101 protein-coding genes, 3 pseudogenes and 1 other annotated feature (1 of these 105 running past the window's edge) are annotated in these 104,438 nt (G+C 44.4%); of the genes and pseudogenes, 77 read left to right on the top strand and 27 right to left on the bottom strand.

The window, feature by feature from the left end:
- Positions 1-282: 282 nt before the first annotated feature.
- The 15 genes from sigW to LNN34_RS15275 all read left to right on the top strand — a co-directional run bounded on the left by sigW (position 283) and on the right by LNN34_RS15275 (position 17,118).
- Positions 283-846, top strand: coding sequence for an RNA polymerase sigma factor SigW (gene sigW, locus LNN34_RS15345; RefSeq protein WP_010332813.1), 564 nt, complete (start codon positions 283-285; stop codon positions 844-846).
- A gap of 13 nt (positions 847-859) precedes the next feature.
- Positions 860-1,486 carry an anti-sigma-W factor RsiW gene (rsiW, locus tag LNN34_RS15340; RefSeq protein WP_059292084.1) on the top strand — a complete coding sequence of 209 codons (627 nt, stop codon included), beginning with the start codon at positions 860-862 and terminating at the stop codon, positions 1,484-1,486.
- Positions 1,487-1,646: 160 nt separating this feature from the next.
- On the top strand, positions 1,647-2,468 hold the full coding sequence (cdaA, locus tag LNN34_RS15335; RefSeq protein WP_044162160.1) for a diadenylate cyclase CdaA: 822 nt from the start codon (positions 1,647-1,649) through the stop codon (positions 2,466-2,468).
- The gene (locus LNN34_RS15330) at positions 2,461-3,915 is read left to right on the top strand and encodes a YbbR-like domain-containing protein (protein ID WP_044162158.1); all 1,455 of its coding nucleotides are present in this window, start codon (positions 2,461-2,463) and stop codon (positions 3,913-3,915) included. Before cdaA ends, LNN34_RS15330 begins: the two co-directional genes overlap by 8 nt.
- 18 nt (positions 3,916-3,933) lie before the next feature.
- Positions 3,934-5,280 (top strand): phosphoglucosamine mutase, encoded by a 1,347-nt coding sequence (gene glmM / locus LNN34_RS15325; protein ID WP_044162156.1) that lies wholly within the window; start codon positions 3,934-3,936, stop codon positions 5,278-5,280.
- A gap of 428 nt (positions 5,281-5,708) precedes the next feature.
- Positions 5,709-7,511, top strand: a complete 1,803-nt coding sequence (gene glmS, locus LNN34_RS15320) for a glutamine--fructose-6-phosphate transaminase (isomerizing) (RefSeq protein ID WP_015252962.1) — start codon at positions 5,709-5,711, stop codon at positions 7,509-7,511.
- Positions 7,512-7,805: 294 nt separating this feature from the next.
- Complete coding sequence (locus LNN34_RS15315; protein ID WP_229043760.1) at positions 7,806-8,429, top strand: undecaprenyl-diphosphatase; 624 nt, start codon at positions 7,806-7,808, stop codon at positions 8,427-8,429.
- Positions 8,430-9,215: 786 nt separating this feature from the next.
- Positions 9,216-10,733, top strand: a complete 1,518-nt coding sequence (locus LNN34_RS15310) for an NADH dehydrogenase subunit 5 (protein ID WP_215510911.1) — start codon at positions 9,216-9,218, stop codon at positions 10,731-10,733.
- A gap of 14 nt (positions 10,734-10,747) precedes the next feature.
- Complete coding sequence (locus tag LNN34_RS15305; protein WP_215510938.1) at positions 10,748-13,360, top strand: DUF2309 domain-containing protein; 2,613 nt, start codon at positions 10,748-10,750, stop codon at positions 13,358-13,360.
- 69 nt (positions 13,361-13,429) lie between these two features.
- A complete protein-coding gene (locus LNN34_RS15300; protein ID WP_229043743.1) occupies positions 13,430-13,951 on the top strand; it encodes a carbonic anhydrase in 522 nt (173 codons plus the stop codon).
- A gap of 63 nt (positions 13,952-14,014) precedes the next feature.
- Positions 14,015-14,305: a DUF6407 family protein gene (locus LNN34_RS15295; RefSeq protein ID WP_229043742.1), complete on the top strand. Its 291-nt coding sequence runs from the start codon at positions 14,015-14,017 to the stop codon at positions 14,303-14,305.
- Between the two features lie 53 nt (positions 14,306-14,358).
- Positions 14,359-14,721 carry a DUF2294 domain-containing protein gene (locus LNN34_RS15290; protein ID WP_059292080.1) on the top strand — a complete coding sequence of 121 codons (363 nt, stop codon included), beginning with the start codon at positions 14,359-14,361 and terminating at the stop codon, positions 14,719-14,721.
- 212 nt (positions 14,722-14,933) lie between these two features.
- On the top strand, positions 14,934-15,236 hold the full coding sequence (locus tag LNN34_RS15285) for an ArsR/SmtB family transcription factor (protein ID WP_044162143.1): 303 nt from the start codon (positions 14,934-14,936) through the stop codon (positions 15,234-15,236).
- Between the two features lie 130 nt (positions 15,237-15,366).
- Positions 15,367-16,539: an MFS transporter gene (locus LNN34_RS15280; RefSeq protein ID WP_059292079.1), complete on the top strand. Its 1,173-nt coding sequence runs from the start codon at positions 15,367-15,369 to the stop codon at positions 16,537-16,539.
- Between the two features lie 237 nt (positions 16,540-16,776).
- A complete protein-coding gene (locus tag LNN34_RS15275; protein ID WP_215510909.1) occupies positions 16,777-17,118 on the top strand; it encodes a DUF2846 domain-containing protein in 342 nt (113 codons plus the stop codon).
- Between the two features lie 146 nt (positions 17,119-17,264).
- Here LNN34_RS15275 and LNN34_RS15270 read toward each other — a convergent pair.
- Both LNN34_RS15270 and LNN34_RS15265 read right to left on the bottom strand, forming a co-directional pair.
- Positions 17,265-18,262 (bottom strand): annotated as a pseudogene (locus LNN34_RS15270) (serine hydrolase domain-containing protein).
- The gene (locus tag LNN34_RS15265; protein ID WP_229043741.1) at positions 18,249-19,100 is read right to left on the bottom strand and encodes a MerR family transcriptional regulator; all 852 of its coding nucleotides are present in this window, start codon (positions 19,098-19,100) and stop codon (positions 18,249-18,251) included. The pseudogene LNN34_RS15270 and the gene LNN34_RS15265 overlap by 14 nt, the downstream one beginning before the upstream one ends.
- A 135-nt stretch (positions 19,101-19,235) precedes the next feature.
- Here LNN34_RS15265 and LNN34_RS15260 point away from each other — a divergent pair, with 135 nt between their 5' ends.
- The 4 genes from LNN34_RS15260 (at position 19,236) to LNN34_RS15245 (ending at position 22,130) form a co-directional block, all read left to right on the top strand.
- The gene (locus tag LNN34_RS15260) at positions 19,236-20,213 is read left to right on the top strand and encodes an alpha/beta fold hydrolase (protein WP_229043740.1); all 978 of its coding nucleotides are present in this window, start codon (positions 19,236-19,238) and stop codon (positions 20,211-20,213) included.
- Entirely contained in the window at positions 20,213-20,884 is a 672-nt protein-coding gene (locus LNN34_RS15255; protein ID WP_059353014.1) for a response regulator transcription factor, read from the top strand. Before LNN34_RS15260 ends, LNN34_RS15255 begins: the two co-directional genes overlap by 1 nt.
- Positions 20,881-21,867, top strand: coding sequence for a sensor histidine kinase (locus LNN34_RS15250; protein WP_229043739.1), 987 nt, complete (start codon positions 20,881-20,883; stop codon positions 21,865-21,867). Before LNN34_RS15255 ends, LNN34_RS15250 begins: the two co-directional genes overlap by 4 nt.
- A 68-nt stretch (positions 21,868-21,935) precedes the next feature.
- The gene (locus LNN34_RS15245; protein ID WP_158003532.1) at positions 21,936-22,130 is read left to right on the top strand and encodes a hypothetical protein; all 195 of its coding nucleotides are present in this window, start codon (positions 21,936-21,938) and stop codon (positions 22,128-22,130) included.
- Positions 22,131-22,173: 43 nt separating this feature from the next.
- Here the strand turns inward: LNN34_RS15245 and LNN34_RS15240 are convergent, their stop codons facing one another.
- A complete protein-coding gene (locus tag LNN34_RS15240; RefSeq protein ID WP_059334394.1) occupies positions 22,174-22,944 on the bottom strand; it encodes a serine/threonine-protein kinase in 771 nt (256 codons plus the stop codon).
- 325 nt (positions 22,945-23,269) lie between these two features.
- Between LNN34_RS15240 and LNN34_RS15230 the strand changes: the two genes are divergently transcribed.
- The 4 genes from LNN34_RS15230 to LNN34_RS15215 all read left to right on the top strand — a co-directional run bounded on the left by LNN34_RS15230 (position 23,270) and on the right by LNN34_RS15215 (position 25,742).
- Positions 23,270-23,428, top strand: coding sequence for a hypothetical protein (locus LNN34_RS15230; protein ID WP_229043738.1), 159 nt, complete (start codon positions 23,270-23,272; stop codon positions 23,426-23,428).
- 355 nt (positions 23,429-23,783) lie between these two features.
- Positions 23,784-25,172, top strand: a complete 1,389-nt coding sequence (locus LNN34_RS15225) for an amino acid permease (protein WP_217828237.1) — start codon at positions 23,784-23,786, stop codon at positions 25,170-25,172.
- Between the two features lie 111 nt (positions 25,173-25,283).
- Positions 25,284-25,532 carry a sigma-G-dependent sporulation-specific acid-soluble spore protein CsgA gene (locus LNN34_RS15220; RefSeq protein ID WP_010332841.1) on the top strand — a complete coding sequence of 83 codons (249 nt, stop codon included), beginning with the start codon at positions 25,284-25,286 and terminating at the stop codon, positions 25,530-25,532.
- A gap of 18 nt (positions 25,533-25,550) precedes the next feature.
- On the top strand, positions 25,551-25,742 hold the full coding sequence (locus tag LNN34_RS15215) for a DUF5370 family protein (protein WP_215510905.1): 192 nt from the start codon (positions 25,551-25,553) through the stop codon (positions 25,740-25,742).
- 30 nt (positions 25,743-25,772) lie between these two features.
- On the opposite strand, the gene blaOXA is transcribed toward LNN34_RS15215, so the two are convergent.
- Entirely contained in the window at positions 25,773-26,582 is an 810-nt protein-coding gene (blaOXA, locus tag LNN34_RS15210) for a class D beta-lactamase (protein ID WP_059292069.1), read from the bottom strand.
- 159 nt (positions 26,583-26,741) lie between these two features.
- On the opposite strand from blaOXA, the gene LNN34_RS15205 reads away from it, so the two are divergent.
- Positions 26,742-27,995: a cytochrome P450 gene (locus tag LNN34_RS15205; protein ID WP_215510904.1), complete on the top strand. Its 1,254-nt coding sequence runs from the start codon at positions 26,742-26,744 to the stop codon at positions 27,993-27,995.
- Between the two features lie 39 nt (positions 27,996-28,034).
- Here the strand turns inward: LNN34_RS15205 and LNN34_RS15200 are convergent, their stop codons facing one another.
- The gene (locus tag LNN34_RS15200) at positions 28,035-28,295 is read right to left on the bottom strand and encodes a hypothetical protein (RefSeq protein WP_024120051.1); all 261 of its coding nucleotides are present in this window, start codon (positions 28,293-28,295) and stop codon (positions 28,035-28,037) included.
- A 268-nt stretch (positions 28,296-28,563) separates the two neighbouring features.
- Between LNN34_RS15200 and LNN34_RS15195 the strand changes: the two genes are divergently transcribed.
- The gene (locus LNN34_RS15195) at positions 28,564-30,183 is read left to right on the top strand and encodes an APC family permease (protein WP_069487429.1); all 1,620 of its coding nucleotides are present in this window, start codon (positions 28,564-28,566) and stop codon (positions 30,181-30,183) included.
- A gap of 37 nt (positions 30,184-30,220) precedes the next feature.
- On the opposite strand, the gene LNN34_RS15190 is transcribed toward LNN34_RS15195, so the two are convergent.
- Positions 30,221-31,102, bottom strand: a complete 882-nt coding sequence (locus tag LNN34_RS15190; RefSeq protein ID WP_059292065.1) for a glycerophosphodiester phosphodiesterase — start codon at positions 31,100-31,102, stop codon at positions 30,221-30,223.
- Between the two features lie 98 nt (positions 31,103-31,200).
- Positions 31,201-32,535 carry a glycerol-3-phosphate transporter gene (glpT, locus tag LNN34_RS15185; protein ID WP_101864807.1) on the bottom strand — a complete coding sequence of 445 codons (1,335 nt, stop codon included), beginning with the start codon at positions 32,533-32,535 and terminating at the stop codon, positions 31,201-31,203.
- Between the two features lie 285 nt (positions 32,536-32,820).
- Between glpT and LNN34_RS15180 the strand changes: the two genes are divergently transcribed.
- The 3 genes from LNN34_RS15180 to LNN34_RS15170 all read left to right on the top strand — a co-directional run bounded on the left by LNN34_RS15180 (position 32,821) and on the right by LNN34_RS15170 (position 35,331).
- Entirely contained in the window at positions 32,821-33,069 is a 249-nt protein-coding gene (locus LNN34_RS15180) for a YbeF family protein (protein ID WP_059292064.1), read from the top strand.
- A gap of 94 nt (positions 33,070-33,163) precedes the next feature.
- Positions 33,164-34,081 (top strand): bifunctional helix-turn-helix transcriptional regulator/GNAT family N-acetyltransferase, encoded by a 918-nt coding sequence (locus LNN34_RS15175; protein ID WP_101864806.1) that lies wholly within the window; start codon positions 33,164-33,166, stop codon positions 34,079-34,081.
- Positions 34,078-35,331, top strand: a complete 1,254-nt coding sequence (locus LNN34_RS15170) for an MFS transporter (RefSeq protein ID WP_229043758.1) — start codon at positions 34,078-34,080, stop codon at positions 35,329-35,331. The genes LNN34_RS15175 and LNN34_RS15170 overlap by 4 nt, the downstream gene beginning before the upstream one ends.
- Before the next feature lie 26 nt (positions 35,332-35,357).
- On the opposite strand, the gene LNN34_RS15165 is transcribed toward LNN34_RS15170, so the two are convergent.
- Together LNN34_RS15165 and LNN34_RS15160 are read right to left on the bottom strand one after the other, a co-directional pair.
- Positions 35,358-35,783, bottom strand: coding sequence for a hypothetical protein (locus LNN34_RS15165; RefSeq protein WP_229043737.1), 426 nt, complete (start codon positions 35,781-35,783; stop codon positions 35,358-35,360).
- 66 nt (positions 35,784-35,849) lie between these two features.
- On the bottom strand, positions 35,850-38,036 hold the full coding sequence (locus LNN34_RS15160) for a glycoside hydrolase domain-containing protein (RefSeq protein ID WP_229043736.1): 2,187 nt from the start codon (positions 38,034-38,036) through the stop codon (positions 35,850-35,852).
- A 524-nt stretch (positions 38,037-38,560) separates the two neighbouring features.
- Here LNN34_RS15160 and LNN34_RS15150 point away from each other — a divergent pair.
- From LNN34_RS15150 to LNN34_RS15095, 12 genes are all read left to right on the top strand, one after another.
- Positions 38,561-39,619: an iron-containing alcohol dehydrogenase family protein gene (locus tag LNN34_RS15150; RefSeq protein WP_215510901.1), complete on the top strand. Its 1,059-nt coding sequence runs from the start codon at positions 38,561-38,563 to the stop codon at positions 39,617-39,619.
- A gap of 99 nt (positions 39,620-39,718) precedes the next feature.
- Entirely contained in the window at positions 39,719-40,873 is a 1,155-nt protein-coding gene (gene purT / locus LNN34_RS15145; RefSeq protein WP_229043735.1) for a phosphoribosylglycinamide formyltransferase 2, read from the top strand.
- A 150-nt stretch (positions 40,874-41,023) separates the two neighbouring features.
- Positions 41,024-41,962 (top strand): trypsin-like serine peptidase, encoded by a 939-nt coding sequence (locus LNN34_RS15140; RefSeq protein ID WP_059292057.1) that lies wholly within the window; start codon positions 41,024-41,026, stop codon positions 41,960-41,962.
- Positions 41,925-42,329 carry a DUF2606 family protein gene (locus tag LNN34_RS15135; protein ID WP_044162119.1) on the top strand — a complete coding sequence of 135 codons (405 nt, stop codon included), beginning with the start codon at positions 41,925-41,927 and terminating at the stop codon, positions 42,327-42,329. The genes LNN34_RS15140 and LNN34_RS15135 overlap by 38 nt, the downstream gene beginning before the upstream one ends.
- A gap of 174 nt (positions 42,330-42,503) precedes the next feature.
- Entirely contained in the window at positions 42,504-43,400 is an 897-nt protein-coding gene (locus LNN34_RS15130; RefSeq protein WP_229043734.1) for an alpha/beta fold hydrolase, read from the top strand.
- Positions 43,401-43,586: 186 nt separating this feature from the next.
- Positions 43,587-44,120, top strand: a complete 534-nt coding sequence (pssA, locus tag LNN34_RS15125; RefSeq protein ID WP_044162117.1) for a CDP-diacylglycerol--serine O-phosphatidyltransferase — start codon at positions 43,587-43,589, stop codon at positions 44,118-44,120.
- Positions 44,111-44,599: a DedA family protein gene (locus LNN34_RS15120; RefSeq protein WP_044162116.1), complete on the top strand. Its 489-nt coding sequence runs from the start codon at positions 44,111-44,113 to the stop codon at positions 44,597-44,599. The genes pssA and LNN34_RS15120 overlap by 10 nt, the downstream gene beginning before the upstream one ends.
- Complete coding sequence (locus LNN34_RS15115; protein ID WP_044162115.1) at positions 44,592-45,383, top strand: phosphatidylserine decarboxylase; 792 nt, start codon at positions 44,592-44,594, stop codon at positions 45,381-45,383. The genes LNN34_RS15120 and LNN34_RS15115 overlap by 8 nt, the downstream gene beginning before the upstream one ends.
- Before the next feature lie 57 nt (positions 45,384-45,440).
- Positions 45,441-45,716: a hypothetical protein gene (locus LNN34_RS15110; RefSeq protein WP_059353028.1), complete on the top strand. Its 276-nt coding sequence runs from the start codon at positions 45,441-45,443 to the stop codon at positions 45,714-45,716.
- 128 nt (positions 45,717-45,844) lie between these two features.
- On the top strand, positions 45,845-47,164 hold the full coding sequence (locus LNN34_RS15105; protein ID WP_416378575.1) for an erythromycin esterase family protein: 1,320 nt from the start codon (positions 45,845-45,847) through the stop codon (positions 47,162-47,164).
- A 105-nt stretch (positions 47,165-47,269) separates the two neighbouring features.
- The gene (locus LNN34_RS15100) at positions 47,270-48,151 is read left to right on the top strand and encodes a helix-turn-helix transcriptional regulator (RefSeq protein WP_229043732.1); all 882 of its coding nucleotides are present in this window, start codon (positions 47,270-47,272) and stop codon (positions 48,149-48,151) included.
- 213 nt (positions 48,152-48,364) lie between these two features.
- Positions 48,365-49,333, top strand: coding sequence for a rhodanese-related sulfurtransferase (locus LNN34_RS15095; RefSeq protein ID WP_024120071.1), 969 nt, complete (start codon positions 48,365-48,367; stop codon positions 49,331-49,333).
- Between the two features lie 40 nt (positions 49,334-49,373).
- Here the strand turns inward: LNN34_RS15095 and gltP are convergent, their stop codons facing one another.
- The 3 genes from gltP to nagB form a co-directional block, all read right to left on the bottom strand.
- Complete coding sequence (gene gltP / locus LNN34_RS15090) at positions 49,374-50,618, bottom strand: glutamate-aspartate/proton symporter GltP (protein WP_024120072.1); 1,245 nt, start codon at positions 50,616-50,618, stop codon at positions 49,374-49,376.
- Between the two features lie 139 nt (positions 50,619-50,757).
- The gene (ptsG, locus tag LNN34_RS15085; protein ID WP_229043731.1) at positions 50,758-52,653 is read right to left on the bottom strand and encodes a glucose-specific PTS transporter subunit IIBC; all 1,896 of its coding nucleotides are present in this window, start codon (positions 52,651-52,653) and stop codon (positions 50,758-50,760) included.
- A 21-nt stretch (positions 52,654-52,674) separates the two neighbouring features.
- Positions 52,675-53,424: a glucosamine-6-phosphate deaminase gene (nagB, locus tag LNN34_RS15080; RefSeq protein WP_229043730.1), complete on the bottom strand. Its 750-nt coding sequence runs from the start codon at positions 53,422-53,424 to the stop codon at positions 52,675-52,677.
- Between the two features lie 217 nt (positions 53,425-53,641).
- Between nagB and gamR the strand changes: the two genes are divergently transcribed.
- The 3 genes from gamR to LNN34_RS15065 all read left to right on the top strand — a co-directional run bounded on the left by gamR (position 53,642) and on the right by LNN34_RS15065 (position 55,989).
- A complete protein-coding gene (gamR, locus tag LNN34_RS15075) occupies positions 53,642-54,349 on the top strand; it encodes a transcriptional regulator GamR (protein WP_044162108.1) in 708 nt (235 codons plus the stop codon).
- Between the two features lie 61 nt (positions 54,350-54,410).
- On the top strand, positions 54,411-54,686 hold the full coding sequence (locus tag LNN34_RS15070) for a DUF1648 domain-containing protein (RefSeq protein WP_215510896.1): 276 nt from the start codon (positions 54,411-54,413) through the stop codon (positions 54,684-54,686).
- 235 nt (positions 54,687-54,921) lie between these two features.
- The gene (locus LNN34_RS15065) at positions 54,922-55,989 is read left to right on the top strand and encodes a branched-chain amino acid aminotransferase (protein WP_044162106.1); all 1,068 of its coding nucleotides are present in this window, start codon (positions 54,922-54,924) and stop codon (positions 55,987-55,989) included.
- 35 nt (positions 55,990-56,024) lie between these two features.
- Here the strand turns inward: LNN34_RS15065 and mmuP are convergent, their stop codons facing one another.
- The 4 genes from mmuP to LNN34_RS15045 form a co-directional block, all read right to left on the bottom strand.
- Positions 56,025-57,437, bottom strand: coding sequence for an S-methylmethionine permease (mmuP, locus tag LNN34_RS15060; RefSeq protein WP_044162105.1), 1,413 nt, complete (start codon positions 57,435-57,437; stop codon positions 56,025-56,027).
- 122 nt (positions 57,438-57,559) lie between these two features.
- Positions 57,560-58,507 carry a homocysteine S-methyltransferase gene (mmuM, locus tag LNN34_RS15055; RefSeq protein ID WP_059292105.1) on the bottom strand — a complete coding sequence of 316 codons (948 nt, stop codon included), beginning with the start codon at positions 58,505-58,507 and terminating at the stop codon, positions 57,560-57,562.
- A 127-nt stretch (positions 58,508-58,634) separates the two neighbouring features.
- Entirely contained in the window at positions 58,635-60,071 is a 1,437-nt protein-coding gene (locus tag LNN34_RS15050; RefSeq protein ID WP_044162103.1) for an alanine/glycine:cation symporter family protein, read from the bottom strand.
- Between the two features lie 21 nt (positions 60,072-60,092).
- Positions 60,093-61,076 (bottom strand): glutaminase, encoded by a 984-nt coding sequence (locus LNN34_RS15045; protein WP_024120081.1) that lies wholly within the window; start codon positions 61,074-61,076, stop codon positions 60,093-60,095.
- Positions 61,077-61,377: 301 nt separating this feature from the next.
- Here LNN34_RS15045 and LNN34_RS15040 point away from each other — a divergent pair, with 301 nt between their 5' ends.
- The 15 genes from LNN34_RS15040 (at position 61,378) to LNN34_RS14970 (ending at position 77,432) form a co-directional block, all read left to right on the top strand.
- Positions 61,378-62,610: an ATP-binding protein gene (locus tag LNN34_RS15040; RefSeq protein WP_229043756.1), complete on the top strand. Its 1,233-nt coding sequence runs from the start codon at positions 61,378-61,380 to the stop codon at positions 62,608-62,610.
- A gap of 9 nt (positions 62,611-62,619) precedes the next feature.
- Positions 62,620-63,564 carry a DNA-binding domain-containing protein gene (locus LNN34_RS15035; RefSeq protein WP_024120083.1) on the top strand — a complete coding sequence of 315 codons (945 nt, stop codon included), beginning with the start codon at positions 62,620-62,622 and terminating at the stop codon, positions 63,562-63,564.
- Positions 63,565-63,777: 213 nt separating this feature from the next.
- Positions 63,778-64,704 carry a 5-dehydro-4-deoxyglucarate dehydratase gene (gene kdgD / locus LNN34_RS15030; RefSeq protein ID WP_229043729.1) on the top strand — a complete coding sequence of 309 codons (927 nt, stop codon included), beginning with the start codon at positions 63,778-63,780 and terminating at the stop codon, positions 64,702-64,704.
- A 32-nt stretch (positions 64,705-64,736) separates the two neighbouring features.
- Positions 64,737-66,203 (top strand): alpha-ketoglutaric semialdehyde dehydrogenase GucD, encoded by a 1,467-nt coding sequence (gene gucD / locus LNN34_RS15025; protein WP_229043728.1) that lies wholly within the window; start codon positions 64,737-64,739, stop codon positions 66,201-66,203.
- An 86-nt stretch (positions 66,204-66,289) separates the two neighbouring features.
- The gene (gudP, locus tag LNN34_RS15020) at positions 66,290-67,657 is read left to right on the top strand and encodes a glucarate transporter GudP (RefSeq protein ID WP_229043727.1); all 1,368 of its coding nucleotides are present in this window, start codon (positions 66,290-66,292) and stop codon (positions 67,655-67,657) included.
- A gap of 36 nt (positions 67,658-67,693) precedes the next feature.
- The gene (gudD, locus tag LNN34_RS15015; RefSeq protein ID WP_103672212.1) at positions 67,694-69,061 is read left to right on the top strand and encodes a glucarate dehydratase; all 1,368 of its coding nucleotides are present in this window, start codon (positions 67,694-67,696) and stop codon (positions 69,059-69,061) included.
- Between the two features lie 69 nt (positions 69,062-69,130).
- A complete protein-coding gene (locus tag LNN34_RS15010) occupies positions 69,131-69,832 on the top strand; it encodes a FadR/GntR family transcriptional regulator (RefSeq protein WP_198097841.1) in 702 nt (233 codons plus the stop codon).
- A 92-nt stretch (positions 69,833-69,924) separates the two neighbouring features.
- A complete protein-coding gene (gene garD / locus LNN34_RS15005; protein ID WP_198097842.1) occupies positions 69,925-71,457 on the top strand; it encodes a galactarate dehydratase in 1,533 nt (510 codons plus the stop codon).
- 278 nt (positions 71,458-71,735) lie between these two features.
- Complete coding sequence (mphK, locus tag LNN34_RS15000) at positions 71,736-72,659, top strand: macrolide 2'-phosphotransferase MphK (RefSeq protein ID WP_198097843.1); 924 nt, start codon at positions 71,736-71,738, stop codon at positions 72,657-72,659.
- 56 nt (positions 72,660-72,715) lie between these two features.
- Positions 72,716-72,965: a binding site (T-box leader), on the top strand.
- Between the two features lie 94 nt (positions 72,966-73,059).
- Entirely contained in the window at positions 73,060-73,221 is a 162-nt protein-coding gene (locus LNN34_RS14995; protein WP_024120093.1) for a tryptophan RNA-binding attenuator protein inhibitory protein, read from the top strand.
- A gap of 158 nt (positions 73,222-73,379) precedes the next feature.
- On the top strand, positions 73,380-74,060 hold the full coding sequence (locus LNN34_RS14990; RefSeq protein ID WP_198098574.1) for a response regulator transcription factor: 681 nt from the start codon (positions 73,380-73,382) through the stop codon (positions 74,058-74,060).
- Between the two features lies 1 nt (position 74,061).
- Positions 74,062-74,997: a HAMP domain-containing histidine kinase gene (locus LNN34_RS14985; protein ID WP_024120095.1), complete on the top strand. Its 936-nt coding sequence runs from the start codon at positions 74,062-74,064 to the stop codon at positions 74,995-74,997.
- A 93-nt stretch (positions 74,998-75,090) separates the two neighbouring features.
- The gene (locus LNN34_RS14980) at positions 75,091-76,014 is read left to right on the top strand and encodes an ABC transporter ATP-binding protein (protein ID WP_095714488.1); all 924 of its coding nucleotides are present in this window, start codon (positions 75,091-75,093) and stop codon (positions 76,012-76,014) included.
- A gap of 17 nt (positions 76,015-76,031) precedes the next feature.
- Positions 76,032-76,718, top strand: coding sequence for an ABC transporter permease (locus LNN34_RS14975; protein ID WP_229043753.1), 687 nt, complete (start codon positions 76,032-76,034; stop codon positions 76,716-76,718).
- An 18-nt stretch (positions 76,719-76,736) separates the two neighbouring features.
- Entirely contained in the window at positions 76,737-77,432 is a 696-nt protein-coding gene (locus tag LNN34_RS14970) for an ABC transporter permease (RefSeq protein WP_095714487.1), read from the top strand.
- Here the strand turns inward: LNN34_RS14970 and LNN34_RS22015 are convergent.
- A pseudogene (locus LNN34_RS22015) lies at positions 77,433-77,495 on the bottom strand (hypothetical protein); the annotation flags it as partial.
- Positions 77,467-77,853 carry a YndM family protein gene (locus tag LNN34_RS14960; protein ID WP_229043726.1) on the bottom strand — a complete coding sequence of 129 codons (387 nt, stop codon included), beginning with the start codon at positions 77,851-77,853 and terminating at the stop codon, positions 77,467-77,469. The gene LNN34_RS14960 and the pseudogene LNN34_RS22015, both read right to left, overlap by 29 nt.
- Before the next feature lie 346 nt (positions 77,854-78,199).
- Here LNN34_RS14960 and LNN34_RS14955 point away from each other — a divergent pair, with 346 nt between their 5' ends.
- From LNN34_RS14955 to tatC, 6 genes are all read left to right on the top strand, one after another.
- Positions 78,200-78,628 carry a cell wall hydrolase gene (locus tag LNN34_RS14955; protein ID WP_024120097.1) on the top strand — a complete coding sequence of 143 codons (429 nt, stop codon included), beginning with the start codon at positions 78,200-78,202 and terminating at the stop codon, positions 78,626-78,628.
- A 107-nt stretch (positions 78,629-78,735) separates the two neighbouring features.
- A complete protein-coding gene (locus tag LNN34_RS14950) occupies positions 78,736-79,467 on the top strand; it encodes a vWA domain-containing protein (protein WP_101860208.1) in 732 nt (243 codons plus the stop codon).
- A 78-nt stretch (positions 79,468-79,545) separates the two neighbouring features.
- Positions 79,546-79,695, top strand: coding sequence for a hypothetical protein (locus LNN34_RS14945; RefSeq protein WP_049809871.1), 150 nt, complete (start codon positions 79,546-79,548; stop codon positions 79,693-79,695).
- A 54-nt stretch (positions 79,696-79,749) separates the two neighbouring features.
- A complete protein-coding gene (gene phoD / locus LNN34_RS14940; protein ID WP_103672210.1) occupies positions 79,750-81,501 on the top strand; it encodes an alkaline phosphatase PhoD in 1,752 nt (583 codons plus the stop codon).
- A gap of 13 nt (positions 81,502-81,514) precedes the next feature.
- On the top strand, positions 81,515-81,727 hold the full coding sequence (gene tatAD / locus LNN34_RS14935; RefSeq protein ID WP_010332899.1) for a sec-independent protein translocase protein TatAD: 213 nt from the start codon (positions 81,515-81,517) through the stop codon (positions 81,725-81,727).
- A 61-nt stretch (positions 81,728-81,788) separates the two neighbouring features.
- Entirely contained in the window at positions 81,789-82,514 is a 726-nt protein-coding gene (gene tatC, locus LNN34_RS14930) for a twin-arginine translocase subunit TatC (RefSeq protein ID WP_024120100.1), read from the top strand.
- Here the strand turns inward: tatC and pcp are convergent.
- The gene (gene pcp, locus LNN34_RS14925) at positions 82,511-83,158 is read right to left on the bottom strand and encodes a pyroglutamyl-peptidase I (protein WP_229043725.1); all 648 of its coding nucleotides are present in this window, start codon (positions 83,156-83,158) and stop codon (positions 82,511-82,513) included. The genes tatC and pcp overlap by 4 nt on opposite strands.
- Positions 83,159-83,236: 78 nt before the next feature.
- Here pcp and LNN34_RS14920 point away from each other — a divergent pair, with 78 nt between their 5' ends.
- Positions 83,237-84,352, top strand: a complete 1,116-nt coding sequence (locus tag LNN34_RS14920; RefSeq protein WP_229043724.1) for an aminotransferase class V-fold PLP-dependent enzyme — start codon at positions 83,237-83,239, stop codon at positions 84,350-84,352.
- Between the two features lie 115 nt (positions 84,353-84,467).
- Here LNN34_RS14920 and lmr(B) read toward each other — a convergent pair whose 3' ends face one another.
- Both lmr(B) and LNN34_RS14910 read right to left on the bottom strand, forming a co-directional pair.
- A complete protein-coding gene (gene lmr(B), locus LNN34_RS14915) occupies positions 84,468-85,910 on the bottom strand; it encodes a lincomycin efflux MFS transporter Lmr(B) (RefSeq protein ID WP_063623076.1) in 1,443 nt (480 codons plus the stop codon).
- Positions 85,911-85,967: 57 nt separating this feature from the next.
- Positions 85,968-86,534, bottom strand: coding sequence for a TetR/AcrR family transcriptional regulator (locus LNN34_RS14910; RefSeq protein WP_024120104.1), 567 nt, complete (start codon positions 86,532-86,534; stop codon positions 85,968-85,970).
- 216 nt (positions 86,535-86,750) lie between these two features.
- Between LNN34_RS14910 and LNN34_RS14905 the strand changes: the two genes are divergently transcribed.
- Positions 86,751-87,884, top strand: a complete 1,134-nt coding sequence (locus LNN34_RS14905) for a type II asparaginase (protein ID WP_095714484.1) — start codon at positions 86,751-86,753, stop codon at positions 87,882-87,884.
- A gap of 170 nt (positions 87,885-88,054) precedes the next feature.
- Entirely contained in the window at positions 88,055-88,693 is a 639-nt protein-coding gene (locus LNN34_RS14900) for an esterase/lipase family protein (RefSeq protein WP_095714483.1), read from the top strand.
- 37 nt (positions 88,694-88,730) lie between these two features.
- On the opposite strand, the gene LNN34_RS14895 is transcribed toward LNN34_RS14900, so the two are convergent.
- Positions 88,731-89,114: an RDD family protein gene (locus LNN34_RS14895; RefSeq protein ID WP_095714510.1), complete on the bottom strand. Its 384-nt coding sequence runs from the start codon at positions 89,112-89,114 to the stop codon at positions 88,731-88,733.
- Between the two features lie 236 nt (positions 89,115-89,350).
- Between LNN34_RS14895 and LNN34_RS14890 the strand changes: the two genes are divergently transcribed.
- The gene (locus LNN34_RS14890; RefSeq protein ID WP_095714482.1) at positions 89,351-90,430 is read left to right on the top strand and encodes a helix-turn-helix domain-containing protein; all 1,080 of its coding nucleotides are present in this window, start codon (positions 89,351-89,353) and stop codon (positions 90,428-90,430) included.
- A 43-nt stretch (positions 90,431-90,473) separates the two neighbouring features.
- Here LNN34_RS14890 and LNN34_RS14885 read toward each other — a convergent pair whose 3' ends face one another.
- Together LNN34_RS14885 and natR are read right to left on the bottom strand one after the other, a co-directional pair.
- Positions 90,474-91,430, bottom strand: a complete 957-nt coding sequence (locus LNN34_RS14885) for a sensor histidine kinase (RefSeq protein ID WP_229043723.1) — start codon at positions 91,428-91,430, stop codon at positions 90,474-90,476.
- A gap of 12 nt (positions 91,431-91,442) precedes the next feature.
- Positions 91,443-92,144 carry a two-component system response regulator NatR gene (gene natR / locus LNN34_RS14880; RefSeq protein WP_024120110.1) on the bottom strand — a complete coding sequence of 234 codons (702 nt, stop codon included), beginning with the start codon at positions 92,142-92,144 and terminating at the stop codon, positions 91,443-91,445.
- A gap of 143 nt (positions 92,145-92,287) precedes the next feature.
- Here natR and natA point away from each other — a divergent pair, with 143 nt between their 5' ends.
- The 3 genes from natA to LNN34_RS14865 all read left to right on the top strand — a co-directional run bounded on the left by natA (position 92,288) and on the right by LNN34_RS14865 (position 95,257).
- Positions 92,288-93,028: a sodium ABC transporter ATP-binding protein NatA gene (gene natA / locus LNN34_RS14875; RefSeq protein WP_059292022.1), complete on the top strand. Its 741-nt coding sequence runs from the start codon at positions 92,288-92,290 to the stop codon at positions 93,026-93,028.
- Positions 93,029-94,189 carry an ABC transporter permease gene (locus LNN34_RS14870; RefSeq protein ID WP_229043722.1) on the top strand — a complete coding sequence of 387 codons (1,161 nt, stop codon included), beginning with the start codon at positions 93,029-93,031 and terminating at the stop codon, positions 94,187-94,189. It abuts the gene before it with no gap.
- Positions 94,190-94,324: 135 nt separating this feature from the next.
- The gene (locus LNN34_RS14865; protein WP_198097899.1) at positions 94,325-95,257 is read left to right on the top strand and encodes an aldo/keto reductase; all 933 of its coding nucleotides are present in this window, start codon (positions 94,325-94,327) and stop codon (positions 95,255-95,257) included.
- 37 nt (positions 95,258-95,294) lie between these two features.
- Here the strand turns inward: LNN34_RS14865 and LNN34_RS14860 are convergent, their stop codons facing one another.
- The gene (locus LNN34_RS14860; RefSeq protein WP_024120114.1) at positions 95,295-96,359 is read right to left on the bottom strand and encodes a DUF4352 domain-containing protein; all 1,065 of its coding nucleotides are present in this window, start codon (positions 96,357-96,359) and stop codon (positions 95,295-95,297) included.
- Between the two features lie 23 nt (positions 96,360-96,382).
- A pseudogene (locus LNN34_RS14855) lies at positions 96,383-96,513 on the bottom strand (hypothetical protein).
- A 164-nt stretch (positions 96,514-96,677) separates the two neighbouring features.
- Here LNN34_RS14855 and LNN34_RS14850 point away from each other — a divergent pair.
- On the top strand, positions 96,678-98,099 hold the full coding sequence (locus LNN34_RS14850) for a YcdB/YcdC domain-containing protein (protein WP_229043752.1): 1,422 nt from the start codon (positions 96,678-96,680) through the stop codon (positions 98,097-98,099).
- Positions 98,100-98,284: 185 nt separating this feature from the next.
- On the top strand, positions 98,285-99,646 hold the full coding sequence (locus LNN34_RS14845) for a YcdB/YcdC domain-containing protein (protein ID WP_095714478.1): 1,362 nt from the start codon (positions 98,285-98,287) through the stop codon (positions 99,644-99,646).
- A 5-nt stretch (positions 99,647-99,651) separates the two neighbouring features.
- On the opposite strand, the gene LNN34_RS14840 is transcribed toward LNN34_RS14845, so the two are convergent.
- Entirely contained in the window at positions 99,652-100,155 is a 504-nt protein-coding gene (locus LNN34_RS14840) for a M15 family metallopeptidase (RefSeq protein WP_024120117.1), read from the bottom strand.
- Positions 100,156-100,275: 120 nt separating this feature from the next.
- Between LNN34_RS14840 and LNN34_RS14835 the strand changes: the two genes are divergently transcribed.
- From LNN34_RS14835 to LNN34_RS14820, 4 genes are all read left to right on the top strand, one after another.
- Positions 100,276-101,397, top strand: a complete 1,122-nt coding sequence (locus tag LNN34_RS14835; protein ID WP_095714477.1) for a tetratricopeptide repeat protein — start codon at positions 100,276-100,278, stop codon at positions 101,395-101,397.
- A gap of 111 nt (positions 101,398-101,508) precedes the next feature.
- Entirely contained in the window at positions 101,509-102,285 is a 777-nt protein-coding gene (locus tag LNN34_RS14830) for an SDR family oxidoreductase (protein WP_229043721.1), read from the top strand.
- Between the two features lie 27 nt (positions 102,286-102,312).
- Entirely contained in the window at positions 102,313-104,001 is a 1,689-nt protein-coding gene (locus tag LNN34_RS14825) for a glycoside hydrolase family 13 protein (protein ID WP_229043720.1), read from the top strand.
- A 191-nt stretch (positions 104,002-104,192) separates the two neighbouring features.
- Positions 104,193-104,438, top strand: partial view of a metal ABC transporter substrate-binding protein gene (locus tag LNN34_RS14820; protein WP_229043719.1) — the 5' end (the start) only. 729 nt of this gene lie beyond the right edge of the window; the window shows 246 of its 975 coding nt (coding positions 1-246); its start codon is at positions 104,193-104,195; its stop codon lies off the right edge, out of view.

The raw sequence follows: 104,438 nt of genomic DNA, 5'->3' as shown, positions 1-104,438 counted from the left end.
AAGGCAACGGACTTTGACTCCGTCATGCGTTGGTTCGAATCCAGCTAGCCCAGTCACAGACACCTTTGATCAAAAGGTGTCTTTTTTCTTTTTGAAAAATCATTCCAACTTCTAACTGTTCAGTCTGTATAATAATTTTAAAAATATGTTAAGGTAGTTTATTCACAAATTGCCATCTACACCCTGCCAAAAATTTGTTAAACTTATTTTATAAAAAAATTGAAACCTTTAGAAACGAAGCTCGTATACATACAGACCGGTGAAGGCAGAGGTTAGATAAATATGGAAATGATGATTAAAAAGAGAATTAAGCAAGTCAAAAAAGGCGATCAAAATGCATTTGCGGACATCGTAGATATTTACAAGGATAAAATTTATCAGCTTTGCTACCGTATGCTTGGCAATGTGCATGAGGCGGAGGATATCGCACAAGAGGCTTTCATCAGAGCGTACGTCAATATCGACAGTTTTGATATCAACCGGAAATTTTCAACTTGGCTTTATCGAATTGCGACCAACTTGACCATTGACCGCATTCGCAAAAAGAAGCCGGATTATTACCTCGATGCAGAAGTGGCGGGTACAGAAGGCTTGACGATGTATTCCCAAATCGCCGCAGATGGAGTTTTGCCTGAAGATGCAGTCGTATCGCTGGAGCTTTCACACACAATTCAGCAGAAAATATTAAAGCTTCCTGACAAATACAGAACTGTCATTGTATTAAAGTATATTGATGAACTCTCATTAATTGAAATCGGCGAGATTCTGAACATTCCTGTGGGGACTGTAAAAACGCGGATTCACAGAGGCAGAGAGGCTCTTAGAAAACAATTAAGGGATCTTTAAGTGGGGTGATGAAATGAGCTGTCCTGAACAAATTGTGCAGCTTATGCATATGCATCTTGATGGAGATATCCTTCCGAAAGATGAACAAGTATTAAAAGAACATCTGGAGGCATGCGAGGAATGCAGAAAGCATTTTTATGAGATGGAAAAATCCATTGCGCTCGTCCGGAGCACATCGCATGTCGAAGCCCCCGCCGATTTTACCGCTAACGTCATGGCAAAATTGCCTAAGGAGAAGAAAAGAGCTTCTGTGAAAAGATGGTTCAGATCACATCCGGTTATCGCGGCTGCTGCGGTATTCATCATTTTGATGGGCGGAGGATTGTTAAACAGCTGGCACAATGACCACAACTTCAGCGTGTCGAAGCAGCCGAATCTGGTCGTGCAAAACAATACTGTGATCGTGCCTGAAGGTGAGACGGTCAAAGGTGATGTCACCGTCAAAAACGGCAAGCTGATTATTAAAGGGAAAATAGACGGGGATGTCACCGTTGTAAACGGAGAAAAGTATATGGCCTCTGCTGGACAAGTCACCGGTCAAATTGAGGAGATTAATCAATTATTCGACTGGACATGGTATAAAATGAAGTCTGCGGGGAAAAGTGTATTCAATGCATTAGACCCGAACGGAGAAGAGTAAAGCGTGTGGTGCGCTTTACTCTTTTTTAGGTTCTCAAACGGCTGGCATATTTCACTTGCCAAAACGAAATGTGGTATAATGGGCTCGCTATGTAAAGTACATATGCGTAACACATTAAACTTCAAAATACGAAATGACTGAATTCTTGGAGGACGAGGAAATGGCTTTTGAGGATATCCCTTTTTTGCAGTACCTCGGCAATGCCGTTGATATTCTCCTTGTTTGGTATGTGATATATAAACTGATTATGGTGATACGCGGCACGAAGGCGGTTCAGCTCTTAAAAGGAATCGTTGTGATCGTGCTAGTCCGTATGGCCAGTCAATATTTGGGCCTCGGCACGCTTCAGTGGCTGATGGACCAAGCGATAACATGGGGATTTTTAGCAATTATTATTATCTTTCAGCCTGAGCTGAGAAGAGCGCTTGAACAGCTTGGACGGGGCCGTTTCTTCTCGAGGAGCGGCACGCCGGTTGAGGAAGCGCAGCAGAAAACAATTGATGCTATAACGAAAGCGATCAATTATATGGCGAAACGCCGGATCGGCGCCCTTTTAACCATTGAGCGGGATACGGGTATGGGGGATTATATTGAAACGGGCATTCCTTTGAATGCAAAGGTCAGCTCTGAGCTCTTGATCAATATTTTTATCCCGAATACACCGCTTCATGACGGAGCGGTCATTATGAAAAATAATGAAATTGCCGCTGCCGCCTGTTATTTGCCGCTTTCTGAAAGCCCGTTCATTTCAAAAGAACTGGGCACGCGGCACAGAGCGGCTGTCGGAATCAGTGAAGTTACAGACAGTTTGACGATTATCGTGTCTGAAGAGACCGGCGGCGTCAGTGTGGCGAGGAATGGCGACCTTCACAGAGAGCTGACGGAAGAAGCGCTGAAAGAAATGCTTGAAGCAGAGTTTAAGAAGAACACCAGAGAGACTTCTTCTAACCGTTGGTATTGGAGGGGCAAGAAAAATGGATAAATTCTTAAACAACCGCTGGGCTGTGAAAGTCATTGCGCTGCTTTTCGCGCTCTTGCTTTATGTAGCGGTTAACAGCAACCAAGCACCAACTCCGAAAAAACCAGGTGAATCATTTTTTCCGACATCTACAACTGATGAGGCAACACTGACTGATATACCGGTTAAAGCATATTACGATGATGAAAATTATGTCGTGACGGGCGTTCCGCAAACGGTGAATGTCACGATAAAAGGTCCGACAAGCGCCGTGAAGAAGGCGAGACAGACAAAGAATTTTGAGATATACGCGGATATGGAGAAGCTGAAAACCGGCACACATAAGGTCGAGCTTAAGGCCAAAAACGTGTCGGATGGGCTGACGATATCCATTAATCCGTCCGTGACGACCGTCACCATTCAAGAACGCACGACAGAAAGCTTTCCTGTTGAAGTGGAGTATTACAACAAAAGCAAAATGAAAAAAGGCTATTCTCCGGAGCAGCCGATTGTCAGTCCTAAAAATGTACAGATTACAGGTTCTAAAGACGTGATTGATAATATTTCTCTTGTGAAAGCTTCGGTAAACCTGGAAAATGCAGATGAAACGATTGAAAAGGAAGCGAAAGTGACTGTCTATGATAAAGACGGAAACGCGCTTCCTGTCGATGTGGAGCCCTCGGTCATCAAAATTACCGTTCCGGTGACAAGTCCGAGTAAAAAAGTGCCCTTTAAAATTGAGCGGACAGGAAGCCTTCCTGACGGTGTCAGCATAGCGAATATCGAATCAAGTCCCAGTGAGGTGACGGTTTACGGCTCGCAGGATGTCTTGGATTCTCTTGAATTTATAGACGGTGTCAGCTTAGATTTAAGCAAAATCAAAAAGGATTCTGATATCGAGGCAGATATTCCGCTTCCTGACGGCGTCAAAAAAATCTCGCCGTCAAAGGTGACGTTGCATATAGAAGTAGATAGTGAAGCGGATCAGACGTTTGAGAATGTCCCTATTAAGACTGTAGGGCTGAGCAGCTCACAGAACATTGAATTTCTGGATCCGGAATCACAAACGATAGATGTTACGGCCAAAGGCTCTCCCGGCAACATAAAAAAACTGCAGAAATCAGACATAGAATTGTATGTGAACGTATCTGATTTAGATGACGGAGAGCATAGTGTGAAGCTTGAAGTAAACGGGCCTCAAAATGTAACCTGGTCCTTGGGGCAGAAAAACGCAAAAATCAAGCTTACGTCTAAAAAAACGAATACGACAACAAAAGATAACAGCAATACGACGTCAGGGAACCAGGATGACACTGATGACAAGACGAATGACAAAGAGAATAATCAGCGAGAAGATACAACGAACAGTGATAAAAACAATGATGATCAAAATCAAGACGAAAACCAAGATCAAAATCAGGATCAGGATGAAGATGAATCAAATACAGGTTCACAATCTTCATCAGAATAAAAAAGGAGCGATTATAAAATGGGCAAGTATTTTGGAACAGATGGTGTAAGAGGTGTTGCCAACAGCGAGCTTACGCCTGAGCTGGCCTTTAAAGTCGGACGTTTCGGCGGGTATGTGCTGACAAAAGACAAACAACGTCCAAAAGTGCTGATAGGCCGCGATACACGCATCTCCGGCCATATGCTGGAGGGAGCCCTTGTCGCCGGACTTTTATCAATTGGCGCAGAAGTCATGCGTCTGGGAGTCATTTCTACACCTGGTGTTTCCTATTTAACAAAAGCGATGGATGCAGAGGCGGGCGTCATGATTTCTGCTTCTCATAACCCAGTGCAGGATAACGGAATCAAGTTCTTTGGAGGAGACGGATTTAAGCTTTCTGATGAACAGGAGGCTGAAATTGAGCGTCTGATGGATGAACCGGAGGATAAGCTGCCAAGACCGGTTGGAGCTGACCTGGGACTTGTAAACGACTATTTTGAAGGCGGCCAAAAGTACCTGCAATTCTTAAAACAGACTGCCGACGAAGATTTTACAGGCATTCATGTTGCGCTTGATTGCGCACACGGAGCGACGTCATCGCTTGCGACACACTTGTTTGCCGATTTAGACGCAGACGTGTCGACAATGGGAACTTCTCCGAACGGATTAAACATCAATGACGGAGTCGGATCTACTCATCCTGAAGCGCTTAGTGCGTTTGTAAAAGAGAAAAATGCTGATATCGGTCTTGCGTTCGATGGTGACGGCGACCGCCTGATCGCAGTCGACGAAAAAGGAAATATCGTTGACGGCGACCAAATTATGTACATATGCTCAAAATACCTCAAATCAGAGGGCCGCTTAAAGGATGATACGGTTGTTTCCACAGTCATGAGCAACCTCGGTTTCTATAAAGCGCTTGAAAAAGAAGGGATAAAGAGCGTGCAGACGGCTGTCGGCGACCGCTACGTGGTAGAGGCGATGAAAAAAGACGGCTACAATGTCGGCGGAGAACAGTCCGGCCACTTAATTTTCCTTGATTACAACACAACAGGTGACGGATTATTGTCCGCCATTATGCTGATGAATACATTAAAAGCGACAGGCAAGCCGCTGTCAGAGCTTGCGGCTGAAATGCAGAAGTTTCCGCAGCTTTTAGTCAATGTGAGAGTAACTGATAAATATAAAGTCGAAGAAAACGAAAAAGTAAAAGCCGTTATTTCTGAGGTTGAAAAAGAAATGAACGGCGACGGCCGGATTTTAGTGCGCCCATCTGGCACTGAACCGCTCGTTCGTGTGATGGCTGAAGCGAAGACGAAAGAACTGTGCGATGAATATGTTAATCGCATTGTTGAAGTCGTCCGGTCGGAAATGGGATTAGAGTAACGAAATCTATAAACAGAGAGCGAACAAGACAAGTGCGACTCACATATAATAATTGTGAGACAGGCGGCAAAGTTGTTTAAAAACAATTGACCATTCTTGGCACATGCTGTAAAATCAAGCTTGTCTTGTTCTTGTTTTCTAGAGGCAGGAAAGACGGGATTTTGTTTCACTTATAATTATAGCGCCCGAACTAAGCGCCCGAAAAAAGGCTTAGTTGACGAGGATGGAGGTTATCGATTTTTCGGCGGATGCCTCCCGGCTGAGTATGCAGATCACAGCCGTAAGGATTTCTTCAAACCAAGGAGGCGACTCCTTGAACAAAGGGAAATCACATGATCTTCCATAAAACATGTAGGAGGGGACGATTGAAAGTCCCCTTGAAAAATGACTTTCTTCGTCTCCTTTTACAATCTTAGGAGGAAGAAATTATGTGTGGAATCGTAGGTTATATCGGTCAGCTTGATGCGAAGGAAATTTTGTTAAAAGGATTGGAGAAGCTTGAGTACCGCGGCTATGACTCTGCTGGTATTGCTGTTGCCAACGAACAGGGAATCCATGTGTTCAAAGAAAAAGGACGCATTGCAGATCTTCGTGAAGTTGTGGATGCCAATGTAGAAGCGAAAGCCGGAATTGGTCATACTCGCTGGGCTACACACGGCGAACCAAGCTATCTGAACGCTCACCCGCATCAAAGCGCACTGGGCCGCTTTACACTTGTTCATAACGGCGTGATCGAGAACTATGTTCAGCTGAAGCAAGAGTATTTGCAAGATGTAGAGCTCAAAAGTGACACCGATACAGAAGTAGTCGTTCAAGTAATCGAGCAATTCGTCAATGGAGGACTTGAGACAGAAGAAGCGTTCCGCAAAACACTTACACTGTTAAAAGGCTCTTATGCAATTGCTTTATTCGATAACGACAACAGAGAAACGATTTTTGTAGCGAAAAACAAAAGCCCTCTATTAGTAGGTCTTGGAGATACATTCAACGTCGTGGCGTCTGACGCGATGGCAATGCTTCAAGTTACAAACGAATATGTAGAGCTAATGGATAAAGAAATGGTCATCGTGACTGATGATCAAGTTGTCATCAAAAACCTTGATGGCGACGTGATTACACGTGCTTCTTATATCGCTGAGCTGGATGCCAGTGATATCGAAAAAGGCACGTACCCTCACTACATGTTGAAAGAAACGGATGAGCAGCCAGTTGTGATGCGCAAAATCATCCAAACGTATCAAGATGAAAACGGCAAGCTGTCTGTGCCTGGCGATATCGCTGCCGCTGTAGCGGAAGCGGACCGCATCTATATCATTGGCTGCGGAACAAGCTACCATGCAGGACTTGTCGGTAAACAATACATTGAAATGTGGGCAAACGTGCCGGTTGAAGTGCATGTAGCGAGTGAATTCTCTTACAACATGCCGCTTCTGTCTAAGAAACCGCTCTTCATTTTCCTTTCTCAAAGCGGAGAAACAGCAGACAGCCGAGCGGTTCTCGTTCAAGTCAAAGCACTCGGACACAAAGCGCTGACGATCACAAACGTACCTGGATCAACGCTTTCCCGTGAGGCTGACTATACATTGCTGCTTCATGCAGGCCCTGAAATCGCTGTTGCGTCAACAAAAGCATACACAGCACAAATCGCAGTTCTTGCGGTTCTCGCATCTGTAGCTGCTGACAAAAACGGCATCGATATCGGGTTTGATCTTGTCAAAGAACTCGGTATCGCAGCAAACGCAATGGAAGCCCTTTGCGACCAGAAAGACGAAATGGAAATGATCGCTCGTGAATACCTGACTGTATCCAGAAACGCTTTCTTCATCGGACGCGGCCTCGACTACTTCGTATGTGTCGAAGGCGCACTGAAGCTGAAAGAGATTTCTTACATCCAGGCAGAAGGCTTTGCCGGCGGCGAACTGAAGCACGGCACCATCGCCTTGATCGAACAAGGAACACCAGTATTCGCACTGGCAACACAAGAGCACGTAAATCTAAGCATCCGCGGAAACGTCAAAGAAGTTGCCGCTCGCGGAGCCAACACATGCATCATCTCACTGAAAGGCCTAGACGATGCGGATGACAGATTCGTACTGCCGGAAGTAAACCCAGCGCTTGCTCCGTTGGTATCTGTTGTTCCATTGCAGCTGATCGCTTACTATGCTGCGTTGCATCGCGGCTGTGATGTTGATAAACCGCGTAACCTTGCGAAGAGTGTTACTGTGGAGTAAAATGTTTAACCCCTTTGGTTGTTTTTGCGGCTTTAAAATAAAGTTACGACGTTTATAAAAATGTTGCGATGCTTTTTCCCTTAGATAATTTTTGTCTAAGGGTATTTTTCTATTTTAACTAAAGAGGCAGGTAACTAAAAATGATAAGGGGATTCCAATTGATTTTGGACCCCCTTTTTACATAAATGATGTGGCACCAATCTTACAAAAATGTAACTTTAATCTCAAATAATGTAATTTGATTCGATGGCAGGTCATCTAATTTTCTTTTATTATGTTCTAAAAAGAGATTGGATGGTGTTGGGTTTGGATATTTCAGAAGTTAATATATCACTGTTTAGACTAGTTAATGACTTAGGAAAAGAACATCCCTTTTTGAATCCTGTATTTAGTTTTATTGCTGAGTATATGGTTTTTTTACTTGCAATAAGTGTTCTTTTTATTTGGTTTACAAGAGATACGGATAATAGAATTATGATTCTTTGTGCATCTATCGCTTTCATTTGTGCCTTTACGATAGGGAAGGTTTCAGGGGTATTTCACTCGAATTATCAACCTTTTGTTGAATTGGGAGAGGTTAATAAACTGATACATAAAGAAAAAGACAATTCTTTTCCAAGTGACCATACAATTTTATTCTTCTCATATTGTATTTCATTCTGGCTCTTTAAGAGAGGCTGGTCAATTTTATGGGTATTGTTAGCTGTTCTTGTGGGAGTCTCCCGTATATGGGTTGGGGTTCATTATCCTTTTGATGTTTTAGCAGGAGTATTAATAAGCCTAGCAGTTTCAACTTTTATATATTTAACATTCCCTAAACTAAATATTACTCAAACTACCATGAAAATTTATGAAAAATGTGAAAACATACTTCTTTATCGCTTCAAAAGAAAGGAAAACAAGTCAAAAAACCTTTAGATTTATTCAACATTCGGGTGCTAATGTTCAAAAAATCGTAACCTAAAATGATAAACTCTTTTATAAAGATTCCATCTGTATTCAAAGCTGTAGAATCCATTTTGATCTATCTTTTTTTCTATGGATTCTTTAAATTTGCCGTAAACTGAAGGTTCATGTGTTATTTTTGATCAACCTTTATTTTAAAGCTACAGTTTTAGCCAAAGGAGTTTGTTTAATTTTACAGATATTTAGGATTGCCTTAAGAATATGAAAATATTAAAGAAGGTATTTTTAAGGAAAGTGACATCTACCTCTGTATTCCAACATCTTGACAATGTTTAAAAATTAGCATATCTTATACTTAACTTAATAATCGGCCCAGATGTTTATTTTCGTTTGTTACATTATTAGGTCTTTAGCATCCTTTCAACTCATCTTGACAGGATGAAAAAGTATCCTAATTTAAATGGAAGAGAAACATAAGTCGATTTTATTAAATAATTAAGCACTATATTAAAGTGTAGCAGTGATTTCATTCCTTTAGAATGAACTTAAAATATTGTATAAAGTAAAATGACCAATAATAAGGTAGCTCTTCAAAAAACTTCCCAGAAGTTAGTTGAAGTGAAGCCGACAATTTTCAGGATTCAATGATCTAACATAATCATTGAAATTTTGAAGTTGTCGGCTTTTTTGTTGGAAAAAAATAGAGATAAATAAAAATTGAAATAAATAATAGACAAATATGATCTGATTGAAAGGTCTTTTGACCAATAATGAGTTTTAAAAAAGGGAGAATTTAGAATGTTAGTTTCGCTGAGTTTGTCATCATTATTAACATTATTTTTTATTACGCTTATTGCTTCTGGGATAAGTGGACTATTGTTTTTACATCCTCGCGTATCCTTGGGTTTTGTTCGCATTCATATTGGTATCTTGGCTTTACCGCCGTTGGTTTCCTTAGTGATTCTTGCCAATAGGAGTGTGAATGGGAATGTTGGCCCTTGGCACTTCGATTCCTTAGCTTGGTTAATGACTTTCTTTGTTCTTACAATTGGTTTAATCATTCAGCGTTTTTCTGTACGTTACTTAATGGGTGATCGCTCTTATCGAAAATATTTTACACTTTTTACTTTCACTACAGGTGCTGCTTCAATTGCGTGGTTAAGTGGTGATCTCCGCCTGATGGTTATTTCTTGGGGAGCAACTCTTGTCGGTTTAACCCTGCTTATCAGGTTAAACAGTGCTTGGCAAGTCGCTGGTGAAGCAGCCAAGGTTACTGGCCGATTATTTTTGTTAAGCTGGCTTTCTTTGTTTCTCGCGATAGTTTGGCTTTTTCAAGTCACAGGTCAATGGCAGCTATCATTGGTTTTAACAAATGATAGCTTAGCTCAACTGGGGGCATGGGAGAGAACAGGGATTAATCTATTGATTGTATTAGCAGTGATCATTCCTGCGGCTCAATGGCCATTTCAAAGATGGTTAATTGAGTCTATTGTTGCTCCAACTCCTGTTTCTGCGATTATGCACGCAGGTTTAGTAAATGCAGGCGGTATTATACTCACTCGATTTTCACCTCTATTTAACGGTGGTATCGCTTCAGTTATTTTACTTCTGCTTGCTAGCATTTCTGTATTGATAGGAACGGGTATTAGTTTGGTCCAGGTTGACTATAAACGCCAGCTAGTAGGCTCCACGATTGCACAAATGGGGTTTATGCTCATTCAGTGTGCACTAGGGGCTTATATCGCAGCCATTATTCATCTTATTTTACATGGTTTATTCAAAGCTACGTTGTTTTTACAGGCTGGTTCGGCAGTAGGGCGTCATGAAGTATCGGCTCGTACTAATGAAAGAACATCCTATTTATGGGTCATGGCTGGTCGGATTTTATCCTTAGTTATAGGCGTTGCTTTTTGGCTAGCTGCTCCTGGAGAGGGATATCAATTCATTAGTGCGCTGATCTTAGGGTGGTCATTGTCCGTTTCTTGGACTCAGCTTGTCGCTTTTGGAGAGGGCCGAATTGGCCGAATTGCCGGCTTCACTGTTTTAGGAGGAGCAGCCCTCGTATATTTTATCATTCATAACCTTTTCTATAAGTGGCTGCATACAACCATTTTTCAAAGTGTTCAACCTCCAATGTCAGCTGTCATGATTGTCGCATGTCTCTTGCTATTTGGCAGTGCTTTAGGTACTTGGGTTGCTCGTCATCGTTCTTCCGTTTTTTTCGCAGTACTCTATCTATGGTTAGTACGATTAGGTGAAGCAAAACCCAAGACAGTAGAGAGTCATCCAGACTACCTTAAACAATATTTATCATAAGGAGGTAATAAGTGTTGGGCATTACATCCGTATTAACGAAAGAAAATGTAAAAAAGAAAGAGACAGATATTGATGTTCAAGAAAGAGATATTAACGTTTTAATTGAATCGGCCAGCCGAGTCATTGCACCGCTTTGGCCTATTTCAACGTTCGCTGCACGTAACCCGTGGATGGGACTTGAAAACCAACCTTTTGATCAGGTTGCAAGTTGGTTGAAACATACTCGTGATGTTGATATATACCCTAGTGCATCTATGATCCGTTCAGCAAAGAATAAAGGTGAGATTGATGAAGATTTTGTGGAAATGGGGCTGCAGCATTGGCTTGATTCACATTCCTTTAACATCCCGCGGGACGTGGCAGAGCGATTTTGTCATGCTGGATTACAATTAGAACCACTGCCTTCCGACCTTTTATCATCACATAAGCTGGAGAAATTGGTGAATGAATGCAGTGGACTGGATCATATCGAGAATGTTTTTATGCAGCCAATCAGTTCGTATATAGAGAATCAGGATGGTGAAAAGATAGTCAACATACTAGACCATCATGTCATTAAGTGGAGTAAATTATATCTTGATGACTCTCAGGCAGGCTGGACAATGCCCAACCGTGAGGAAGGTTTCTATCGTGCCTGGCAGCATCTCATTCAGTATGATCCAGCACTTAGTAAGAAGCAGCGTGAAAGATTAAAAGGTTGGCCGCAAGAGGCACATTTGGCTTTACAAGAAGCGTTATTCGCACTAGAAATCCCCGAATCAGAAATACAGCGTTATCTTGAAGGCCATTTACTTTCCTTACCCGGATGGGCAGGGATGATGCTTTGGCGCTCCCAACAATCGAGCCATGAACATGCACTTCTAACAGAATATTTAGCAGTTCGAATATCCATGGAATGGGCTCTTATAAAGCCATATTTACCTATTAATAATGAACGATTTGAGAATAAAATTTCAATTACTCCCCTTATAGCAGCTTGGATACATTGGGGGGGCCTTACATTAGAGGAATGGTCACAGATGCCGGCCGATGAACAAAATGAATATTTATCATTTGCCTCCAGCTTTGATGAGAAACTTCGCAGGAAACTTTGGTTAGAAGCTTGGGAACAAACTTACACTGATCGATTAAGCCAGAAGATCATCTCGAAACAAAGTGAAACCGGTAAAAAGACTGCATTAGCTCAATTAGCATTCTGTATCGATGTACGGTCAGAGCCTTTTCGTCGTCAACTAGAAAAAGCAGGCCCGTTTGAAACGATTGGTGTTGCTGGTTTCTTCGGGGTGCCGATTGCAACTTGTGAACTTGGAAGTCAACACAGTCATGCCTCCTTGCCGATCATACAAAAACCACAACATAAAGTTAAAGAGTTCGCAGATGAAGATGTACTCGAAAAATACAACCAACGAACGCAAGCGGTTCATTCTTTAAGCCATACGTTTAAAACGATGAAGCAGAATGTGCTTTCGAGCTTACTACTGCCTGAGCTAAGTGGACCTTGGCTTACTCTACAAATGGCAGCCCGTAGCTTTGTGCCAAGAAAGGCGGGTCGTTTCATTCGTAATCTCCGTGAGGCTTGGCTGCGCAAACCTGATACAAAACTCTCGCTTCATTATGATGCTACAGAGGCAGAAATACCTTTGGGTTTTACTGATGAAGAAAAAGTGAACTATGCTCGGCAAGCACTAAAAATGATGGGATTAACAGAGAATTTTGCACCCTTAGTCGTGATTTGCGGACATGGCAGTCAAAGCACCAATAATCCTTATGCCGCGGCTCTTGATTGTGGTGCCTGCGGTGGAGCGGCCGGCGGATTCAATGCAAGAGTTTTAGCTGCTTTATGTAATCTTTCAGAGGTAAGAGAAGCTCTCTTAACTGAAGGAATGAAAATCCCTGAGGATACGGTTTTTGCAGCAGCTGAACATAATACAACGGTGGATGAATTACATTGGCTTTATGTACCAGAGCTTTCCGAAGCTGCACAAGAAGCATTTGAGCAAATTGAAGCTGCTATGCCGAAAGTGAGACATCGTGTAAACGCAGAACGACTGGCCCAATTACCGAATGTCCAATCAAAACTTAAAAATCCGAAGGCTGAGGCAGACCGATTTGCGGAGGATTGGAGTGAGATACGTCCGGAATGGGGACTGGCTCGTAATGCCGCTTTTATTATCGGCCAACGTGAACTCACACAGGATTGTGATTTGGAAGGAAGATCCTTTCTTCATAATTATGATTGGACGCAGGATGAAAGCGGCGAAATCCTAGCAAATATTATTGCAGGACCTGGAACTGTGGCCCAATGGATTAATTTACAATATTACGCATCAACAGTAGCACCCCATTATTATGGCAGCGGAAATAAAGCAACTCAAACCGTTACTGCAGGTCTCGGAGTGATGCAGGGGAATGCAAGCGACTTGTTAGCCGGACTGCCTTGGCAATCCGTCATGCAATCAGATCATGAGGCTTATCATTCTCCTCTTCGTTTGTTGATTGTCATCCAAGCGCCTAGACAATATGTAGAACGGTTATTAAATAATGACCCAGTATTTCTGCAAAAAGTTCAAAATGGATGGGTTCGACTGGCTAGTATTGATCCAGATGGATGTTGGGAAAGCTGGTAACCATGAAATTAAACAAATGGATTTGTTACTCAATATAAAAATGATAAACATAAGGAAGAGGTGTGTTATATGAATGTAAATAAAAAAGTATTATTTTTGACGGACATTGAAAACGGTTTGGAGCCTATTTTACAAGAAGTGACGAACACTCCAGCAGAAAATATGCTGACTATCCAAAGCTATGGTGCCGCTATCTCACATCCTTATGGAGAAATCATGAGGTCTGTTATTTTTGCGATTTACCAGGAAGATGTTGAGGAGGTCTTTGTAGTAGGAACAAAAGATAAGCGGACTTCAACAGATCATATGCTAACTCAACTTGAAACAATGAAAGATAAAATACAAACATTGGATTATCTCTTTCAAAATTGCAAGCCTGAATTTTTAGGCGATACGGTCGATGAGTGGCTAAATGTAGATAGCAGTGGCGCTGTTGAAAAAAGTGTTGATATCATTCGTCAACATCCACTGGTGCCGTCATATGTTAAAGTAAGAGGTTTAATCGTTGATCATAAGGATGGGGAATCCTCTATTGTGGAGGTTCCTTCTACTAAAACAGGTCAAGCCTTATCTGATCATTGCTTGTCATGATGGAGCGAAGTGGTCAGCTTCTACACCCATATATGGGGAGAAAGCAGTTTTAAGGAGAATGTAATGGGCGTTAGTATAACTGATTTTGTCACGAAAACAATAGAGGAAATGAGCTCGTTTGATCGAGAAAATATGGAATGTATGAAAAAAGTAATAAGAAAAGCAATTCATTTTTATCATTTAAAATCTTATGAAGAAGTTGAGGAAACCCATTTAGGGAGCGTTCGATTTTTGCATGTACACTCTATGATGGAAGAAAATATGTTATCCAAAATTGTAGCGGTCACAAGAAACGGCACAACTGATTTGGATATTGAAGGTGTATATGAAGGATTTGTTGTAAGAGAATATTAATGAGACGAAATAACGAATAGAATATGCCAATTTTGCCAGGAGATGTGTTATATATGAAAAAAACGAAAGGTTCTATTGAATCAGAGATCAGTAAGTCCATTACGCAATGGGAGAAGGATTATCTTGGGCGCGGGTCTGTATCTGTTAAAACTGATATACTGCGGGATATGATTATCGTTAATTTAAAAGGAATTTTAACACCAGCTGAATATGCAGTTTGTGGATCAAAAGAGGGTATGTTATCTATCAAACAAACTCGTTCGGAGTTAGTTGAATCAGGGATAGATGGTCTAAAGGATATTATCCTAACGATAACCGGAGAAAAAGTGATAAGTTTTCATACTGATTTAAGCTCTCGGACAGGTGAACGCGTGATGGTATTTAAATTATGTAATGATCTAGAGAAAAATCTATAATATTTGGAGAGATAAAAAAGCAGAATGAGAGCAAAATATAAAGCAGCGCTTTCTAATGGTCAATCTAACAGTAGATATGCGAAAGTTAAGTTCTGTAATACCTCCAACTGGCCTGAAATAAGTCTTCAGATTTTTAATGTCTAAAAAGAAGTCAGTCATCAAAAACGAAAAAACGAATTGACATATCGGAATATAACGATATAATAAACGATATGGAACCCATTGAAGTATTCAAAGCCTTATCAAATGAATCAAGGCTGCAAATTTTGCAATGGCTGAAGGAACCTGATCGTCATTTTTCACCCCATGAAGGGATTGATATGAACACAATCGGGGTATGTGTCAGTCAAATAACAGACAAATTGAAAATGACGCAATCAACGGCTTCCCAATATCTCACCATCCTTTTAAGAGCCGGCCTGATTAAGGCGGAGCGTATTGGAAAGTACACTTATTACAAAAGAGATGAAGAAGCCATTGGGAAACTTGCGGACTTTCTTAAAACAGAGATATAAAAAATAAACATCAAAAGATGTTTATTTTTACACCATACATATCGACATATTACGATGTGTTTATTTTTTAAATTAACATATCGATAATTCGTGATATGTTGTTATAACAAAAATTAAGGAGTGAACGTTTATGTCTAACACCTTGAAAATTTATATGTTAGCCATTGTCAGCTTTTTAGTCGGAACTTCAGAGTATATCATTTCGGGTATTTTGGATCGCATTGCTCATACACTCGGGATCACCTTGGCTGCCGCGGGCCAGCTCATTACGATCTTTTCACTTGTATATGCTCTTTTAACACCCGTACTCATGGCGTTGACAGCAAGTATGGATAGACGCAGATTGATGATGTATGCTCTCGGTTTGTTTGTGTTCGGCAATATCTTGGCCTTTGTTCTGCCTGGTTATGGTTGGTTTATTGCAGCACGGATCATTATGGCGATGGGAGCGGGTGTGGTTGTTGTAACGGCATTAACGATTGCCGCTAAGATTGCGCCGGAAGGAAAGCAGGGCAGTGCAATCGCTACGGTCGTTATGGGATTTACCGCTTCTTTAATCATTGGTGTTCCGCTTGGAAGAATGATAGCAGTAGCATTAGGCTGGAAGTCTGTATTTGGTGCAATTGCTTTGTTGGGATTGATCGCAATGGCCGTTATATTCTTTACTCTTCCGCATACTGAAGGGGATAAACCTGTACCTTTGCTTCAACAGCTTGCTCTTTTCAAAAAACGGAAAGTGGCGATGGGATTATCAATCACTTTCTTCTGGCTCGGGGGATATTCTGTTGCTTATACCTATTTGTCACCTTATCTCTTGAACATTTCAGGAATAAGCGGCAAGCTGCTTAGCGGTGTTTTGCTTATATTTGGAATTGCCAGTTTGGTTGGATCAAAGTTTGGGGGATATAGCACCGATAAATGGGGAGTGCCCTTTACACTCGTTGGCGGGATGACATTGCATATCGTCACACTGATTCTGCTGTCACTTGTCACCCATTCTCATATCGGAGTGTTGGTGATTCTGATATTATGGTCGTTTGCCGCATGGTCTACCGGTCCGACACAGCAATTCCACCTGGCTACAATAGAACCGGGGATGTCAGGTGTTTTGCTTAGCATGAATCAGTCAATGATGCAATTCGCCATGGCAGTCGGCGCAGGAATAGGGGGAGTTTTTGTAGAAAACGTATCATTGGCCTCGATTACCTGGATTGGTGCATTAGGGGTTATGATTGCCATTATTGCATCATTGATGATTTTTCATTCACAACCGAAACAGGCGCTAAAGGATATCAATCAATAATATACTTCTTAAAATTCAATGGGTTCATTTCGAAAGATCTAACATCCGCTCGTAAATACAAGCGGGTGTTTTTTTATAGGCGCTCAACTAGAAGGCACACTGAAGCTGAAAGGGATTTTTGCCGACGGAGAGCTGAAGCACAGCAAGTTATAATATACTAGGAAGGGAAATAACGGTATGGCGGAAGGGTTCTAGCGCTTCTCGCCTGTAAGATCATTACTTTGAGGATGTGTCATCGTGAATCAAAAGACGTACATTGAAATGAGCAGGACATCGCAGTACATCAACAAAATGAGAGAGTATTCAGTGCTAATTGATGGGGCTGAGATGGGAAATATCAAAGATGGAGGGAGGCTGCGAATTGATTTGCCGCCTGGTGAGCATGTTATTCAAGTGAAGATTGCTTGGTGTACAAGCCCAACTTTGAGGTTTACTTTAGCGGAAGGAGAAGTGTTGAAGTTTAGATGCGGAAGTCCGCTTCGAGGATGGAAGTTGCTTTTGGCGCTTTTTTCTGTTTTGGGCCGTCCTGAAAATCATTTGTTTATCGAGCAGGAAGAAGAGAAAAAGGCTTTGTGGTGATTTTATGTTACTACATGGATAAAATATCGCTGAATTCTGTTTTGTGAAAGTTTAATTGACATAAGAAAGAATGGCAGCCTTCTCAATATCGTGTTCCTTAGAGCAGGCTGCCAATAAGGAATTCTCGTTTGTCAATTTTCATAATTTCATTGAGAAACTAAATACTCCTTAATCAATTGCCACCTGTCACGAGCATTCATGATGAACTCCGATGCAATGGCTACAACCAGGTCTTTCTCCGGAACACAGCAAATCACATTGCCGCCATCCCCAAGTGCTGAGTATGAGAAAACACCTTCCTCTTCACGCAGCCACCAAAGATAGCCGTAGTTATTAGCGTTCATCGCAGTTGATTCGTCAATCCATGATTCAGGAATGATTTGTTGATTGTTCCAAGTACCATGATTCAAATAAAGATAACCAAACCGTGCCATATCCCGCGGAGTCAGGTAAGCCCCCATCCTCCGGTTGAGTTGCCGTTGGGATCATTCACCCAGCCTTTCACGTTTTTTCCGAACAAATCATCAAAGCCAAATGATTTCATTTCATCATACGGTATTTCATTCATGACGATGGGTTTAAACAGGTGGTCGTTGGCGAATTTGCGGGCACTTTTTCCTGTGCTGCGGGTGATGATGGCTGACAGCAGATGCGCGCCTGCGGTGGAGTATTTAAATGTGCCGATCGTTCCTCCTTGACCCAGCATACCGAGCGTATAGGTAATCCAATCTGGCTGCATGCACATCTTATCGAGCGGTTCATGCCAGTCTTCAAATGGATAGGGACCTGTCATCGTGAGAATGTGGCGTATGGTGATGTCTTGTGTTTGTTTATTATAAGGATCCGGAACGTATTCTGGGAAAAAGTCCAGCACGTTTTGGTCGACACTTTTTATGTATCCTGCATGTATCGCAATCCCAATAAGAGCTGACATGATACTTTTGGTTACTGATGCTACATGATGCGTATCATTCGGTCCATAGCTATGATAATAGCGCTCAAAGGCGATGTATCCATTTTTTACAACCACAATACCGTTTATATTGCTGTATTCGGACTTTATCTTAGGGTCAAGCTTAGACAGTTTTTCAGCGTCCATCCCCATGACTGCCGGGTCTGCAGTTGGCCAGTCATTGTTTTGCATGATAGGCACCTCTCTCTTTTTTCTTTATTGGAAAATACACTTCGGTCACAATATCCTCTGGAACGGCGGCATGAAGGTGATCGGTTACATACACTTCATAGGGGGATTGTGCCAATTCATAGCCTTCATCTTCGACCCATTCCCTCAGCTTAGCGTATACGGATGTCAATTCTGAATAGGGGCCCTTTAATACAGACTTTGCGCATAGGCCTCCGCGCAAATCTCTTGTTCCTCTAGCAGTCTCCTCTATTGGAATCGCAAACTCTGTATCATTGCCAGCAGGGTTGTATTCAGGGCTGTGATAAATGGTCATGGGCGTGCCGAGCAAGGTAAGTTTATCAACCGCAATTCTTTCATATAGCCTGCTAAAATATTTTTCGTATCCTAGGGCATAGTCATGACTGCTCATCATTTTGCGTAAATACAGGATGTTCATTGGCTGGGTTTCAGCAAGCACTACTTCTATATCGTCAAGCCATGACATCATTGGTTTGCCTTTCTCTGCACGCAGAATATCGAGGTTCAATTGGGTAAGGGTATATTCATAAGCATTGATCTTTTCCTGTACTTCTTTTCTTTTTCGCTGAAGGGCAGAACCAAGCTTTTCTTCAGCCTGAACCTCTTCCAAATCGAGGATGGCTTTGATTTCTTCTAAAGAAAAATGATACGACTTTAAACGGTTAATCAAGAGCATTTCTTTGAGCTGCCTGATAGAATAATATCGATATCCATTTTCAGGATTAATGTCCTCGGGGTGGATGAGTCCGATTTCATCGTAGTATCGCAATGTTTTTGTTGATACTTTGCATATCTTTGAAAATTCACCGATCGACAGCAAGCGATCACCTCCATGCTCCAAATGTACACCTTTCCGTAAGGGCAAAGTCAAATATGAAAATAAAACTGTTCCAAAGTTAATCAGTTATTTATTTTCATACCGTATCCTTTCAGTATCACGTGAAAGGAGCATCATATGAAAACATTATGGAAAGTCGTAAAAATCTTTTTTGGCAGCATAGGCGCTTTGATTTTGCTTGCAGCCGTCTCGGTTTTTATCTACCACCATTACCAGCTAAATAAGGAAGCAGCACTCCTTAAAGAAAAAGGCACATTAGTCGATGTTGACGGTAAAAAGATGAATGTGTATCAAGAGGGAAGCGGGAAGGATACGTTTGTGTTTATGTCCGGTTCGGGGATTGCTGCGCCTGCTTATGAGATGAAAGGGTTGTACAGTAAGTTTTCAAAAGAAAACAAGATTGCTGTAGTGGATCGTGGGGGCTATGGCTACAGCGACGTGTATGATGATGACAGGGATATTGATACAATACTAGAACAGACGAGGAAAGCGCTTCTGCAAAGCGGGAATAAGCCTCCTTATATTTTAATGCCTCATTCCATATCTGGGATTGAAGCGATATATTGGGCGCAGAAATATCCTAAGGAGATCAAGGCGATTATTGCGATGGATATTGGATTGCCTCAGCAGTATGTCACGTATAAATTGAGCGGGATTGACAGACTGAAAATGAGAGGATTTCATCTGTTAACTTCGATTGGTTTTCATCGATTTATGCCTTCCGCAGTATACAATCCTGAGGTGATTCGGCAGTCGTTTTTAACTGATGAAGAAAAAGAAATCTATAAAGCCATTAATTTTAAGCAATTTTTTAATGCTGATATGGAGCATGAGCTTTTACAGTCTTATCAAAATGGCAGCAAATCTATGAATTTGCCGGCGCCAAAAGAAACCCCCGTCCTCATTTTAGATGCGGTCTCTGACCAAAATAGAAATTCAAAGTATGCCATACAAAACCGAAAAGATTATGAAGCGTTTGCGGCTCAATTTAATACAGCCGATATAAAGGAACTAAGGGGAACACACAGTATTTATTTATATCAGCCCGATCAAATATATAAATTTTCCATGGAGTTTATAAGAAAGGTTCGCTAATGAAGAGTTATCATATTTTAATCGTGGAAGACGATGTCATGATTGGTGATCTGCTGCAGAAGATTTTGCAGCGTGAGGGATATCATGTGATGTGGAAAACAGATGGAGCGGATGTGCTTTCGGTGATTCAGAAGGCGGATTTGGTCATTATGGATGTGATGCTGCCGGGTGAGGACGGGTATCAAATGTCTAAGAAAATAAAAGATTTGGGGTTAAACCTTCCTATTATTTTTCTGTCCGCCCGCAATGACATGGACAGCAAGCTTCAAGGGTTGAAAATCGGCGAGGATTACATGGTAAAGCCTTTTGATCCGAGAGAACTGCTGCTGAGAATGAAAAATATGCTTGAGCATCATTATGGCACCTTTACGCAAATCAAACATTTGTATATTGATGCAGACACCAAAAAGGTATTCAATGGGAGTTTGCACCATGAAGTGCTGTTTACCGCGATTGAACGGAAAATATTCTTCTATCTGTATGAAAACAGAAACAATATCTTAACAAAGGAACATTTCTTTGATTATCTATGGCAGCTTGAAGACAGAAATCCGAATATCGTGAATGTGCACATTAAAAAAATCAGAGCGAAAATTAATGATTTAGCGGGTGAGATCATTGAAAATATCTATGGAGAAGGGTATCGGCTGAATACCGTTGTGAAGAAATGAAGCTAAAGACAAAATATCAGTTGTTATTATGTACGGCCGTCATTAGTGTTCCGGTACTGTTGCTAGCGGTTAGCATTTTGATGTCGGTGATTTATGACAGCATGTTTAAACCGATCAATCATGGCATGCCCTTTCACAGATCTTTTGCGTATCCGGCAATGCTGGCTGTATTTTTATTATCACTTTTATTGTTAGCTTTTTTATTTTCAAAATCGATCCATTCTCTGCTGCGTAAAATCAATCTATTGAATCAAACCATTCGGCATCTGGCGAGTGATCAAAAGGTGCCCGATAAAATAGAAGTGAAACGCGCTGATGAAATTGGCGAATTGATCAAGTCGGTCAACTTGTTAATTGAACGGACAACGTACCGGGAACTGGAACTAAGACAGCGAGAGGAAATAAAAAAGGAGCTGCTGCAAAAACTAAGGCATGATATTAATACACCTTTAACAGCCCTCAGGCTGCAGTTATTTTATTTGGAGAGCCAGTGCCAGGATCAAACCGCATTTGAATCTTTGTACCAGCAAATTGAATATATTGCGGAATTAACGAATGAATTCAATCATTACTCAGCCGAAACGTTAGAGAGTTCTTATATTGTAAATGACGAAGTCGATATTTCTGTTCTATTAGAAACCACAGTGAAAAAGTGGGATTATTTATACAGTATCAATGGCATTGAATTGCAATTTAAGCCGTCAGATCAAAGTTTGATATGGGTGAGCAACAGTTTATGGATCCAAAGGTTATTCGATAACATTTTTCAAAATACGCTAAAGCATTCGAAAGCTGAAAAGCTGGAAGTCACGATAGAAAACGGAGCTGTTTCGATTCGCGATGATGGCATTGGATTTGATAGAGATCAAGATAGTAACGGGCTTGGGTTGAAGATTATTGAGGATATATGCCGTTTGCTTCATATTAGCTATGAGCTGCAGACAAATGAAAATGGGACTGCGTTTTTGTTTTCAAAAAAGTGATCCGGCTATGTTTTTCTTTCTTCCGAACAATTATATATAATAGGAAGCAGAAAAGGGGTGAACAGCATATGTTTAAAAAAATCATCAAAACGATCAAGTCCCTCTCAAGCAGCTCGAGTGATCGCCATCACAGACACCGGCACTACAGCAGCAGCCGGCGCCGCCATTACCGCAGCTACAGCAGCAGCTCTGGCAGAAGAAGACATGATGATCGTTATGGCGGCAGTCACCGCTACAAACGCCGGAGCTACAGCAGCAGTTAATCGCAAAAAAAAGTTCTTGTTCCGCATTGGGACAAGGGTTTTTTTATGTCACTGATTGAATCGCACGCTTCAGGTCTTCGCGAATGGAAGCCGTGTGCTGATACTCTTCATCAATGCCCAATAATTTTTTCAGCAGCAGGGTTACTTCTTTTGTCAGCGTTAATTCCTCCAGCCAAGTGGCGTTTTTCTTCTTTTTCCCTTTATATTGAGAGTACAGCAGGAACAACAGGGTTTCTCCGAGGTCGAAGAAGTCATCCTGTTTTCTGAGCTTTAATTCCTCATCTTCTTCATGAGATAACTGTTTGGCAAGGCCGAAATCGATAAGATATACGTTACCGTGATTCATCATAATGTTTGGCGTTCTGATGTCAGTGTGAAAAATGAGACGTTCATGCAGGTATTCTACAATGTCCAGCAGCTGAGACATCAGCTGTAATGCCATCAGCTCTGTAAACGGCTGTTTTTGAAAAAATAACAATTCCTCTATATTATCTCCCTCGACCAGCTGCATGACATAGCAGGCTTGTCCGTCTATGATGAAGTCTTCTATGAAGGCCGGGATTTGCGGGTGGTTGATGCTTTTAAGCAGACCAATTTCCTGCTGAAATCGGACTCTTTCCTTTTGTTTTTTTGCTTTTGTCGGACGGAGCTGTTTTAAGACGTACGGTGTTTGCGTATGAACATCGGTGCACACATAAACCAAGCCGTAGCCGCCCATGCCGTGGCATTCTTCGATTTTGTATTGGTTGTTCAGTAGGACGCCGTTCTTCAGTGGGCGGTCAAATAATAGCTTTTTTAACTGTTTTAATGCCATTCGCGCTGCACTTCCCTTGATTGTACTGATTATAGTTTATCAAAACAATTGCATCTTGGGCTAAGTCTATTCTATGGAAGCTTAGCATAAAAAAGAGCCGAATCCCTGTAATGGCAGTGATTCCGGCTGCGGAAACAGAATAAGTACAAGTAAATAGAACTGACAGCATGAGAGCGAATTGAATGATCCATTTTTAGCCATGAGAAAGCCTCCTTTTTTTCATCATACATGAAGTTTCAGATGTAAATAAATGTTTTAAGAGGTTAATATATACAATTGATTTGCCGATAAATAGAGAAGAGAGAATTATTCATGAGGGAATCGAATGCGTCTGGATCGTCAATATATCCGCACCCAGCTCATGGCACAGAATATCACGAAAAAGGTTTCGGCTGATAAAGGCAGGAGTACATCGGCAGAGGTGCTGAGAAAGGCATACAGCCGGCTTGAAACATTAAAACGTCAAACCGGCGTGAATTATTAGGTAAGCTGTTCATCGTGAACAGCTTATTTTTTTATGCCCATCTCTTGAGAGCAGCTGTATCATGTATCGTTTTCAATATTGTCATGATTTCATTATATTCATATAAAAGATTTTAATGAAAGTGATAGATCAAACCCATTGAATGAAAGTGTTTACCTGAAAAAAACAATTGTATTTTCCAGAGAAATTTATTATGATGAAATAAGTAATTTTGGAGATTATCTAACAATTTTATGATTGAATTTTCTGATGTTTGTAGCTTGATATGAAATGAAGAACGTTTTGTAGGCTGGTCGGCCTTGATCCTATTTCGGTTGAGCTGTACATGTATTCGTTTTTAAGAGGAGGAAGCGGAGTGGAAAATAAAGAATTGAAGAGAGGTTTGAGCGCCCGTCATATTCAGATGATTGCCTTGGGCGGCACGATCGGTGTTGGTTTATTTATGGGTTCTGCCAGCACGATTTCATGGACTGGCCCGTCTGTCCTTCTGGCTTATGCGATTTGCGGAATTTTTATCTTTTTTATCATGCGTGCAATGGGTGAAATGCTGTATGTGGAGCCGAGTACCGGTTCTTTTGCAACCTTCGGCCATCAATACATTCATCCCCTTGCTGGTTATATGACGGCGTGGAGCAACTGGTTCCAGTGGATTATCGTCGGCATGTCAGAAATTATCGCTGTCGGTTCTTATATGAAGTATTGGTTCCCGGATTTGCCTGCTTGGATACCTGGTATCGTGGCAATGGTGATTCTCGGTGCGGCGAACTTAATTTCTGTTAAGTCGTTTGGCGAGTTTGAGTTTTGGTTTGCGATGATTAAAATCGTGACGATTATCTTAATGATTATTGCCGGAATCGGAATTATCTTCTTTGGATTTGGCAACGGCGGAGATGCTATCGGTTTGTCTAATCTGTGGTCTCACGGAGGCTTCTTTGCGGGCGGTTTCTCAGGATTTTTCTTTGCATTGTCTCTGGTTATTGCGGCTTATCAAGGGGTTGAGCTGATCGGGATTACTGCCGGAGAAGCAAAGGACCCGCAAAACACGCTGCGCAACGCGATTCAAAGCATTATCTGGCGTATTTTGATTTTCTATATCGGTGCTATTTTTGTGATCGTGACGGTATATCCTTGGGATGAGCTGAATTCACTTGGAAGCCCGTTTGTGTCTACGTTTTCTAAAGTTGGAATTACAGCAGCGGCCGGCATTATTAACTTTGTCGTTATCACGGCGGCGATGTCAGGCTGCAACAGCGGGATTTTCAGCGCGGGACGTATGCTTTATACATTAGGTGTCAATGGACAGGCACCGAAATTCTTTGCGAAGATTTCTCGCAATGGTGTGCCGCTGTATGGCACAATCGCGGTGCTGATCGGATTAGCTGTCGGCGTTGTGCTGAACTATGTTGCGCCACCGAAGATTTTCGTTTATGTATACAGCGCAAGCGTACTGCCGGGGATGATTCCTTGGTTTATCATTTTGATCAGCCACCTCGGATTCAGAAAAGCGAAGGGCGCGGCGTTAGATAAACATCCGTTCAAAATGCCGTTTGCACCTTTCACAAATTATTTGACGATTGCTTTCTTGCTGATGGTTCTTGTCGGCATGTGGTTTAATGATGATACTCGGATATCTTTAATTGTAGGGGTTATTTTCTTAGCTCTTGTGGTCATCAGTTATTATGCCTTTGGAATTGGGAAGCGCGTGCAGGCGGATCTTACAAAAAGAAATCAAGCAGCTGAATAATATAGGAAAAAGAGACATTGATTGATGTCTCTTTTTTCATTTTTTGCGTATGGATTTTTCTCATTTCAGCAACCTATAGGATAAAGAACGCAAAGGAAAGGTGGTTAGACTATGGATGTTACACTCGGTTATTTGCGCGAGTCACTTTCAAATCATCTTGAAAACGAAGTCTGTCTGCGGATTTGCAAGAAGATGCTGGCGAAGCGGTATGCCAATGAAGAGGAGTTTGTAAAGGATTTGGATGACGATGAGATGTCATATTTGAATCAGGTGCTGGAAAAGGAAATTAAGTATGCCCAAGACGAACAGGATCAAAAACGGGCCAAGGAATTAAATGAGGTGTATGAATTACTGCTTTGAGAAAGGCGGGGAATGAAATTGGGTGCGATTGAACGAAGCGGTTATACGTTTCAGCCGGAGTTTAGTGTCGTCCGGCAAAATGGGGCGATCCATGTGTATCATCATGGAGAATTTATTGAAGAAATTGAATTTGAGTTTAACGGGGATTACCCGGATCATGATTTGATTGAAGAGCTTGTGAATCATTATTGCTTTGAGCATGACATTTAAGAGCCCTGTACGTTTGCAGGGCTCATTCATTTATGAAGTGATCAGGCCATATTTTTTTAGAATATCAATTGTGATGTTTTTGGCTGTTGTACCGGAGTCATCAACATTGGTGACAAACGTATAGGAGCCGTGCTCTGTTTTGATGAATCCGACAAACCACCCTAATCCCATGTCTGTCAGGCGGGTTCCGGTTTTGCCGTAAAGCGTATAATGATCTCCTTCTTCTTGAATCATCATGCGTTTGACCGTTTTCATGACCGTTTTGTCAAACGGGAGCTTCTCTTTGTAAAGCTTCTCCATAAAGGCTTCTTGTTCCAACGGAGAGATTGTCAGAGAGCTTTGCAGCCAAAACTGGTCGATTCCGCCGCTGATATCTTCGTTTCCGTATGACAGGGTATGAAGCCATGTTTTCATTCTTTCCTCGCCGATGTCCCTCGCTAATGCCTGGTAATACCAGATGGCAGATTCCCGCATGGCTGAGCCAAGTGTATGGTCGCGGTTCCATGATTCGAATTCCCGTTTGACGCCATCCCAGCGTTTGACATCGTATTCATCCCGGACGGCTTTTACCTGCAAGCCGATTAAGGCATTGGTCACTTTAAAGGTAGATTGCGGAGTTTGTCTTTTGTTGGCCCGTTCCTTGTTGTAGACAAATGTCTTATCCTTTTCTAGATCATGAAGGATGAAGGTTCCGTTAGTATCCTTGAACTCCTTATCCACATTCATCCGGCTGACATTCAGGTGCTTTTTTGTTTCATTGGAGGGCGCTTTTGCATGAACGGACAAACCTCCTGTCACGGCAATGACCAGCACAAGAAAAGCATATATCCATTTCTTCATTTTGAACTCCCCTTTGTTTTGATCATCTATCTTTTCTCCATTTCTGCTTTTCTACCTTTAAAAGTAATGAAAAAATGCTTGGAAGCAAATACTGTAATGGGGTTTATCTTCGTGAGACAACGTGAAAACAGAAGTAAAAAAGGAAGGCAGGGTTGCGGGATGAATGAGCAGATTCCACATGATAAGAGCCTCGATAACAGTGTGGCTTTGATGCGGGAAGGATATTTGTTTATAAAGAATAGAAAAGAGCAATACCATTCGGATTTGTTCCAAGCACGCTTGCTTGGAAAAACATTTATTTGTATGAGCGGCGCGGAGGCTGCGAAGGTTTTTTATGATACAGAACGATTTCAGCGGCAGGGTGCTCTCCCGAAACGAGTGCAGAAATCGCTGTTTGGCGTCAATGCAATCCAGACAATGGATGGCGACGCTCATATTCATCGGAAGCTGCTTTTTCTGTCATTAATGACACCGCCCCATCAAAAACGGCTGGCTGAGCTGATGACAGAGCAGTGGGAAGCGGCTGTTACAAGATGGGAAATGGCGGATCAGGTTGTGTTGTTTGATGAAGCAAAAGAAATCTTATGCCGGGTGGCTTGCTATTGGGCGGGTGTTCCGCTGAAGGAAACGGAAGTGAAAGAGAGAGCGGACGATTTCATCGACATGGTAGACGCGTTCGGTGCTGTGGGACCGCGGCATTGGAAGGGAAGAAGAGCAAGACCCCGAACAGAAGAGTGGATTGAAAAAATGATTGAAGAGGTGCGCGGCGGCAGGCTGAAAACAGAAAATGGATCAGCGCTGCATGAAATGGCTTTTTATACGCAAGAGAATGGGAGCCGGCTTGATGCCCGCATGGCAGCCATCGAGCTCATTAATGTGCTGCGTCCGATTATAGCGATAGCTTACTTTATTTCGTTTTCAGCGTTGGCGCTGCATGAACACCCGAAGTATAAGGAATGGCTTCGTTCTGGAGGCAATCAGGAAAGAGAAATGTTTGTGCAGGAGGTGCGCAGATTTTATCCCTTTGGGCCGTTTTTAGGAGCGGTTGTCAAAAAGGATTTTATATGGAATGACTGCGAGTTTAAAAAAGGTTCATCAGTGCTGCTTGATGTGTATGGAACCAATCATGATCCCCGTATGTGGGACAAGCCTGATGAGTTCCGGCCTGAGCGATTTAAAGAGCGGGAGGACAATCCGTTTGATTTCATCCCTCAAGGCGGGGGCAACGCGGAGAAGGGCCATCGCTGTCCGGGGGAAGGGATTACCATTGAAGTGATGAAAGCGAGCCTGGATTTTCTCGTGAATCAGGTTGAATATGACGTGCCAAAACAATCGCTGCATTACAGTCTTGCCAGAATGCCGTCATTGCCTGAAAGCGGTTTTGTGATGAGCAGCATTAGACGGAAAAGATAAATATAAAAGCTCTCTTCTTTTTCGAAGAGAGCTTTTTGATTACTTCTTTTTTTCATCGTAGTATTGAACAGGATACATGGAGCCTTCGGATACCATTTTGTTGTCCTCAATGTCATGCGGGTGCGGGTGACCGGCTTTATCGACTGGGAACGTTTCCATATCTGGTTGTTTTGTTATCTTCATTTTCATGCTGTGAATGAATTCTCTTGCCTTTTGGCGGTTTGACGGGTCTTTTAATAGATAAGAAGTGATGCCGACAGTTGAAACAGCGAGACCGGAAAGTAACAGCTTTTGTTTCATGGTAATAACTCCTTTCTATTTTAAAAATAATGTTTCCTGTATCATTCCCGTTCTGCTTAAGGCTAAACCTCTGTGTATTTTATCAATTGTTTTACAGTAAATTCTATTTTGGATGAAGCTAGTGACTAAATTCCTATATTGGAAGGCGAGATCCATTGATTTTTTATTATTTTAGCTATCATTCGATAAATATTGACAAAGTAAAGTAATCAGAATAATAATATAACTTAGCAACAGAATGTCATCATACATGAAAGGTGTTTACGATATGAATCAGTTACATCGAAGAATGGGAACGTTTGCCCTTATGATGGTCGGGCTCGGGTCGATGATCGGGTCAGGCTGGTTATTTGGGGCGTGGCGCGCTGCCCAAATTGCGGGGCCTGCTGCCATTATTTCATGGGTTATTGGCATGATCGTTATTTTATTTATTGCTCTTTCTTACAGTGAATTAGGTTCTATGTTCCCTGAGGCAGGGGGAATGGTGAAATATACGCAATATTCACACGGTTCGTTTATCGGATTTATTGCAGGGTGGGCCAACTGGATTGCAATTGTATCCGTTATTCCTGTTGAAGCTGTGGCCTCTGTTCAATATATGAGTTCGTGGCCATGGGAATGGGCGAAATGGACAAGCGGTTTGGTGAAAAACGGAACGCTGACAGGAGAAGGATTGGTGTTCGCTTCTGTTTTGCTTCTGATTTATTTTCTGCTGAACTACTGGACAGTCAATTTGTTTTCGAAAGCGAATTCATTAATTACGATTTTTAAAATCATTATTCCAGGACTGACAATTGGCGCTTTGCTCTTTGTCGGATTTCATGGAGAAAACTTTACAGCGGGCCAAAGCATTGCACCGAATGGCTGGGCAAGTGTTCTGACTGCGGTTGCGACTTCAGGTATCGTGTTTGCGTTTAACGGATTTCAAAGCCCGATCAATATGGCGGGAGAAGCCAAAAATCCCGGGAAATCGATCCCGATTGCGGTTGTCGGTTCTCTGTTAGTTGCGACAGTCATTTATGTGCTGCTGCAGATTGCTTTCATCGGAGCGGTGAATCCGTCTGATATCGCTCACGGCTGGAGCCATCTTAATTTTAATTCTCCTTTTGCTGATTTGGCGATTGCATTAAATATTAACTGGCTTGTCATCGTATTATATGCGGATGCTTTTGTGTCACCTTCCGGAACAGGTATTACGTATACGGCGACGACTTCCCGCATGATTTACGGAATGGAGAAGAACAAATACATGCCGGGCGTGTTTGGCAAGCTTCATCCGATTTACGGAGTTCCGCGCCAAGCGATGTTTTTTAACTTGATTGTTTCGTTTATCTTTTTGTTCCTGTTCAGAGGGTGGGGTGTGTTAGCGGAAATTATTTCTGTAGCCACGTTAATTTCTTATATCACAGGCCCGGTTACAGTGATGACATTGAGACGGACAGGGAAGGATTTGTACAGGCCTCTTCGATTAAAAGGCTTAAGCGTGATTGCGCCGCTTGGATTTATCTTTGCGTCGCTCGTGCTGTATTGGGCGCGCTGGCCGTTAACAGGGCAGGTTCTGTTTATTATTTTGATCGGACTTCCGATTTATTTCTATTACCAGGCCAAGGCGAAATGGAAAGGATTTGGCCAAAACGTTAAAGGTGGCATATGGATGGTGTTTTACCTGCTTGTCATGATGATGATTTCCTATTTGGGCAGTGACAAATTCGGCGGTCTGAACGTCATTACGTATGGCTGGGATATGACCTTGATTGCCTTTGTATCGCTCGGTTTCTATGTGTGGGCGCTGAAGAGCGGATTCAAGACAGAGTATTTGAAAGATGCGAAGGAGATTAATAGCCAGCTGATAAGCGCACAGTCAGAAGCTGCTGCAGGAAAAGAATAAAAGAAAACCTTGCGCTGTGGGCGCAAGGTTTTTTCTTTTAATAACCCTTTTTTACTTTGTGGAAAAGGTCAGGATAGTTGGTGAACACTCCTGTCACTCCCCAGTCCAGCAGGCGGCGCATATCTGATTCTGTATTGACTGTGTAAGGATGCAAAAGCAGACCGTGGCTGCGGATCATGCGGACATTTTCTGCATTCAACGCTTTATAATCCGGACCTGCGCCGACAGCGTAGGTTTTGATTTCTTCCAAATCAGCATCTGTCATTGAAGCTATTTGCTTTGCTTCCATCAATTGAACAGTCGGCAGGTTAGGCTGTAATTGATGAATTTTTAACAGGCTTTCTTTGCTGAACGATTGGATGATCACTTGGCCGCGCTTTGAATGCTTGCTTAGCAGTTTATGCTTCTGTAAGGAAGCGATCAGTTTTTCCTCCATGCCTGGATAGGTGTCAGGCGATTTTGTTTCAATGTAATAGTTCGCATGTTTGCCAAAACGGTTTAATACCTCTTCTAATGTAGGAACTTTAAGGCCGGCGTACTGCGGCTTCGCTTTTGCCGGGTAAGCTTCATTAAACCAAGAGCCAGCATCAAGTTTCTTAATCTCCGCGAGCGTATGATCCTTCACCCAGCCCGTGCCGTTTGTGGTGCGGTCCAGTTTTTCATCGTGCATAACAATGAGTTGCCCGTCTTTTGTCATCTGTAAATCCAACTCAATATAATCGGCTTTCATTTTCTGAGCGGTTTCGTAAGACAGGATCGTGTGCTCAGGCACATATCCGGAAGCCCCTCTGTGCGCGACTGTCAGGATACGGTCAGGAGACAGCAGGTTTCCTTTTGAGGCTGCTGAAACTGGTGTAACCATAAACGACAGCAAACCAAAAGATAGCAGAACCAAAGCTAGTAATCTATTTTTTCTCATCTTTTCTTCCTCCTTATGAACAAGCAGTAACAGCTTTTATGTTAGAAAACAGATGTAAATGGCATGTTGGAAAAATATTAATCTTTTATAATCTTTTCTTAAACATGCTCCGCCCGTTTTCCCGTATTCCATGTCAAAGCCAAGAACACGATGGCCAGTATACAAGATGAGATCAGCATGATGAAGCCGCCGTTCCAATCAAATCGGTCAACGACAAATCCCATAATCGCGTTTGCGAAAGCAGACCCGCCGATGTATCCGAAAAACCCGGTCAAACCAGCTGCAGTTCCGGCTGCTTTTTTCGGAGCAAGATCAATGGCTTGCAGGCCGATGAGCATCACAGGTCCATAGATTAAGAAGCCAATGCTGATCAGAGCGATGTTGTCTACCAGCGGATGGCCGGCCGGATTCAGCCAGTACACCAATACGGCAATGAAAACACCTGCCATAAACAGAACGCCTGCCGGTGCGCGGCGGCTCTTAAAGAAGCGGTCGCTGATCCAGCCGCACAGGATCGTTCCCGGTATGCCGGCGTATTCGTAAAGGAAATACGACCACCGGGAGTCTTCAGGGGAGAACCCTTTGGCTTCTGTTAAGTAAGTAGGCGCCCAGTCCACTACGCCGTATCGCACAAAGTAAACAAATACGTTTGCAAATGCGATGTACCAAAGAAACTTATTATTAAGTACATATTGAAAAAGGATTTCTTTTGTCGTTAATTCTTTTTCTTGATCTTTGAAAGCGTTTGTTGGATAGTCGTTCCGGTACTCTTCAATTGGCGGAAGCCCGCAAGATTGAGGGGTATCCCGCACCAAAAGGACAATTAAAAATGAAATCAGAATCGCAATAATGGCAGGGAAGAAAAACACGCTTTTCCAAGTGACAAACATCGCAATTCCAAGAGTGACAAGCGGAGCCAGGATCCCGCCGCCAATGTTGTGAGCGACATTCCAAATCGACATCTTCGTGCCGCGTTCACTAATAGAAAACCAATGGGCCATCGTTCTGCCGCATGGAGGCCAGCCCATTCCTTGGAACCATCCATTGATAAACATAAAAATAAACATGATGGTGACGCTCGAAGTTACCCAGGGCATAGAAACAAAAAGAATATTTACAATTGCAGATAGAAATAAGCCTGTCGCGAGAAAATACCTCGGATTACAGCGGTCGGACACCATGCCCATAATAAATTTGCTAAAGCCGTACGCAATGGATACGGCGGCCAGCACCAATCCAAGCTCGGTTTTTGAAAACCCTTGTTCCTGCAGATAAGGAATGGCAAAAGCAAAGTTTTTCCGCAGCAGGTAATAGCCTGCATAGCCGATAAAAATACCTAAGAATACTTGCAGCCTGAGCCGCTTATAAGCCGCATCCGTCTTTGAATCATCCAGTCTCTCAATGTGCGGAGCCGGTTTAAATAAATGAAACATCAAATCATCCCCTTTGCTGTTTGTGTTGGATGTGTGGCGTGCCCTCCTTTCTGAAAAACAAAAAGAGCCAGAAAACACCCCCTTATTAAAAGGGGTGGAATTCCTGGCTCTCCTCATCTCCATCCAAGCTATTAACTTATAATGATAGCGCTTTCTTAAATTATCATAGTCTGGAGTGAATGTAAACGGGTAATTTTAAATTGTGTAAAAAAGTAAATGTTATCCTTTTGGTAGTTATGTTTTTTTACAAGTAACATAAAAATCTGGGGGGGGAGGCTGTTGCAGGTGGATAAATTAGATATCGCATTCGGCATTTTACCGTTAGCAATTATTGTGTTATCGGTCGCCGGGACTTATGTTTGTAAAAATGTATATATGATGCCGTTAGTTAGTTTGATCATTTCTCTCGTGCTTACGTTTACGGTTTTCAATCAATCTTTTTTGGGATGGGTCGTTGTCTATAGCTTGTTTTCGCTGATTTTATCGTATATTACATTGATGGTGCTGAGAAAGAGGAAGGCATCTGGAAAATGAAATCTCGTCCCGCTTTTTTGATATATCGTTGACTATGGCAACTATATATGATTATAATTGCTTTAATCAACGATATCAGAAAGTGGGGAGAAGTTTGAAAACCAATGAATCAGCAACAGGCTTAAAATTCAGAAAGTTCAATCGGTTTTACACGAATGTTCTTGGCTTCCTTAACGAACACATTTATGACAGCCCGTTTTCCTTAACGGAGACACGGATTTTATTTGAGATTTACAATACGCCAAATTGTACGGCGAAAGATCTTCAGGATAAGCTGGGGCTTGACCGGGGATATGTCAGCAGGATGCTGAAACAGTTTGAAAAAGAAGATTTGATTTATAAAGAGAAGAGCAAAGCCGATGCCCGCCATCATTATATATATGTGACGGAAACGGGGGAAGCCATTTATAAAAAGCTTGAGAAGAAAGCAAATGAACAGGTTGAGCTGATGCTGAAGGAAATCGATGAGGAAGAGCAGCACAAGCTTGCGACGGCTATGGAGGAGATTGAAGCCATATTGTCACAGTCGCTCTCATCCAGGTCATCAGGCATTTCAGTAAGAGATTATTATCTTTCGGATGATATTCACCTTCTCATTGAAAAGCAAAGGCAATTTTATGCAGAGACTCATGGCTGGGATGATACATTTTCAGCTTATCTCCATGAGACATTTGACGCGGAAATTGAAAAGATATGGATCGCGGAAAGCGGCGGAAAATTTGCAGGCTGTGTGGGATTGGTCAAACAAGATAAAAAGACGGTGCAGCTGAGATGGTTCTTGGTTGATGCCGCGTTTCGAGGCAGAGGGCTGGGCACGCAACTGCTTGAGCATCTCGTTACATATAGCAGAGAGATGAAGTTTGAACGGATTTTTCTTTGGACAGTGAGCAGTATGGCTGAAGCCCGTCCGCTTTACGAGAAATTTGGATTCAGACTGAGTGAAGTGAAAGAAGAAACGCCATTATGGGGACAGCATCTGACAGAAGAACGATGGGATTTAGAGCTGTCATGAAAAGACTCCACTATGCTTGGATCATCGTTTTTATCACCTTTTTGATTTTATTGGCCGTACAAGGTGTGCGCCTGTCGTTTGGTGCGTTTGTCGAGCCTTGGGAGCGGGAGTTTTCGCTGGATAGGGGCACCATCTCGCTGATTTCAACGCTGAGCTTTATCGTTTACGGGATATCCCAGCCTGTGATCGGGCGGCTTGTGGACAGATGGGGCGCACGGGCGGTTTTATCATGGAGCACGTTACTGACCGGGATCAGCATTTTCTCGACATGTTTTATCACTTCACCGTGGCAGCTTTTTCTGCTTTACGGGTTGGGGGTGTCACTCGGAGTTGGCGGAGCGTCGAATGTAGCAACAAGTGTGCTGGTGGTGAATTGGTTCAGCAAAAAGCGCGGCCTTGCCTTTGGGATCATGGAAGCGGGCTTTGGAGCGGGACAAATGCTGCTGGTTCCCGGCTCGCTTATGCTGATCCATTGGTTTAGCTGGAAGCTGACGGTTGTGGTATTGGGGTTGCTGTTAATGGTCGTTGTCCTTCCGGCAGCCCTTTTATTGCTGCGAAATCATCCTTCAGAAAAAAATGAAGAGCCGATCGGCGGGGCTGCTGAGGAGGAGTCAGAATCAGGATCAAAAACCAAAGCAGGCTCAGTAACCGCGATGTTTCGTATGAGACAGTTTTGGCTGTTGGTCCTTCCGTTTTTAATCTGCGGCTTTACGACCGTCGGGCTGATGGATACCCATTTGATTCCCTTTTCTCATGATCACGGTTTTTCTACGACTGTTACGAGCGCCGCTGTCAGTCTGCTGGCCGGTTTTAATATCGCTGGTATCTTACTGTCCGGAATCATAGCGGATCGGTGGAGCAGCCGGAAAATCCTCTGTTTTTTATATGCGGTGCGCGCGCTGTCGATTGTGATTCTGATTTACAGCCACGAACCCTACCTGCTTTTAGGCTTTGCGGTTCTGTTTGGATTAGTGGACTTTGCAACGGTAGCGCCGACGCAAATGCTTGCCACCCAGTACTTTCAAAATTACTCGATCGGCCTCATGATCGGCTGGCTGTCACTTGCCCATCAGATCGGCTCTGCCCTCGGAGCATATGTGCCCGGCGTCATTTATACCGTAACAGGTGAGTATACGCTGGCTTTTTATTTATCGATTGGAATGCTTGTGCTTGCAAGCGTGATGAACGTGATGCTGAGGGAGCCTGCGGCGATGAATCGTGACAGTGCGGCTGTGATGGAGAAGGTGTAAGTGAGAAAAAGCATCTCTGGAGAGGATTATTCAGAGATGCTTTTTTTGTATTTTTGTTCTAATGCGAAGTCGATCATACCGACAATGCGGGTGTTTTCGGCTTTTTGTTTGAAGTTTTGGGAGATTTGAATGGCTTTTGCGTTTTTAAAACAAGAGGCTAGCCAAATAAAACCGACAATAACAAAAAATAGTCTGGCAAATAAACTCCATTCACGTGGTAATTCATTCGTTGTAAAATATAAAAATAGAGTTACTAATGTGCCGTAGATTACTGTTTTTATACTATGTATAAGAGTCAGCTGGGGCTCGCTAAATAATACTTTTAGCTGATTCAGCATGATAGAATCCTGTTTGTTTAGAAAAGCCAAGATTTCTTTATCATTTTCCTTGTACTGTGTAATTGTTTCGGCTGTTTTTACAGTTTCTTTAAATGTTTGTTGATTTAGTGTCATCCAGTATCCTCCTTAAAAGTAAAGCACTACATGAGAAATGATATAGACCCATGTAGTGCTGATATATTATTTATTTGCAGAAGGGAATAAAGCTAAAAACGCACTTATAAAAGCTACGGCTCCTCCTACTGCTAAGGTTTCAGGTATAGCTGTTATCAAGACAGCAACTCCTAATACAGCAGCTGCTCCAAATGTTATATGAGAAAGAATAGATTCCCAATCTGGTGAGTATACTTCCTCAGTATCTGGTAATCTAAAGTGCTTCTGTTTTATTTTAAACGTAATCGTAGTCGTAAGTCCAGTTGTAGCACTGTCACCTACTGGAATATCAGGCGTATAGATTTTAAATTGAATATTTAATGATTGAGCTGTCGGGTTCACATAAATTTCTAAAAATCCATTACGTACTGACAAGCTGAGACTGTTTAAAAGGTTTTGATAAGAATCAATTTGTGACGCAGTGAGAGACGTTTGGGTATCGCCCAATAAACCCGTGATATAGGCACCTGGTTTACCATTTGTAATGGTAATTGTGTTTGGTGAGCCTTCACTTGGTATGGTTGCCAGAAGTGATGTGGATAGAATAATATCCAACTCTGGTGATGTGAAAATGGTTTCTGTCGTATCAAATTCAAACATCGCGTTTGCGAGACCTGATAGATTTTCTAAAGCTGGAATGGTAGATAAAATGTCTGTCAGTGTACGCAGTCTTGCATCATATACCGGATCAGACGGTGGATTTACATGGCTTACTCCAGAGTCTTTTCCTGAAAAGCCGTCTTTATCAATCCCGATGCTTCCAGAACCGCTTCCGATTGTTCCTTCATAAAATTGATCAAAGGCCCAGTTATTTGGCATCGGATAGCCGAGATTGCCGCTGAAGCCAGTTGACATATTTGCCACAAAACTATACTTTGTGAGTCCTGCTTCTTGGGTTCGGATACAAATATTTCTTGGTCCGTATACGCCTATTTCGTATTTAGGCGCAGTAGAAAATGTCTGCATTTTCGCAAAAGCTGACTTGATTTCCTGGAAATAAGGAATAATCTTATCTGTTACTTCATAATCGTAGGCATCAAAATCGACAGCAAAATAAATGGTCGTGCCTGACGGGAAACCTAATCTTCGAGCCGCTGAAGCAGCACTGTACGCATCTCTTGTGCCTTGGTCTTTTACAAAATAAGAAGATTGATAGCCGCCGTCTTGATAAATCGGAAAGACCTTTAATCCGGCATCAAAAATAACTGCAAGTTCTTCAGACGTCAGGGCTTTTGATGTGAGCCCATTGCTTGTCCGCACATTTCCGGTCAAATATCTGCCAACTGTTTTATAACCGTTATTCCGCAGTGTTTGAGCTTTTTCTGCAGTTATAATCGTAGCGGTATCACAAGCTGAAGCGGCGCGTGTTGTGTCTCCTGAGCTTGATAATAAAGCTTTAATGGTCGGCATATCTGCATAACCTGTTTGCGGCAGGCACATGAACTTTTGAAATGCTTTAACGGCTGAAACAACACCGACGCCATATTTGCCGTCAAACTCACCAGGGTCGAATGATTTTCCGTTGCAATAAAGGGCGTACTGAACAATTAAAATAAAGCCTGTTCTTGAATCACCGGGAGTTAAAGTAGGGCATAAGCTTGTTGTGCCGTTTCCGAAAAATCCATTGGCGACACTTGTGCTCATACCTTCTTCTTTTTGCAAAGCATAAATAAGGGCCTTGTTGGTATCGCGGGCATACAGTCCGTCACAAGGCATTAAACCGATATAGTCATTGTAGTCCCGGTTTAAGTTTTGTTGAATCTGACGGATCCTTGAATCGCCCCCAGACACTAGCTTAAAAGCGCTCATGTCCAATAAGGCTTTCATAATCAAGGTGGTGACAATTCCGTCCTGAGTTGTCAGTCCTGCAGCTTTCTGAAACTCCTTCACCGCATTTTCTGTTTTTTCGTAAAAGACGCCTGTAAAACCGCCGGGATTAAAGCCTTTGCACCATAAAGCCCCCTGTAAAATAAAATTCATGTTGCTTGGTTTTGAATCTGGAGCTTGGCGTTTAAGAGGCTTAAATAAGCGCTGTGTTGTCGGCCCGAAGTTATCAGCTGGCTCTGAGATACCTAGTTCAATTTGAAGCGCCCGAGTCAGACCGTAGATCGTATCCCACCCAGTTTTCCCGCTTTCTTCTACTGGGTTATACCCATGTTTGCCCCTGTACGTCTCATTCAGCCACTGCTGTGTGATTAAAACCATTTCATCCATTTCGATTCCTCCTTCTTTAGATCGCGTTCATTTATAGGTGGCAAACGTAGGACGAGTTTAAAAAAGGATGCCAATACGGCATCTTTAAAACCCGTTCCTCTTTCCATTTCGCTTTCAGCTCTGAAAAGTAGAGTCCTAGTGTAAGCGCCCCTCCAGAAGAGCAATCCGTGTCATTTTTTCCTGCAGAATCAAGATAGAAGAGATGATTGTGATAATCGGCATCATGTAATTATAAGCGCTAAAAGGAGAAAGCAGATGGTTTTCATTACCTGCTACTAAACTTATGTTTCGCCATTAGCCAATGGCATTTCTCAGGGAGGATTGGGAGACATTTGAGGATTCAATAGGCGTCAGTACTCATCCAGTTCCCGCATAGCAAAGGAACCGCTTTATGAGGCAGGATTACAGGGGTTACTCCATTTTTCAGCGCTTATGCCATTGGCGGGTGGTTTGCGGGGAAAGCGGATTGACACCATTTGAAGGAGAGTGAGATGATTGATGAAAAAATGGAGGTGAGATGAGAGATGCAGCCAGAAGATATTGTCCGAAGCGGTCCGAATCAATACATATGCAAACAAGGAATTGTAAAAGAGCTGCCGGCATTTGTGAAGGAATGGAAGCATCCTGTTGTTGTAACGGGCATCAAGTCGTATGAGGCGTTTCAAACGTATGCTGCGATTCCGCCAGAGTGGAGAGTGATTCAGCATAAAGGGTACAGCTCGCCTGAAGCAATAAGGGAGATTGCGGAACAAGCGGCATCTGCTGATCTCATTATCGGGATTGGCGGCGGAACAGTGTTAGACACGGCAAAAGCTGTTGCAGATCATATGGATATCGAAGTCATAACTGTTCCGACAATCCCTGGAACTTGCGCGGCAAGCACGCCGCTGAGCGTGATCTATGATCAAGAAGGCAACTTTATCCGAGTCGATTATCATAAACGTTCCAGCTATTTGACACTCGTTGATCCGTTATTGCTGCTTTCTTCTCCTATCGAATATGTCAAAAGCGGAATTGGCGACACGCTTGCGAAGTGGTATGAAGCGGAAGCCATTATCAGAAATACGAAGGAGCCTGTTTCATTAATGGTCGAAGCAGGGCTTAGGCAGTCTGTCTATATTCGTGATCTTTTGCTGCAGGAAAGCCTTAAGGCTGTTGAAAGCCTTGAGAGAGAGGAAGCCTCGGCTTCTTTCACAGCTGTAGCAGAAACCATTATTACATTGGCAGGAACTGTAGGCGGTTATGCCGGACGCTTCGGCAGGATGGCGGGTGCCCATGCGGTTCACAACGGTCTGAGTTTTATCCCGGAAACCCATCATGTACTGCATGGACAAAAGGTGGCGTACGGCATACTGATTCAGCTTGCGCTTGAGAAGAGAAATCAGGAAATTGAAGAGCTGATTCCGTTTTATCAGCAGCTTGGCTTCCCAGTGAAACTGAGTGATTTAGGCATCCATAAGGATCAAGAGCAAGCGAAGAAAGTCATTGCGGCTCATGCGTGCAAGCCGGAAGAATCGTTATGTTTGATGGGTTCTTTTTGTGAAGCGGATGTTGTGGCGGCAATTAATGTATTGGAATCATAGGCTAAAATAAGGGTTTTCTTATTTTAGCTTTTTTATTGCGAAATTTATTTTTTGAATATTTCAGTTATAATGGTTTTTGAACAGATAGGAGGGGCAAAGATGTATCAATCAAAGAAGGTTTTGTTGTTAGGCTCAGGTGAACTGGGGAAAGAGGTTGTGATTGAAGCCCAGCGTCTCGGGGTAGAGACGGTGGCGGTAGACAGCTACGAGCATGCTCCGGCGATGCAGGTGGCGCATAAAAGCTATGTCACTGACATGCTGGATCGTGAGCAGATCAGACACATTATTGAGAAAGAAAAACCTGATTTGATTGTGCCTGAGGTTGAGGCAATCGCGACGGATGAATTGCTGAAGCTTGAAGAGGAAGGATTTCACGTTGTCCCAAATGCGCGTGCAGCAAAGCTGACGATGGATCGGGAAGGCATCAGGCGGCTTGCAGCAGAAACGCTCGGGCTTGCGACGGCAGGCTATGAATTTGCGAATACATATGAAGAATTTGTACAGGCGGCAGCTCATATCGGCTTTCCTTGTGTCGTCAAACCGTTGATGAGTTCCTCAGGAAAAGGCCAAAGCGTATGCCGCTCTGAAGCGGATTTGGAGAGCTGCTGGGAGACGGCGATGGAAGGCGGACGAGTGAAGAACGGACGCGTGATCGTCGAGGAATTTATCCCGTTTGAATCAGAGATTACACTCTTAACTGTGCGTGCAGTGAACGGTACGGTATTTTGTGCGCCGATCGGCCATGAGCAAAAGGATGGAGACTATATCGAATCATGGCAGCCTCATCATATGACAGAGCAGCAAATTGAAGAGGCGAAGCATATTGCGAAAGCCATTACGGATGAGCTTGGCGGGTACGGTCTGTTTGGTGTTGAGCTTTTCCTTGCGAAAGACAAGGTGTATTTCAGTGAGGTGTCTCCTCGACCGCATGATACAGGTCTTGTGACGCTGGTGACGCAAAATTTGTCGGAATTCGCGCTGCATGTCCGGGCGATACTCGGCTTTCCGATTACAGAAATCACACAGCTATCTTCAGGCGCCAGCCGGCCCCTCAAAGCACCGGAAGAGTCAGCGGATTACACTGTTGAAGGTTTGGAAAACGCGCTGGCAGTGCCAAAGACACAAGTGCGCGTGTTTGGAAAGCCGATAACGAAGGTCGGACGCCGTATGGCGGTTGCGCTTTCTGCGGCTGACACTATTGGAAAAGCGCGAGAGAACGCGAAGAAAGCGCTGGATCAACTATCGATTCAATAAACATGAAACAGACGGGCCTTGTCTTGATACATGGCCCGTTTTTTTTTCATCACCGCCAAAAATTGTATCATAAGAATCAAATTCTTGATTATAATGTAAAAGTCTTCCAATGAAATGGCTGGTTGACACAAAAGGAGGGGGATGACTAAAATGAGAGTAGTCTCAAGATTCAGAAAAAAATGCTTTGCAGGGTTTACGATTTTGTGTTTGGCAACGGCAGCGGCGGTATCTTTCGGAACGCCGGCAGAAGCGGCGGAGAACCCGCAAACCTCTGTCTCCAATACGGGAAAGGAAGCTGAAGTCAGCAATAACCAGACATCGAAAGCGGAATTGGTTTCTGATCCTTATGAAGGAACCGGAAAAACAAGCAAAACATTACACGAGCTTATAGAATCAGAAAAAAACATTAAATCCTTAAAGCCTTCAAGTGTAATTGGATCTGATGAACGCGTCAGAATTTCAGGCACTACGTCATTTCCTTACAGAGCAACGGTTCAGCTTTCAATCAAATATCCCAATACCTCAAGCACTTATGGGTGCACAGGCTTTTTAGTGAACCCGAATACTGTGGTAACGGCCGGACATTGTGTGTACAGCCAGGATCACGGGTGGGCTTCTTCGATAACTGCTGCGCCGGGCCGCAATGGTTCATCGTATCCATACGGCACTTATTCCGGCACGATGTTTTACTCCGTTAAAGGATGGACGGAAAGCAAAGATACCAATTATGATTACGGTGCAATTAAACTAAATGGTTCTCCTGGCAACACGGTTGGCTGGTATGGCTATAGAACAACAAACAGCAGCAGCCCCGTCGGCCTCTCTACATCAGTTACAGGATATCCGTGTGACAAGACTTTCGGCACCATGTGGTCTGATACAAAGCCGATTCGCTCTGCGGAAACGTATAAGCTGACCTATACAACTGATACGTACGGCTGCCAAAGCGGCTCGCCTGTTTACCGCAATTATAGTGATACGGGGCAGACGGCCATTGCAATCCATACCAACGGAGGATCGTCATATAACTTGGGAACAAGGGTGACGAATGATGTATTCAACAATATTCAATATTGGGCAAATCAATAAATACGGCAAACTGGCCGTTTTCATTTCTATTTTGTTTTTATGCGGATGCAGCTCTCAGGCGCATTCAGATTCTGCTCAGAAAGAAACAACGATCCCTGTGACCCTTCATGTGGAAGACGATGCCGGGTTACCGATGGAAGGCGTTCAAGTGACGATTGTCAAAGCGCCGGCATCAGATCAGGAGCCGAATACAGAGATCGGTGAGATTCTCGGTTTGACAGACAAAAACGGAGACATCACATGGGATACCGGGAAAAAGGGCGAATACTCCATTGCCTTAACGAAGAATGAAACGTCTGTGACACATCAAGTGTCATTAACAAAGGACAAAAAAGATAAGGTTATTCCATTAGTCTTTAAAGAGTAGACGGTTTTCCTTCAAGTTTAGGAAGAGCGTCTTTTTTTTATTGATCTTCGTATATGATCAAACTATATACTGGAAAATTGTTATATGAGATAATAAGAATGGGTATTTTTTCTTACAAGAAAGGGCAGTCTCCTTTCTCTATATATAAATGAAAGTCGGAGGAAAAAGAAAAAGATGAAACAGGATTTGATGCAGCTTGCCGCGGCTGAAGGCGGTACATGCTTTTACCAGGCTTATGATGAAAGCCTTTCTTTGTGGCCGATTGATTCGGAAGCTTTCTATGTTTCTACTCGTTTCGGAAAAACACATATCATGGCAAGTGGGCCAAAGGACGCACCTTCGCTTGTACTGCTTCACGGGGGGCTCTTCAGCTCTGTCATGTGGTATCCGAATATCGCCGAGTGGAGCGGTCAATATCGTACATATGCAGTCGATATAATAGGAGACAAAAATAAAAGTATACCATCAGCCTCTCTGGATACGAGAGCTGATTGCGCTCACTGGCTGAAAGATGTTTTTGATTCGCTTGGACTGGAGACAGCACATCTGGCCGGATTTTCCCTTGGAGGGCTTCATACAGTGAACTTTCTGCTTGATATGCCTGAAAGAGTGGAACGGGCGGTTGTCATGAGTCCTGCTGAAGCGTTTATATCATTTCATCCGGATGTCTATAAATATGCCGCAGGCCTTAGTGAGCCGAGCGGGGCTGATGCTTACATCAAGTGGCTGACAGCTGACCGCTATCAGCTTCATCCCATGCTGCAAAAGCAGATCAAGGCTGGAGTCAAGTGGCAGGATGAGAAAAGAAGCCTGACACCGAGAGAAAATGGCTTCCCGTACGTGTTCACAGACGCGGAGTTAAAGTCGATCACAGTTCCGATGCTGGTGATGTTCGGTGAGCATGAGGTGATGTACCATCAGCAAATGGCTTTAGAAAGAGCTTCTGTATTGGTTACGGGGATTCAGACGGAAATGGTTAAGAACGCGGGACACCTGTTACCTCTGGAGCAGCCGGATTATGTCAATGAACGTGTTTTGTCATTTTTAGGCGAAAATGAAATTTGCACATAAATTGAAAAGACTGGCATTCATTGTTCAAAAGGTAACAAATGTTGTATAATAATAGAATTTGAGTGCTGCTTTTTTTCTGGCAGTCTATGTTATCATGCTTAATAGAGAGATTTTTCCTGTAACGCTGATTCGATATACAACGTCGTGTTGATATAAGGTTTTTTCAATTGGAGGTTTGGTTACACTGTGAATTATATACCCAGTATGATTACGATAGGAAACTTTATTTGCGGGCTTTTGGCGGTTCATTCCTTAATATTTCACAACATCCATTCAGCAGTGATTTTCATTTTTACCGGCATGTTTCTCGATTTCTTCGATGGAATGGCTGCGCGGAAGCTGAATGCTGTATCTGATATGGGGAAAGAACTGGATTCATTTGCCGATCTGGTTACATTTGGCGTGGCGCCATCCATGCTCGCCTACAGTGTCGCTTTATATGCCCTGCCGTTTATCGGGATACTATGCGCGCTGGCTTACAGTATTTGCGGAATGCTTCGGCTCTCTAAATTTAATGTTGAACAAAGCAAGCTTCCGACGTTTATCGGAATGCCGATTCCATTTGCGGCAATGTGTCTCGTCATTTTATGCTTTGTGAATAACCCGATTTTGCTGGCGCTCGGCACATGCGCGCTGTCTTATTTAATGGTGAGCAAAGTGAAATTTCCTCATTTTAAAAAACACGCAGCAGAAAATCTGGAGTCCGAAAGATGGAATTAGTGCAGCAGCTGATAGCGGATTATGGTTATCTCGCTATTTTTTTGATGCTTGTTCTTGGAATTATTGGATTGCCGATACCCGACGAAGTCATGATGACAATCGTCGGTTATTTTACGCATATTGATGTGCTGAATTATGAACTTGCCATTTTTATCAGCTTTGTCGGAGCCCTGTTAGGGATGATGATCAGCTACATGATCGGCAGAAAGGCCGGGCGTCCGTTTATCGATAAGTATGGCAAATGGGTCGGTTTGAAAGAAAAGAGAATGCTGAAAGTAGAAAAATGGATGAAGAAATACGGACCGTATTCTCTTATATTAGGTTATTTTATTCCAGGCGTCCGGCATGTGACGTGTTATTTTTCGGGAATCGGCAAAATGGAGCTGAAAACGTATATTGCGTATGCAGCGATCGGCGCCTTTTTGTGGTGCTTTATTTTTATTACAATCGGAAGGGTTATAGGGGTTATTCATGTTTAATACAGCTGTAAAGATTCTGTACCGATCATTGATAGAACTGACGAACCATCGATTATCATCCTGCCTGATCAAAGGATTTTGCGAATCGAAATTCAGTAAGCCGGTCATTCCGCTCTTCTCTAAACACTTTCAAATTAACTGGAATGATGTAGACGGAACGGCCGCTGATTACGGTTCGCTTTCGGAATTGTTTATTCGGAATATTAATTTGGAGCGGCGCCCTGTTTCAAAAGAGGCGCATGCTGTGGTCAGCCCCGTTGACGGTGTCGTTCAGACGATAGGGACGATCAACCCGAATCAAACCTTTACGGTAAAGGGCAAAGACTACTCATTTGCTGAATTGACCGGCTGTAAAAGCGCTGATCATCAATACAACGGTGGATATTTCGTCGTGCTGTACTTAAGCCCGCGGCATTACCACCGTTTTCATTCCCCGATCAGCTGCACATATCAAAAGCTGGCTGAACTCGGAAACCGTTCATACCCGGTGAATCAGTTAGGATTAAAATACGGAAAAGATGTACTGTCGAAAAATTATCGAGTTGTTTATGAGTTGAATAGCGGCAATCGAAACGTGCTGATGATTCCTGTCGGCGCGATGAATATTAACTCAATCGTGCAGACCAGCACAGGTGATCAATTGAAGATCGGCGAGGAGCTGGGGTACTTTTCATTTGGTTCAACCGTCATTTTGATCTTTGAAAAAGACGCGTTCCGGCCGTCTGCTGGTGTAACAGAAGGCCAAGAAGTCCAAGTCGGGCAACTGATAGGTTATGGAGAGTAAAGAAGAGGAGCTCGCAAATGGAAGCGGCGCCTCTTTTTTTGAAGAAAGGTGAGAGTGATGGAAAAACAAATCGTCAGCTGGATCACACATTACCAGCAAACCGGAGATGGAGCGGCTCTTCACAAGGTGCAGGAAGCGTGCTGGCCGATTGTGGAAACAGTTCTGCAAGAGGCGGCAACTGATGCAGAGCAAGTGAACGATTTGCGCCAAAAAGGATTGGAGCGGTTTCCATTCATCATCAGCAAATACCAATCGGATGTGCAGCTCCCGATTGAAACGTTTTTGAGAAATACGTATCGGTTTTATTTTCATCAGGCAATGAAAGGCTCTTAAAAAACGGCTTCTATCAGCAGAAGCTTTTTTTTTATAACTGAAAAGGAAACTTTTTCTATAACTATCTCGTAACTACTAGAGAACCTAGCAGAAAAGGAGAGATAGAATTGAAACATAAGTTAGTAAAAATGACTTTGCCGCTGCTGATCGTATGTCTGGCGTTTTCTTCTTTTGCGGCGCCCGCCCGTGCTGCTTCTGAAGAAAAACATTGGGATCGCTGGATTGAACGGAATGCCCATCTGCTGGATTTTTCCGATGCTTCAAACAAAGATCATCGATTTCTGAAGAAAGTGCTGAAAGGAAAACGAATCGTCCAGTTAGGAGAAACCACACATGGCTCAGGTGAGATGAATGCAACAAAGGTCCGCATGATCAAATACCTCCACGAAGAACTGGGATATGATGTACTGGCCTTTGAGTCTGGATTTCCCGAAGCAAATGCATCCTACCTTCACATGGATCAATTAACCCCGAAGAGCATGATGAAACAATCCATTTACCCCGTATGGCACACAGAAGATGTGGTTGAACTGTTTGATTATATGAAAGAGCAAAAAGAGAAAGGTGATCCGCTTATTCTCACTGGATTTGATATTCAAAGCCTGAAGAATTCATTCGACGGTGCTGCGAATCAATGGATAAAGGCGGTGGACCCTGAAAAAGCCGAGCTGCTTTCCCAATCAGAACATGATTTTTTCAGCTTAGTGTCAAACAGCAAAACGGTGGAAGAATTTACGCAAAAGAAAGAAGCGCTTGTGACAAACTACCGGGAGCTTATTAAGTTCGCTGACACACATTCTTCAACGCTAAAAGCGCACCTTCCGAAAGAGCCGAAAGCTTATGAGATCTTTGTGCATTCCCTTCAACTGAGAATTGACGTAATGGAAACATACATGCTGGAAGAAATGAAAGAAAAGCTATTGGATTATCCGGAGAATATGGAGGATTTTTCATTCTTTATGAGAGACCGCATGATGGCTGAACAATTTCAGTGGGTTGCGGAAACGCTTTATCCAAAAAAGAAAATCATCGTCTGGGGTCACAATTACCATCTTCGCAAACAGAATACCAAAATGATAAAGGACTGGGTACAGCTAAACGGACCTAACATGGGTGATTATTTGCCTGAGCGGCTGAAAAAACAGACCTATACCATTGGAATCTATGCTTACTCTGGAGCCAGTCTGGATAGCTCCGATAATAAGACCGTTAATTCGGTAACAAGCCCGCCGCCGGCTGGAAGTCTTGAAGACTTGCTGAAAGCTGCGAACCATCCATCGGTCTTTGTTGATTTTCTCCATACCAAAAAAAGCAAAGGAACTTCTTGGATGTATACGCCGCGTACAGCGCTGTATTGGGGTTTCAAAGAGGAGCAAATGATACTGAAGGAACAATATGACGGTGTCATTTGGCTGGAGCATATCACGCCATCAGTCATTATCAAGTGAGAGATGTCCCCTGTGGTAACAGGGGATTTTTACATATCGCAAAAATAATCAAAACAAGAAAGCTGTGATCCATTAGTCTAAAACAGAAAGGAGATTGAAACGTGAATGTATTATGAAAAAGCTGTCCAGAAAACAATCGATTGGATTGAATCACATTTACATGAACAAATATCACACGAGGATATTGTAAGTGTTTCAGGCTTTTCTAAATTTCATTTTCATCGGATTTTTCGAAAAGAAGTTGGCATGTCGGTTGCTTCTTATATTCGTTTAAGACGTCTTGCGAATGCAGCAGCAGCTTTGCTTTATACAGATGTTCGCATTATCGACATTGCCTTGCATTATCAGTTTGAATCTCAAGAGGCGTTTACTCGGGCATTTAAAAAAATGTATCACATGCCGCCGGGAGCATATCGAACATTTATGAAACGTTTTACTGCAAAAAAGGAGGAATCTTGGATGGAGAAAAAAATGAAGGGCTGGGTATTAAGCGGTAGTCATCCATTTCAATTTGAAATAGGGGTTGATCGAGAAAATGTGCATCAGGGCAAGGCGTCGGGGTATTTAAAATCAACAATGGTGCAGGACATCGGGGAATTTGCGACGATGATGCAGCAATTTAAGGCGGACCGTTATCTCGGGAAAAGATTGCGTCTATCATGTTTTATCAAAACTAAAGGCGTAAAGCATTTCGCATCGCTTTGGATGCGGGTTGACAGTGCGGCTGAAGATGTTCTTCAATTTGATAATATGAGCAACAGGCCAATTACAGGAACAACCAATTGGAATCATTACGCTGTTGTTTTGGATGTTCCTGAAAATAGTGCTGTCATTTCATTCGGCGTTCAGTTATCGGGACCAGGCCAAGTGTGGATGGATCATGTTGTTTTTGAAGAGGTAGATGAGAGCGTTCCTTCAACAAATCTTGAAATGCCGGGAGAGCTTTTAGATGAGCCTGTTAATTTATCGTTTGAGGAAGAATTATAAGTATAGTTATCTGAAAAATACATGTGATTTTATTAGTAAATGAATGGAAAATACTATTGTTTTTCCCCGAACCCGCTCGCCTCCTGGGTTTGTAAGAGTTTGGATATTTTTATCAGTCTGGGCGGATGTGTTCATCTTTGAGATGTTTTCCTGTATGATATAGTAAGAGTGTGCATAACAACTAACTATATCATTGAACAGGGTGTTTATATCATGGAAAAACAATACAGAGTATTACTTTACTATAAATATGTTCCGATTGAAGAGCCGGAGGTGTTTAGAGAGCAGCATCTGGCTTTTTGTAAGGAGCTTGGTTTGTTAGGCCGTATTCTTGTATCAGCTGAAGGAATTAACGGTACGGTATCAGGTACGTTTGAGCAGACTGAACAATATATGCAAGCGATGAAAGCTGATCCTCGTTTTGCGGATATGGTGTTCAAGATTGATGAAGAAGAAAATCATGCGTTCAAGAAAATGTTCGTCCGTCATAAAAAAGAGCTTGTGACGCTTCGCCTTGAGGATGATGTGGATCCGAATGAAACAACAGGAAAGCATTTGAAGCCTAAAGAATTCTTTGAAAAGATGCAGGATCCTGATACAGTCGTCCTTGATGCGCGTAATGATTATGAATATGATCTCGGCCATTTTAGAGGAGCTGTCCGTCCTGACATCGAGGCGTTCCGTGAATTGCCAGAGTGGATCGAAGAAAATAAAGAGATGCTTGAAGGCAAAAAGATTTTGACATACTGCACGGGCGGCGTGCGCTGTGAAAAATTCTCAGGCTGGCTGATGAAACAAGGCTTTGAAGATGTATCACAGCTTGACGGCGGAATCGTCACATACGGAAAAGATCCTGAGGTGCAAGGAAAGCTTTGGGACGGCCAATGCTACGTATTCGATGAAAGAATCAGCGTGCCGGTCAACCGTGTCGAGCATGTCATTGTCGGAAAAGACTACTTTACAGGTGAACCGTGTGAACGGTATGTCAACTGTGCAAATCCATCATGCAATAAGAAAATCATATGCACACCGGAAAATGAATACAAATATATGCGCAGCTGCAGCCACGAATGCCGCACGAACCCAAGAAACTTATATGTACAAGAACACAATATGACTGCGGAAGAAGTTAGCGCCAGACTTGCAGCGATTGAAAAAGAAGAGCACGCTGCTGCTGAATAATATGGAAAGAACACCTCTCATGCAGAGAGGTGTTCTTTTTTTACATGCTTTCCGTTTGTCCGTTTGCGGCGGCCCATTCTTTTTGGCGGAAGGCCTTTTCCCATTTAGAAACCACGATGCAGGCGACCGCGTGTCCCGGTACATTAACACCTGTTCGGGCCATATCCATGATGCGGTCCACGCCTGCAATAATGGCGACGCCTTCGGCAGGCAGCCCCACAGCGTTTGCAGTCGCCAAAAGAACGACAAGGGAGCCCGACGGAACAGCGGCGATGCCTTTGCTGGTCATAACAAGCACAAGCATCATGAGAAGCTGCTGTGACAGCGTCATGTCTACATTGAAGGCCTGTGCCAAAAATATACAGGAAACCGATAAGTATAGGCTTGATCCGTCACAATTCAGCGATAAGCCGGAGGGAACGACAAATGATACCACCCGTTTCGGACAGCCGTATTTCTCCATTCGATCCATAAGCTGAGGAAGAACGGTTTCGGTGCTGGTTGTGGAAAACGCAATCAGAAACAGATCCCATATCATTTTCAGCACTTCAAAATACTTAATGTGAAAGATGAGACCAACAAGCGGAAAGAGGACAAAGAGGATCAGAAACAGACCAAGAAAAACAGTACCGACCAATTTAAACATGGGGAGGAGGAGCTCGATGCCATATTGGCCTACAGAGGCGGCCATTAGGGCAAGCACGCCGATAGGAGCGGTCACCATGACGATTTGCGTCAGTTTAAACATAATCTGAGCGACCGATTCAAAAAAATTCATCACTGGTTCAGAGGCTTTGCCGATGCCAGCGGCGGCAACACCGAATAAAATCGCAAAGAAAATGACAGCGAGTAAATCGTTTCTGGCCATGACATCAATAATGTTTGTCGGGATAATATCGAGGATCATTTGTTTGATATCCACGACTTTCTCTGTATAGCCCGAAAGTTCATGAATATCTTTTTTCGCTAAGTGAGAAAGATCCAGCCCGACGCCCGGTTTTAAGACATTTGCCAATAAAAGTCCCAGGCCCAGCACCAAAGTGGTGATCACTTCAAACCAGATAATGGTCTTTACGCCGAGGCTGCCCATCTTTTTCATACTTCCGCTTCCAGCAGCTCCGATGACAATGGTAGAAAATACAATCGGCACGACAATCATTTTAATCAAGCGGATAAATCCGTCACCGACAGGCCTGAGCGCCATTCCGAAATCAGGAAAAAAGTGGCCGATTACTGCGCCGATAGCCAATGCGATTAAAATTTGAAACGCGATAAATTTTTTCAAATGAATCCCCCTTTAGAATGATATGATGAGGCTTATTCATACCATTCGTGAATCAAATGCAAACCCCTTTTTTAAAAATTTATTTTGATAGCGCTTTCATTATGTTGGATAAAAAGTCCCCCGCGTCAGGGGGACTTTTTTACTTCATGTTCATACGGTTCATTTGTTCCTCAGATACATTTGTGAAAATAATAGGCGTTATGGCGGAAGCAGCATGCTGCTTAATGTAATTCAGTTCAAAGGTTAGAAGCAGTTCGCCTTGTTTGACGGTTTGGCCGCTCGTGACATGAGCTTCAAAGCCTTCTCCGTTCAGCTTCACCGTATCAATGCCGACATGAATCAACATTTCCGTGCCGCCAGCGCTTGTAAAGCCAATGGCGTGCTTTGTCGGAAATATCGATACAATCTCGCCGTCAGCGGGGGCAACGACTTTTCCTTCTGTTGGATCAATCGCGAAACCCTCACCCATCATTTTTTCTGAAAATACCTGGTCAGGCACGTCGGATAGGGAGAGTTTTTCTCCTTGTATCGGATATATAAAAGACTCTTCGGCAGGAGGCTCCTGCTGGGTCTCGGCTTCAGCATCAAGCGCCGCGGCGGCAGCCGGGACACCTCCAGCTATAATCGTTTTGATATCATCTTTTAAAGCATCTGACTTTGTGCCGAAAATCGCTTGGAAGTTGTTGTTCACTTCTAACACACCTACCGCCCCAAGCTGCTTTAGTTCGTCTTTGTTTACTTGGTTTGGCTGATGAACGGTGACACGCAGCCTTGTAATACATGCGTCGAGGTTGGCGATATTTTGCTGGCCGCCCAGCGCCTGCAATACGTGGAAGGCGAGCTGGTCTTTTGAAACAGGGGATTTGGCTTCACTTTGATCACCTTCATCTGCTTCACGGCCGGGTGTTTTCAGATTCCATTTCAAAATCGCATAACGGAACAAATAGTAATAAATAAAGGCGAAGACGATCCCGACAGGAATGACGACCCAGCCGTTTGTCGAAAGCCCGTAATTCAGCACATAGTCAATTCCGCCGCCGGAGAAGGTGTAGCCGTGACGGACATGGAACAGATCACACACGACAAAGATAACGCCGGCAAGAATAGAGTTTATTAAATAAAGTACAGGCGCGACGAACAAGAAAGCAAATTCAACTGGCTCTGTAATTCCAGTGAGCATAGACGTAAGCGCTGCTGAAATCATGACGCCGGAAATCATTTTCTTTTTTTCAGGCCGCGCGGTATGGATGATGGCAAGCGCGATTGCCGGCAGACAGAAAATCATGTAAGGGAAATCGCCCATCATAAAACGTCCCGCAGTCGGGTCTCCGGCGAAAAACCTTGTCAGATCGCCGGTTACGGTATTGCCTGTTGATGGATCTGTGTATTCGCCCATCATAAAATAGAAAGGTGTATAAAAAATATGATGCAGTCCAAAAGGAATCAGTAAGCGATAGATTGTCGCATAAAAGAACAGGCCGACCGTTGAATCGGCAATTAAGCTGCTGGCGGCGTTTATTCCGTTTTGAATTAGCGGCCAAACAAATGAGAAAATAACGCCGATGACCAATGAGCTGACCGAAGTAATAATCGGGACAAATCGTTTTCCTGAGAAAAATCCAAGGACGGGATGCAGCTCTATTGATGAAAAACGCTTGTACAAATATGCGGCAAGCAGCCCGATGATAATGCCGCCGAATACCCCCATATCAATCAGATGCTCGGCCCCTTCATAAGGAGGCTGAAGGCCGAGTAATTTTCCCATGTTATCCAGGGTGACGGTTAAAATCAAGTATCCGATGACAGCGGCAAGTCCGGCCACTCCTTCGCCGCCAGCTAAACCAATCGCGACACCTACGGCAAAAATCAGCGGCAGGTTATCAAATACAACGCCGCCCGCATCCTTTATAATAGGGATGTTCAGTAAATCCTTGTCACCGAAACGGAGCAGCAGACCGGCTGCCGGCAGGACGGCAACCGGAGTCATCAAAGCGCGGCCGAGCTGCTGCAGAATTTGAAACGCCTTTTTAAACATAACAGTCTCCTTCTATTTGTTTTATAAGTATGATAAGTTTTTCAGTTTTTGAGCTGCTTTTTGATCGGCGATAACGGTTACATGATTGTGTTTTTGAAGAATTGAGGCCGGTACGTCCGGCGTTACAGGGCCTTCAGCCATTTTTTGGATCGCGTCCGCTTTTTCCTCGCCATTTGCTAATAACACAATGTGTTTACTGAATTCCATGATCGTTTTGATGCCCATTGAAACGGCAAGCCTCGGCACAAGTACAGGGTCGCCGCCGAAAAATCTGGCATTTGCCTGTATCGTGCTTTCGGACAGCCTGACGATTCGTGTCCGGTCCTCAAAATCAGAGCCGGGTTCATTAAAGCCAATATGGCCATTCGAGCCGATGCCAAGGATTTGCACATCGATGCCTCCCGCCTGGCGGATAAGTTCCTCATACACTTTGCACTCAGCCTCAAGCTGGGGATTGTCTCCTTGCGGGATATGAATATGGTCAGGCTGAACATTGATATGCTGAAAAAGATGCTCGTGCATAAATTTGTTATAACTTTGTGGATGAGATGGAGACAGGCCTGCGTATTCATCCAAATTAAATGTTATAACCTTTGAAAAATCAATTTCGCCTTCCTGATAGTCTGAAATGAGCTGTTTGTACAAGCCGATCGGCGTGCTGCCGGTAGCCAGGCCAAGAACGGTATCTTTCTTTGCCTGTACATATTCCTTAATCATGTTAGCGCTTAACTTACAGAGATCTTCATAATGATCAGCAACGATAATCTTCATCTGACACCTCCTCAATGAAATAGACAAGCATCATATTTGTTATGATCAATTTATGATATTTGTCATTACGAATTTAGCACCATCCCCATAAAATTGTCAACGTTATTTTCTGAAAATTTGTTACAAAAGGAAGTACAAATCTTTCAAAATAGAAATACAGATGGTATTATGGTTTCATTCAAAAAGATCGGTTTACATACAGAATGGGGAGGATGAAATGGCAGCTTTATATTCTGTTATCAAATTTAAAATCATTGAATTAATCAAGTCGGGCAAATATCAGGCGAATGATCAGCTGCCGACAGAGAGCGAGTTTTGCGAGCAATATGATGTCAGCAGAACAACTGTAAGGCTGGCTTTGCAGCAGCTTGAGCTTGAAGGATATATTCAGAGAATCCAGGGAAAAGGAACATTTGTATCGGCAGCTAAAATCCAAACGCCGATTCCGCATAAGATTACGAGTTTTGCAGAACAAATGAGGGGGCTGCGTTCTGAGTCAAAAGTGCTTGAGCTTGTGGTGATCCCTGCCGATCATTCCATAGCCGAGCTGCTGAAAATGAAAGAGAATGAGCCTGTCAACAAGCTTGTCAGAGTCAGATACGCCGAGGGTGAACCTTTGCAATACCATACCTCATATATACCTTGGAAAGCGGCACCGGGATTGGCGCAGGAAGAGTGCACCGGATCTCTGTTTGAATTATTAAGAACAAAATACAATATCGAAATCAGCAGGGGGACGGAATCGATCGAACCGATTTTAACGGATGAAACGATCAGCGGGCACCTGTTAACCAATGTTGGAGCGCCTGCATTTTTATCGGAATCCCTCACCTATGACAAAAATGAAGAAGTAGTAGAATATGCACAAATTATTACACGAGGAGACCGAACGAAATTCACCGTAGAACAGTCATATCAATCGTAAAGCAATGGAAGATAAAGAAAACGCTTTATTGTTTTAGGATGTAATGAGGAGGACTGGTTCTATGTTTCTATTGATGAATGAGAAAGCGGTGTGGGGGTCTGTCATTGCGGCTGTCATACTCTCTATGGTGTTTTATCCTTTTCTTCCGGCAGATATGCCGATTCATTATGATGTAACGAACAGCCCGGATTTGACGGTCAATAAGCTGGCTGGAACAGCTATTTTGCCGGCCTTGATGATTGTTTTTGCATTGGCGCAGAAGGTCAACTGGCAGTTAGGGATCGCGGTTTATATTCTGCTGATTTGTCATGCTGTCATTTTGTATTTAGCAGTTTAACGAAAACAGCCGGAAAAATCTCTGGCTGTTTTTTCTTTAGTTTCACCTTCATCTTACACGAAATGTAGTGTATAATAGCCGAAGACGATAAAGAATATTCTGACATCTATGTTTGAGCCCTCTTATATCAAATGAGAACGGAAAACCGCCTGTAAAAAAAGAAAGGCATTACCGATTTGCAGCTCAAAATTGACAGAAAATTTAAATAAATTAATCTAGAAAGGTGTGCTTATCAGTGAACAAGCTTATTGAACGAGAGAAAATCACATCAAAGAAGGAAAAACCAGACCCTTCATCCTTAGGGTTCGGCAAATACTTTACAGATTATATGTTTGTGATGGATTATGAGGAGGAAAAGGGCTGGCATCGTCCAAGACTTACTCCTTATGCACCGATTATGCTCGATCCGTCTTCTTCTGTTTTTCATTACGGCCAGGCTGTTTTTGAAGGTTTGAAAGCATACAGAACTGAAGATGGCAGGGTGCTGCTGTTCAGGCCGGAGCAAAATATCAAAAGGCTGAACAGATCATGTCAGCGAATGAGTATGCCTCCTTTAGACGAAGAGCTGGTGCTGGAGGCACTGACGCAATTGGTCGAGCTGGAAAAAGAGTGGGTCCCGAGGGAAAAGGGAACGTCGCTGTATATTCGTCCGTTTGTTATTGCCACTGAACCGAGTCTTGGTGTGAAGGCGTCAAAAAACTATACATTTATGATTGTGCTTTCGCCTGTTGGCTCTTACTATGGCGATCAGCTGCAGCCGATTAACATCTATGTGGAAGATGAGTTTGTGCGGGCAGTTAATGGCGGAGTCGGAAATGCCAAGACGTCAGGAAATTACGCGGCGAGTCTTCAGGCGCAGCAGAAGGCGAATGAATTAGGCTATGATCAGGTGCTATGGCTGGATGCCATTGAAAAGAAATACGCGGAAGAAGTAGGGAGCATGAATATCTTTTTTGTCATAAATGGAGAAGTTGTGACTCCTGCATTAAGCGGAAGCATTTTGAGCGGGATTACACGAGCTTCTGCTATTGAGCTGATCCGAAGCTGGGGCATCCCGGTCCGGGAAGAAAGGATATCGATCGATGATATTTATGCAGCCTCCGCACGAGGGGAATTGACAGAGGTATTCGGCACAGGTACGGCTGCAGTTGTTACGCCTGTCGGCGAACTCAATATTCATGGAAGAACGGTGATTGTGAACGACAGGGAAATTGGAGAAATCTCAAAAAAGCTGTATCAAACGATAACCGATATTCAGCTTGGAAAAGTGAAAGATCCGTTTCGTTGGACAGTGGAAGTATGAGAATAGAAAAAGAACCTGCCTTGGGGCAGGTTCTTTTATTTTGAATGGGTCATATCAGCGGCCGGACGGCTTTTGCGGGCTTTTGCATAATACACTGCATAGCAGATGGCCATAAACGGCACACCGCAATATAACGCGATTCTTTGATTCGGGTCAAAGGCAATGCCAATCACGGATGCCAGGCATAAAAGAAATGCGGCAATCGGCACAAATGGGTACCAAGGCGTTCGGTATTTTAAATCCGTGACCTTGTTTCCCGCTTCCAGATAACGTTTTCTGAACATGAATTGAGAAGCGGCGATGCCCATCCAAACGACAACGACGGCAAAGCCGGAAATCGACACGAGTATAACGTACACCGTGTCTGGCGCAAATACGCTGGACAGTAATGACAGGATGCCGCCAATCATGCTGAACACCAGCGCGTTTAGCGGGATTCCCTTTGATGTCAGCTTTGCAAATGTTGGGTGAAGCGTCTGTTCTTTTGACAGTGACCAAAGCATACGGGACGAAGCGTAAAGTCCGGAATTAGCGGCTGATAGGATGGCTGTCAGAATGACAAAGTTCATGATGTCAGCTGCGTATGGTACACCGACTCTGTCAAAGACTGCAACGAATGGGCTTTTGATAACGCCCGCTTCTTGAATCGGAATCAGCCCTGAGAGTACAAAAATGGTTCCGATAAAAAAGAGTGAGAGGCGCCAGACCGTTGTTTTAATCGCTTTTGGTATGGTCTTGTCGGGATCAACGCTTTCTCCCGCGGCAATTCCGATCAGCTCAGTTCCTGAGAAGGCAAAGTTGACAGACAGCATGGTCATGAAAATGGGGACAAATCCATTCGGAAAGAGCCCGCCTTCCGCTGTGAAGTTTGACAGCATCGGAGCGGCGCCTCCGTCTTTGATCGGGATGATGCCGAACATAGCGGCGCCGCCTAAAAGAATAAATAATACAATGGCTAATACTTTAATGCTGGAAAACCAAAACTCTGATTCAGCGAAAAACTTGACTGAAAACGCGTTGAGCAAGAAAATCAACAAAGCAAAAACGGCGCTCCACATCCAAACAGACGTATCGGGGAACCAGCGTTGCATTAGCAGGCCTGCCGCTGTGAATTCAGATCCCAATGCAACGGCCCATGTGAGCCAGTACAGCCAGGCGACCGTAAAACCTGTGCCCGGCCCTACGTATGTTGCTGCATAGGTATGAAACGCGCCTGTCACTGGCATGGCTACAGACAATTCGCCAAGGCACAGCATGACCAAATAGACAATTCCCGCGCCGACTAAGTACGCAAGGATGGTTCCGGCAGGGCCTGCTTGCTGAATGGTATAGCCTGAGCTTAAGAACAGACCGGTTCCGATGACGCCTCCTAATGAAAGCATAAAGAGGTGTCTGCTTTTCATACTTCTCTGAAAGTTTGTCTCATTCTTGTTGTGAGCGGATTTCATCTTTTTCCAACTTTCTATGCGGCGATTTTATGGCTTCCTAATAAAAAATCTCATGTCAGCGGGTGACACGAGATTCCGGCAAGCCGGCTTTTAGGTTAGAATATACAAACTATTCCGATAAGTCAAGTGGTTTTTAAAGTCCGGGCCCAGCCGGCGATTTCTTTAATATCCTCCGGTTTTGTCCGGCAGCAGCCGCCAATCAGCTTTGCTCCGTTTTCATACCAGATGCGGGCGCTTTGTCCGTAAGGCTCGCCGCATGCTGCGCCGTTCCACGTTTTGGTGTCCGGATCATATTGTTCGCCTGAATTCGGATAGACGATAATCGGTTTAGAGGTGTTCTTCTTTAGCTCAGCAATCAATGAAGGGATATGCTGAAGCGGGGTGCAGTTGATCCCGACCGCCGCCGCTTGGCTGTGCTGATCAAGCCATGACGCGCATTCAGCGGCAGAGGTTCCGTCACTGATACGCAGACCGTCTTTCGCGCTGAAGCTGAACCACGCATATGTTTCAGGAAATTCCTTCAGCAGACGGACAATTGCTTTTGCCTCAGTAAGACATGGAATCGTTTCACATGCCAAAACATCCGCACCGGCGTCAATCAGGGCTTTCATACGGGGGCGGTGAAATTCAGCCAGCTCATCCTCAGAGATTCCGTAGTTTCCGCGATACTCTGAGCCATCCGCAAGATAGGCGCCATACGGGCCGACAGAGGCCGCAACGATCGGTTTTGGCCGATTCAAGCGGTTATCTTTCTGTGCCCAAAATTCATCACGGGCTTCGGCCGCGATCCTGACGGACATCTGGATAAGCCGGCGGGCTTCCGCTTCGCTGAGCCCGCGTGCGGCAAAGCCTTCAAACGTAGACTGATAGCTGGCGGTGATCGCACAGTCGGCGCCTGCCGCAAAATAATCAGTATGAACTTGTTTAATCAGGTCTGGCTGCTCCATCAGAATTTTTGCCGACCAGAGACTGTCATTCAAGTCGCAGCCTTTGCGCTCAAGCTCGGTTGCCATCGCGCCGTCTAACACGATAAGCGGGTATGTATCTAATAGATGCTGAATTGGATTCATAGGCTGTTCCGATCCTTCTTTCTGATTTTTTGAAAAGATATGAAAATGGTAAAGGACGTCTTGATGTTTGTCAATCAACCGAAAGATAAAAGGTGTTCAGATTCCATTGATCTGAACACCTTCTGCGTTATGATATTTGTTTGTTATGAGGATCAGCAGGCGTTTCTGAAAGCTCCCAGCATTCAATCCGCTCATGATCTTTTATGACATTTTTATAAAAAACGGGATCTTTGCCCGCTTTTTTCTGCCGGGTATAGTCCTTGAGAGCCGCAAAAACCACCTTCGACAATAAGAAAATGGCGATTAAGTTGACGACGACCATCAAGCCCATAAACAAATCGGCCAAATCCCATACTAGCTGCACCTTGGCTACACAGCCAAACACGATCATTGCAAGCACGCCGATGCGGTAAACGAAGATCAGTTTTTTGCTTTTGTTCAAAAAGCCGATATTGGTTTCGCCGTAATAATAGTTGCCGATCAAGGCACAGAATCCGAATAAGAGGATCAGGATGGCGAGAAAGCCTGATGCCCATGGTCCGATATGGGAGCTGAGAGAGGCTTGAGTTAATGCGATTCCGCTCAGTCCCGGTGTATGATAGGCGTCTGAAAACAGGATGATAAAGGCCGTGCTTGTACAAATGACCAGCGTATCAGTAAGCACACCAAATGCCTGGATCAGCCCTTGTTTTACAGGATGGCTTGTCGTCGCGGTGGCAGCGGCATTCGGTGCGCTTCCCATTCCCGCTTCGTTTGAAAAAATCCCCCGTCTGACACCCTGCATTAAAGCTGCTCCCAAAGCGCCGCCGGCCGCCTGGTCAAATCCAAACGCGTTTTTGACAATAAGCGCAAAAACGGCAGGCAGCTGGGTGATGTTTGTGAGAATCACGAAAAAAGCGACTCCAATATACAGGACAGCCAAAACAACAACAATATATTCAGCCAGTTTTGCGATGCGTTTGACTCCGCCAAAGATAATCGTTCCAAACACAGCAATTAAAATGAGTCCAAGTGTCAGGCGGTTTGTGCCGAACGCGTTTTCAAACGCGAGACTGACCGTATTTGATTGAACCGAGTTAAAGACGATACCGAACGACAGCGTGATTAAAACGGCGAACAAGGCGCCCATCCATCTTTTGTTCAGCCCTTTTTCCATATAATAAGCAGGACCGCCGCGGAAGCCGTTTGCATCTTTCACCTTATAAATTTGAGCCAGTGTACTTTCGACAAAGCTTGACGCTGACCCGATAATGGCAATAATCCACATCCAGAAAATCGCACCGGGCCCGCCCAGCGCAATCGCAATGGCAATACCCGTAATGTTTCCGGTGCCGACACGGGCTGCCATGCTGATACAAAACGCTTGAAACGGAGAGATGCTGTTTTTCGAGCGGGATGCAGCGCCTTCCTTTAACACCCTGACCATTTCCTTCAGCATGCGAACCTGCAAAAATTTAAGCCTGAACGTAAAATAGATTCCCAAAGAAAGAAGCAATACAATTAATAGCTTTGACCACAAAAAATCATTAGCGAAACCGACGATATGTTCCAGGAATTGCTGCATACAATCACCTCGTTTTTTATTTTAAAAAATGCTGAGTTCCCACTCCTGTGCGATGTGCTTCAGCAGCATGCCGCCAGTCAGGCTGTTGCCGTATTCATCAATGGCAGGCCCGTAAATGCCGATGCCGCATCCGTTTTGGAAAGGCTGCTCTCTTCTGGCGCTTGGGGGAACCAGCGCCATGATGCCGCCGGAGACACCGCTTTTGGCCGGTACCCCGACAAACGCCGCATATTTTCCGGAGGCGTTATACATGCCGCATGTCAGCATTAAAGCCTTGGCGAGCTTTGCCACATCCTTTGGAATCACCTGCTGGCGGTGAATCGGGTGATAACCGTCATGAGCAAGGATCAGGCCGATCAATGCAATGTCTTCTGTCGTGCCTTCCATGGCACATTGCTTCAGGTAAACCTCCAGCGTTTCTTCCACATCGGCTTCTAAAAAGTTTGTCTCTTTTAAGTAGTAGGCCAATGCTCTGTTGCGGTGGGCGGTTTCCCATTCAGACCGGAAAACTTCCTCATGTATTCTGGGACGTTTCCCTATTAAGGTTTCAATGACAGAGTACAGATACTCCAGCCTATCGCGGGCTGTTTCTCCCGGAAGAAGCGAGGCGATTGTAATGGCGCCCGCGTTAATCATAGGGTTAAACGGTTTTCCGGGCTTGTGCATTTCAAGACGGATAATTGAATTAAAGGCGTCACCTGTCGGCTCGACATCGACGCGGTCAAGCACATAAGGAATGCCGCGGCTCATGCACGCAGCGATAAAGCTGATGACTTTTGAAATGCTTTGCAGGGTAAAAGGGACGTTCCAATCGCCGGCATGTATCATTGCTCCATTAGGCTCCAATATACAAATGCCGAGCTGTGAGTCATTGACTTTTCCTAACGCGGGGATATAATTTGCGCTTTGTCCATTGGCGGCAAAGGGGCGGTAATGTTCTACCCATTCATACAGCTGTGACGCCAGATTCTTCTCTTCCGGGCGTTCTTTTATCAGTTCTTTCATCAAATTCCTCCTATCTGTTTTTGCTATTTGGGACTGAGGCGGAGTAGAATCGAAGACAGGTGAGGCGTTAAACGCTTTCATGAATGCGGAAAGGTATCATAACTGTATAATGGAGACTACAGAATCATACAAAATACGACAAAAATTTTTCGAAAATAAGCCGTTGGTTTTATAAAAAGCTTACATACTGGGTCGAAAGAAATTTGCAGGTTTTTTGTCCTTTCCTCAAAATAAAAATGAGGATGTGATCATAATCAAACTGGAACGTTTTTTTGAGAAAGACGCATATATAATGGCGCTCATGCTCGTTACTGTGCCGCTTGCAGGCGAACTGAAATTTTATCCCCTCAATGAAGAGTTCCGAATCAGCTTCGGCGCGCCGGCTTTTTTCTTTTTCTTAGTGCTGCTGCGGCATGTGTCCGCTGTATTGCCGGGGTTTTTGACTGGAACATCGGTTTTCGTATTTCGTGTTTTATTGGAATTATGGGACGGAAGACACGCAGGGCTGATTCCAATCCTGTATGATCAAGCGTCCGGTTTTTTCTTTTACATGACGTTTGCATGTCTGTTTTATGTGTTGCGGGCGAACCGCTATCGTGATCGGCCGGTAATGCTCGGTTTTTATGGATTTATGATTGAAATTGCTTCCGATAGCGTCGAGCTGGCCGTTCAGTTTCTTCTTTTTCATACGGTGGTGACGCCTGAGAAAATAACGGATATCGCGGTTGTTGCGATTTCTCATACATTTATTGTCATCAGCTTTTTTAACGTGCTCAAGCTGTATGAAACGCAGTCCAGAGAAAAGCAGACAAGGCGGCAAAATGAGCACATGCTGATGATTGTGTCGAATTTATATGAAGAAACAGTGCATTTAAAAAAGACGCTGAAAACAACAGAGCACGTGACAAACGAATCCTATCAGCTCTACCGGGAAGTGAAGGGCAAGGACGATCAGCTCGGAGGCAGGATTCTAAGGCTGGCAGGGGAAATTCATGAAGTGAAAAAGGACAACCAGAGGATATATGCCGGGCTTTCGAAACTGATTTCCAATGAAAGTTTTAAAGATTATATGAATGCCTCGGACCTTTTCCGGCTTGTCACTCGAATGAATGAAAAGTACGCTGAATCATTGGGCAAACAGATCAATTTTCATTGTTCAATAGAGGGCGAGCATGACGATTATCATGTATTTATTGTTCTTTCTATCATTAATAATTTGACGGCAAACGCGGTGGAGGCGATGGGGGATGAGGGAACGGTCAGTCTGAGGCTCCGTAAGCCAGATGAGAGTATGATAGAATTTCAGGTGGAAGACAATGGTCCCGGCATTTCGGAGAAAATAGGAGATATTGTGTTTGATCCGGGCTTTACCTCAACATATGACAAGTTTGGCACGCCCTCAACCGGAATTGGGCTTTCCTACGTCAAGGAAATCGTGACAGAGCTTGAGGGAGACATCAAGTTTCACAACCAGCAGCAAGGAGTGGTCTTTACCATCAGGCTGCCTGCCAGACATTTGATTCAGAAAGGATGAACGGATAATATGCGTTTTTTTATCGCTGATGATGACCGCGCGGTGCGGTCGATTTTAAGGCAGATCATAGAGGATGAGGACCTTGGAGAGGCTGCGGGTGAAGCGGAAGACGGAAGCCAAGTGGAAGGGCATATATTGCAATTTAAGCAGATTGATATTTTGTTAATCGATTTATTAATGCCCGGGCGGGACGGAATTGAGACCATACGCCGGATCAAGGACTCTTATTCCGGGAAAATCGTAATGATCTCACAAGTGGAAGCTAAAGAAATGGTCGGAGAAGCGTATTCTCTCGGCATTGAATATTTTATTCATAAACCAATTAACCGTATTGAAATTGTGACTGTTCTGCAAAAGGTGAAGGAACGAATCGAGCTTGAAAACTCGATCGGAGATATCCAAAACTCTTTAAGCCGGCTGGTCAACCGAACCGAACGGAAAGCACGGTCTCAGTATAAAAATGACAACAGCTTAAAAGAAGCGGGAACATTTTTGCTATCCGAGCTCGGTATGATGGGGGAAGGCGGCGCTCATGATATGATGGCGGTCCTTCAGTATTTAACTGAGCATGAACAATCTGAGCCTTACGAAAAAAATATCCCTTCTTTAAAACAAATCTTCACACAAGTAGCGGAACGAAAGCTTGGAGCTGCGGCATCACAAACGGAAATCAACCGCGAAGTGAAAGCCTCGGAACAGCGAATCCGCAGAGCCATTATTCATTCGCTGGACCATTTTGCCTCATTGGGCACAACTGATTTTTCGAATCCTAAATTCGAAACCTACGCATCAAAATTCTTTGATTTTCCGGTCGTCAGCCAAAAAATGAAAGAAATTCAATCCAAAGAGGCAAAACCCCTCGCACCTGCCAGAGTGAATATGAAAAAATTTATACACGTATTTTTTTTGGAAGCGAAGCTTTTGAACGAAACGATGAAAGAAAGAAGTATGTGAAAAAACAGCCGGCTAGCAGCGGCTGTTTTTTTATGCGGAAAAACGGGGGCTTTCAGCGTTTTTATGAAAAGTCTGAAAATAAAGTTATTGACTTATTGTTTATTTGTCTTACAATTAAACAAAAGGATATGTTGAAAGGAGAGGATATGCAACCACATGATTTTAAAGCGCTTTCAAATGAGCTGTTTACACAAATGACAGGAGGTTTTGTACATGAGCCGTATAAGAAAAGCACCTGAAGGGATTTTAGGTTTTCCGGTTGCGCCTTTTAATACACAAGGAAAGCTGGAGGAAGAAGCTCTGTTTCAAAATATCGAGTTTTTGCTCGAAGAAGGCTTGGAAGCGATTTTTATCGCCTGCGGGTCAGGGGAATTTCAGTCCCTTAGCCAGAAAGAATACGAAAACATGGTCGAAGTCGCGGTTTCGGCTGCGGGAGGAAAGGTCCCGGTCTATACGGGAGTGGGCGGCAATCTCAGCACCGCGCTTGATTGGGCGCGTATATCGGAGAAAAAAGGCGCTGACGGCTATTTGATCCTTCCTCCGTATTTGGTGCATGGCGAACAGGAGGGGCTGTATCAGTACGCCAAAACGATTATTGAAAGCACAGACTTGAATGCCATTCTGTATCAGCGCGACAATGCCGTATTTTCTCTTGAACAGATCAAGCGGCTGACGGAGCTGGAACAGCTTGTTGGTGTGAAAGACGGGGTGGGGAACATGGATTTGAATATCAACCTCGCCTATACAATTGGTGACCGCTTGGGATGGCTTAACGGAATGCCGATGGCTGAAGTGACGATGCCGTCCTACCTGCCAATCGGTTTTCACTCTTATTCTTCAGCCATTTCGAATTATATTCCGCATATTTCCCGGATGTTCTATGAAGCTTTGAAAAACGGAAACAACGATGCGGTGAAGGAACTCTATCAGCATGTCATTCTGCCGATCAACGATATCCGGAAGCAGCGGAAAGGGTATGCGGTGTCCTTGATCAAAGCCGGCATGGAGATTATGGGGATGAATGTGAGAAATACAGCCAGACCGCCTGTCGGACCGGTTGAAAAAGAACACTATCAGAAATTGGAAGCCATTTTGAGGCAAGCGGCGGATCGTTTCCCGAAGAAGGCCGCGACGGTTTGACAAACATAAAAAGCATGAAAGGGGCAATGGGCATGTCTGTAATCACGGAAAAAAACACATATCTCAATTTTATTAATGGAGAGTGGGTCAAAGCTCAATCAGGCGATATGATCAAATCGGAAAATCCTGCGGATGTGAACGACATCGTCGGCTATGTGCAGAGATCAACGGCTGATGATGTGGACCGGGCCGTCGCCGCCGCTAATGAGGCAAAAACGGGATGGAGAAAGCTGACGGGTGCAGAACGGGGCCAACTGCTGTACAAAACAGCTGATATCATGGAGCAGCGCTTAGAGGACATCGCCGCATGTGCGACGCGTGAAATGGGAAAAACCCTGCCGGAAGCAAAAGGAGAAACCGCTCGCGGCATTGCGATTCTTCGCTATTACGCCGGCGAGGGCATGCGCAAAACAGGCGATGTTATTCCGTCTACTGACAAAGACGCACTGATGTTTACAACTCGTGTCCCGCTTGGTGTCGTCGGCGTGATTTCGCCGTGGAACTTCCCGATAGCGATCCCGATTTGGAAAATGGCGCCGGCACTGGTGTACGGCAATACTGTTGTCATCAAACCCGCAACAGAAACTGCCGTTACATGTGCGAAGATCATCGCTTGTTTTGAAGAAGCGGGATTTCCGGCGGGAGTCATCAATTTGGTGACTGGCCAAGGGTCAGTTGTCGGCCAAGGTATTGCCGAACATGACGGGGTCAATGCCATTACGTTCACGGGTTCGAATCAGGTTGGGAAAATCATCGGGCAAGCCGCTTTAGCGAGAGGCGCCAAATATCAGCTTGAAATGGGCGGGAAAAACCCGGTGATCGTAGCGGATGATGCTGATCTTGAAGCGGCAGCGGAAGCCGTGGTGACAGGCGCTTTCCGTTCAACGGGCCAGAAGTGCACCGCAACGAGCCGTGTCATTGTCCAAAGCGGAATTTACGACCGCTTTAAAGAAAAACTGCTGCAGCGCACAAAGGAGATCACGATCGGAGACAGCTTGAAAGAAAACGTTTGGATGGGACCGATCGCAAGCAAAAATCAGCTTGATAACTGTCTATCGTATATTGAAAAAGGCAAGCAGGAAGGCGCTTCTCTTTTGATCGGAGGAGAAAAGCTGGAGGATGGAAAGTATCAAAACGGATATTATGTGCAGCCTGCCATTTTTGACAACGTGACATCTGACATGACGATTGCCCAGGAGGAAATTTTCGGACCGGTCATCGCTCTGTCAAAGGTGGACACGATGGAGGAGGCTTTAGACACCTCCAATGATGTGAAGTTCGGATTAAGTGCATCTATTTTTACGCAAAACATCGGCCGTATGCTTTCATTCGTTGATGAGATTGAAGCCGGGCTTGTCAGGGTCAACGCGGAAAGCGCAGGGGTTGAGCTTCAGGCGCCATTTGGCGGCATGAAGCAATCAAGCTCCCACTCCCGCGAACAGGGTGAGGCCGCGAAGGACTTCTTCACGGCGATCAAAACCGTATTTGTGAAGCAGTAAAGGTGCTGGAAAGAGGCGCTTGTCTCTTTCCAAGCCTTATCACCAGCCAGCATATGATTCTCTACTTTGACAAAGGAGAAGATATTATGAAAAAAGACCATGCGAATGTTTCGCCGGCGGGCAAAAAAACATCTGTACGCTGGTTCATCGTATTTATGCTGTTTCTTGTGACGTCTATTAACTACGCAGATCGTGCGACGCTTTCGATTACAGGTGATTCCGTCCAGCATGACCTTGGACTGGATTCGGTTGCCATGGGGTATGTTTTTTCTGCATTCGGCTGGGCCTATGTCATCGGACAGCTTCCCGGAGGCTGGCTGCTGGATCGATTTGGATCAAAAACGGTTATTGCGTTAAGCATCTTTTTCTGGTCATTTTTTACGCTGCTGCAAGGGGCGATTGGATTTTTTACCGCTGGCACAGCGATTATCCTGCTGTTTGCGCTGCGCTTTTTAGTCGGGCTTTCTGAGGCGCCTTCATTTCCCGGAAACGGCAGAGTGGTTGCTTCCTGGTTCCCGAGCTCCGAACGCGGTACAGCTTCAGCCTTTTTTAACTCAGCTCAATACTTCGCAATCGTCATTTTTTCTCCTTTAATGGGCTGGCTCACCCACTCTTTTGGCTGGCATTCCGTCTTCGTAGTGATGGGGGCCGCGGGAATCCTACTGGCTTTTATCTGGTTAAAAACGGTATATGAACCGAAAAAACATCCGAAGGTCAACAAAGCCGAGCTTGCGTACATTGAAGAAGGCGGCGGGCTGATTTCAATGGATGACAGTCAAAGCAAGCAGGAAAAAGAATCAAAATGGCCGTATATCAAACAGTTATTAACCAACCGCATGCTGATTGGCGTGTACATCGCGCAATATTGCATTACGACTCTCACCTATTTCTTTCTCACATGGTTTCCGGTATATTTGGTTCAGGCCCGCGGAATGTCCATTCTTGAAGCGGGATTTGTGGCTTCCCTCCCGGCGCTGTGCGGATTTGCGGGCGGCGTGCTTGGAGGCATCGTGTCTGATTTTTTACTGAAAAAAGGCCGTTCTCTCACCTTCGCGAGAAAAGGACCGATCATTGTCGGCATGCTGCTGTCTTGCAGCATGATTATCTGCAACTATACAGATTCAGCGTGGCTCGTCGTTGTAATCATGTCACTCGCGTTCTTCGGAAAAGGCTTTGGCGCCTTGGGCTGGGCTGTCGTGTCGGACACGTCGCCAAAAGAGTGTGCGGGATTAAGCGGCGGTTTGTTCAACACATTCGGAAACATCGCCTCGATTACGACTCCGATTATGATCGGCTACATCGTGAATGCCACAGGATCTTTTAATGGCGCGCTCGTTTTTGTCGGCGCTAATGCGATTGCAGCAGTCCTCAGCTATTTGCTGCTGGTCGGGCCGATCAAACGGGTCGTATTAAAGAAACAAGAGCAAGACCCCGATCAATCACTGCCTGTCTAATACTTATGAAAGCGCTTTATCAAAGGAGGATGACAGATGAGTTCACCAATACAGGAACAGGTTCAAAAAGAAAAAAGATCGAATATTCCATCAATTACTGAAATGAGAGTCATTCCAGTCGCGGGGCATGACAGTATGCTGCTGAATTTAAGCGGCGCCCACAGCCCGTTTTTTACCCGAAATCTTGTCGTCTTAACGGACAGCAGCGGGAATCAGGGTGTCGGCGAGGTGCCGGGCGGGGAAGCGATCCGCCGCACACTGGAGCTTGCAGAGCCGCTTGTTGTGGGAAAATCGATCGGCGCGTACCAGTCGATTTTGCAAACAGTCAGAAAGCAGTTTGGGGACCAGGACAGGGGAGGCCGCGGTATCCAGACATTTGATTTGCGCACTGCGGTGCATGTGGTCACAGCCTTGGAAGCCGCTTTGTTAGATGTGCTCGGCAAATTTCTCAATGAACCGGTTGCGGCTTTGCTTGGAGAAGGACAGCAGCGGGATGAGGTCAAGATGCTCGGTTATCTATTTTACATTGGTGACCGAAAGCGGACGACATTGCCGTATCAAAGCAATCAGCAGTCAGATTGCGAGTGGTTCCGTCTCCGCCATGAGGAAGCGCTGACGCCTGAGGCCGTTGTACGTCTTGCAGAAGCGGCACAAGAGCGCTACGGCTTCCAAGATTTCAAGCTGAAAGGCGGCGTATTGCGGGGCGAGGAAGAAATGGAAGCCGTCACCGCGTTATCAAAACGTTTTCCTGAGGCGAGAATTACCCTTGATCCGAACGGAGCTTGGCCGCTAGAAGAAGCTGTTACATTATGCAGAGGAAAGCATGATGTACTTGCTTATGCCGAAGATCCGTGCGGGGCGGAAAACGGTTATTCCGCACGTGAAGTGATGGCTGAGTTCCGCCGCGCGACAGGCCTGCCGACCGCGACAAATATGATTGCGACTGACTGGCGGGAAATGGGGCACGCGATTCAGCTGCACGCGGTCGATATTCCGCTGGCTGATCCCCATTTCTGGACGATGCAGGGTTCGGTGCGGGTTGCACAGATGTGCCATGATTGGGGGCTGACGTGGGGCTCGCACTCCAATAATCATTTTGACATCTCCCTTGCCATGTTTACCCATGTCGCGGCCGCAGCTCCGGGACGCATCACGGCGATTGATACCCATTGGATCTGGCAGGACGGACAGCGTTTAACCAAACAGCCTTTAGAAATTGCTGATGGCTGTGTGAAGGTGCCTGATAAGCCTGGGCTTGGCATCGAAATTGATATGGAACAAGTGGAAAAAGCGCATGATCTCTATCGAAAAATGAATTTAGGCGCACGGAACGATGCAATCCCTATGCAGTTTCTGATCAGCAATTGGGAGTTTGACCGCAAGCGCCCGTGTCTGGTGCGATAAGTTTTATTCTAAATATTGTCATAACGAATATTTTGTCTTACAATTGAACAACTGAAGGGAGAGTTGTTCGTGTACGAAGGTTTAGAAGATCTGAAGGTGGATACAGTCAATCGGAAAACATTAGCCAAGCAGGTCATTGAACGGATTGTCCATTTACTGTCAAGCGGACAATTAAAGGCCGGAGACAAATTGCCGACAGAAATGGAGCTAATGGATATCTTACATGTCAGCAGACCGGTGCTTCGCGAAGCGCTTAGCTCACTAGAGACGCTGGGCGTTATCACGAGAAAAACCCGCGGCGGCACGTATTTCAATGACAAAATCGGGATGCAGCCTTTTTCCGTCATGCTTGCTTTGGCGACTGATAATCTTCCGGCCATTATTGAAGCGCGGATGGCGTTAGAACTCGGGCTGGTGACGATTGCCGCGGAAAAGATAAATCAAGATGAGCTTAAGCGTTTACAAAAAACAATCGACGACATCGCCAGCAGCACTGACAACAATTATGGAGAAGCAGATAAAGAATTTCACCGAATTATTGCATTAAGCGCTAATAATCCCGTTGTTGAAGGAATGATTCAATCTTTGCTGATCACACATGCGAAAATCGACAGCCAGATTCCGTACAGGGAAAGGGATGTTACGGTTGAATACCACAAAAAAATCTACGACGCCCTTGCCAAAAGAGATCCTTACCAGGCTCATTACCACATGTATGAGCATTTGAAATTTGTCCGTGACAAAATTTTGAATGGAATAGATGAAAAATAATTGTTATGACAGCCGCAGTTTGAAATCGGGATTTGCGGCTTTTTTTAAATCAAAATCGGAAAGCGTTTACAATGTTGAGGAGTGATATTCCTATGGTGATGAACCTCAGACAGAATCAAGCGCCTCTTTACATTAAAGTGAATGTAAAAGATAACACGGCGATTATTGTAAATGACGGCGGACTGAAAAAGGGCACTGTTTTTCCATGCGGGCTGATGCTTGAAGAAGATGTTCCTCAAGGCCATAAAGTGGCCCTAACCGATTTGAATCAGGGAGATGCCATCGTGCGTTATGGAGAAGTGATCGGATTTGCAGATCAGCCGATCAAACGCGGAAGCTGGGTGCGGGAAGCTTTGGTGAGAATGCCCGCCCCTCCGGAACTCCATGACCTTCCTATCGCAAACAAAGTGCCTGAACCGCTGCCGCCTCTTGAAGGCTATACGTTTGAAGGATATCGAAATGCTGACGGCAGTGCGGGAACAAAAAATATTCTCGGTATCACCACAAGTGTTCAATGTGTCGTCGGCGTGCTGGATTATGCGGTAAAACGGATAAAAGAAGAACTTCTTCCGAAATATCCAAATGTCGATGATGTCGTGCCGCTTCATCATCAATATGGATGCGGCGTGGCCATCAATGCCCCAGACGCCGTGATTCCCATCCGCACGATTCAAAATCTGGCAAAGCATCCGAACTTCGGCGGGGAAGTGATGGTGGTCGGATTAGGATGTGAAAAGCTCCTCCCGGCACGGATTGCACCTGAGAAAAAAGATCACATCATTTCACTTCAAGATCATCAAGGCTTTGCGAATATGATTCAATCGATCATGGAAATGGCGGAGGAGCGGTTAATCAGACTCAACAGCAGAGTCCGTGTAACCTGCCCTGTTTCTGACCTGGTAATTGGCTTGCAATGCGGCGGCAGTGATGCCTTTTCCGGCGTGACGGCGAATCCGGCAGTGGGATATGCGGCTGATTTATTGGTTCGGGCAGGCGCAACGGTCTTGTTTTCTGAAGTGACTGAGGTGCGGGATGCGATTCACTTATTAACGCCGCGAGCTGTCAGCGAAGAGGTCGGACGTTCGCTGATCGATGAGATGAAGTGGTATGACAGCTATCTGAGGCGGGGGGAAGCAGACAGAAGCGCCAATCCGTCACCTGGCAATAAAAAAGGCGGTTTATCCAATGTGGTGGAAAAAGCGTTAGGATCGGTAGCAAAGTCAGGCACAAGCCCCATTTCCGGTGTGCTCGGGCCTGGGGAGAAGGCGGAGAAAAAGGGTTTGCTGTTTGCAGCGACGCCGGCAAGCGACTTTGTGTGCGGAACCCTTCAGCTGGCGGCAGGCATGAATCTGCAGGTCTTTACGACAGGCAGAGGAACACCGTATGGATTGGCTGCTGCGCCGGTGCTGAAAGTATCTACACGCCATTCATTAACAGAGCATTGGGCGGATTTAATCGATATCAATGCCGGGCGAATTGCTACCGGAGAGGCCAGTATCGAAGAAGTCGGCTGGGAGATTTTTCGGATGGTCTTAGATGTAGCGAGCGGCAGGAAACAAACATGGGCGGACCATTGGGGCCTTCATAATGATTTGTGTTTGTTTAACCCCGCGCCTGTGACTTGATTCATTTTTTATAGTAGATCAAAACTGGAATATGATGTAACATGGAGATCAACTACAATGAACGGAGGGGTTCCGACATGGCATTCAATAGATTCCGATTAATACGAATTCAATAGTGAACGACACTCGCCTGGATGCGGGGAATCGGGATGAATCTGCCTATGTATGTACCCTAATATTGTAATGAAAAGAGGGTGGCGATGCTGCCCTCTTTTTTTGTTCCTTAAAAACATCCCTTCTCTCTAACGACAGGCGGAATATGAGAAAGGGGAAAAGAGATGACAAACCCGAACGAAAGGCAGCTAATCACTGAGATTGTCGCGTTTGCACGCAATCAAGGTTTGACGGTTCACTCTGATAACGCTCAATTGAATGAAACGGGAATGGATTTTCAAGTTGTATTTGCCGAGGATGATACAGGTATGCCATGGGTACTGCGAAAACCGCGGCGAAGCGATGTTGTTGAAAGAGCAGCTTCAGAAGGCAGAACGCTTGCCTTTCTCCGCGCGAATCTCACAGCTGATGTGCCGGATTGGAAAATTCATACGCCGGAATTGATCGCTTACCCGAAGCTTAGCGGAACGCCTGCTGCTGGAATTGATTTGGAACAGAAACAATATGTATGGAATATGAATCATCAGCCGCCGTCAGACGATTTTGTTCATACACTTGCCGAAATACTGGCAGAATTGCATGGCATGAATCAAACATCTGCCGGCAAATCCGGAATAGAAGTGGTGATGCCAGAAGATTTCAGGAAAATGACAGCTGAATCTATGGCTGATGTGAAGAATAAGTTTGGCGTATCTAAGCAGCTTTGGGAAAGATGGCAAACGTGGATCAATGATGATGCATACTGGCCCGGTTTCTCCGCGCTGATACACGGCGATCTCCATCCGCCGCATATCCTTATTGATCAAAATGAACACGTCACAGGCCTTCTGGATTGGACAGAAGCGAAAGTCGCCGATCCAGCCAAGGATTTTGTCTTTTACCACATGATTTTCGGAGAAAAAGAAACAGCCCGTTTGCTTGAATGCTATGATCAAGCAGGCGGCCGTGTATGGTCAAAAATGCAGGCTCACATCTCAGAGATGCAGGCGGCGTATCCGCTGGAAATTGCCAAGTTCGCTCTTCAGACACAGCAGGAGGAGCACGTAAATATGGCTCTGGAAGCACTTGGCGAATCTAAATTGGATTAAGAATTGACTTCTGTAAATTGACGGAGTATTATAAATTTTACAAACGAAAGAACGGATTAACAATTGTGAGGAAGAGCAAGTAAGCATCAGTGAGCGGGGTTCAGAGAGTCGGTGGCAGGTGTGAACCGATCCTCCCCTGATGCCGAATGGGCTTCTGAATTGCTTTGCTGAATAGATAGTAGACAATGCCGGGATGCTCTCCCCGTTACCAAGAGAGGAGTATCGAAACTGACGTTTTCTGTACTGATGAGCGAATGGCTTTTTAGCTGTTAATAAAGGTGGTACCGCGAGACCCTCGTCCTTTGATAGGACGGGGGTTTTTGTGTTTCTTAAAGGAGGTGACGGCCAATGGAAGAAGGCTGGTGGTCCATGTTTAATCAATGGGAAAGGAGGAATTCAAATGGTGATCGCAACTGATGATCTGGAGGTTGCTTGTCCGCATTGTGAAAGAGCCGGAGAAATAGAAGGCAAACCTTGCCCGGCATGCAGCGGGAAGGGCGTCATTCTGACGGCTCAAGGAAATACGCTTTTGGATTTTATCCAAAAACATATGAACAAGTAAAGGAGAAAAGCTGAGCTGAGCGGCTGCAGGTAAAAGCTGAAAACAGGAAAAAAAGAATAAATTTTGTAAAACACACATGTTTTTCAATTACAATAAGCGTAATGACATGTGTGTTTTTTTGACTATGAAAAAGGTTAGGTGAGAGGATGCAGCGCATATTGCTTGTGGAGGATGACCATTCCATCAGTGAAATGGTGGACCATTATTTAACAAAAGAAGGCTTTGAAATCGTGCATGCTTTCGACGGTGAAGAGGGCATTCGGAGGTTTCAAGAGCAGGCGTACGACCTTATTCTGCTTGATATTATGCTTCCGGAGCTGAATGGAATGGATGTTTTAAAAATCATTCGGGAAAAAAGCAAGATTCCTGTTTTAATGATTTCAGCAAAAGACGGAGATGTTGATAAAGCACTGGGGCTGGGATTCGGGGCGGATGATTATATCGCCAAACCGTTTTCGATGATTGAACTGACAGCCAGAGTCAAAGCAGCGATACGGAGGGCGACGCAATATTCGTCGAGTGAACCGGCTGAACATCAGGTGATTCGTGTTCACCAGCTTACGATCGATATAGACAATGTATCCGTTCTGAAAAACGGCGAACCGCTTCAGCTGACGTCAACCGAATGGCAGCTGCTGATACTATTTGCAGCAAATCCTAAAAAGGTGTTTACGAAAGAACAAATCTATCGTTCCGTATGGAATGAGGAGTACTTCGGCGACCAAAACATCATTAATGTACATATGAGACGGCTGAGAGAAAAGATTGAAGATGATCCATCGTCTCCTCAATATATCAAAACATTATGGGGCATCGGCTATAAATGGGGAGAGTTTTAGAATGGCAGTATTAACGATTGCCGCTATCATCGCTTTAGCGTGTCTGAATGTCATTCAATATATGATGAAAAAGAACCGGGACAGGAATTTGACGTATACGGCAGAAAAGCTTAGCGCCATGCTTGACAACGAATCGGCCGATCAGGTTTTACTTCATACAGATGACCGTGCGCTTAGGAATCTGCTCGTCAACATCAATCTGCTCGCTGAGGACCATCAGCATATCAACGCCCGGTTTGCAAAAACAGAGCAATCCATGAGACGGATGCTGACCAATATGTCACACGATCTCAAAACACCTCTGACAGTCATTCTCGGTTATATCGAAGCCATCCAAAGTGACCGGGATATGCCGGACAGCGAGCGGGAAAGACTGCTTGAGAAACTGCACCAAAAAACAAATGAACTCATCCAAATGATCCACTCTTTTTTTGATTTAGCCAAATTGGAATCTGAAGACAAACAAATCCCGATCACAAAAATACATATCAACGAAGTATGCAAACGAAATATCCTGCATTACTATGATGCCGTTCAGGCAAAAGGTTTTAACGCGGAGATTGATATTCCGGATACACCGGTATACGCGCATGCAAATGAAGAGGCGCTGGACCGTATCCTGCAAAATTTATTATCCAACGCGATTCAATATGGCGCGGTTGGCAAGTTTATCGGATTATCACTTTCTTATGATGAGACAAGCATTGCCATCTCCGTATGGGACCGCGGAAAAGGAATCAGTGAAACAGACCAGCAGCGGGTATTTGAGAGGCTGTACACACTTGAAGAATCAAGAAACAAAGCATTCCAAGGGAGCGGTCTCGGTTTGACGATCACGAAAAGGCTTGTGGAAAAAATGGGGGGCTCCATCTCTCTTCAAAGCAAGCCGTATGAACGGACAGCGTTTACGATTACATTAAAACGAATGACCTATTAACAATCGTAAGAATTTCTTAAGAATGAAGAAATAAAAATGACAGGGCCCGCCGCTACAATAGAAAACAGGAAAAAGAGGAAAGGAGCAACAACGTTGACTTACATCGTACAAACAAACGGACTGACCAAAACGTTTCAAGGCAAAGAAGTCGTATCAGATGTCAGCATGCATATCAAAAAAGGCGAAATTTACGGCTTTCTCGGCCCGAACGGAGCAGGGAAAACAACCATCATGAAAATGCTGACAAGTCTTGTAAAACCGACAAGCGGTGAAATCAATATCCTCGGAAACAATCTCACTCATACGTCATATGAGGTGCTTGGCAAGATCGGCAGCATGATTGAATATCCAATTTTCTATGAAAATCTGACGGCTATCGAAAATTTAGAGCTGCATTGTGCATACATGGGATACCACAATAAAAAAGCCATTCAAGAAGTGCTCGATATGGTGAATTTAAAACAGATCGACAAGAAACCCGTCAAAACATTTTCGCTTGGAATGAAGCAGCGCCTCGGCATAGCGCGCGCCATCCTCACCAAACCTGATCTGCTTATATTGGATGAGCCGGTAAACGGCCTTGATCCTGTCGGCATTAAAAAGATCAGAAACTTATTTCAAGTATTAAGCAAAGAGTATGGAATGACACTGCTGATCTCCAGCCATATGCTGAGTGAAATCGAACAAATTGCGGACACAATCGGCGTCATTCGTGACGGCAGGCTGCTGGAAGAGGTGTCGATGGAAGATGTAAGGGGACAAAACACAGAATACATCGAACTCGTTACATCGAATCAGACAAAAGCCTGCTTTGTGCTTGAGAAAGAACTTCACATTGCCAACTTTAAAATCTTAAATGATAAAACCATTCGGATTTATGATGCTCAACGATCACAGGGTGCCATATCAAAAGCGCTTATTTTAAATGATGTAGACATTGAATCAATGAATAAAAAGTATACTTCACTGGAGGACTACTTCATCAGCTTGATCAACGGCAATCACATCAGTGCGTAGAGGAGGCGAGACCGTTGCTGAATTTGATCAGAATCGAATTAAGGAAAATGAAGTTGGGATGGTATGTGAGAGGAGTTATCATTGCTAACCTGATTATCCTTGGCTTTATGTGGTTGGTCAGTTACATAGAAAAAGCGGAGGGCACTGAATCGTTCCAAAGCATGGATGATGCATTTCTCGTCATTGGCACTTTTGTCAGAGCGGTGTTTATCGTTTTTGGCGCTGTACTGATCGCCAAATTAGTCATATCGGAATATAAAAACAAAACGATTCAAGTGATGTTTACGTACCCGATCAGCCGGAAAAAACTGCTTGCTGCTAAGCTTAGCATCTCAGGCGGGCTGACGTTTATCACTATTTTAGTCTCAAATGCGTTCGTAGCAGCCGCTTTCTATATGCTGAATTCGATCTGCCATGTCATTCCGGGAGAATTGAGCGCCGATGTCATTTCTCAGCATTCGGTAAAAATGGCGGTTTTCGCTTTTGGCGCCGCTGGCACCAGTTTAGTTCCCATCTTTTTTGGGATGCGTAAGCACTCTGTCTCGGCAACCATCATTTCATCTGTCGTGATCGTCATGCTGATGAGTTCAACAAGCCCGGGCCTGTCCATTTCTTCCATTGTATATATTCCATTATCTCTAGCTGCTGTCGGTTTGTTTTTTTCATACATGGCAGTCAGGAAAGCAGACTGGCAAGATGCTTAAATACGGAGTTGAAACAACATGTTGAATTTAATGAAACTTGAATTAAAAAAAATGAAATTAGGCTGGTATTACAGAGGCGCCGTTATTGCAAATCTATGTATTCTCGGATTTATATGCTTGATCGCATCAGAAGAAAAAAAACTCCCGCAGCCGGAGGTGATGACTGATGCGGCATCCACGCTATTTTTGCTTGGAACGTTTGTAAGATCTGTATTTGTTGTTTTCGCCAGTGTGCTGATTGCCAAATTGATTATTAGCGAGTACAAAAATAAAACGATTACCGTCATGTTTACATATCCCATCAGCCGGAAAAAACTGATTGCTGCCAAGCTGCTGATTACAGGCGGACTGACGTTTATCACCATTATGGTGTCTGAAATTGCGCTTTCATTCATCTTTGCGCAAATCAATCAATATTATCAACTTACACCTGCGATGTTATCAGTCCAGACTATCGGGCAAGAGGTCGGCAGTATGGCGATATATGCCGCTTCGGCTGCGTGCTTGAGTTTTATTCCTTTATATTTTGGGATGAGGAAACGCTCTGTTCCGGCTGCTATCATTTCATCGGTTATATTGACGATACTGATCAGCCAGCAAAGCCCCGAGTTATCGCTGGCAACGATTATCTACATTCCGCTTTCTTTAGGTGCGATCGGCATCTTGATAGCGATTTGGTCTGTCCGAAACATAGACCGGGAAGATGCTTTATGATAGAAGGCCGATGCTGTCAGCACCGGCCTTTTGATTATGAATCTGTTCTTGTTTCAAGATAATGCTTTTTGCCAATTTCTTTGCTCATCATATAGAAATGGAAGCAATATTCACCGATGGCCATGGCGATTGCTCCAAATAGAGCCGCCAGCGCAATTTCTCCGCCAGTCATCCCCATAGAAAGCGGCATGCCCATCAGCCAAATCGCGAGAAATGCCAAACCGAAATCAGCCAAAGTGGCGATCATATTGTTCCATCGGGGCAATACATAAAGGTCTCCAAGCAAATAAGAAATGACCCCTAACACAACCGTCATCAGCAGCGTATCACCAAACGTGAAACCAAAGCCAAGACCCAGCACCAAATACAAAACAATAATCGTCATAATACCTTTAATCGCGAGCGCTTTCACATGTGTCATGATAAGGTTCCTCCTTCTTTTATCTGATTTGTTATGTATGATTCCTCAAATACGGAAAGTTAAACATTACTTTGTGTTCTTTACAAAGCGTTTTCGGCTACAGGTGGAAAAAGGCTGAAGAACTGTTATGAATCAGGGGATGAAGCGGCAGCTGCCATACCCGTGGAATCCGGGATTTTACCGGAGATTTCCTTGACGGCCAGATGTCCATTTTTCTTCTGCAATTACCGATCTTTATGGTTTGTGACAGCACCGGGAGAATAAATTTTAAAACTTCTCCTGTCCCTCCGTCATCACTCTTTGGGTATTGCAATATGATGAAAGGAGAAAAAGGGGAGGTGACGTGATGGCGGTTGTGAGAGCAACAAGCGCTGATGTCAACTTGATGGCACGGCTGCTCAGAGCGGAAGCGGAAGGTGAAGGAAAGCAGGGGATGCTGCTTGTCGGAAATGTTGGGATTAATCGGCTGAGGGCCAATTGCTCTGATTTTAAAGGCCTCCGCACCATCAGGCAGATGATTTTTCAGCCGCATGCGTTTGAAGCGGTGACCCATGGATACTTTTATCAAAGACCGCGGGAAAGCGAGCGGGCCTTGGCACGCCGGACGATAAACGGGGAGAGGTTCTGGCCGGCAAAATTCAGCTTGTGGTATTTCAAGCCGGGAGGAAACTGCCCGCCGACCTGGTATAACCAGCCGTTTGTGGCCAGATTCAAATCACATTGTTTTTATCAGCCGACGGGCGAAACATGTGAAAATGTATATAACACATTTTAAGGAGAGACGCCGTTCACATCTGAACGGTGTTTTTTCTTTAAAAAGTTATACCAATGGTAAATATTTCTGTGAGATAATCGGATAAAAGAACTACAGGAGATGACAAAATGGCGACAATTGACCTGCAAAAGAAGAGCGTAAAAATCGTACTGGAGAAAAAGCAGTTAACCAAGGTGACGGCTCGTGTCGGGCTGGTGCTGGATATTACCGGTTCAATGAGAACGCTGTATAAAAACGGAACGGTTCAAAAAGTGGTGGAGCGGATTTTGGCTGTGGCTGATCAGTTTGATGATAACGGCCTGCTTGATGTATGGGTTTATGATAATGAATTCTCCCGGTTAAAGCCAGTCAATGAAATCGATTTTTCAGGCTATGTTGATCGCGAAATTTTGAATAATGAACTCTTGCATAAATTCGGGAGAAATGATGAGCCGCCGGTCATAAAAGATGTGTTACATAAATATGTTGTGGAAGAACCGAGTTCATATCCCGCTTTTATCGTTTTTATTAATGATGGAGGGTGTAAAAAATCCATCAAACCTATTATTGAAGCTGCCTCTGATAAACCGGTGTTTTGGCAGTTTGTCGGCATCGGAAACGGCAACTTCGATTTTCTTAATAAACTGGATACGCTAGAAGGGCGTGTTGTTGATAACGCAAACTTCCTGCATATCGAAGACATTGAACGCATCTCTGATGATGAGCTTTATGATGCGTTGCTTACTGAATTTCCATTTTGGCTGCAAGAAGTGAAGGAAAAAGGAATTTTAATAGAACAAGAGCCTGAAGCTGCAAAACCGGAAAAGAAGGGCTTTTTCAGCAGATTGTTTTCTAAATAACAGACAGCTTTTCCGAACACTGAGTGATTTTGCAAAATCGCTCGGTGTTTTTGTTTTTTTAAGATCATGTGAAGAAAAATGGGTAAAAAGGGCGGCTTGCAAACGACAGGATATGCAGAAAACACGCCGTTTTGCCAGCTGTCGGCATGTTTCGGCGAAAGGGCTGTGAATGAAGTCCTGTTTCCCATGTTCAGTGCTTACAATCCCTTCACACTTCTTCACAGCTAATTAACAATGGTTTCCTATAATGAAAGCGATCAATGAGAAGAGAGGGGATCTGGAATGGCAAATGACAGTCGTTTTGACGAATGGGTACAGAAATTGAAAGACGAAAGCTTTCAGAATAATACGTTTGACCGCCGCAAATTTATTCAGGGGGCTGGAAAAATTGCGGGGCTTTCTCTTGGATTAACCATTGCTCAGTCGGTAGGAGCATTTGAAGTAAATGCTGCGCCTAAGTTCTCTAGTTATCCGTTTACGCTCGGCGTCGCTTCAGGAGATCCGCTTTCTGACAGCGTCGTGCTCTGGACGCGTTTGGCGCCAGATCCGCTGAACGGCGGGGGGATGCCGAACCAGGCTGTGCCTGTCAAATGGGAAGTGGCAAAGGATGAGCACTTCCGCAAGATCGTAAGAAAGGGCACAGAAATGGCCAAACCGAGCCTCGCCCATTCTGTCCACGTGGAAGCGGACGGGCTTGAGCCGAACAAAGTGTACTATTACCGATTCAAAACCGGACATGAGCTAAGTCCTGTCGGAAAAACAAAAACACTGCCCGCCCCAGGTGCCAATGTGCCGAAAATGACCTTTGCCTTCGCTTCCTGCCAGCAATATGAGCATGGCTATTATACAGCCTACAAGCATATGGCGAAGGAAAAGCTTGATCTTGTCTTCCATCTCGGTGATTACATATATGAGTACGGGCCGAATGAATATGTATCGAAAACGGGCAATGTCCGCACGCACAACAGCGCAGAAATCATTACGCTGCAGGACTATCGAAACCGCCATGCCCAATACCGTTCAGACGCTAATTTAAAAGCGGCACATGCGGCGTTTCCTTGGGTTGTCACGTGGGATGACCATGAAGTTGAAAATAACTATGCCAATAAAATCCCGGAAAAAGGGCAGTCGGTTGACGCGTTTGTATTGCGCCGTGCGGCGGCGTATCAGGCTTATTATGAGCATATGCCGCTCCGCATCTCCTCTCTGCCGAATGGCCCGGATATGCAGCTGTACCGCCACTTTACGTATGGAAATCTGGCATCATTTAATGTGCTGGATACACGCCAGTACAGAGATGACCAAGCCAATAACGACGGCAATAAGCCGCCTTCTGATGAATCGCTCAATCCGAATCGGACCTTGTTAGGAAAAGAACAGGAGCAGTGGCTTTTTAACAATTTGAGCAGCTCGACTGCATATTGGAATGTGCTGGCACAGCAAATCTTCTTTGCGAAGTGGAATTTCGGGACAAGCTCAAGCCCGATCTACAGCATGGATTCATGGGACGGTTATCCGGCTCAGCGCGAACGGGTCGTCAATTACATTAACAGCAAAAATTTAAATAATGTTGTCGTGCTGACAGGAGATGTACACGCAAGCTGGGCATCGAATCTGCATGTCGATTTTAATAAAACAAGCTCAAAAATTTTCGGGGCTGAATTTGTCGGCACCTCCATCACATCCGGAGGAAACGGAGCGGATAAGCGGGCGGATACCGATCAAATTTTAAAGGAAAATCCACATATCAAGTTCTTTAACGATTACCGCGGATATGTCCGCTGTACAGTAACGCCTCACCAGTGGAAAGCTGATTATCGGGTAATGCCATTTGTGACAGAGCCGGGAGCAGCCATTTCCACACGGGCTTCATTCGTTTATCAAAAAGACCAAACCGGATTGAGAAAGGTATCCTCGACAATGGTTCAAGGCGGAGTGAAACAATCCAATGAAGTCGAAGAGGATCGTTTCTTTGAGCACAACAAAGCCCATGAAAAACAAATGATCAAAAAACGGGCAAAAATCACGCATTAAGGAGTGAAACATAATGTTTTCAAACATTGGAATACCAGGCTTGATTCTGATCTTTGTCATCGCCCTCATTATTTTTGGCCCTTCAAAGCTTCCGGAAATCGGGCGAGCCGCCGGTCGGACTCTGCTGGAATTCAAAAGCGCCACAAAATCACTTGTGTCTGGTGATGAAAAAGAAGAAAAATCAGCTGAGCTCTCAGCGGTGAAGCAGGACAAAAACGCAGGCTGAGTGCTGATGAGGCAGACGCATGGTCTGCCTCTTTTTCTCATGAAAGGGAGGGCTTTTTTGAATGGATAAAAAAGAAACTCATCTGATCGGACATTTAGAAGAGCTTCGCCGTCGGATCATCTTCACACTTGCGGCTTTTCTTCTGTTTTTAATTACGGCTTTTTTGTTTGTGGAGGACATTTATGATTGGCTGATCAGAGATTTTGACGGAAAATTAGCTGTTCTCGGACCGAGTGAAATTCTCTGGGTATATATGATGCTTGCCGGCATTTGTGCGATTGCCGCCTCCATCCCCGTTGCCGCCTATCAGCTTTGGCGTTTTGTAGCGCCGGCGCTGACAAAAACGGAGCGCAACGTGACACTGATGTACATACCGGGATTATTCGCCCTGTTTCTGGCCGGCATCTCGTTCGGATATTTTGTGTTGTTTCCGATCGTTCTCGGCTTTTTGACACATTTGTCTGCCGGCCATTTTGAAACGATGTTTACCGCTGACCGCTATTTCAGGTTTATGGTGAATTTGAGCCTGCCGTTCGGTTTTCTGTTTGAAATGCCCCTTGTGGTGATGTTTTTGACAAGGTTAGGCATCTTAAATCCATACCGGCTGGCCAAAGCGAGAAAGCTGTCCTATTTTCTGCTGATCGTGGTGTCCATATTGATTACCCCGCCAGATTTTATTTCTGATTTTCTCGTGATGATTCCGCTGCTTGTCCTGTTCGAAGTGAGTGTCACACTATCAGCGTTTGTATACAAAAAGAGACTGACCAGTGAAGCGGCCGCCGCTTAGTGCAGCGCGCCGCCGGGTGACTTCGTATCCTGATCATATTGTGCGGCCGTAACAGCGGCGATCCTCAATGCTTTGACGATCATGTCGAGGCTGAGGCTCGGCGCTGTTTTGTCGATTGTTTGTTCCGGAATGTATGGAATGTGGATAAACCCGCCGTGAATGTGCGGAGACGTACGGTGGATGTGATCCATTAACCCGTAGAACAGATAGTTGCATACAAATGTGCCGGCCGTAAAGGAAACAGCCGCCGGAATGCCGTTTTCCTTCATTTGAGATGTGATGCGTTTAATCGGAAGCCCTGTCCAGTAAGCGGCAGGCCCGCCGGGAGAAATCTCTTCATCAATCGGCTGGTTTCCTTCATTATCCGGGATACGCGCGTCTGCAAGATTGATCGCGACCCGTTCCGGTGTCACCTGCATCCGGCCTCCGGCTTGCCCGACGCAGATCACGATGTCCGGCTGATGTTTATGAATCGCTTGCCGCAAAGTGTCGAGAGCGGTTCTGAACACAGTTGGAATTTGTTCCGAAGCGATGATCACCTGATCCGTTTCAAAGCCATTCAGCTGTTTCACCGCTTCCCACGATGGATTGACAGTTTCCTGATCAAAAGGATCAAAACCTGTGAAAAGCACTTTTTTTCTCATGGTTACCATCTCCTTTTCTATTATTCAATTGTTTATTTCTGGATTTTTCATCAAAATAATAAAAAGGAGTGAATCAGAATGGAACATTTGCCGCAGCAGTACCGACATCTGTTCCCAACCGTGCAGAGCCGCATCATGCTTGCCAGCTGCTCACAGAGCGCGTTGGCAGAGCCGGTGTCAAAGGCGATACAAGATTATCATGACAGCTTGCTGCATAGGGGGACGAACTGGAATGAAGCGATTGACAAGACAGAGAGTGCCAGAAACGAGTTTGCGAGACTGGTAGGGGCTGAGCCGGATGAGATTGCGATTGTGCCGTCAGTTTCTGATGCGATGATTTCCGTGGCATCATCCTTGTCTGCTGTTAAAAAGAAACATGTTGTATACACGGAGATGGATTTTCCGGCTGTGTCTCATATTTGGCAGGCGCAATCTGATTATAATGTATCTGTGATCCCTTCAATAGACGGTGAGCAGCCGCTCGAACAATATGAAACATATATCACGGAAGAGACGGTGCTGACCTGTGTTCCGCACGTTCATTACCGTGACGGCTGCATTCAGGATATAAAAGCCATCGCTGCCATCACCAAGAGAAAGGGATCGATGTTATTTGTGGATGCTTATCAATCTGCCGGGCATATTCCTATTGATGTGAAAGAATGGGGCATAGATATGCTGGCGGCAGGCACCAGAAAGTATATGCTCGGCATACCGGGCATGGCGTTTCTTTATGTGAGAAAAGAGCTGGCGAACGAGCTGAAGCCCAAAGCATCTGCTTGGTTCGGGCGGGAAAACGGGTTTGGGGCGTCGTCTTATGCAGAAGGCGCGAGGCGTTTTCAAACAGGAACCCCTGCTTTTATAAGCGTGTATGCAGCGGCTGCGGCTTTATCGCTGCTGAATCATATCGGAATGTCCCGTATCCGCGATCATATAAAAGCAGTGAGTGCCGATGCGTTTCAATATGCAGCTGAAAAAGGGCTGGAGCTTGCGGGGGCGCCATCGGTACAGCAGCCGGGCATGATTTCCATTCGGGATGAACGGGCATCTGAAACGGCGGCGTTACTAAAGAAGAAAAACGTGATTTGCGCTCCGCGGGACAATGTCATCCGTCTCGCTCCTCACTTTTATAATACGAAGAGCGAACTGCATTATGCGATTGATGAAATGGCTGCGATTTTATCCGCGCGTTAAAAGCGATCACTTAAAAATAGATGTTCACCTCCTTAGGCGCCGCTCGCGTCTTGCTTGAGTGTGTTGTCCGATATAGGTATAAAAAACCCCCTGACCTCAAGATCAGGGGGTTTTCTTATTGATGATCAACCTTTACTCGCTTCAAAAAGAAAGCGGCAATTAAACCGATAATCGCAACAATCATCGCAAAGACAAATGCATGCTGAACGCCAGCTGTCAATGCCTGCGGAATGACTGCCGGATCGGCTGGATTTTTTACGCTGCTCATGTAGTCATGCTGACCGGCAGCCATGATGCTGACCGCAACAGCTGTCCCGATCGCGCCCGCCATTTGCTGAAGTGTGTTCATAATGGCAGTGCCGTCCGGATAAAACTCACGCGGAAGCTGGTTTAAACCGTTTGTCTGAGCAGGCATCATAATCATGGAGATCCCAATCATCAAACAGGTATGCAGCACGATAATCAGCACTGCTGTTGAAGCTGTCGTGAGATTTGAGAAGAGCCACAGAACAATAGTCACAATCAAAAATCCCGGAATAACAAGCCACTTCGGTCCGTATTTATCAAACAGACGGCCTGTGACAGGTGACATAAATCCGTTTAAAATACCGCCCGGCAAGAGAATAAGTCCTGAGGCAAATGCTGTTAAGACTAAGCCGCCTTGCAGATACATCGGCAGAAGCAGCATGGATGACAGGATGACCATCATGCAAATAAAGACCATAATGACGCCCAAAATAAACATCGGGTATCTGAATGCACGCAGGTTCATCATCGGCTGCTTCATCGTCAGCTGACGGATTGAAAATAGAATAAGGGCGATAACACCGACAATAAGTGAAACGATCACAGTCGGGCTGGACCATCCGCCAGAGCCTTCACCCGCGTTGCTGAATCCAAACACAATGCCGCCGAAGCCGATCGTCGACAGAATAATAGACAGGACATCAATTTTCGGTTTTGTGATGTCAGACACATTTTGCATGTACAGGATACCGAAAATGAGCGCAAGCACAAGGAACGGAAGAGAGATCCAGAAAATCCAGTGCCAGTTAAGGTGCTCAAGAACCAACCCGGAAAATGTAGGGCCGATTGCCGGCGCAAACATAATGACAAGTCCGATTGTTCCCATGGCCGCTCCCCGTTTATGGGGCGGGAAAATCACCAAAATCGTATTAAACATGAGCGGTAATAAGAGTCCTGTTCCAAGTGCCTGAACGATTCTCGCCGCTAATAAAAATGAGAAGCTAGGCGCAAGCGCCGCAATCAAGGTGCCTATGATTGAAAAAATCAGTGACACAGTAAAAAGCTGTCTAGTTGTAAACCATTGCAATAGCAGACCTGAAACAGGAACAAGAATACCGAGCACAAGCAAATAGCCTGTTGTTAACCATTGAACGGTTGCCGCTGTAATGTTCAATTCCTTCATAAGATCGGTTAACGCGATATTCAGCGCTGTTTCACTGAACATGCCGATAAAACCGGCCGTCAGCAAAGATATCATAATTGGCATCACTTTATATTGCTGAGATGCTTTAGCTGCTGTTTCCAAATCTATTTCTCCTCTCGTTCATCTGAATGTATTCACTCAGCTTGTAGTAGTATGTCTCTTTTTTTATTTCTTCAACAGAGCGGGAATGCGGCTGGAGATATGAAGAAGCGGTGTGCTGTCTTTTGCCGTTAATGATAAAAGAATGCCGCCTTCAATCATCGCGTTAATGATGATGCTTGATTCCTTGGCATGGCTCTCGCTGTAACCCGACAGCTGCAATTTTTCCTCAAACACAAGGGACCACGCTTTGTAGGCTTCATCACAGGCTTTTCGCAAAGGCTCGCTTTTTAATGATGTCTCTGCCGCAAGCAAGCCGACGGGCAGGCCTTCGATGTCCTCTGTGCATGAGAATTGACAGGAGAGCTCCTTCAGAAAGGCTTGAATGCCTTCTGCGGGATCAGTGCTCACGTCCATGCAGTCTGTGATTTTCTGGCGAATGTATTCCTTCATTTCATTCACGGCTTCAATTGCCAGCTGTTCTTTACCGCCGGGAAAGTGGTAGTAAAGAGAGCCTTTAGGTGCACCGCTTTCTTTAATAATCTGGTTCAGTCCCGTGCCGTAATACCCCTGCAGCTGAAAAAGCCGGGTAGCTGCAGAAAGGATTTTCTCACGAGAATCTCCATAGCTCATAACATTCCCACCTTACTGATTGCGATCATAAAATATAGTGACTGGTCTATTATCATGATTCACCCATCGAATGTCAAGATAAAGGAACTCGAATAAGAAAATAAAATGAGCATATAAAAAAGCTGAGAGATAACCTGACGCACATTTTGACTGAATAAATGAAATATTCAATTATTAAAAGGTGTAAAGACGTTACCAAACAAAAGGAGAGAAAACATGAAAACACAACGATTCCTCTTACTGACCCTTTTTACCGCACTATTGCTTGCTTTTACCGGATGCTCACAATCTCCTGAAGCAAAAGAATCCCCAAAAGAAAAAACGCAGACACAAAAAGTTTCTTCAGCTTCTGCTTCCAAAAAAAATGACCTTCCAAATATCAAAATACTGGCGACAGGAGGTACGATTGCCGGAGCCGATAAATCAAAAACCTCTACAACTGAATACAAAGCAGGTGTCGTCGGCGTTGAGTCTCTGATCAAAGCGGTGCCAGAGATGAAGGACATTGCGAATGTCAGCGGCGAGCAAGTGGTTAACGTCGGAAGCACAAACATTGATAACAAAACATTGCTGAAGCTCGGAAAACGAGTCAACAAACTGCTTTCTTCAGAAGATGTTGACGGTATTGTCGTGACCCACGGAACAGATACATTAGAAGAAACGGCTTATTTTCTGAACCTCATTGTAAAAAGCGATAAACCGGTTGTTGTTGCCGGTTCGATGAGGCCGTCCACAGCCATCAGTGCTGACGGCCCGTCCAACTTGTATAACGCAGTTAAAGTGGCAGGCGCACCTGATGCAAAAGGGAAAGGGACGCTCGTCGTTCTCAATGACCGCATTGCTTCAGCACGGTACGTTACAAAAACCAATACAACCGCAACAGACACCTTTAAATCAGAAGAAATGGGATACATCGGAACGATTGCCGATGACATTTATTTTCATAATGAAATGACACGCAAGCATACAAAGGATACGGAGTTCTCGATTTCCGGTCTTGATAAACTGCCGCAAGTAGACATTCTGTACGGCTACCAAAATGACGGAAGCTATCTGTTTGATGCGGCTGTGAAAGCCGGAGCAAAAGGCATAGTCTTCGCAGGATCAGGCAACGGATCGTTATCTGACGCAGCCGAAAAAGGTGCAGTCAGTGCGGTCAAAAAAGGCGTCACAGTGGTTCGCTCAACCCGTACGGGAAATGGTGTCGTCACACCGAACGGCGACTATGTGAAAAACGGCCTTTTGGCTTCAAACTCCTTAAATCCGCAAAAAGCCCGGATATTGTTAATGCTCGCGCTCACCAAAACAGATGATCCTAAAAAAATCCAAGACTATTTTAATGAATATTAAAGAAAAGAAGGCGGAAAAGCCTTCTTTTTGTGCGTTTTCGGGATCATAAACAGCTGAAATGTTCTCTCAACCTTAAAATTTCTTTAAAAATAAGTCAAATTTACCCTTTACTTAATTAATTTGGCAAAGTATTATAATTTAAGAATTTGTTACAAAAAAAGGAGGAAAATATGAAACTTTTAAGAGGTAAGATCATTGCACTTGTAACAATTGTTGCGCTGTCAGTTACATCCATGTTTGCGATGCAGCCGTCAGCGAAAGCCGCTGAACATAATCCGGTGGTGATGGTTCACGGAATTGGCGGAGCTTCTTTTAACTTTGCCGGTATTAAAACGTATTTGGCATCACAAGGCTGGTCACGGGACAAGCTGTATGCTGTGGATTTTTGGGACAAGACAGGCAATAACCTAAACAACGGCCCAGTATTATCACGTTTTGTGCAAAAGGTATTAGATGAAACCGGTGCGAAAAAAGTGGACATTGTCGCTCACAGCATGGGGGGCGCCAACACGCTTTATTACATAAAAAAACTGGACGGCGGTAATAAAATTGAAAACGTCGTAACGCTTGGCGGCGCGAACCGTCTCGTTTCAAACAAGGCGCTTCCGGGAACGGACCCAAATCAAAAGATTTTATATACGTCCATTTACAGCTCGGCGGACATGATTGTTATGAACTATCTGTCTAATTTAGAAGGGGCAAAAAATGTTCGTATCAACGGTGTCGGACATATCGGCCTTCTGTACAGCAGCCAAGTCAACAGCCTGATTAAAGAAGGGCTGAACGGTGGCGGACAAAATACGAACTAATGAGAAACATAACCTTGAAGAATCCTATTCTTCAAGGTTATTCTGCTTTCAGCACAATTGTTTTCGCAGCCATATCATGAACGGTTTGTTTTTTCTTCGTAAATGCGGCTGTTAAATAGATCAGGCGGGAAAACACATGCACCCACGCTATCAGGTAACGGACAATGGCCTGAGGGAGGGAGATTTTCTCGTGTGTTTCATCTCTCACGATTTGCAGCCCGATGATTTTTTTGCCCAGCGTACCCTTCCAATTTGTCAGCGGCATCAGCAAAGGATACACAAGCAGCATCAATATGGCGACAGCGATGACGCCAGCGGACCCGTCGCCAAACATAAATCCGGATGCTAAAATCACTGCGGCCGCAATGATCACGTCAAGCACAAGAGCGCAGGCACGCAGCATAAAACCAGCTAGTTCCAACATAAACACTTCCTTAAAAATTTTAGATAAACACCTAACGATTGTAAAAAAGAAGGGCCTAAAGTGGGAATAGGTTATAAGTCTTAAATCACAAAAGTTGATGAAAAAGTCATGGGTAAATTTACATAATGAACCAGGCTGTCACATTACCAAATTCTTTTTTAGCCCGAAACCAAGCCCTCAGAAGTTATTTTTGTTAAAATAGAAAAGTTACAACAGAATTCGGAGGGTTTATTGTGGGAAAAGTGAAAAGAAATGCCCCTTGCCCATGCGGCAGCGGTAAGAAATATAAAAAATGCTGCGGAAATAAAGTTGTCGACTTCCCGACAGAATTAGCGGCAAAAGAAGCAAAACAAATTCAGGAAGACTTAGTGGAGTATGCCTTCACAGTACATAGAGAAAGCATTTCAGGTTTTATCAACCAGCATGATTTTCTTTCTACTATGGACAGGCAGACAAAGGACATCAGTGTATTTAATTTAGGAATCTGGGGAATCTTCTTTCACCCGCTCGCTGGTGACAAAACGATCTTTGAAGAGTACCTTCAGAAAAAAGGCGATTCGATCACCCGCCCGAAAACACGTGAGATCGTTGAATCTTGGAAGAGCATGACGCCTGCTTTATTGCTGCTGAAGGATATGAAAGAAGCAGTTATTCATTTTGAAGATGTCATTACGAAAAAACAATTCGACGTGGAAATGGACGTCACAAGTCAAGACCTCCCTCCAGTGGGAAGCTTGATTCTCGGCTATCCGATTCATGAAGCGGAAAAAGCGGAATTCTTCATGCAGTTCACAATCTTCCCAGTGAAGAGAACGGAAGAGCTGATCAGCAAGGTGAAGACATATGCGGATGCTGCAGTGAAAAACGGCAAAACGCCGGAGGACTTCATGAAGCAGGAGTTCAACAACGTACTTTTCGCGCTGTTAGCTGAAAAAGATGAACAGCCGCAGCAAGCGGAGCCTGTTCAAGAAAGCAACGTTGAGTGGGCAAACGACATGGAGAAAGAAACAGCGGCGGCGATCGAAAAAGGCATGAGCGGAGATGAATATCCGAATGAGCTGATTCCGGCAGTCATTGACATTTGGAAATCGTTCTGCGAGAAAAAATCACCTGTCATCAGAAAGCCGGAAGCTTTTGCGGCGGCAGTTGAATATTATGTGAATGCAATCTCACTTAACGGCGCAACCGTTTCCCAAGCCAAACTGGCGAAAAAATACGGCGTAAGCGCATCAACGATTTCAAGCCGCTACAAAGAAATTGAAAGCACGCTTCAAGATGAAGCGGATCGCTTTGCACAATCATTAACATCTTAATGACGAACAAAAAACCTTGAAAAGCCAAGCTTTTCAAGGTTTTTTATTTTTGGAACGGAATTTTGATTTCTAAACGGAAGACAGGGTGGCGATATGTGAAATCAAGCTTGCCAAAAGCTTGGTTCACCAGCTTTTGGATCACATAAGTGCCGATTCCTTCATGAGTGCCGCTTTTCGTCGTATGGCCGAATGACTGATACAGTGTATCGAGCACTTTCGGTTCCATGCCGGGTGTTGTATTTTCACAAATCAGCACATAAAGCCCGCTTCGCAGTGTTGTCTCCAGCTTGATCTCCGCTTTCTCAGGGGCCTCTGCAGCGCTGTCGAGCGCATTTTCTAATATGTTGCCGGCCAGGCTGACCTGATCAGCGGGAGAGAAAGGGAGGGAAGAAAGCGGTGTATGCAAATGCAGTGAAACGTTCACATTCGAAGCGTTTGCTTTTTCCAGAAAGTCATACAGCACCCCTGCGATGTACGCACTCTCTCCTTTCAAAAACCGGTCATATTGACTGTACTGGCCCGCCCAATGTTTTATGTATGTTTGTGTGTCCGGCTCTGACTGCGCCGAGCTGAGCGCTGTGATATGCTTCATTGTATCGTGATTCCGGCTCCTGACATCCATCAGCATTCGATTGGCGTGCTGTTCAGCCTGAGTCAGCCGATCGATTTGTTCAAAAAGCTTTGTCAGCGAGCGGCACAGCCCGATGCGGAGCCATTCACACGTTGCGAATATCACAATCACAAGCAGCAGTGCCAATCCAGAGGGGGCGATCAGCAAAAACGCCGCCGACAGAATGTGAATCACGGCGATACATGAATAGAGCTGAAGCGGACAGCGATCCCGCATAGGCTTCGTTTTCCATATGTATAAAACCGCTGCCGCCGCGCCTAAAGCAGCGGCGAGCCAAGAAACGGCTGTGCTGTGCGATAGAATGGCAGCCGACTGATAAAATAGGAAACTGAATAAAAACAAATAAAGACATTGAAACAGAGTTATCACAACCTGCGCTCCTCAAAAATAATAGTTTTGAAAATAATCAAGCTGCTGCTTGGTAATCATCGCTTTTTTAGATGTTCCCTCAAACGAAACCGTAAACGAATGCTTCGTATAAGCGGAAAAATGCTTAATGTAATGAATGTTGATAATAAAGGAGCGGTGCGAACGAAGAAAATCCTTCTCCGGCAGATCGCCTTTAATATCGTTTAATGTTTGATACGTTTGCACTTCTTCAGCTGTTGTCACAATCGTCGTCGACCGTCCTGTGCGTTCGGCGAAAATGATATCCTTCTTTTGCAGCACATGCATTTTAGATTTTTGTTTAATCAAAATCCGCCCGTTCAAGCTCGTTTCCGTTTTCTTTTTGAAATAACGTTCGAAGGAAGAGCTGAGACGATCGGCGTGGTACGGCTTCATAATATAGTCGTGGACGTTCAGATCAAATGCGTGAACCGCATAGCCGCTGTTGCCGGTGACGAAAATCACATCCACATCCAGCGAATGAGATCTGATTAAATCCGCCAGCTCGTAGCCTGACATGTGAGGCATCTCAATATCGGCAAGCAGAAGATCAATGTCCCCGTTCTTCACCCGGCTGTAAGCTTCCTCCGCCGAATCGGTGGCAAAGACAATTTCGACATCCTGCATTCTGGACACGATTGCTTCCAGCTTCTCTAAATCTACTCGATAATCATCGACTAGTCCGACTTTTACCATTATCATTCCCCTAGTTAAATAGAATCACCTTTATTTTATCCCATTTCGCGACATAAAAAGAACTCTTCGCGACAACTTTATCCAACAAATCCAGCTTTTCGTATATAGTCATTACTAGAAATAACAAAAAGGGAGATTGTGACATGATTACACTGACGGATTGCAGCCGCAGGTTTACAGATAAGAAAAAAGTAGTCAAAGCTGTGCGTGATGTAAGCTTAACGATTCAAAAAGGAGAAGTCGTCGGCATTCTCGGAGAAAACGGAGCCGGCAAAACAACGATGCTGAGAATGATCGCGACCCTGCTTGAACCGACACAGGGCACGATCGCAGTAGACGGCTTTGACACGGCCAAGCAGCCGGCGGAGGTCAAGAAACGAATCGGCGTCTTATTCGGGGGAGAAACAGGACTCTATGACCGGATGACTGCAAAAGAAAATTTACAGTACTTTGGCCGGCTGTACGGGCTGAACCGCCACGAAATCAAAGCGAGAATAGAAGATTTATCAAAACGGTTCGGCATGCGTGATTATATGGACCGGAGAGTGGGCGGGTTTTCAAAAGGAATGAGGCAGAAAGTCGCCATTGCCAGGGCGCTGATTCACGATCCGGATATCATTTTATTTGATGAGCCGACGACAGGACTAGATATTACGTCAAGCAATATCTTCCGTGAATTTATTCAGCAGCTGAAAAGAGAACACAAAACCATCCTGTTCTCCAGCCACATTATGGAGGAGGTGCAGGCGCTCTGTGACAGTGTCATTATGATGCACAGCGGAGAGGTCATTTACAGAGGAGCACTTGAAACACTATACGAGAGCGAACGCAGCGACGATTTGAACTACATCTTTATGTCTAAGCTGGTCAGGGGGATTTCATAAATGGTAGGACAGATTTATAAAAAAGAGATGATCGACGCATTACGGGACAGAAAAACAATTTTACTGACGATCTTGGTTCCGATGATTACGATGCTGGGCCTTGTGTTTTTCTACGAAAGCATGCTTTCGGACAAAGGGGAGCAGTACACGATCGCTGTCGGCCAGTCCCTGCCGTCTGAGCTGGAACATAAGCTGAATGCGATTGACGAAATCAGTGTAAAGACATTCGCAAAACCTGAACAGGCGGTCGATGACGGCAAAGCGGATGTGTATCTGAACGTCCCGAAAGAGTTTGATTCTTATATCACCAGTATGACATCTTTTGAGATTGACGTTTACGGCAGCTCGGTCGATCAAGGTTCATCAAATGCTATACAGCTTGTGCAATCTGCCTTAGAGCAGTACAAAAATGAAATTGTGCAAGAACGTTTAACGAGTAAACATATTGACCACTCGGTGATCCAGCCGTTTTCGGTTCAGCAAAAAGAAGCAGATGAAGAGCAAGGCGTTTCCGCGATCATGCTTTCCGCCATTCTTCCGATGCTGCTTTTAACATCAATCGTTTCCGGTGCCATGCCGATCGCTCTTGATATTATTGCCGGAGAAAAGGACCGGAAATCCATAGAAGCGCTGCTGTTAACCCCGGTCAGCAGAAACAAAGTGTTAGTCGGCAAGTGGCTTGCGGTTTCTACCTTCGGGATAGCTTCTGGCGTATTGTCACTGATCTTTCTGATTCTGTGCACCGTCTTATTTACGGAAAAGTTAAGAACAGCCTTTCAGCTGGGAGATCACTTATGGGTCATTATCGGAGCTTCAGCCTTGATCATCGTGCTTTCTGCAATGCTGATCGCCGCAATGGAGCTTATGATCAGCATCATTTCCGGCACGGTAAAAGAAGCGCAGAGCTATATGTCTCTTGTCGTCTTTCTGCCTATATTCCCGATGTTTTTCATCTTCAATAAGGCGCCGAATCAAATCGATCTATCCTACTTTTTCATCCCATTCCTAAACCTGCACGCCTTATTTAAACAGCTGTTATTCGGGATGATAAATCCGGCTGCCATTCTATACACGTGCGGAACCATCGTCGTGCTCATCGCCATTTTCTTTTTACTGGCCAGAGCCTGCTTCTTAAAAGACAAATGGGTTCTTCCAAAATAAACTTGCAAAAGGAGAAATACACTTTCTCCTTTTTGTGTATGCTGAAAAAAGAAGGAAAATAGAAAAAGGATATCTAATACAGAAAGTGGAACCTGCGCTATTTTTCATCAAATCATTTCGGAAGGAGAAGGGACAATGGATCAAACACGTGCACTTGGGCAAACGAATTTACAGGTGAAACGGATCGGATTCGGCGCAAATGCGGTCGGCGGGCATAATCTGTTTCCGAATCTGAATGATGAAACTGGCAAGGACTTGGTTCGCACGGCATTGGACGGCGGCGTGAACTTTATCGATACCGCCTTTATATATGGATTGGGGCGGTCCGAAGAATTAATCGGTGAGGTCGTTCATGAACGCGGTGTCCGGGATCAGCTCATTATCGCCTCTAAAGGAGCCCATAAAGAAGTAAACGGCCGCATTGAATTAGACAACAGCCGGGATTTTCTTCGCGGCGAGGTAGAAAAGAGCCTGAAGCGGCTGAAGACAGATTACATCGATCTGTATTATGTTCATTTTCCGGATGGCAAGACACCTCTTGCGGAAGTCGCGGGCACGCTGAAGGAACTGAAGGATGAAGGGAAAATCAAAGCGATCGGGGCTTCGAACCTCAATTATCAGCAATTGCAGGAATTTAATGCGGACGGCTATTTGGAGGTCTTTCAGTCAGAATACTCTTTAATTCAGCGTGATGCTGAGAAGGAGCTGCTCCCATACTGTGAAAAACACGGGATTTCCTTTATTCCGTACTTCCCGCTCGCATCCGGGCTGCTGACCGGAAAGTTTACAAAAGATGATGCCTTTGACGACAATCGAAAGAACAACCCGCAATTCCAGGGAGAAACCTTTATTCAAAACCTGAAAAAAGTGGACAAGCTCAAAGCGGTAGCTGAGGAAAAGAATGCGGAAACGGCTCATGTCGCCTTGGCTTGGCTGTTAACGAGACCGGCTGTAGACGCCATCATTCCAGGTGCTAAGCGCCCGGAACAGCTGAAGGCTAACCTAAAAACCTTAGATGTTGAACTGACGGATGATGAAGCAGAGTTCATCAGCAGGATTTTTAAATAAAAAAGGAAATAGCCCTGGGGCTATTTCCTTTTGATGTTTATTCTTTAATGAATGCTTCAACTAATTCTGCTGCTCTGTAATCGTCCATATCAAGCTGCCACTGGTCGATGTCATTTTTCTTCATTTTCACTTCAACTGTTTTTTCACTTGAAGCCGGGCCAAGCTTTTTGAACTCTTCTGGATAGACTTGAAGCGCGTATTTCACTGCCTCTTCATAGCTAGCACTAGAGTTTTTACTGTAGTAGTCTTTCACTTTGTCTTCGATACGGTCTGAAAGAGAAGATGCATCTACAGGTTTAACTGTGGCTTCAACAATTGCCTCGTCTTTAGAGATAGAAGTTGTTTTCGCTTGAATCGATGAGTTTTTGCTTAATCCCGCTTTAATGCCGTTCACGATATTATCAAGCGCTTTGCTGTCCGCATATGTGCTTGAAAGGCCTGATGCTGAGAGGTAGCCGTCTTTTGCTGACTCGTTAAAGTCGTTCACAATCTCATTTTTGTTAGCGCCGGTGATTTTTTCGAAATCTTTGTTATCTTTACCGAAAAGAAGGACATCTATATATGCCGATAAAGCTTTCGCAGAGTCTTGGAGCTGATCTGCTGTCGCAAGGATTTTTTTGTCTTTTCCATCAATTTTGAATGTAACTGATTTTGGCTTCTTATCACCGTAAGATTCCGGCGTATAATTCAGCTCGTATTTTTCGCCTTTATCTACAACGAAGAAAAGATTTCCTTCAACGGATTTGTCAGTGTTAATCGTGCTGCCCTGCAGCTTTTCGTTATAGTCTTCAGGATCTGTGTCAGACATTTTGGTATCACCCTGATACAAAGTGAAATCCATATTGTCTACATTAAGCGGTTCTTTCCCTGTGTTTTTCACAGCGACATTTACCTTTAACACGAGCTGATCATCTGAAGTTGACTTATCATACTGAGACGGAAGTGTATAAGAGACATCTTTGATCTTAACTTGAGCTATATCTGCGCTTTTTTCTGTTTCTGAATTTTTCTTCTCCGCGCTTGTTTTACTTCCGGAACAAGCAGCTGTAAACAGCATCAGCAGGAGAACAAGGAAAACAGCGTACGTTTTTTTCTGAAACATTCATTTTTCCTCCTCAAATGGTTTTAGGAAAGGGGAGCCTTTTGTCTTTGAGAATTGGATCTTTTTGAATGGATTGACATCATGCAGCCAAAAAAATCGGTTCTTTTCTCACGGTTTTACCCAGATTTCTGGAAACTCCGTCCTTCTTTGCGATTGATGACCTATAAAAAGTTGCAACGGAATTAATTTTAAGATTATTAGCTTTTATATTGAATAGGTTCATCATACTATTTTTGGTGAAAAATGTTCTGGTAAAACTGGAAAACACAGAAATTTGTGTATATTAGACTATTACTTTGTGATCAGTCGAAGGGTGACATTCGAACGAAGAAGGGGGCCGCCTTGGTGAAAAAAGAGGAATTGAAACAAAAAGCACTGGAAATCGGCCGTGTGCCGACACACTTAAAGCTGGAAATTGAAGATTATGGTGATGAACGGAAAAGGTCGTATTTTTGCTGGATAGATCCGCAGGATGAACACAAAGGGATCATCGTAGAGCTTGGACCGGACGGACAGCTGGAAGGGCTTTCTCGTGATATTGAGCTTGAAAGCGATGAGAAGCTGTCCGAAGACCAAATAGAGGATATCTTGATTCAGTTCGTGAACTCTCATTATCCTGAAGCTCCGTCTGCATTTGTCCGTGAAGAAAATGATGAGGCGTATGATGATAAAGTAAGGTTTTCATATGTTCAAATGGAAGACGGGCTGCCGCTTCCTATGAGCGGATTTATGGCTGATGTCTCCTTATCAGGGGAGGTGGTGTATTTTCGGTATTACGGGAAAGCGTGCAATATAATCAAGCCGGAACAGGTCGCAGATGAAAAAGAAGCACTGGCTTATTTCAAGAAAGATGTAGATGTCACTCTCCTGTTTGAGATCCTTCATCGCTCTGTCTACAAAAACGGAGACGATCAGCCGCATTTGGTGTATGAGTTTGAAAACGCGGGCATTGCTGTGCCTGCTGATTTGGTTCGAGAAGAAAAAGAATTTGATAATGACGATTACAGGGAGCGGGAAAGCTTTCCTCTCCCTTTATTCGAGGGCATTCACGAAAAGGCCGATCCTGGCAGCATGATCGGGGTCGAAAAAGGCTTAGTCAAAGAGCGGGAAACGGATCTAGGGGATGGGAGAATCGGGATCGTCTGGCGGAATCCGGATAATCCTGTGTATCAACCGGCGGATAAAAGCATGGACAGCTGGTTAAGAGGACGGATTCACCAAATGCTGAAAACCATCCATAACAAAGAAACCGGAAAACTTGAAGGTGTTATGTCGTTTATAGACGAAAAAGGGCCGTATACCGTAAGCGAGGAAGAGTGCGAAAAAATCGCCATTCGTTTTCTGTTTGCGTTGTTTCCGAATGCTGATCAATATTTTAAGATCAAATACGCTGAACAGGATGAAGAAAGCTCGTCAGCCGTCTTTACGTTTGACGTGCACTGTAACGGAGTTCCGCTTCGGTTTGGGCAGGTCAAAATCTGCGTCAGCCGCCAGACAGGACTTATTACCGTTTACGTGGGACCGGACATTGACCCTGAAGTGCTCCAAGCGATTGACCCTGTTCCATCCATTTCACCGGAACAAGCCAAGTCTATCTTTTGGCGCCATTTTAAAGTCGAGCTTGGCTGGAAGAGAGAATACGAAGAAGATGAAGAAAACAGCTACCGGCTCGTCTACAACCCGGTATATCCGAGATTGATTGATGCCCATACTGGTGAGGCTGTCATAAGTGCATTGTAAAACAGTCAAAAGTCACACATTTTCGGCGTGTGTACTGGCTGATGTATGAAAAAAGTAATAGAAAGGATATGGAAACCCAGTTTCCTTAATAGAAAAGGACCTTTCTTCACTTTAAAAGAAGAAGGGTCTTTTTATATAATAAACAAGGTTCTCTTTGTCGTAGACTCTTTGAAAGGATGACTTCATTGGTAAACAAACAGCTGAAAAAGAAGGCGCAAGAGATCGGAAATGTACCGCCGCATTATGAGCTTGAGATCGAAGATTATGCTCAAAAACAAAAGAAGAAGGGGCATGCATACTTCATTTGGAAGGACCCCGAAGATCCGGAAAAGCAAATTATCGTGGAACTCTCGAACGACGGCGCTTTGCTCACATTTTCAACAGCCGCCGGCCTCGAGCAGGACAAAAAGCTCCCAGATGCCGAGCTGAAGCTGACAGCTCTTCAGTTTGCCGCAGCCCACCATCCGGCCACATTTATGAAATTTCATTTTCAAGCCAAGGAAGAACGAGGGCATCACATCCGGTTTGTTTATACAAAAAAACAGCTGGGCCTCTCACTTCCTAATTCAGGATTTTTAATAGATATCACCCGCAGCGGACAGATTGTCCATTTTTTATATTACGGAGAAGGGAACAAAGCCGACATCCCAAAGGAATTCGTAGAGAAAGAGAAGGTCATTTCCCATTATGTCAATACCATGTCTTTACGGCTCATGTATGACGTCATTGATGATGAACAGTCGCCCAGACTCGTCTATGAACCGATTTTGCCCGGTTACAGCTATCCAGCGGATGTAGATGAAATCGTGCCTGACCAGCATATATCGGATGAAAGAACGGAAAACGGGGCGCCTCTCCCGCCGCTTGAAAAAAAAGAAGGAACCGATATATATGGAATGCTGGGATTTACCCCTGATATGAAAAAAGTCGGTGAAAAGGACTTCGGAGAGGAACTTGGAAGCACTTGGCGCAAAGGCAGTGCGCCGGAGCGAAAGGATTTAAGCATAGGAAGCTATTTTGCGACGAGAAATAAAAATACAATCAAAATGAAGACTGATAAAAAAACAGGAAAATTAAAAGCAGCTATTTCTTTTATGGAACTACAGGGTTCTGCACATTACTCAATGGAAGAATGCCAAGAGACAGCGCTTCAGTTTTTGTACGCACTCTATCCGAGAGCTGATGAGTTTTTCAGAGTGAATCCAATCCGAATCGACGAAAGAGGCAGGGTCCGCAATCATTTTTCTGTCTGGTATAAAGGAATACCGCTGCGGTTCGGCGCTGCCCGCATCATCGTCAACCCGGAAACAGGAAAAGTTGACGCTTTTATGGCTCCGGATATAGACCCAGAGCAATTAGAAACAATCAACCACAAACCGGATGTTTCAGCTGACGAAGCGAGAGAAGCATTTTTATCAGCGTTTGATGTGAAGCTGGAGTGGCAGCCTGATTTTTCAGCAGGCAGCCATCAGCATTATAAGCTTGTGTATAAGCCGATTTATCCTTCATATATTGATGCGCATAAAAGAAAAAAGAAGAGGCTGTGAGGTGTCTAGTCAGGAATCATCTGCAAGTGAGGGTAATCCTTGAACCGTTCCCAATCCCCGCCCCACTCAAATCCGAGTTTTTTAGCGATGGTGACGACCTCCAGCCAATCTGATTTCCCGTTTTGATTGCCGTCGTAATCCATATCCCATAAGATGCTGCCATCCTTTTTCTGAAGAGCGAAATCAATCGCCAAACCATAATTATGATACGATTCCCCTCCCTTTGCGTAGGTGACAATATTCCCTTTTTTTGTGCGTCCTTGCTTATATAATTCGTCTTGTTCCTTGAAGGATCTGAATCCTTCAGTAATCACGATCGAGATGCCTTTATTTGATGCGGCAGCCTTGAGGGTGTCGGCATTCTGCTTCACAATCGGATCAAGAGCGGAAGGAACAGGCCTGTCCTGCAGAGCGGTTTGAGCGTGCCATGCGTGCCGCACATATGAAAAACAAAGGTCCGCCACAAACAGGAGGCATAAGATGAAGGATGTTTTTGCTATTAATTTCATACCGGTCTCACTTTCTCATGAGGTGCTGAATGTTATGTTTTAAGCCATTGACTCTCTCTAAAAGAGAATAGCTATGATAAAATATAACATAAATAGTAGCAGGAGGAAGGAGGCAGATCATTGAGAGCAAAGATTCCATCTGAAGAAGTGGCGGTAAAACTAAACGAATGGTACAAACACATTCGTGCGTTTGAAGCAGATCAAGCAGAAGCGTTAAAGCAGGAGATCGAGTACGAATTAGAAGACATGGAAGAAAATCAGGATTTGCTATTATATTTTTCTTTGATGGAATTTCGGCATCGGATCATGCTGGACAAGCTGATGCCGGTGAAAGACAGCGACACCGAGCCTCCGTTCTCTGACATGCTGAACGAAATTGAAAGCAATCAGCAAAAACTGACGGGCTTATTAGAATATTATTTTTACTATTTCAGAGGGATGTACGAATTTAAGCAGAAAAATTTCATTTTAGCCATCGATCATTATAAGCACGCCGAGGAAAAGCTGGAGTATGTGGAAGATGAGATTGAAAAAGCTGAATTTCTTTTTAAGGTCGCAGAAGTGTATTATCACATCAAACAAACGTATTTTTCGATGAATTATGCAAGCCAGGCGCTTGATATCTATACGAAATACGAACTGTACGGCCGCCGCCGTGTGCAGTGTGAATTTATCATTGCCGGAAATTTGACGGATGTCTACCATCATGAAAAGGCGCTCAAGCACCTGTGCAGCGCTTTGGATCATGCAAGGCAGCTTGAGGAAGCATATATGATTGCCGCCGCTCATTATAACGTAGGCCACTGTAAGTACAGCTTGGGAGATCTTAGCGAAGCGGAGGGCTATTTCAAGAAGGCCGCCGCCATTTTTGAAGAGCACAAATTTCAGCAGACCGTTCAAGCTGTATTTTCACTGACACATATCTACTGTAAAGAAGAAAAATATGAGAAAGCAATAGAGACGTATCAACACGGGGTAAAATGCGCGGCAGAATGGGCGGATGACATGTACTTAACAAAATTCCGCCTTATTCACGAGCTTTATCTGGGCAGCGGCGACAGGAAGGTACTCGAAGAATGCTTTGACCTTCTCGAATCCCGCCAGCTTCTCGCTGATGCAGAGGAGCTGCTGCTGGATGCGGCAGAACGCTTCAATCAGCAGCAAAATTATGAGTCAGCCGCTTTCTTTTACCGCAGGCTGATGGACATAAAAAAGACACTTGCCGAGCAGCGCTTCCAATAAGAGATGGCAGAGAACCGAAAAGGTTCTCTGCTTTTTTTTATGCTGTTTTCAACCCGGAAAAATGGGGTATTTTCCAGATACACAATGGAAAATCAGAGGAGGACATCATTTATGTATACAGATTTAATTGGAAAAACAGCCATCGTAACAGGCTCTTCAAAAGGAATCGGGAAAGCCATTGCGGAACGCTTTGGCCACGAGAAAATGAATGTGGTGGTGAATTATCACAATGACCCGTCAGGAGCCGATGAAACAGTGGACATCATTAAGCAAGATGGAGGGAAAGCCGTTGCAGTCGAAGCGGACGTGTCAAAGGAAGAAGGGATTCAGGCGCTGATGGATGCCGCTTTAGGACACTTTGGCACGCTTGATGTAATGGTGAACAATTCAGGCTTCAACGGCACAGAAGCCATGCCGCATGAGATGAGCCTTGAAGATTGGCAAAGGGTCATTGATGTAAACGTAACGGGAACCTTTATGGGGGCAAAAGCCGCGCTCAATCACATGATGAAGAACAATATCAAAGGAAACGTGCTCAATATCTCAAGTGTTCATCAGCAGATTCCGCGCCCAGTCAATGTTCAATACTCAACTTCTAAAGGCGGCATCAAGATGATGACGGAAACGCTGGCGCTTAACTATGCAGACAAGGGAATTCGCGTTAACGCGATAGCACCGGGCACTATCGCCACAGAGTCCAACGTCGACACGAAAAAAGAAGAAAACAGACAAAAGCAATTGAAAAAAATTCCGATGAAAGCCTTCGGAAAACCGGAAGAAGTGGCGGCTGCAGCGGCTTGGCTCGTATCGGGAGAAGCGAGTTATGTCACCGGCACAACACTGTTTGTAGACGGGGGAATGACACTTTATCCGTCTCAGCTCGAGTAGAAAGAAAAAAACAGGGGGGAGTGCGGGATGAAAAAAGACTGGTGGAAGGATGCAGTCGTTTATCAAATATATCCAAGAAGTTTTCAGGACAGTAATGGAGATGGGATCGGGGATTTGCGGGGAATGATTTCCCGGCTGGACTACATAAAGGAGCTTGGGGCAGATGTGATTTGGATATGTCCCATCTACCCTTCTCCAAATGTTGATTACGGTTATGATGTGACTGACCATAAGACGATTATGGAGTCTTACGGCACGATGGAGGATTTTCATGATCTGCTTGACGAGGTGCATCAGCGCGGCTTAAAGCTTGTCATGGATTTTGTCCTAAATCACACCTCAGTCGAGCATCCGTGGTTTAAAGAAGCGGAGCTGGACAAAAACAGCAAGTACCGCAGTTATTACTTTTGGCGCCCCGGAACCGAAGATGGCCCGCCGACAGACTGGGTGTCAGACTACGGACGTCCGGTTTGGCAATATGAGGAGCACACTGGCGAATATTATCTGCACATGAATGCCGTCAAACAAGCTGATTTAAACTGGGAAAACCCTGACGTTCGCCAAGCGGTATATGACATGATGAAGTTTTGGCTCGATAAAGGGGTCGACGGCTTGCGTATAGACCAGCTTCATCTGATCTCAAAGAAAGAGTTCCTTCCTTCACATGAGGACTACGTCAATCAGTGTGCAGAACCGAAACCCTTCCAGCCGAACGGCGAACGCATCCATGACTATTTAAAAGAGATGACAGACGAAGTATTTTCACAATACGATGTCATGTCGGTCGGCGAGGTTGGCTCTGTCACACCGGAGGAAGGCTTGACATATACGGGAACTGATAAGCATGAACTGAATATGATTTTTCACTTTCAGCATATGGAGCTTGACCAGCAGCCGGGAAAAGAACATTGGGATCTGAAGCCCCTAAAGCTTTCTGATTTAAAATCTGTATTAACAAAGTGGCAGAAGACGCTTGAACATAAAGGCTGGAATACTCTGTTTTGGTGCAACCACGACCAGCCGCGGATCGTTTCCCGTTTCGGAGATGAAGGGAGATATCGCAAAGAGTCTGCGAAAATGCTTGCCACTGTCCTTTATTTTATGAAAGGCACGCCGTATATTTATCAAGGAGAAGAAATCGGCATGACAAACGCGCCGTTTACGAGAATTGAGGACTACAAAGATATCCAAACGATTAATATGTATCATAAACGGGTGTTTGAGAACGGCTATGATCCTGAAGAAGTGATGACTTCTATCTTGGCCAAAAGCCGGGATCACGCCCGGACGCCGATGCAATGGAGCAGCGGGAAGAATGCCGGATTCACGGACGGAACGCCATGGCTGAAGGTCAATCCGAACTATGCATCCATCAATGCCGAGGAAGCGGAGGCAGACCCCGATTCCATTTTAGCCTATTACAAAAAGGTGATCAGTTTGAGAAAGCAGTATGCAGATCTTATAAAAGGAAGCTACGATCTCTTGCACCCAGATGATCCGCAGCTGTTTGTATATGTCAGAGAGAACGGCCGGCAGAAGCTTTTGGCGGTGAATAATTTTTCAAAAGAGAAGGCTGTATTCCAATGGCCGGAGCGCTGCTGCAAGGATCAGGCGTCCCTTTTACTCAGCAATTATAAAAACAACGGTGATATGGCTGATGAAATGGTGTTTCAGCCTTACGAGAGCAGAGTATATCTTTTGAACACAAGAGAATAAGAAGTCAGCCCGGCGCAGTTTGCCGGGTTTTTCAGTACATATATCCGCGCTGCACGCGGGAAGAATAAAAACATAGCGTCAACATAAAATTAATCTTGCAAAACGTAATGACTTCGGTTTATTATTATTAAGGATTACAAAATCGTTATCATTTTGATTTAAAGTCATTGTGAAAAAGAGGGGATATCGTTATGTTTAAAAAATGGAGCGGTTTGTTTGTGATTGCAGCGTGCTTCTTATTGGTCGCGGCATGCGGCAACTCATCAACGAAAGGGTCAGCGGATTCAAAGAGTGATAAACTGCACATTGTCACGACGTTCTACCCGATGTATGAATTTACGAAACAAATTGTGAAAGAAAAGGGCGATGTGGATCTTTTAATTCCGTCTTCTGTCGAACCGCACGACTGGGAGCCGACGCCGAAGGATATTGCAAGT

It is taken from the genome of Bacillus sp. AF23 (assembly GCF_020861455.1).
In the GTDB taxonomy this organism is placed as follows: domain Bacteria; phylum Bacillota; class Bacilli; order Bacillales; family Bacillaceae; genus Bacillus; species Bacillus halotolerans.
Note: the sequence above shows the minus strand (reverse complement) of the source record. Positions and strands in the feature narration are given on the sequence as shown.

What these genes read in the sequence shown, in the direction of transcription:
- sigW (WP_010332813.1), top strand. Translation starts at nt 283, where the DNA reads ATGGAAATGATGATTAAAAAGAGAATTAAGCAAGTCAAAAAAGGCGAT.
- rsiW (WP_059292084.1), top strand. Translation starts at nt 860, where the DNA reads ATGAGCTGTCCTGAACAAATTGTGCAGCTTATGCATATGCATCTTGAT.
- cdaA (WP_044162160.1), top strand. Translation starts at nt 1,647, where the DNA reads ATGGCTTTTGAGGATATCCCTTTTTTGCAGTACCTCGGCAATGCCGTT.
- LNN34_RS15330 (WP_044162158.1), top strand. Translation starts at nt 2,461, where the DNA reads ATGGATAAATTCTTAAACAACCGCTGGGCTGTGAAAGTCATTGCGCTG.
- glmM (WP_044162156.1), top strand. Translation starts at nt 3,934, where the DNA reads ATGGGCAAGTATTTTGGAACAGATGGTGTAAGAGGTGTTGCCAACAGC.
- glmS (WP_015252962.1), top strand. Translation starts at nt 5,709, where the DNA reads ATGTGTGGAATCGTAGGTTATATCGGTCAGCTTGATGCGAAGGAAATT.
- LNN34_RS15315 (WP_229043760.1), top strand. Translation starts at nt 7,806, where the DNA reads ATGGTGTTGGGTTTGGATATTTCAGAAGTTAATATATCACTGTTTAGA.
- LNN34_RS15310 (WP_215510911.1), top strand. Translation starts at nt 9,216, where the DNA reads ATGTTAGTTTCGCTGAGTTTGTCATCATTATTAACATTATTTTTTATT.
- LNN34_RS15300 (WP_229043743.1), top strand. Translation starts at nt 13,430, where the DNA reads ATGAATGTAAATAAAAAAGTATTATTTTTGACGGACATTGAAAACGGT.
- LNN34_RS15295 (WP_229043742.1), top strand. Translation starts at nt 14,015, where the DNA reads ATGGGCGTTAGTATAACTGATTTTGTCACGAAAACAATAGAGGAAATG.
- LNN34_RS15290 (WP_059292080.1), top strand. Translation starts at nt 14,359, where the DNA reads ATGAAAAAAACGAAAGGTTCTATTGAATCAGAGATCAGTAAGTCCATT.
- LNN34_RS15285 (WP_044162143.1), top strand. Translation starts at nt 14,934, where the DNA reads ATGGAACCCATTGAAGTATTCAAAGCCTTATCAAATGAATCAAGGCTG.
- LNN34_RS15280 (WP_059292079.1), top strand. Translation starts at nt 15,367, where the DNA reads ATGTCTAACACCTTGAAAATTTATATGTTAGCCATTGTCAGCTTTTTA.
- LNN34_RS15260 (WP_229043740.1), top strand. Translation starts at nt 19,236, where the DNA reads ATGAAAACATTATGGAAAGTCGTAAAAATCTTTTTTGGCAGCATAGGC.
- LNN34_RS15255 (WP_059353014.1), top strand. Translation starts at nt 20,213, where the DNA reads ATGAAGAGTTATCATATTTTAATCGTGGAAGACGATGTCATGATTGGT.
- LNN34_RS15250 (WP_229043739.1), top strand. Translation starts at nt 20,881, where the DNA reads ATGAAGCTAAAGACAAAATATCAGTTGTTATTATGTACGGCCGTCATT.
- LNN34_RS15245 (WP_158003532.1), top strand. Translation starts at nt 21,936, where the DNA reads ATGTTTAAAAAAATCATCAAAACGATCAAGTCCCTCTCAAGCAGCTCG.
- LNN34_RS15240 (WP_059334394.1), bottom strand. Translation starts at nt 22,944, where the DNA reads ATGGCATTAAAACAGTTAAAAAAGCTATTATTTGACCGCCCACTGAAG.
- LNN34_RS15230 (WP_229043738.1), top strand. Translation starts at nt 23,270, where the DNA reads ATGCGTCTGGATCGTCAATATATCCGCACCCAGCTCATGGCACAGAAT.
- LNN34_RS15220 (WP_010332841.1), top strand. Translation starts at nt 25,284, where the DNA reads ATGGATGTTACACTCGGTTATTTGCGCGAGTCACTTTCAAATCATCTT.
- blaOXA (WP_059292069.1), bottom strand. Translation starts at nt 26,582, where the DNA reads ATGAAGAAATGGATATATGCTTTTCTTGTGCTGGTCATTGCCGTGACA.
- LNN34_RS15205 (WP_215510904.1), top strand. Translation starts at nt 26,742, where the DNA reads ATGAATGAGCAGATTCCACATGATAAGAGCCTCGATAACAGTGTGGCT.
- LNN34_RS15200 (WP_024120051.1), bottom strand. Translation starts at nt 28,295, where the DNA reads ATGAAACAAAAGCTGTTACTTTCCGGTCTCGCTGTTTCAACTGTCGGC.
- LNN34_RS15195 (WP_069487429.1), top strand. Translation starts at nt 28,564, where the DNA reads ATGAATCAGTTACATCGAAGAATGGGAACGTTTGCCCTTATGATGGTC.
- LNN34_RS15190 (WP_059292065.1), bottom strand. Translation starts at nt 31,102, where the DNA reads ATGAGAAAAAATAGATTACTAGCTTTGGTTCTGCTATCTTTTGGTTTG.
- glpT (WP_101864807.1), bottom strand. Translation starts at nt 32,535, where the DNA reads ATGTTTCATTTATTTAAACCGGCTCCGCACATTGAGAGACTGGATGAT.
- LNN34_RS15170 (WP_229043758.1), top strand. Translation starts at nt 34,078, where the DNA reads ATGAAAAGACTCCACTATGCTTGGATCATCGTTTTTATCACCTTTTTG.
- LNN34_RS15165 (WP_229043737.1), bottom strand. Translation starts at nt 35,783, where the DNA reads ATGACACTAAATCAACAAACATTTAAAGAAACTGTAAAAACAGCCGAA.
- LNN34_RS15160 (WP_229043736.1), bottom strand. Translation starts at nt 38,036, where the DNA reads ATGGATGAAATGGTTTTAATCACACAGCAGTGGCTGAATGAGACGTAC.
- LNN34_RS15150 (WP_215510901.1), top strand. Translation starts at nt 38,561, where the DNA reads ATGCAGCCAGAAGATATTGTCCGAAGCGGTCCGAATCAATACATATGC.
- purT (WP_229043735.1), top strand. Translation starts at nt 39,719, where the DNA reads ATGTATCAATCAAAGAAGGTTTTGTTGTTAGGCTCAGGTGAACTGGGG.
- LNN34_RS15140 (WP_059292057.1), top strand. Translation starts at nt 41,024, where the DNA reads ATGAGAGTAGTCTCAAGATTCAGAAAAAAATGCTTTGCAGGGTTTACG.
- LNN34_RS15135 (WP_044162119.1), top strand. Translation starts at nt 41,925, where the DNA reads ATGTATTCAACAATATTCAATATTGGGCAAATCAATAAATACGGCAAA.
- LNN34_RS15130 (WP_229043734.1), top strand. Translation starts at nt 42,504, where the DNA reads ATGAAACAGGATTTGATGCAGCTTGCCGCGGCTGAAGGCGGTACATGC.
- LNN34_RS15120 (WP_044162116.1), top strand. Translation starts at nt 44,111, where the DNA reads ATGGAATTAGTGCAGCAGCTGATAGCGGATTATGGTTATCTCGCTATT.
- LNN34_RS15115 (WP_044162115.1), top strand. Translation starts at nt 44,592, where the DNA reads ATGTTTAATACAGCTGTAAAGATTCTGTACCGATCATTGATAGAACTG.
- LNN34_RS15110 (WP_059353028.1), top strand. Translation starts at nt 45,441, where the DNA reads ATGGAAAAACAAATCGTCAGCTGGATCACACATTACCAGCAAACCGGA.
- LNN34_RS15105 (WP_416378575.1), top strand. Translation starts at nt 45,845, where the DNA reads ATGACTTTGCCGCTGCTGATCGTATGTCTGGCGTTTTCTTCTTTTGCG.
- LNN34_RS15100 (WP_229043732.1), top strand. Translation starts at nt 47,270, where the DNA reads ATGTATTATGAAAAAGCTGTCCAGAAAACAATCGATTGGATTGAATCA.
- LNN34_RS15095 (WP_024120071.1), top strand. Translation starts at nt 48,365, where the DNA reads ATGGAAAAACAATACAGAGTATTACTTTACTATAAATATGTTCCGATT.
- ptsG (WP_229043731.1), bottom strand. Translation starts at nt 52,653, where the DNA reads ATGTTTAAAAAGGCGTTTCAAATTCTGCAGCAGCTCGGCCGCGCTTTG.
- nagB (WP_229043730.1), bottom strand. Translation starts at nt 53,424, where the DNA reads ATGAAGATTATCGTTGCTGATCATTATGAAGATCTCTGTAAGTTAAGC.
- gamR (WP_044162108.1), top strand. Translation starts at nt 53,642, where the DNA reads ATGGCAGCTTTATATTCTGTTATCAAATTTAAAATCATTGAATTAATC.
- LNN34_RS15070 (WP_215510896.1), top strand. Translation starts at nt 54,411, where the DNA reads ATGTTTCTATTGATGAATGAGAAAGCGGTGTGGGGGTCTGTCATTGCG.
- mmuP (WP_044162105.1), bottom strand. Translation starts at nt 57,437, where the DNA reads ATGAAATCCGCTCACAACAAGAATGAGACAAACTTTCAGAGAAGTATG.
- mmuM (WP_059292105.1), bottom strand. Translation starts at nt 58,507, where the DNA reads ATGAATCCAATTCAGCATCTATTAGATACATACCCGCTTATCGTGTTA.
- LNN34_RS15050 (WP_044162103.1), bottom strand. Translation starts at nt 60,071, where the DNA reads ATGCAGCAATTCCTGGAACATATCGTCGGTTTCGCTAATGATTTTTTG.
- LNN34_RS15045 (WP_024120081.1), bottom strand. Translation starts at nt 61,076, where the DNA reads ATGAAAGAACTGATAAAAGAACGCCCGGAAGAGAAGAATCTGGCGTCA.
- LNN34_RS15040 (WP_229043756.1), top strand. Translation starts at nt 61,378, where the DNA reads ATGCTCGTTACTGTGCCGCTTGCAGGCGAACTGAAATTTTATCCCCTC.
- LNN34_RS15035 (WP_024120083.1), top strand. Translation starts at nt 62,620, where the DNA reads ATGCGTTTTTTTATCGCTGATGATGACCGCGCGGTGCGGTCGATTTTA.
- kdgD (WP_229043729.1), top strand. Translation starts at nt 63,778, where the DNA reads ATGAGCCGTATAAGAAAAGCACCTGAAGGGATTTTAGGTTTTCCGGTT.
- gucD (WP_229043728.1), top strand. Translation starts at nt 64,737, where the DNA reads ATGTCTGTAATCACGGAAAAAAACACATATCTCAATTTTATTAATGGA.
- gudP (WP_229043727.1), top strand. Translation starts at nt 66,290, where the DNA reads ATGAAAAAAGACCATGCGAATGTTTCGCCGGCGGGCAAAAAAACATCT.
- gudD (WP_103672212.1), top strand. Translation starts at nt 67,694, where the DNA reads ATGAGTTCACCAATACAGGAACAGGTTCAAAAAGAAAAAAGATCGAAT.
- garD (WP_198097842.1), top strand. Translation starts at nt 69,925, where the DNA reads ATGGTGATGAACCTCAGACAGAATCAAGCGCCTCTTTACATTAAAGTG.
- mphK (WP_198097843.1), top strand. Translation starts at nt 71,736, where the DNA reads ATGACAAACCCGAACGAAAGGCAGCTAATCACTGAGATTGTCGCGTTT.
- LNN34_RS14995 (WP_024120093.1), top strand. Translation starts at nt 73,060, where the DNA reads ATGGTGATCGCAACTGATGATCTGGAGGTTGCTTGTCCGCATTGTGAA.
- LNN34_RS14985 (WP_024120095.1), top strand. Translation starts at nt 74,062, where the DNA reads ATGGCAGTATTAACGATTGCCGCTATCATCGCTTTAGCGTGTCTGAAT.
- LNN34_RS14970 (WP_095714487.1), top strand. Translation starts at nt 76,737, where the DNA reads ATGTTGAATTTAATGAAACTTGAATTAAAAAAAATGAAATTAGGCTGG.
- LNN34_RS14960 (WP_229043726.1), bottom strand. Translation starts at nt 77,853, where the DNA reads ATGACACATGTGAAAGCGCTCGCGATTAAAGGTATTATGACGATTATT.
- LNN34_RS14955 (WP_024120097.1), top strand. Translation starts at nt 78,200, where the DNA reads ATGGCGGTTGTGAGAGCAACAAGCGCTGATGTCAACTTGATGGCACGG.
- LNN34_RS14950 (WP_101860208.1), top strand. Translation starts at nt 78,736, where the DNA reads ATGGCGACAATTGACCTGCAAAAGAAGAGCGTAAAAATCGTACTGGAG.
- LNN34_RS14945 (WP_049809871.1), top strand. Translation starts at nt 79,546, where the DNA reads ATGGGTAAAAAGGGCGGCTTGCAAACGACAGGATATGCAGAAAACACG.
- phoD (WP_103672210.1), top strand. Translation starts at nt 79,750, where the DNA reads ATGGCAAATGACAGTCGTTTTGACGAATGGGTACAGAAATTGAAAGAC.
- tatAD (WP_010332899.1), top strand. Translation starts at nt 81,515, where the DNA reads ATGTTTTCAAACATTGGAATACCAGGCTTGATTCTGATCTTTGTCATC.
- tatC (WP_024120100.1), top strand. Translation starts at nt 81,789, where the DNA reads ATGGATAAAAAAGAAACTCATCTGATCGGACATTTAGAAGAGCTTCGC.
- pcp (WP_229043725.1), bottom strand. Translation starts at nt 83,158, where the DNA reads ATGAGAAAAAAAGTGCTTTTCACAGGTTTTGATCCTTTTGATCAGGAA.
- LNN34_RS14920 (WP_229043724.1), top strand. Translation starts at nt 83,237, where the DNA reads ATGGAACATTTGCCGCAGCAGTACCGACATCTGTTCCCAACCGTGCAG.
- LNN34_RS14910 (WP_024120104.1), bottom strand. Translation starts at nt 86,534, where the DNA reads ATGAGCTATGGAGATTCTCGTGAGAAAATCCTTTCTGCAGCTACCCGG.
- LNN34_RS14905 (WP_095714484.1), top strand. Translation starts at nt 86,751, where the DNA reads ATGAAAACACAACGATTCCTCTTACTGACCCTTTTTACCGCACTATTG.
- LNN34_RS14900 (WP_095714483.1), top strand. Translation starts at nt 88,055, where the DNA reads ATGAAACTTTTAAGAGGTAAGATCATTGCACTTGTAACAATTGTTGCG.
- natR (WP_024120110.1), bottom strand. Translation starts at nt 92,144, where the DNA reads ATGGTAAAAGTCGGACTAGTCGATGATTATCGAGTAGATTTAGAGAAG.
- natA (WP_059292022.1), top strand. Translation starts at nt 92,288, where the DNA reads ATGATTACACTGACGGATTGCAGCCGCAGGTTTACAGATAAGAAAAAA.
- LNN34_RS14870 (WP_229043722.1), top strand. Translation starts at nt 93,029, where the DNA reads ATGGTAGGACAGATTTATAAAAAAGAGATGATCGACGCATTACGGGAC.
- LNN34_RS14865 (WP_198097899.1), top strand. Translation starts at nt 94,325, where the DNA reads ATGGATCAAACACGTGCACTTGGGCAAACGAATTTACAGGTGAAACGG.
- LNN34_RS14860 (WP_024120114.1), bottom strand. Translation starts at nt 96,359, where the DNA reads ATGTTTCAGAAAAAAACGTACGCTGTTTTCCTTGTTCTCCTGCTGATG.
- LNN34_RS14840 (WP_024120117.1), bottom strand. Translation starts at nt 100,155, where the DNA reads ATGAAATTAATAGCAAAAACATCCTTCATCTTATGCCTCCTGTTTGTG.
- LNN34_RS14830 (WP_229043721.1), top strand. Translation starts at nt 101,509, where the DNA reads ATGTATACAGATTTAATTGGAAAAACAGCCATCGTAACAGGCTCTTCA.
- LNN34_RS14825 (WP_229043720.1), top strand. Translation starts at nt 102,313, where the DNA reads ATGAAAAAAGACTGGTGGAAGGATGCAGTCGTTTATCAAATATATCCA.